The organism is Chryseobacterium cupriresistens, assembly GCF_046614675.1.
In the GTDB taxonomy this organism is placed as follows: Bacteria; Bacteroidota; Bacteroidia; order Flavobacteriales; family Weeksellaceae; genus Chryseobacterium; species Chryseobacterium cupriresistens.
This window is the reverse complement of the sequence record NZ_JBKKJT010000001.1, coordinates 634,388-749,730: the sequence shown is the minus strand read 5'-3', so window position 1 is coordinate 749,730 and position 115,343 is coordinate 634,388. Positions and strand designations below refer to the sequence as shown.

Here is a 115,343-nt window from a genome sequence, read left to right as displayed (position 1 = left end):
CAGAAACAGATGGAGGTTGGAGAAATAGATTATCTGGACTGGGTCATACTGGTGAATCAGGCCGTAAAAACCAAAGCAGATTATATTGATCAGCTTGAAAAACTGAATCAGATCGGAGCTGAACTTCAATTCTTAATTTCAAAATAATATCAACATGCATTTCAAGAATATATCCCTATACAGCGTGGCTTTCATCCTTACTTTATCTTCATGTTCCGGTAAAAAAGAAGAAGAAAAAACGGTTTACGAAAACACCAAATTTTCCAGGAATGACAAAAATTCTGTTCACCTTACAGAAAAACAGATTCAGTCTGTAGGGTTAACAACAACCAGTATTCAGAACAGGAATATGGAAAAACTGGTGAAATTAAATGGAAAGGCAGAAATTGCACCATCTCACATCAGTTTGGTTTCCAGTATTATGGGTGGACATATCAAGTCTATCAATGTGATCAATGGAAGTCATTTCAGCAAAGGACAAGTGCTTGCAGTAGTAGAAGACCCTCAGTTTATACAATTACAGCAGGATTATCTGGTGACCAAAGCCCAGCTCGAAGCGGCAAGACTGAATTATAACCGTCAGAAAGATCTGAATACAAGCAAAGCCAGCAGTGACAAGACCCTACAGACTGCTCAGGCAGAGTATTCTACTTTGAACGCCACTTTAAAAGGGCTGGAAGAAAAACTGAGAATCATCGGAATCAATGCCAAAGGCCTGAGTACCGGAAATATCAGAAGTAAAATCAATATCTATGCTCCTTTTACAGGTTTTGTAAGCAAAATTCTGGTGAATAACGGACAATATATCAACCCGGCAGATACTTTATTTGAGCTGATCAATCCGGCAGGATTACTTTTAGAGTTGAAGGTTTTTGAAAATGATGTGAATGATGTAAAAGCAGGACAGGAAATTTTGGTGTACAACAATCAGAATCCGGATGTGAAATCCGATGCTAAAATTGTCAGTGTAGTTCCCAGTATCGAAAACGGCGGTTCTGCAACCGCAATCGCCAGATTATCTTCTGTGAACAGGGAATTTGTAAAAGGAATGTATGTGAATGCCGAAGTCAATATCAGCGGCCGTTACACTCAGGGACTTCCCAACGAAGCGATCGTTTCTTTTGAAAACAAAAATTATGTTTTTGAAGACCTTGGAAAATCCAATTACAAAATGATTCCAGTGGTCACCGGAATTGCTGACGATCAGTTTACGGAGATTGTAAAAGCAGATGCTTTAAAGGATAAGAAAATTGTACAGAAAGGGGCTTACAGTCTTCTGATGATGCTTAAAAACAAAGCAGAATAATTAATGTGAAACCACAAAAGACACAAAAGCTTTTATTTTGAAACACTTTAGCCACTTAACTAAGCTGAAAATAATGATGTAGAAAAATTTCACATAAGCGAAAATCAAAGATTTTCAAAAACTTAGGTGTACTTATTATGTTTAAGCAAGGTTCTTATGAAAAGAAGTGTCAAAAACTTTTGTGACTTTTGTGGTTAGAATAAAACAGACAAGAAGAAAAGATCAGTTATTCAGCTGATCTTTTTTATTTCAAACAATTAAAAAAATGACATTTGACATGTTTTCAATAATTAAAATACTATTTGACGCATAATTCATTTTAAAATAATATTTTTAAGAAGTGAATAGTTGTAAAGATTTTTAGATGAACAATAAAAAACTTTTATCAAAACTTTATGACACAAAAACCTTTGCACAATTTCCATATTCCGGTAATGGGACTGGCTTATACCATAGACAGCCCGATTCGTGTTGCCCAGTATGGAATTTCTTCCGTCATCTCTATTATTGATGATGAAATCCTGGAAAAAATGAAGAACTTTTACAACAAAAAGTTCAATCTTGACTATTTCGGAATCTCAACAAAAACAGAAGATTACAGAGCAAAAAGAGTTACCGCTTATCTGGATATGGTAGATGATATCGTGAATGAAAAATTTGAATCTTTCAAACAGGAAATCAGCAAAAACAAGGAAGCTTTGAAGGAATTCATGGCTATGCTTCCGAATACATCAGACCTCAAAAACAGCCTTCAAAATCTTATCAATCAAAAAGATAACTGGAGTTCCAATATTAAAAACTTCATTGAATCGAATTTAAAACCGGGAAGTATTGATGTCAATATCATGACGAAAGTAGATAAAGACAACTATCAGAATAATGAACAGCTTCCTGTGATGTATAATGATGCCCATGCCTCACTGCGCGGATTTGCCAAAAGCAAATTATCATCATCAATGGTTCTTTCTGCAGGGATGAATCCCCGTTTGTACAGCTATATGGAGGAGTTTGAAGATTTTTTCCCGGACGAAAACGGAAACATCAAAAAGAAAATTATCCTTAAAGTAAGCGATTTCCGTTCTGCAATGATTCAGGGGAACTTTCTGGCCAAAAAAGGATTATGGGTTTCTGAATACAGAATAGAATCCGGATTGAATTGCGGAGGTCACGCTTTTGCCACTGAAGGAATGCTTCTCGGGCCTATCATGGAAGAATTCAAGCAGAAAAAAAACGATCTGATACAATCAGCCCATTCCTTAATGACAGCTGCTTTGGAACAAAAAGGAAAGCATGTAGTTTCCGAACCTTTAGAAATGAAAATTACCGTTCAGGGTGGAGTAGGAACTGCTGAAGAACACGGGTTTTTACTGGCAAATTATAATGTAGACAGCGTAGGATGGGGTTCTCCGTTTTTGTTGGTACCCGAAGCAACATCGGTAGATGCAGAAACCAGAAATTTACTTTTACGATCAAAAGAACAGGATTTCTATCTGAGTAATATTTCGCCTTTAGGAGTGCCTTTCAATACAGTAAAAGGAACATCCAATGAACGGTTAAAGTTTGAAAAAGAAGCAAAAGGTAAATATGGAAGCTCGTGTCCCAAAAAACTTCTGGCATTAAGCAAAGAATTTTCTCCGGAAGGAACCTGTACCGCTTCCAGAAAATACCAGGATATCAAACTCAAAGAACTGTACGACAATAAGGAAACCCTTACAGAAAAGGAATTTAATAAAAGAAAATCCGACATTACGAATAAAGCGTGTCTGTGTGTAGGACTTGTGAATGCTGCATACATGGAGCAGAATCTGGAAATCAAAGGGGAAAAGCAAGGCGTTGTCATATGTCCGGGACCGAATATTGCCTTTTTTGATAAGGAAGTTTCTCTTTCGGAAATGGTAAAACATATCTACGGAAACTCCAATATTCTTTCAGACAACCAACGTCCGAATATGTTTATTAATGAATTAAAAATGTATGTGGATTATCTGAGAAAGGAAATCACCGAATACACTGCACAAATTACCCATTCGCAGACAAAAAAATGGAATGCTTTCAGGAAAAATGTTCTTGAGGGTATCGAATATTATCATGAGCTTTTTAAAGCATCATCATTCTTCAGCAACGGTTTGTCAACCATTCATCATCAGTTACAGGAATATAAACTTCAGCTTATCGCTATTGACATTCCTCAGGTTGAAAAATAACCGTATTTTTAATTGATAGATAGATAATAAAAACAGCTTTTACATGGCTGTTTTTATTTTTTTGAGCTGTTTTTATTGGAAAAGCGCACAGGCGCAAGAACATTTCGAATTTGCTCAATGAAAGATTTTCAGAAAATGATATGTTAAGAGATTCTACAGATTTTTTGCAAAAAACATAAAAATAAGCAGTATTCAATTTTATCGAAGATAAAATTTTTGCGTCTTAAAGCAGTTAGCTTTTAAATTATTTGCGCCTTTGCGCTTTTCCAACACATTCAATTAATCAAAAAAACTGAGGAAACATCAGCATTCCCATTTATAATAACTATGGCCGGAATGGTCATTTTGAATATTTTCCAGGCTTAATATTCCCTACCTTAGAGATCACTTAGTAAAATTATTTTTATGGAAAAAAGAAAGATCAAAAACACCGATTTAACGATTGCACCCATCAACTTCGGAGGAAACGTTTTTGGATGGACGCTGGATGAGAAACAGTCTTTTGATATACTGGACCGCTTTGCTGAAGCAGGATTCAATTTTATTGATACTGCAGATACCTATTCATGGTGGGTGAACGGGAAAGGCGGACAATCTGAAGAGATCATCGGAAAGTGGATGAAAAGCAGAGCTAACCGTAATGACATTGTTTTGGCAACCAAAGTAGGTTCAGAAACAAAAGAACACGGTTATGACATCAGCAAAAAACACATTCTTAAATCTGTAGATGAGTCGCTGCAAAGACTTCAGACCGATCATATCGATCTTTATTATACCCACTTTGACGATAACATTACTCCTGTAGAAGAAACTCTTTCTGCTTATGATGAGATTATCAGGGCAGGGAAAGTACGTTATATCGCGGCTTCCAACTTATCACCGGAACGTTTGAAGGCATCATTTGAAGCAGCAGAAAAGAATAATCTGCCCAAATATGTTGCGTTACAACCTCATTACAACCTAATGGAAAGAGATGGATTTGAGCAAAATTATGCCCCTCTGGCGGAGCAGTTTGACTTAAGTGTATTTCCTTATTGGTCTTTGGCAGCAGGTTTCTTAACCGGTAAATATCGTGATGAAGCAGATCTGGCAAAAAGTGCAAGAGGTGAGGGCGTAAGAAAATATTTAAATCCTAAAGGACTGGAAGTATTAAAAGCGCTGGATCAGGTAAGTGCAAAACATCATACAACACAGGGGACAGTTTCTCTGGCATGGCTGTTAACCAATCCTCTGATTACAGCACCCATTGTAAGTGCTACCAGTGCTTCCCAACTTGAAACAGTCATCAATGCACCAAAACTTGTTCTGGATCAGGAAGATATTGAGCTTCTTAATAGAGCAAGCAACTAATTTTCTCAACTTTATTATAGATTAAAATTAAATCCGTTCATTGCTGAACGGATTTTTTTGTTATTTGGCAACGCTCACCACCCCGTCAAAAATTCTTTGAATTTTCGCCACCCCTCCGGAGGAGGGGAATTGAGGTTTCCGATTGTTATATTCTGTTATTACTATTAATCGGAATATTCTTTCAGAAGCTGTCTGTAGCTCATTAATATGGAAGATTTTGAGATAAAACCGATGAAATCATTATTCTCACTTACTACAGGTAAATTCCATACTCCCGTATCATCAAAGGTCTGGAGAATATCCAGGGGTTTATTTTCACGATGAAGAACGGCAGGTGGCGCTTTCATGATCTGGGTAACCGTCTGGGACGTTTCAATTTCTTTATTAAAAAGATAAGGCCTTATATCATCCAACGTCAGAACTCCTTTCAATTTTCTGTTTTCATCCACAACGGCGAAAATATTTTTATTACCATTCTTTACCATTTCAAACAATTCTGTAACAGAAGCATTTTCATTAATGGTCTGGGAATATTTGTCAATAAAATCTTCAGTTCTTAAGGCAAAGAGAAGGTTTTTATCATGCTTATTTGTGAAAATTTTTCCTTCATCAGCCAAGGATTTTAATTCCGGAGAAATCGGGGAGAACCATTTGGCAATGAGATAGGATATGATGGAAACAATCATGAGAGGAATAAATAAATCATATCCAAAACTTGATTCAGCTATCAGGAAAATTGCAGTAAGAGGAGCATACAAAACACCGCTCATTGCTCCTGCCATTCCTACCAAAACGAGATTGGTCACCGGAACATCTGTAAACCCTAAATGCTGGCATACCAACGCAAACAGATAGCCCAGAGTTCCGCCTGCAAAAAGAGACGGAGCAAAGTTACCGCCATTTCCACCGCTAAAAATCGTAAATGAAGTAGCAAATGCCTTTAAAAGCAATACCAGAATAAGAAATATGATAATGGTCCAGTCTCCGATCTCAAAATACCTGAAAAAACTGTTTTCAATAATGGAGTAGGTGTTTCCATTCGTAAAAGCTTTTACCGTTTCATAACCTTCCCCAAACAACGGTGGAAAAAGAACGCATAACAGGGAAAGTACGGCGCCTCCAAACATGGCTTTACGCATTCTCGAAAGCTGCAGTCCTTTTATAAAATGTTCTACTTTTTGAGAAATAATCACAAAATAACGGGCATATAATCCCGTAACAATCCCCAAAATAAGATAGTACGGAACATTTTTATAGTTGAACGGATCCCTGGTATAAAACCTGAAAAGAACATCTTCCTGAAGTAAAATTCTTGATAAAAGACTTCCGCAAACCGCAGCTACAACCAACGGAATGAAATCGGTGAAAACTACTCCGGTTAAAAGAATTTCAAAGGCAAACATAATCCCCGCAATAGGAGCATTAAATGCTGAAGCGATCCCGGCAGTTGCCCCGGCAGCCAGTAACAACGTACGTTCTTTATAACTTAACCTGTAGGTTTGTGCATAGTTGGAACCGATAGCAGCTCCGGTAACGGCAATAGGGCTTTCCAATCCTGCAGAACCTCCCAATCCTACGGTAACAGCACTTTGTATCACCTGAGAATACATTTTAACGGAGGCCACAATACTGGAATTCTGTGCAATTTCGTATAAAATAGCCCCGATTCCTTTACGATCCTGACCTTTAAACAAGGTAAGAACAATCATCGTTGTCAGAACGATTCCTAAAAAAGGAAAAACAATATAGAATAAAATCTGATATTCAAAATGAACTTTATTGGTAATAAAATAATGAATATTGTGCACCAGTGTTTTCAGGATAACTCCCGCAAGACCAGCCGTGCAGCCTACCAGAATTCCGGAAAGAACAAGAAACTGATTTCTGCTCAGCCTGTTGTTCAGCCAATGCAGGATAAGCTCATAACTTCGTGCTTTTTCCAGTCCGTATTTCTGGAAATCTCTTTTAAATTTAAGGAAACTGAGGTACTTTTTTTTGTTGTGAATTTTCACCGTCGAAATATTTTACACTATCATCAGATTGATACAGTTCTGTAAATTTATGAAATATATCACAAAAAATATAGTAATGAGCCTTTTTCAAACTATAGCGATGACTGTTTATTTCTATTAATCTTCCCTTATTTCTTTCGTTTTTCCTGAAAAAATAAGCCCAACAGCCAATGCTCCAATGATTCCTGCACCTGCCAAGATCAAAGGTTTTTTAGAAACAGATAATAGTGTTTTCCCATCAATTCCCATATTTCCTGAGGAAGATTGGCGGACATTTCCACCTGTATTTTTTGTCTTATTGGCTTTCTTCATTATCATTCTCATTCCTGCAGAAGATACATAACGGATGATTCCCGGAAACATTTCATATAAATTTTTAAAAACAACAGCTGACCAGTCCGGATAAGAGGCTTCAGTTGGATTTTTAGCTGTTTTCACAATAGCAGCAGCCAGCTCACGGGGATCAAACGATGGAGGAGGTGTGCTGAGCTTTATTCCTGAATAATTGGCAGCATGTTCTATTCCTGATGATTTCTGAAAACCGGGATAAAGCGCACAAATATGGATATCAGGAAAGTCTGAAACTTCACCCTGCAGGGTTTCTACCATTCCGCGAACGCCAAATTTCGAGGCCGTATAGGCTGTTCCATAAGGTGCCGGCATCCATCCGCCAATAGAAATATTATTCAGTAAGACTCCTTTTTTCTGCTTTTTAAAAACAGGAAGCACTGCATGTGCCGAATGCATATACCCCAAAAGGTTGGTTTTCACAATCTGATCGCTGATATCTACCGGAATTTCTTCAAATTTTCCAAATGCAAGCACTCCTGCATTATTGACCCAATAATCAATTTTCCCGCTGAATTCCAAAGCTTCTCTGACAAGGTTCTGAACATCTTCTGCAACGGAAGTATCGGTAGGAACAGCAATCACTGTAGCTCCCAGTTTTCTGCATAATTCTGCAGTTTCTGCCAGTGCTTCTTCTCCTCTTGCTGCCAATACCAGATCAGCTCCCTGTTCGGCAAAAGCTTCTGCCGTAGCCTTACCAACTCCGCTTGAAGCACCGGTGATGACGACTGTTTCTCCAAAAAACGGAGGTCTTCTTTGATTTTTCATAATATGATAGATTTAAGTGTTTTGTTTTTTATCATGATCCGTTTCCTGTATTTCTTTTCGGAAAGAGAATAAGCCGGATGGATGGATTATTGGTGATGAATAGCCGGAACCAGTCCATGGCCAGTTGAAGTTTATTTTTAAACCCTACCAGCGGAATGATGTGGATGAAAAGCCAGGTAAGCCAGGCTATAAAACCGTTAAAGGAATTTTTCGGAAGATCTACTACCGCGTTGTATTTTGATATGATGGCCATACTTCCTTTATCATTGTACCGGAATTGTTCCAGGATTTTTCCGTCTTCTATCCGTTTAAAATTGGAAGCGAGATTTTTAGCCTGCTGAATGACAACCTGAGCCAGCTGAGGATGTCCTTTTGGATATTTTTCTTCTGTCAGCATCAGACATATGTCTCCCAACGCATAAATATTGGTAGTTCCGGTTACTTTATTATAGTCATCCACCAATATTCGTCTGCCTTTCCCGATAGTTTCTTCCGGCAGACCGGGGATTTCTTTTCCAATGACACCGGAAGTCCAGATCAGGGTTTCTGTTTCAATAGAATTTCCATCGCTCAGAATGACTTTACAGTCTTTATAATCTTTTACAGATACATTCAAAAGGATTTTCACTCCTAATTCTTTCAGCTTCTCATAGGCCGTTTTCTGGGCCAGCTGGCTCATAGGCGAAAGTAAAGTAGGTAAAGCATCAATAAGATAAAGATTGGAAAGTCCCAGTTTGATTTCCGGATATTCTTTCTGGGCTATATATTTTCCCATTTCCGCAAGCATTCCTGCCAGTTCTACTCCTGTAGGTCCACCTCCGGCAATCACGATATTTTGAAGTTTTTCGGCTTCTTTAATGTCTTTATTTCTAGCGGCTTCTTCCAGAGTCAGCAGAATATGATTCCTCAGATAGAGTGCTTCTTCTATATTTTTCATCGGAAGCGAACATCTCTTTACATTTTCCATTCCAAAAAAATTAGTCTCTGTCCCTAATGCCAGTACCAGATAATCATAACTGAGAATCCCCGTATCAGTTTCTATGGTCTTATTTTCAGGATTTACCCTGAGAAGGCTGCCCATGTGAAATTTCACATTTTTATTGTTTGAAAACAGTTTTCTGAAAGGATAACTGATATTGGAAGCTTCTATAAACGAAGTAGCTACCTGATAGATAAGTGGCGGGAAAAAATGATAATTGTTTTTATCAACCAGAGTTATTCTGAACCTTTTATCATTTCTGAGAGATTTGATAAGGTTGATGCCCGCAAATCCTCCTCCTACGATTAGAATATGCTTTTTCATAGTATGTGATTATTTCAAATGGTGTACTGAATTTCATTCAATAACAAGACCAAAAGAACGACAAAACAAATATTTAACATAATCTATAAATTGCCAAAACAGCCTTAATATTAGCTCTCATTAAGAATTTCAGGTTTCAACAGGTATTTTCTTTTTAACGTTTCATTCAGTGCCAGCACGATGTTTGTACTTTACTGATCATCCAACACTTTAAATATTTCATATATGAAATCACACATTTTAACCGAAAAGCACCAACTGGGGATAGGGGGTGTAGCAATAGGAACAGCTTTTGAAAATATTACAGATGAACAGGCTCATGAAATACTGCAGGCAGCCTGGGATATCGGAATCCGGTATTATGATACTTCTCCATGGTACGGATTGACCAAAAGTGAACGGAGATTTGGAAATTTCCTTAAAGATAAAGACAGGGATGACTTTATTTTCTCAACCAAAGTAGGAAGGCTTTTTCATCAGGTTCCTGAATCTGATGTTCCTCCAACCATGTGGAAAAAACCTCTTGATTACGACTTCCTGCATGATTATACAGCCGACGCCGTACAGAAATCTATTGAAGACAGCCTTCAAAGAACCGGATTGAGTCATATTGATATTGTTTATGTCCATGACCTTTCTGAAGATCAGGTAGGAGATCGTTATCCTTATTTTCTGAAGCAGGCGAGAAACGGTGCTTTTAAGATACTTTCTGAGCTTCGTGATCAAGGAGTAATAAAAGCCTGGGGAATGGGTGTTAATAAGATAGAACCTATTTTAGACTGTATTGAATCTGCTGATCCGGATATCTGTCTTTCGGCCACACAATATTCTATTCTTGAACACGAAGATGCTGTGGACCGCCTTCTTCCGACTGTTAAAAATGCTGGGGTAAAACTGGTTTCGGGAGCAGGGTATAATTCAGGATATATAGCAGGAAGAGAACGTTATAATTATAAAGATGTAATTCCAAAAGGAATGTATGAAAAGCGGAAAAAAATGAGTTCTCTTGCTGAAAAATACAATATAAGCCTTATTGATGCCGCACTGCATTTTGTACTGGCCGCTGATGAATTCGCTTCCATTATTCCCGGTGCCAGCCAGCCTGAGCAGGTGAAAGATAATATGAATGCCTTGCAAACCAATATTCCTGCCGAATTCTGGAAAGAATTAAAAAATGAGGGACTGATTTATGAAAAGGCGCAGGTTCCTGAGTAAATGAAGGTAACCATTATCGTTAACTAACTCAAAAGCCCGATTCTTTCCTGAATCGGGCTTTTCTTTATACTACCTTTGCTTTACGGATTATTTTTGCCAATAGGCCTGGAAAAAATCGTTTCAGGTAAACAGCCATCACTTCTTTACCACCTATCGCTTTCTGTCTTTTCTGTTTCTCTATGGCATAAAGCATTTTTTTGGCGAAGATATCTACAGGCATGCCATTCTTCGTAGCATCATCCATCGTGCCCTGTAATGAACCATCTCCGGTGACTGCATTAATAGAAATATCGGTCTGTATAAAACCCGGGCAGATCATCGTAATCTTAATATTCTGGTTGAATAATTCTGCCCGAAATGCATCAAAAAAACCGTGTAAAGCATGTTTTGCGCCTGCATATCCGCTTCTCATAGGAGCTCCAAAAATTCCCATAAGACTGGATACAACAACAATCTGTCCTCCTTTATTTTCAATCATATAAGGTACAACTGCTTTAGTAAGTGCCACTGTTCCGATATAGTCAGTATCGATAAGCTGTTTATCTACTTCAATATCTGTTTCCATGGCTAACGACCGTTGTGACAATCCGGCATTATTAATAAGAATATCAATCTTTCCAAACTTCTCAGCTGCCTTCGCTGCAATGGCTGGCATTTCCTTATAATTTTTAAGATCTAAAGGAATGACCGCATACCGATCTGTACTCAGGCCGGCATTTTCAGCTACAGAATGAAGCTGTTCTTCTTTTCTGGAAGAAAGAATAATTTTTGCATTGCTGTTCCTGGAAAGCTCTTTCACTAAAGCTTCTCCAATGCCTGACGATGCACCGGTGATCCAAATGACTTTATGATCAAAATAACTGCTCATGTTCAATACTATTATTTAGTTTTTTAAAGTCCGCCAATATATTTTCCCGCTTTCATTCCAGAGAAGATGCAGCCTCCTAAAAATGTTCCTTCCAGAGCTCTGTAGCCATGCATTCCGCCGCCGCCAAAGCCAGCTGCTTCTCCGGCAGCATATAATCCTTCAATGACGCTGTCATCCTCCCTCAATACCTGGCCATTCAAATTAGTTTTTATTCCGCCCAAAGTTTTACGGGTTAAAATAGTAAGACGTACAGCAATCAAAGGTCCGTTTTCAGGATCTAAAATTTTGTGGGGAGCCGCTACACGCCCGAGTTTATCTCCTAAATAATTCCGGGTGTTCCGGATATAATTTATCTGGGTGTCTTTTGAAAATTTATTGTTGAGTTCGCGGTCTCTGGCTTCAATCTGTGATTTTATCTTTTCATATTTCAGGAGATTATTTCCAGCCAGTTCATTCATTCTTTTAACCAGATCTTCCAGGTTATCTGATACAATAAAGTCTTTTCCGTGCTCTTTAAAAGCCTCTACCGGTCCGGGTGCTTTTTTACCAAAAATCCTTTTCAGAAAAAGAGCATAATCTTTATTGGTGATATCCGGATTCTGTTCCGAACCTGAAAGAGCAAATTCTTTTTTAATAATTTTCTGGGTAAGAATAAACCAGGAATAAGAAAATCCGGTTTCCTGGATATATTGTAAAGTCCCCAGCGTATCAAATCCCGGAAGAAAAGGAGCGGGGAGACGTTTTCCTTTTGCATCAAACCATAATGATGAAGGCCCGGGCAATATGCGGATTCCGTGATTGGGCCAGATAGGATTCCAGTTTTGTATCCCTTCCGTATAGTGCCACATCCTGTCTGGATTAATGATGTGAGCACCGGCATGCTCTGCAATGCCTATCATTTTTCCATCCACATAAGCAGGAACACCACAGACCATATTTTCAGGTGCTTTTCCCAATCTTTCCGGCCAGTTTTTTCTTACCAGCTCATGATTGGCACCAATTCCTCCTGAAGCAATGATAATATTAGGCGCTGTATACTCAAATGCAGAGATGACATTCCTGTTCGTTGCAGCACCTCTTTCCTGGTTATCATTTTCCAGAATATCTCCTTTAAGGCCTTTCATTTTGCCGTTTTCCTCTATCAATTCAGTTACCCGATGTCTGAATTTCATCTGAAGCAGTCCTTTTTCCTGAGCTTTGTAAGCTTTTTCTACAAAGGGTTTTACCACGCCTGTGCCTGTTCCCCAACTCACATGAAAACGGGGTACGGAATTTCCATGACCCGTTGCCGAACCATCACCACGCTCTGCCCAGCCCACCATAAACATCAGCCTGATTCCCAGTTTGGAAATATAATCGTACTTTTCACCGGCAGCAAATTTCAGATAAGCTTCAGCCCACTGGCGGGGCCAGTAATCTTCCGGACGATCAAAACCAGCGGTACCTTTCCAGTCCTGCAGTGCCAGCTCATAAGAATCTTTAATTCCCATTCTTCTTTGCTGGGGGGAATTAATCAGAAATAATCCTCCAAATGACCAGAATGCCTGTCCGCCGATATTCTGCTCTGTTTCCTGATCCAGAAGCAATACTTTTTTTCCGGCATTGGTAATTTCCATCGCCGCGGTAAGCCCTGCCAGTCCGGTTCCGATAATAATTGTATCAGGCTGGAATTTTTCTTTCATTGTTAAGCGTGTTTTGATTCAACAATACGTTAGATAAATGTATAAAATTATTCGGAATCGGGTTTAAAATTAAAAATTTAAATAAGCCTGCTTTGAGTAATCAGCCCTGAACTCTGAACTTTTCAACTTATCTTTGTGAAAAATAGAAGAATGAAGTATTTGTTTATCATTGCCTGCCTGGTTTGTTCCATATTCAGTCAGGCACAGCAAAAACAGGATCCATGGAAAGACAGCCAGCTGATGGATCCGGCATTACTGGCTTCCAGAATTGAAAATCAAAAAACAAACGATCTGGTCATCATTTCAGTAGGACCTGAAGCTATTGTGAAGGGTTCTGTAGACATCGGACCGACTCATGAACCTGAAAACCTGGAAAAACTGAGAAATTATCTTAAAGATATTCCTAAGAACAGAGAAATTGTGATCTATTGTGGCTGCTGTCCTTTTGTAAAATGTCCTAATATTCGTCCTGCATTTGCATTGTTAATGGAATTGGGCTTCAAAAATGCAAAGCTTTTAAACCTTCCGAAAAACATCAAAACAGATTGGCTGGATAAAAATTATCCTACAAATGATTAATATGAAAAACTCTTTAACAATATTATTTTTCATACTGTTTTCAGGATATATTTCTGCCCAGAACACCATAGAAGTAGGGAAGAAAGCTCCTGAAATAACAATGACAAAGGCAGATGGAACTTCATTTTCTCTTTCAGCATTAAAAGGGAAACTGGTTCTGATCGACTTCTGGGCAACCTGGTGCGCACCCTGCGTAGAAGAACAACCTCAACTGAAAACAATGTATGACACTTATTCCGGGCAGGTTAAAAAAAATCAGTTTGAAATAGTGGGCGTTTCTTTAGACAAGAATAAGGAAAGCTGGCAGAAAGCAATCGACAGGTTTCAGATCAACTGGATACAGATCAGCGATTTAAAATTCTGGAAAAGCCCTGTAGCAAAACTGTATGAAGTAGATGAGCTTCCCTTTAATGTTATTATTGACGGACAGGGAACGATTATAGCTAAAAACCTTCATGGCCAGGAACTGGAAGATTTTATTAAGAAAAATTTGACACAGAATTAAAACAAGTTATTTTTCCGGTTATAATATAAAAGAGTGGTAAGTTATTTACCACTCTTTTTAGTTGAAAAAGATAGAAGCATTTGTGTCTTAGAATCGTTTTATAACCATGTAAAATATCTTATGAAGACCGATTACTGATTATGGGGAAATTCATTATTATGTCTTATCTGAATGTAAATATACTAAATTGTATTTATTAAATCACTTTATATTGAAATATTAAAAAGATTTAATATTGCATACAATAGATCTCAATAATAAAAATTGCAATTTATGCTGAAACTAAAACTTTTATACCTTTTTCAAAGTTGTTGATATACAAAATGATAAGTGTATGTTTTCACATATTAATTTTGTTTCTATGAAAAAGAGTTTTTACCTTCGTTTGGCACTTTCAGTGATATTACTGATGCATAGTGTGATTTCTATTTTCAGTGGGGATGTGAATGATTTCGGACATGCTTATCTGGACAGATTGGGTTTCAGCCCTGCAGGAATTTATATAGCCTGGGCCATAAAACTGACTCATCTTTTATCAGTGCCTTTACTCTGGATTGACCAATGTATCAAGCCTGTAGCGGTCTGTAATATTCTCATTTTTATTTCCGGGATTTATTATGTTCACTGGCAAAATGGTTGGTTTGTAGTAGGAGGCGGAACCAATGGGATCGAATTCAATGTCCTGCTGATCTTCTGCTTTTTCAATCTCATGTATCCTGAAGTCTCTTTATATTTTATGAATAAAAATAAGAGTTAACCTATTCCAGAATCTTTGCCACGTAAAATGATTCAGAAGAAACAGTTTGTAGATTTTTGGCTTCATTTGATAGACTTATATGTTTATATTTGGGTTAATAAATGGTACTTTGTACTTTTAAATCATCATAAGCTTGAAATCAGACAGTCAATCTAAATGGCGGATTCATTTGCTTTTTTGGATCTTGTATTATACGCTGGAAGTTTACCTCGACTTTTACTGGTCCAGGTATCAGTTTCCTGATTTCAAATGGCAGATAAGGCTTCAGAATGCCCTTATGCTGGAACTCTGTTATTTTTTGGTTAAAATTCCGTTAGCCTATGTGTTGCTGTATGTATATGAAAAGGTTAATCTTAAATTTGTTTTTAAATATATTCTCTATATTTTCATTGTAACAGCAGCTGTCTTTGGCCATCGTTTTGTAACACATTTTATCATATATCCTGATATCTATGGTGTTATTGAAACATTGGACGGCAAGCAGGTCTCCGGATTTATCAATGGTTATGTGGCTTTCAATTCTTTCATGGATCTTATTTTTATGACAGGTCTTATTTTCGGGGTTGAAATTACCCGGCAGAAAAATATACTCAAAGAACAGATCTCTCAGTTAAAGTCAGAAAAACTGGATCAGGAACTTACTATGCTGAAAGCACAGATCAATCCCCATTTTCTTTTCAATACCCTCAATAATATCTACGGAATGGCTCTTAAAAAAGCAGACGAAACACCCGATGTTATTCTGCAGCTTTCCAAAGTAATGCGGTATAATATTTATGAAGCTGCAGAAAAAAACATTTCTATAGCCAAGGATATTGAAAATATTAAAGATTTTATACAGATTCAGAAGATCCGGTACCATCAGCTGACTGTGAATTTTTCTGAAGATATTGATAATCCTTCACAGGAAATTTCACCCCTGATATTGATACAGTTTGTAGAAAATGCCTTTAAACATGGCGTTTCTGAAAGTCTGGGAGAAGCATTTATTACCGTTGATATTCATTTAAAGAACGGAAATCTTACTTACCTTGTAGAAAATTCCAGACAGGAAAAATCTCATGAAAATTCCACCAAAATAGGACTGAAAAATATCCGGAGACAGCTTGAACTTCTTTATCCAAAACATACGCTTTCCGTGGAAGATGAGAGCAACCGCTATACTGTAACTTTAACCATTGATTTTCATGACACCATCAGCCTCTAAAAAATACAATTGCATTATCGTAGAAGACGAACCTATTGCAGCAGAAATTCTTGAAAATTTTATATTACGGGATCAGGAACTGAATCTGGTAGGAAAATGTGCAGATGCAGTATATGCCAGCAGTCTTTTAAGTATTCATGATGTAGATTTAATGTTTCTTGATCTTCATCTTCCGGTTCTAAAAGGTTTTGATTTTCTAAGGAAAGTAAAAAATCCTCCTTTTGTAATTGTTACAACAGCGTATCATCAATATGCAGTAGAAGGCTATGAGCTTGATATCACGGATTATCTGATGAAACCCATTCCATATGACCGCTTTCTGACTGCTATTGATAAATTCAAGCATTTAATGGAAGCAGAAGATGCATTACTCGAAGTTTCTGAACGCGATTTTATATTCCTGAACAGTGGTAAAAAGAAGGTTAAAATTGTTCTTCAGGATATTTTTTACATCGAAAGTTTAAGAGAATACATTAATATTCATACAAAAACGGAAACTCTCACTTTTAAAATGCCCATCAGTAAAATAGAAGAAGCGTTGAATCCCAAAATGTTTGTCCGTATCCACAAATCCTATATTATTTCCCGGCCAAAAATAGAAGTAAAATCTGCCAATATTATTCAGGTGAATGGAAAAAAGCTGCCTGTGGGGAGAACTTATAAACCATTGATTGAACTTTAAAACCAACATCAAAGCTCTTGAATTTCATCCCGATTCTCTAAAGAAGATTATTAGAAAACTTCAAAATTTTTCAGATACTGGTCCGTTGTAGATAGTTAATCCTTTATTACTTAGAATTTTAGTAGATCTTAGCCTGCCGTTGATATATTCCTTTCACTGTATTCTTCACCAATTGTTGAATTTTGATTAACAATACGTTAAAAAAATTAATAATTATGAAATACAAGTTAAAGCTTTTAAGTGTGGGAGTCGCTTTTTTCATAGGAAGCGAAACCTATTTCAGCCAGGGAAAGCAGGACACACTTACCACTAAAAATATAGAAGGTATCGTGGTAACTGCTTTAGGCATAAAAAGAGAAAAAAGATCGCTGGGATATTCTACACAGGAAGTAAAAGGAGAGGACCTCACCAGAAATCCCACAACCAATTTTATGAACAATTTATCTGGAAAAGTGGCCGGGCTTGAGATCAGACAATCAACTAATTTTGGTGGCTCCGTGGATGCAGTGTCCCGGGGATACAAATCTATCCTGGGGGACAATCAGGCACTTTTTGTAGTAGATGGTGTTCCGATCATCAACAGAAATATTAATTCTCTTGCTCAACAAAATGGATTCAACGGGTATGATTATGGCAGCCCTGTTTCAGATATCAACCCCAATGATATTGAGACAGTGAATGTACTCAAGGGTGCCGCTGCCGCTGCTTTATATGGTTCAAGAGCTCAAAACGGCGCCATTATCATCACTACCAAAAAAGGTAAAAAGAACAAACAGGGGATTGGCCTCGAGTATAGTGGGAGCTTGTCTGTTTCTTCCATTGATAAATCCACATTTCCTGAATACCAGACCCAGTATGGACAGGGATACCTGGGAAATACTTTAATCCCTTATCAAAACGGCTCACTGGTTTATTTCTGGAATGATGCTTCTTACGGAGTTCCTTATGACCCTAATCTTTCAGTATGGCAATATGATGCGTTTATTCCTGACTCTCATAATTTTGGAAGACAGACTCCATGGGTAATGGCTAAAAACGGTCCTATTACCTTTTTTGATAAAGCTACTAACCGAACCAATAATATCGCATTCAGCGGGGCTAATGACCGGGCTTCCTTCAGACTAAGCTATACCAACACCAGTGCAACGGATATTATGCCGAATTCTTATCTGGTCAAAAATAATTTGGGGGGAAATGCTTCTTATAAAATTACAGATAATCTTACAGCTAGCATTTTTGCCAATTATATTGTACAAAGTACCAAAGGAAGAAATTCCACAGGGTATGGTGACAATATTATAGGAAATTTCCGACAATGGTGGGCAACAAATGTAGATATTCAATATCAGAAATATCTCTTTGATACTTTTAATAAGAATTATACCTGGAATATGAAAAATCCTGTGAACCTGTCACCCGCTTATTGGGATAATCCTTATTTTACGAGATATAAGAATTACCAGAATGATAAGAGAGAACGCTTTGCAGGAAATTTCAGTATGAGCTATGATCTTTCCAAAGAGGTGAATATACTGGCTAGAGTAGGTACGGACGGATACAATATGATTACTGAAGAAAGAAGAGCTGCCGGTTCTATTCCTGCTTTTTTCAGTTTCAATCCAATAGAACAGCCTTCCGGATATGCAGTGACCAATCTGCGCTTTACAGAAACCAATTATGATCTCATAGCTACGTATAAAAAGAACATTGTCGAAAACCTCAATCTTCAGGTTCTTTTGGGTGGAAATATTAATGTACAAACCAGCTATTCCAATGCACAGACAACATCCGGCGGACTTTATATTCCAGGACTTTATACCATTTCCAATTCCGCGGCAACCCCGGCAAAGCCTTTGATTACAGATACTTCAAAATATATTTACGGAGCTTTTATTCAGGCTTCTGTAGGATATAAAAATACCTATTATCTGGAAGGAACTTTCAGAAGAGACCAATCTACAGCGTTGCCCAAAGGGAAAGAAGCATATTATTATCCTTCCGTTTCAGCAAGTATGGTATTTTCCAGTTTGCTAAAAAAAGAATGGCTAAGTTTCGGAAAGTTTAGGGCTGCCTATGCGGAAGTTGGCTCGGACACTGGCGCAGATCAATTAATAAACCGGTTTATTCCACAGGCTTCTTTTGCTAACAACCCGGTTTACTCTTATAATACAACTTTAAGAAATGCCGACCTTATGCCTCAAAAACTGAAGAATTTTGAAATAGGAACCAATATGCAGTTTTTCAAAAACAGATTAGGATTTGATCTTTCCTGGTTCAGGAATATTGCATTTAACCAGATTCTTCCGCTTCCTGTATCTTTAGCAACGGGTTCAGCAGCAAAAATTCAAAATACGGGAGAGTTAACCACAAAAGGAATTGAATTGTCTTTAAATATCACACCGCTAAAATTCAATAATTTCAACTGGGATGTAATGCTCAACTGGTCCAATCCTAAAACCAAAGTAACTGCACTCCGGGAAGGTATTGAAAATATAACCATCGGTACATTACAGGGAGGTATCAGTATCAATGCACCTCTCAATAAAGAATATGGAAGCATCTGGGGTGCAGATTTTGTCTATGATCCGAATGGGAATAAAATTGTAGGGAAAAACGGAGCCTATCTTCATACTGATGATTCTGATCACAATCTTGGAAGTTTTCAACCTGATTTTATCGCTGGACTAACCAATTCTTTTACCTATAAAAATTTTAATCTAAGTTTTCAGATTGACTGGCGAAAAGGAGGAAAAATATTCTCATTAGACCAGTATTATGGATATGGAACCGGACTTTATCCTGATTCCGTCGGACTAAATGACCTTGGAAACCCTATCAGAAATACACTGGATAACGGAGGTGGTGTTATTTTACCCGGAGTGATGCAGGATCCAAATAATCCGGGAATTTATATTCCAAATACGGTCAGACTTGACAAGTCTATGTCCAGCCAGACATTGGGAACTGATCCTCCTGTTGCTGCTTTTGTGTATGATGCAAGCTTTATAAAACTCCGTCAATTATCTGTTTCTTATACTTTTAATACCAATTTTCTAAGAAACACCGGCATTCAGAATCTTACTGTGGGATTTACAGGAAGTAACCTTTGGATCATTCATAAAAACCTTCCTTATTCAGATCCTGAAGCAGGGATTTCATCGGGAAGTATCCAGGGATACCAGTCCGGAGTTATGCCTGCTACCAGAAATTTTGCCTTCAATGTGAAAGTTAATTTTTAAAAACAATAACAATGAAAAATACAATTATATTAAGTTCATTTCTGGCTTTATTCCTGGCAGGATGTACTTCCGAAGATGTCAATCTTGATCCTCATGTAGCTTATAACATGTCCCCGGAACCTCTTCTTACCTATGCAGAAAAGGAATTGAGCGATTATATGACGACTCCAAGTGTTAATGAAAATAATTTCCGTCTTATCATGCAGTACTGGCAGGAGACCACATATGTGAACGAAAGTAACTATAACTTTACGGCAAGAAATGTTTCCAACAATATATGGGGAGATAATTATGTGAATGTCCTCAACAATCTGAACAAAGCAAAAGAACTTGTGGAACAATACCAACCTGGACCATCAGAGCTGAATACATGGCCCGCAAAGAAGAAAAACCAGCTGGCTGTTATAGATATTCTATCGGTATATACATTTCAGACATTAGCAGATACTTTTGGGGATATTCCGTACAGTCAGGCACTCAATCATCATCAATTTCCTCTTCCGGCTTATGACGATGACAGACAGATTTATGAAAGTTTGATCAGCAGACTGAAAACAGATCTTAATAATTTGGAGGAAGGAGCTGGAACCTTCGGATCGGGTGATATTCTTTACAACGGTGATATTGGAAAATGGAAAAAGTTTGGAAATTCACTGCTTTTAAAACTGGGAATTGCGCTTTCAGATATCAATCCAACGTTGGCACAGTCTACAGTAAATACAGCAATTACAGGAGGTATTATTACAGATGAATCTCAAAATGGTCTTTTCCGGTATCTGGCGGAGACTCCCAATTTCAGTCCATTGTATGAAAACCTTGTGAACAGCGGAAGGGATGACTTTTTTGGAGGAAAACCCTTTATTGATTTTATGAATATGACCTCAGATCCAAGGATAACAAAATATTTTCAGGATGTAGACGGAGAATATATAGGACAGGTCATAGGTTTGGCGGGGGAGTTTTCTGCATTTTCAGCACCAGGAATTTTTGCTTATACTCCTATAACTCCAGGAAATCTGATGACGCATACGGAAGTGGCTTTTTATCTTGCTGAAGCAGCAGCCAGGTTTGGAATAGGAGGCAGTCCGGAAACTTTATATAAAAATGCAGTTAGGGTTTCGTTCCGTGAATGGGGTTTTTCTGATCAGGATGCTCAAACATATCTAACAAACAATCCTTATAACGCTTCCAACTGGAAGAAATCTATCGGAGAACAGGCCTGGGTAGCCATGTACAATCATCCGGTGGTTTCCTGGAACTTTTACCGTCGTTTGGATTATCCAGCGCTACAGGCACCACCTACAGCTATTACCAATGCAGAAGGGAAAGTTCCGGTAAGGCTGCAGTATCCCACCTTAGAAGCAACGACTAATGGATCCAATTATGCCAAAGCTGCCACGGCAATTGGAGGAGATAGGCTTACCACCAAAGTATTTTGGGATAGCCATTAAATGAACAAAATCCTTAATATCTTCCTTTTTCATATCGATTATTTTGTATCCTTAAGCCTGTATAATGCAGGCTTTTTATATTATTTCAAAAAACAGTTGGTAGATAAAAATTGCCCATTTATAGCTATTTTTTTCCGGTTCATATTCATTTGTACATCTTTGAAACTGTAAATAATAAATATTTGAATTATGAAAGTAATCGGAATTTCGAAACTAATGAGCAGATTCTTTTTAATGTTGGCTTTAGGAAGTATTTTCTTCAGTTGTAAAAACAGTGATGATGATGATCCGGCTCCCGGTTCACATGGCATTGAAGTAGCAACAGGAGTATTCAAAGGAACTATGAAAATTCAGGGGCAAGATTATTACAATGCAATAGTTAATGTTTCAAAGACAGATGATGCCCATGTTAAAGTGCAGCCTAAATCAGGTGAAGCTTATTCAACAGCAACCTCTAAAACCATCAATGTTACCAATTCTGCTGGAGTAAGTGTTTCGGGCAATGACAGCCAGGGTAGTTTTAACTACATGATTTCATCAAAATCACTTCAGATCAGCACTCAGAAAGCATCCGAAAATGAGGTAGCTTTTTATTTTGAAGGCGAAAAGCAATAATACAATAAAATGTGGTTGGTTTATTATTCGAATGTTGAATAATGTTTTGGCTTATGACTCATGTCTTAAGCCAATTTTTTTTTGATTAAAGTTTAGCCCTACAACACTTACTTCAATGAGTAATGCAATAATCAATCTCATAAATTATGTAACCCTGCAAAAAAAAGAAGTCTGAATTATTGTATAAAAATAATTTCTCTTTCACTATGCTTTATTAGGTTTACTCACATATTTATTTCCTTTCACAAAAAAGCGCCAGGGTAAAAGCGCATCCTCCTGCGCATAGGCAACACCTATCCGGGGACCTGCAATAATGTCATGCGGAGGATAAGAAATACCGTGATCTTCAATCCAGATTTCATGACCGGTGAGCTCTTTTTTGTTAAAGGACCGGTCAATACCTAACGCTTTGGCAGCTGATCCGGGACCTGCAGAAATAGCAGGTTTAGAGGCAGGCATATTTCTTCTATGCTCCATAATTTCTTTTCCTACCAGAGGTTCAACAGCTCTGATGAGTACTGCATGAGGCTCATCTTCCACGGATGTTACTACATTAAAAAGATGGTGAATTCCATAGCATAAATAAACATAAGAAACTCCGCCATGGCTATAGAGCGTTTCAGTACGGTTTGTCCGTCTGCCGCCATAGGCATGCGAAGCTTTATCTTTCACGCCAAAATAAGCTTCTGTTTCTACAATGATTCCTGCTGTTTTTTCACCATTGAACTCTGTAAAAAGTACTTTTCCCAAAAGATCCCGGGCCAGAAAAAGAACATCCTGATTGGAATAGTAGGAGAGTGGTAGTTTCATGAATGATGTTGGAAATTATTCATTCAAATGTAATGATAATCCTGTAAAAACAGAAGAATACGAAGCTGAAATTAAAAAGGTACCACAAAAAGTCAGATTTCATAAAACAGTGACTAATTTGGCACATCCATTGTTATTTTTCAGGTACATCATTTCACACCACTATAAAAAATTATAGGTTTTGACACTTATTTTCCCTGGAGTAATCCGGGGAATTTTTATTGGCATCAAATGTATTGAAAATAAAAAAGTCCCACATCCATGTGAGACTTTCATTATTTTATCTTGCTCCCGGAGGGCAGTGTTCTTTCAGGTATTTTGTAAACATGGTAGCAAGATGCAGTGATGTTCCTTCTCCTTCATCAATAGAATGGGTACGGTTAGGATAAGACATCAGCTGAAACTGTTTGTTATATTTTACCAGTTCATTAATATATACTTCCGTATTCTGGTAGTGTACATTATCATCTCCCGTTCCGTGAACCAGCAGAAGATTTCCTTTTAAGTTTTTAGCATAGGCCAACGGAGAACCGTTGACAAAATCTTCTCTGTTTTCCTGTGGGAGACCCATATAGCGTTCCTGGTAGATATTATCATAGAATAATTGATTGGCAACGGGTGCAATTGCAATTCCTGTCTGGTAAATATCAGGATATTGTCCTAAAAGGTTCAGGGTAGAAGAACCTCCGCCGCTCCAGCCCCATACGGCAACTCTTGAAGTATCGATATAAGGCCATTTTGCGAATAAAGCTTTAGCTCCCATTGCCTGATCACGGATATTGAGCTGTCCTATTTTCCGGTAAATAGATTTTCTCCATTCCCGTCCTTTTGGAGAAGGAGTTCCACGGTTTTCAAGGGACACGTATAAATAGCCGTCTTCTGCCATATCACCTGTATATAAATAATTCCAGCCTGTGTAGAAGTTATCGGTAACGGTTTGTGATCCCGGTTCTCCATACACTGTAAAAACAACAGGATACTTTTTATTGGGATCAAAATTTTTAGGTTTTACTACCCAGCCGTCCATTGTAACACCATCCTGTGTTGTAATCTGGAAGAATTCTGCTTTAGATCTTGCCGGGTCGGCTTTTGCAGATCTTTTGGCAGCAACCAGTTCTTTATGATCGGGAAGCGATATCACAGATCCAATGGAAATGGCATTCACACTGTTATTGGTAAACATAGCGATTTTTCCATTGGGTGAAATCGTATATTGGTTAGAACCTTTAAAAGCTTCAGGCGTTACTTTTTGAGCTTTTCCACCTTTCATACTTACTTTATACAGATATTTCTGAGTAGCGTTATCTGGAGAAGCCAAAAAGTAGATCAGTTTATTGGGAACATCAAAAAATTCAGGTTTGATAACATCGAAAGCATCTTTTGTGATCAATGTTTCTTTACCGCTCATATCTATTTTATAAATATGTCTCCATCCGTCTTTTTCAGACAGCCATAAAAATTCTTTCCCATTTTCAATCCAGTCCCAGCCGCTTGGATCATTATCATTCCATCGGGATTTTATATCAATCCATGCTGTTTCTGTTTCTGTATGAATGGTTTTGCTGCTTCCGGAATCCGCATCTGCAACAATAATTTTACTTTGATTCTGTTTTCTGTTCAGCTGCTGAAGAATGACCGATCTGGAATCCAGCACCCATTCCATTCTAGGAATATAATTTTGTACTTCATCACCTGCTATATCAGCTTTCTTTGTTGATTGGGAAGCCAGATCATAAAACCAGATGCTGCATCCTGAAGGATTTTCTCCAACTTTCGGATATTCTACAGGAACGGTAAACGAATACAGGCTATCCGTATTATTGATCATCAGGAAATTCCTGGTACTTCGGGCATCCATTTTCCAGTAGGCAATTTTCCTGCCGTCCGGAGACCATCTGAAACCATCCTGCGTTCCGAATTCTTCTTCATACGCCCAGTCAAAAGTACCATTGATCATTCTGTCGGTACCATCATTCGTAATTTTACTGATCTGATTATTTGAAAGATCCTCAATATAGATATTATGCTTAGAAACATATGCTACCTTTTTTCCGTCAGGTGAATATTTTGCAAACATTAACGATGAAGCCGGCAAACCTTTTCCAAGCTGGATCAGTTTTTTTGTGTTTTTATTGAAAATCCAGTAATCTCCACGGGTATTATCCCTCCATACTTTTTTGGTATCGGCAAATAGCAACAGGCTTTTTCCATCAGGAGACACCTGAAAACTCTGTACCTGCAGAGCATTGGAACTTCCGGCAGGAATCAGTTCACTACTGTTTAAAAGCGTCTGATCTTTTCCGGGATGCAATAGATCAACAATTTCAACCCCTTTTTTAGTAAATGAATAATAAGCATTGCCATCGGGAGTCCATTGTGTCTTCTGTGCCGCCAATGGTGACAAACACAGGAAATACAATGCAATAGCTGTTAGTTTTTTTATGTTCTTCATAAATATAATTTGAATTAAGCCAGATGTTCAGCTCTGTAATTTTCAATGTCTTCAACGGATTTGATCAATCCGTTCCCCAGAAGTCTGTAACTGTCATCCGTAATCAGGAAATCATCTTCTACACGGATTCCACCGAAATTACGGTATTCATTTACTTTATCATAATTAATAAAGTCTGCGTTTTTATTTTCAGCCTGCCACATGTCAATCAGCTCCGGAATCATATAAATACCCGGCTCAACTGTCACTACAAAACCGGATTCCAAAGCTTTTCCTAGACGTAAAGATTTCAATCCGAATGTTTTGGTATCTTTTGGTTCTTCTTCAGTATAGCCAATATATTGTTCCCCGAGGTCTTCCATATCATGTACGTCAAGTCCCATCATGTGTCCCAATCCGCACTGAAAAAACAGGGTATGAGCGTGTTTTTTTACAGCATCTTCGGGATTTCCCTTCATCAGTCCAAGATCGACAAGTCCTTCTACCAGATGTTGTGCTGCTTTCAGGTGGATATCTTTAAACCTTACTCCCGGTTTCAAAAGCTTCTGGGCTTGATTAAAAGCATTCAGAACCACTTCGTACATTTCCTTCTGCTTTGTTGTAAACGTTTTGCCTACAGGAAAGGTTCTGGTAAGATCACCTGCATATCCCATTGAAGTTTCTGCTCCGGAATCGTTCAGGAAAAGATCGCCTTCTTTCATTGTATTGAGACGATAATGATTATGCAGAATACCTCCGTTGATCGTTACAATGGGAGGATAAGACATCTGGCATTCTTTGTTGGCGGCAAGATATTGGATAGCATTGGCAATTTCATATTCTTTCATTCCCGGTTTCGCAAGACGCATGGCCAGCAAATGCATTTCATTGGATACATTTACAGCCTGTTCTATCTGTACAATTTCCTGAGCTTCTTTAATAGAACGCTGTTTCACAATAGCTTTGATCATTTCGACAGAAGGCTGCAATTCCTTAATTTTAATTCCAAGAAGATCTCCCAGCAAAATTTTATTGGAAGACTGATAAGGAGGAAGGTAATGCACTTTTCTACCAGAAGCCTGTGCTTTTACAATATATTGGGCAAGTTCTGCGTAAGGTAACGTTTCCTGAACACCGGATTTCAGACTTTTTTCCTTAAGGGTTTCCTGCCTTCCCATCCATACAATTTCATCTATACTTAGCTCATCGCCGAAAATGATAGTTTTATTTTCATCAATATCGGTAATAGCTGCAATGCGGGGTTCCTGAATCCCGAAGTAATATAAATAAGTACTGTCCTGACGGAAATAATAAGGGTTATGCTCAAAGTTCACAGGATTCTCTATATTTCCCAGAAATAATAAGATTCCATTGGATACATTTTTCTGTAATATTGCTCTTCTTTTTTGATAAGTTTGTGCTGAAAACATATTATGAATAGTTTTTATTTTAAAACTTTAAAGTTACGATTTTGTAGTATTATAGTACTTTATTCATTAAAAATAAGAATATGTAAAATTTGGACTTTAATACGATATTTAATGTTCATATTTTGCTTATCTTCAGCAATATTTTAACCTTGCTAATCTAATAACCGGTAAATCATTCATATTATGATGAAGAGTTTGCAATTTTCTGTTCCTGCCGATACCAACAAAAGTATACGTATTCAGGAAGATATAATGCCTAATTTCTATCCTTATTTCCACCGCCACACCGAAACCCAGATCATGTGGATCCTTAAAGGACATGGAACACTGGCCATAGAACAGAATCTCTTTAATTTTGAGGCGGGCGATATTTTCTATCTCGGAGCCAATCAATCCCATGTTTTCAGAGGTAATTTTGAAAAAAATGAAAAACAGAAGGTTCATTCCATCTCTATTTTTTTTGATCCTCATAAAAAGATCGCTGCATTTTTCGACTTACCGGAATTTGAAGAACTTAAAAACTTTATCAGTCATTCAGAGGTAGGATTCCAGGTGGCTTCCAGGCTTACAAAAAGTATCGGAGAAAATATTGCGGCTTTACAAAAAACAAAAGGTGTAGATCAGATCATAGATTTTATAAGAATTTTAAACCATCTTATGCAAAACCGACATCTGCATATTCCCTTATCTCCGGAAAAGAAACTGCCTGATCATATTTCCGATACAGACAAAAGAATTATTGATGCCCAGACTTTTATCAAGAAAAATTTCACCCAACATAAGCTTACCCTTGATCTGATTGCCAAAGAAGCCTGTATGACTCCTCAGGCTTTTTGCCGTTCTTTTAAAAAACGTACCCGCATTACTTATATTGAATATCTCAATGAGCTTCGTGTACAGCGGGCCTGCAGACTTTTAACAGCCAGCAGCATGTACAGTATTTCTTCTGTGGCTTTCAATAGTGGGTTCAATAGTCTTACCAATTTTAACAGGGTTTTCAAATCCATTATGAAATATTCCCCTAAAGAATATCTGAAACACTACAAAGAGGCTACCATACAGCAATAAAAAACAACATGTTAAAATACGGTTAGAATACATTAAAATATTAACATTTTCCGTTTTAAAATTCACCTAGTTTTGAATAAATATTATTTAATATGAGTACAAAACTAAACTGGGAAGGTATTTATCCAGCTGTATTAACGCCTTTTACAAAAGAGGGTGAGATAGACTTTGAAATGTTTGCTGTCAATACAGAAGCCCAGATTAAAGCAGGAGTTCACGGAATTATCCTTGCAGGAACATTAGGGGAAGCCAGTGCGTTGGAAACGGAAGAAAAATTTGAACTGCTGAAATACGCAAGAAAAATAACGCAGGGTAGAATTCCTGTCATTCTTAATCTTTCTGAAAATACTACCAAAAATGCGGTTCATTTTGCCCAAAAAGCAAAAGAATTGGGAGCTGATGGATTAATGTTACTTCCTCCAATGCGTTATAAAGCCGACAGCCGCGAGGTGGTAGAATATTTCAAAGCAGTGGCCACGGCTACAGATCTTCCGATCCTTATCTATAATAATCCTGTAGATTACGGAATTTATGTCACCCTTGACATGTTTGAGGAGCTTATTGAATATCCCACTATTCAGGCTGTCAAAGAATCAACAAGAGATCTTGCGAATGTAACCAGAATGATCAACCGTTTTGGGAAAAGAATCAAAATTCTTGGAGGCGTAGATACAATTTGTCTGGAAACGCTGATGCTTGGAGCAGATGGCCTTGTGGCAGGTCTTGTAGATGCCTTTCCTAATGAAACCATGGCTATGTACAACTATGTTAAAACAGGCGAATACGACAAAGCTGTTGCCATCTACAGATGGTTTATGCCATTGCTTGAGCTTGACATTCATCCTAAACTAATCCAGTATATCAAGCTTGCTGCAACAGCGGAAGGGATAAGCAATCCTTATGTGAGAGCTCCACGTCTTGAACTTCAAGGAGAAGAAGCTGAAAGAATTCAAAAAATTATTGAAGAAGGCAGAGTGAATCGTCCGGTATTATTAATTCCAGAAATACAGCTATGATGGAAGAAACATCAACACAAAATATAGACAAAAGAATTCAGATGGCGGTTGAAGCCTTCCGGTTTCTGAAAAACACCACCATCAATGAACGGGCTGAATTTATGAATGCTGTAGCGGATCAGATTGAAGCTTTGGGAGAAGAACTTTTAACAGTTACTCATGCTGAAACTTCATTGCCATTAGCCAGACTTACCGGAGAAAAGGCAAGAACAGCAGGACAATGGAGAAGCTATGCAAAAGCTGTTGCTGCCGGGATCTATACGGAGGCCAGAATTGATCTTGCCCAGCCTGAAAAACAAAAAGGAGATCTCCGGAAATACAACGTAGGCATAGGCCCTGTAGTTGTTTTCGGAGCCAGTAATTTTCCTTTTGCATTTTCTACTGCAGGAGGCGATACTGCCAGTGCTATCGGTGCAGGCTGTCCTGTCATTATAAAAGCACATCCGGCACACCCACAGACTTCACAGATAATGGCGGATGCGATAAGCGCTGTTGTTAAAGCTTTCGGATGGCCTGAAGGAATTTTCAGCCATATTACCGGAACATCTTATGAGATCGGAGCTTATCTGACCCAGCATCCGGATATCCGGGCTATTGCGTTCACAGGTTCATTTAATGGCGGAAAAGCATTGTTTGATATTGCCAGCCGCCGTGAAAATCCTATTCCGGTATTTGCAGAAATGGGAAGTATCAATCCGGTATTTGCCTTTCAAAACCTGCTTGAAACCAAAGCTGAAGCATTGGCAAAGGAATATATCACTTCTTTAACGCTGGGTGTAGGACAATTTTGTACCAATCCGGGAGTATTTATTGCATTGAAAGGAGAATCGTTTAACCGTTTCATCAATACATTAAAAGAAGAAATTCAAAAAGTGGCTCCCGTTAAAATGCTTCATAAAGGAATATTCGACAATTTCGAAAAAAATAAAAGCATTGCATTAGAACAGCCTGATGTTGAAATCATTGTATCAGCAGAAACAGAAAGTTCTTCGGGCAACGCAACCGTGATAAAAACCAGTGCCGGAAATTTCTTGAATAATCCGGTATTAAGTGAAGAAGTCTTTGGTCCATTTGGTATTGTCGTAGCATGTGAAACAGATGAAGATCTCATGCAAATTGCCCGCCAGCTAAAAGGACAGTTAACCATTACCATCGCAGCTACCCATGAAGATGTTCGTGATAACAGTACATTGATTACTATTTTGAAAGATAAATGCGGAAGATTATTATTCAATGGAATGCCTACAGGAGTAGAAGTGGTGTACAGCATGCAGCATGGAGGCCCGTTTCCTTCTACTACCGATTCCCGTTTTACCTCCGTAGGACCGGATGCCGTGAAACGATTTGTCCGTCCGGTTTGCTTTCAGAACTGGCCGGATGAATTCTTACCGGATGAGTTGAAGAATGAAAATCCATTACAGATTAGCAGAATGGTGGATGGAACAGTGAATTCAGGATCATTAAAATTACAGACCACATGAACAGAACATTTTTTTGTATAGATTCACACACCTGTGGATGTCCTGTACGTCTTGTTGCAGGAGGTGCCCCAATTTTAAAAGGAAATTCCATGATGGAACGCCGGCTGCACTTTATGGAAGAATACGACTGGATCAGAAAGGGATTGATGTTTGAACCCCGTGGTCATGATATGATGAGCGGAAGTATTCTGTATCCTCCTGTAGATGAAAATAACGATATCGGAGTTTTATATATTGAAACCAGCGGATGTCTTCCCATGTGCGGGCACGGAACCATCGGAACGGTTACCATAGCTATTGAAGAAGGACTTGTTGTTCCCAAAATCCCGGGAAAATTACGTCTTGAAACACCTGCAGGACTTATCCTCATCGATTATGTACAGGAAGGAAAAAAAGTAAAATCTGTAAAACTGACGAATGTAAAGTCTTTCCTGTATGCTGAAAACCTGGAAGTTGAATGTCCGGATCTGGGATTAATAAGAGCCGATGTTGCTTATGGTGGAAATTTTTATGCGATTATAGATCCTCAGGAAAATTTCAGAGATATTTCTGATTTTACGGCCAGCCAGCTCATTCATTATGGAAAACTTATCAGAAAATTGCTCAATGAAAAGTATCAGTTCATCCATCCTGAAATTGAACACATTAAAGGATTAAGCCACATTCAGTGGACGGGTAAACCCACAGATCCTGAAGCCAGCGGAAGAAATGCAGTATTGGTGGGTGAAAATGCTTTAGACCGTTCGCCATGTGGTACGGGAACTTCGGCAAGAATGGCGCAATGGTATGCTAAAGGAAAACTGAAGGAAGGTGAAGAATTCATTCATGAAAGCTATATCGGTTCCCGATTTATCGGGAGAATTGAAGAGACTACTACTTTAGATGGGAGACCAGCCATTATTCCGTCAGTAGAAGGCTGGGCAAGAATTACCGGATACAATCATATAATTATTGATGATGAAGATCCTTACTGGCAGGGTTTTCAGGTAATGTAACAGGCATATGGCACAGAATAAAGGAAAAGCACTGATCATCGGTGCAGGAATAGCAGGATTAAGCTCAGCGTATTATCTTTTGCAGAAAGGATGGCAAGTGGAGATTCTAGAGCAGAATGATCTTAGCAACAATTGTTCTTATGGCAATGCAGGCATGATTGTACCCAGTCATTTTACCCCATTGGCAGCTCCGGGAGTTGTAGCACAGGGAATACGCTGGATGTTCGACAGTAAAAGTCCGTTTTATGTAAAACCTTCACTCAATTCGAGACTTATATCCTGGGGATTGAAATTTTTAAAACATTCCAACCAGAAACATGTTGACTATTCTGCAGCAGCCATCAGGGATCTTAACCTGGCAAGCAGCAAACTTTATAATGAGATCGCGCAAAATGATGAATTTGATTTTGAGCTTAGTCAGAATGGCATTTTAATGCTCTATAAAACCGAGAAAGTTGCAGAAGAAGAAACAGAGCTTGCCCACAAGGCAATCAGTATGGGTTTACCCGTTGATATTCTGGGTAAAAAAGAAATTCAGGAACTTGAACCCAATGTTCAACTGGACGTTATCGGAGGAGTCAATTATAAATGCGACGGCCATATGAATCCCATGAAACTGATGAAACAAATGATCTCTTATCTTAAAAATAATGATGTCGTTTTTCATACCCATCATCAGGTAACTGGCTTTGAAACTTCCGGCAGCAATATTAAAAAGGTCATAGCGAATGGTAAAGAATTTACTGCAGACCAATTTATCATGACGGGAGGTTCATTTCTCCCTGAACTGGCTCAGAAGGCAGGAATCAAAATTCAGTTGATGCCCGGAAAAGGATATTCATTCATGCACAAACCGGAAAATCCTCTTAATACTTTACAGCATGCTGCCTTATTAATTGAGGCCAGAGTTGCAGTAACTCCTATGAACGGACACATCCGTTTTGGCGGAACGATGGAACTGGCTTCCCACAATGATACAATTAATATGAAAAGGGTAGAAGGAATCACCAGGTCTATTCCCAACTATTTACCTGACTTTCAGATTGAGAAACCCAAAGAATCTGAAATCTGGTTCGGCTACAGGCCCTGCGCTCCGGATGGGCTGCCTTATCTGGGACAGTCTTCCAAACTCAAAAACCTGATTATCGCAGGTGGCGGCGGAATGATGGGACTAAGCTTAGGACCCATTTTTGGAAAAACAGTTTCAGAACTTGCCCATGACCAAAAGCCAACGGTTGAGATAAAAATATTCAACCCTGAAAGATTTAGTTAAAAAACACCACATAACACACACAAATCAAGCCAAAAACAATTTGATTATTTAAATAATTTATTAACCACCAAATCCAAAAAATTATGAAAAAATTTAAATTACTATTACTTGTTTCCCTATTTCCAGCAATAGGTTTTGCTCAGGAAAACAGACCTCGTGAGTGTAAAGCAGATGAAATGATGAAAAAACATTTTGAGCTGCATCCCGAATCTAAGGCAGAATATGAAAACTTTGAGAAATATACCAAAGATTTCGTAAAAAAAATGGGATCAAACAAAAACTCATTGAATAATAGTAGGATGAGCAATCCAACTTACATCATCCCTGTGGTTTTTCATGTGTATGGAGAATCTCAAAGCAATGTAAAAGTAAATTACCAAAAAGTAGTTGACTTACTGCAACAAATCAACTTAAATTTCAATGGAATCAACACGGATTCAAATACTGTAGATCCTTATTTCCAATCTATCAGAGGAGCATTAAGCATTGAATTCCGGTTAGCTAAAATTGATCCAACCGGAAAAGCTACAAGCGGAGTGGTATTTCACCCTTTCAAAGGTGGATATGGCAACGGAGGTGGATATGATGCACAAATTGGCACAGATGCATGGGATAATACAAAGTATATGAATGTGTATATCCAAAATGATCTGTATGCTAATAAAGATTTATATCAATCAGGAGTTGCATGGTATCCGGATTCATACATGAGTTCAGTAAATACAGCCAGAGTGGTGTATAATGGACGTTATATATTTAATGCTGCAGGAACAGTGGCTTCAAACGAGTTTTCTGATACATTTACTCACGAATTCGGGCATTGGTTAAATCTTCAACACACGTTCAATGTTCTGTGTTCAACTTCGAACCCTGGTAATGATGGTGACGGAGTTGCTGACACCCCTGTAGAAAATGCTTCTTCCGGATTGGGATGTAACTCTGGAAACAATTGTCTTGGACAAAAAGTAAACGTTGAAAACTATATGGGATACAATGGTTCTTCCGGCTGTTATAAAATGTTTACCAATGGACAGGTGAACAGAATGCTGGCAGCATTAAACCATCCTTCGCGAATAAATTTATGGCAGCCTGCCAACTTAGCCGCAACCGGAGTTGCCAATACTCCACCAAGATTAGCCCTTAGCAACAGTACATTTACAGAGAACTTAAACAATAATGGAGTCGTGTCATTAGACGGAACAGTAGCATCTGCCCCTATATCAACGATTACGCTGAACGGAGCAACATTTGCCGTACCCAATGGAACAACTCTTACTGCAGGAACCCATTTCACGTCTTCATTACCAGCAGGATTAACTGCAAGTATAGTAGTTACAAGCCCTACGACTGCTACACTTACTATAAATGGTGCAGCAACCAGTCATTCTAAAAGTCAGGTCTTAAATTCATCAATTACGTTCCTGAATCCGGCTATAACAGGAGGCGTAACTTCACTAGGATCAACGACAGCTTTGGCCTTAACTTTTTCTTATAAAGATCCTTATAAAATAGTTACCGGAACTCCTCTGGAAAGTTATGCCAACCCAACACCAACAACAGTAACCACCAACTCAGGGGCAACCTGGAAATATTTTATCATTAATCCGGAGCTTAGTGATGATGCAGGGTATGGCGCCTGGTACTATGGAGCCAATCAATTAAAATTGGAAACTTATTGGAAAGGATTAGTGTGCCAAACAGGAACAAGAAATATTAGTTTAATTCCAGCCTGTACCACCATAACGAATGCAAATAATATAGGGTATCCAACTTGGACTCCCGGACAACTGGATGTGTATACTCCTACCTATACTACCTGGTCTGGTAAAACCGCTTATGTTGGTTTTAGAAACCAATTCGAAGGTTACGATATTAACGGCTATTTCAAAGTGAGCGTTGGGGCCAATGGTTCAAATTATTCTGTCACTGAGTTTGCATATAATACACAACCAAATGGCAGTATTACAACACCTTGTGCATTATCATTCTCCACTGCAGACGTTGATACAACCAACTCAGAAACTTCCATCTATCCAAATCCGGTTTCTGATGTATTGAATATTAAAACAAAAGGGGAAATTAAATCAATTTCTGTTTATGATATGTTTGGAAGAAAAATGAATGCAAAAGTTATTGGTGATAAGGTTGAGGTTAAACACTTCCTGAGCGGAACTTACTTAATTGATATTGAAACTTCTTTAGGGAAATCTTCCCAAAAATTCATTAAAAAATAGTTTAGTATCCATATGCAGTTGATTGGGCTTCATTGTAAGCCCAATTTTTTTATCCTGTTTATGAGCAGTTCTTCATTTATTTATGTAATTTTATTCTTTGATAACAATATTCCATGCATTATAAAAACGACAGGATCATTATCCGTGAATTTACCCCTGAAGAATTTTCATTATTTTCCACTCTTTTTGAAAATGAAAATGTAACCCGATATCTGCCTTACAAAACCCCGGAAGAATATAAAGAAATGTTTGACAAAGCATTGGCAGATTATGAAGAGGGACCATTCAGCAGATGGGGAATTTTCCATCCCCAGAACAGTGATTTTGTAGGAATGTGTCTGGCCAGAATCTTTCTCGACAATCCAGATCAGCTGGAAATAGGCTATACTTTAGGAGAAAATTATTGGGGAAAAGGCCTCGGAACGGAAGTTTGTAAAGCGCTTGTTGACCACTGTTTATCAATAAATCATCAGAAAGATATCGTAGCAGTAACGGATCTTGATAATATCGGGTCCCAAAAAGTACTTTTGAAAAGCGGCTTTAAAAGAGTTGAAAATCTTGCACGAGAAGATAGGGAACTGGCGTATTTTGTTTTACAGAAAGAGTAAACTTGTGGCTCATATTACAGACGGAGGGCTTAGAATTCCACTCTTGTGGAGAGGTGGTGAAAATTCAAAGAATTTTTGACGGGGTGGTTAGCTTTTCCCACAGATTTCACGGATTTACACAGATGTTTGTGTATTTTAAAAATCTTCGATTTTTAAACTTAAGTGAACTTCTCAGCAGTTTATCTGTACTTAAAATCAACTTAAGTGTTTTTATCTTTTGTGGTTAAAATACAAAGTTTTCAGCTATAAAAACATTTCATTTATCAGATAATTTATCATAACTTGCAGGAATTATGATGTCGAAACGTTGCAAATATGCGCTTAAAGCAATGGTCAGATTAGCAAGGAATTATAACCAGGGCTTTCTGCCAACTTCCGTTATTGCACAGGACGAAAACATTCCCAAGAAATTTCTGGAACAGATTCTTCTCGAACTAAAAAGAGCCAAACTCGTTAACAGCAAGCAAGGCAAAGTAGGCGGGTATTATCTTTTAAAATCACCCGATGAAGTTTCATTAGCAGATATTTACCGTATTTTCGATGGCCCTATTGCTCTTACCCCTTGTGTTTCTTTAAACTTTTACGAAGCATGTGATGATTGTGTAGACGAAGCAGTATGCTATCTGAGGAAAGAACTTATGATCGTTCGTGAAAAGACCAGAAAAAGCATGATGGAAGCTACCTTAACCAAGTTCATCAATAAAGAATAAAATTTTTTTTATTTAAATTCTACTATTTTGATAGGAGTTATAGAATTTTATATATATTTGCAAGACTTAAATCTCAATTCAAAATGGAAAACAGTCTGAAAAATGAATTCGAAAATCTTGTAAAAGAGGCTGATGAAGCTTCTTTTCAAACTAATGCACTGCAAATACTGACTGAAAGATTCCCGGGTAAAGTGATCTTTTCAACCAGTTTCAGTTACGAGGATCAGGTCATCACTCATCTGATTAAAGATTTAAATATTGAAATATTCACCCTGGATACGGGAAGACTTTTTGAACAGACTTATGAAACCTGGACTTCCACCAGGGCTTTCTTTAAAAAGAACATCAAAGCTTATTATCCGGATACGGAAGAGCTTAGGGAATTTGTAACAGAAAACGGCCCTGATTCATTCTATCAATCTGTAGAAAAAAGGAAAGCATGCTGTACAATCCGAAAGGTTCATCCTTTAAGAAAAGCGTTGGAAGGCTATGAAGTATGGATTACAGGTCTGAGATCCGAACATTCTCCCAACAGACAGAATATGCCTCAGCTGGAGTGGGATCCTGATAATAAAATTATCAAATTTCATCCCATCCTTCACTGGACCACAGAACAGGTAACAACGTATGTAAAAGATCATCATTTACCTTACAATCACCTTCATAAAAAAGGATTTGTGAGCATAGGATGTGAGCCCTGTACCAGAGCGATCAAGGAAGGAGAAGATTTCAGAGCAGGCCGTTGGTGGTGGGAAGATGCCAATAAAAAAGAATGCGGTCTGCATATTCATCAATAAAAAAGAAAAACATGTCAATACATCATTTAAATTATTTAGATCAGTTAGAAGCCGAATCTATTTATATATTAAGAGAAGTCGCAGGCCAGTTTGAACGTCCGGCGTTGTTATTCAGTGGAGGAAAAGACAGTATCGTACTGGCGCATCTGGCAAGAAAGGCCTTCTTCCACGGAAAAATTCCGTTTACATTTGTTCATGTAGATACGGGACACAACTTTCAGGAGGTTTTGGATTTCCGTGATCAGCTGGTGGAACAGCTAGATGTGAATCTGGTCGTTAGGAAAGTGGAAGACACGATAAAAAGTAAAAAACTGACTGAGGCTAAAGGTAAATTCCCGAGCAGAAACTGGCTGCAAACCTACACTCTTCTTGATACTATTGAAGAATTTGAATTCGATGCCTGCATAGGAGGAGCCAGAAGAGATGAGGAAAAAGCCCGGGCCAAAGAAAGGATCTTCTCCGTTCGTGATGAATTTGGGCAGTGGGATCCTAAACTTCAGCGTCCTGAACTTTGGAATATCTTTAACGGAAAGATTCACAAAGGAGAAAATGTAAGGGTTTTCCCTATCAGCAACTGGACAGAGCTTGACATCTGGAATTATATCCGAAGAGAAAAAATTGCACTTCCTTCCATCTATTTTTCGCATGAAAGAGAAGTAATCGATTTCAACGGACAGTGGCTGGCCAATTCTTCCCATGTGGTTTTAGAACCGGAAGACGTCATTACTACTAAGAAAATCCGTTACCGCACCGTAGGAGATATGACCTGTACTGCAGCTGTGGAATCTAATGCTGTTACGATAGATGCCGTTATCGAAGAAATCGTAGCTACAAGAATCTCAGAGCGTGGCGAAACCAGAATTGATGACAGGGTAACAGAAGCCGCTATGGAGGACAGAAAAAAAGGAGGCTATTTTTAGTCAATGATAAAAGATAATTGATTAATGATTACACAAAGTATTTTCATCAATTATCATTCATAATTTATCACTTATCATTTATAATTACAATCGGATGGATATATTAAGATTTATAACAGCAGGAAGCGTGGATGACGGTAAAAGTACCCTTATCGGCAGACTGCTTTACGATAGCAAAAGTATTTTGCAGGACCAGTTGGAAGTCCTTGAAAAACATTCTAAAAACAAAAATGAAGACGGAGTAGACCTTGCTCTTTTAACAGATGGTCTGCGTGCAGAAAGAGAACAGGGAATCACCATTGATGTTGCCTACCGCTATTTTTCAACGGCAAAAAGAAAATTTATCATCGCCGATGCTCCCGGTCATGTACAATATACCCGGAATATGATCACCGGAGCATCCAACTCAGATCTGATGGTTATTCTGATTGATGCACGAAAAGGCGTGATTGAACAAACCAGAAGGCATTCCATCATCGCCTCTTTATTACAATTAAAGAAAGTAGCTGTAGCCATCAATAAAATGGATATGGTGGATTATTCTGAAGAAGTCTTTGAAAACATAAAATCAGAATATGCAAAAATTGCTGAAAATCTTGGACTGAATGACGTAAGTTATTTCCCGATCTCCGCATTAAAAGGAGATAATATTGTTTCAAAATCTTCCAGAACAGAATGGTATGAAGGAACTTCCCTTCTGGAATATCTTGAAGAAGTAACTTTACATGAAGAAAAAAATAACGGAAGCCGTTTTCAGGTTCAGTACGTGATTCGTCCTCAAACTGAAGAACTGCATGATTACAGAGGATATGCCGGACAAATATTAAGCGGAAAGTTCACCAAAGGAGATAAAATTCACATTCTTCCGGCGGACCTGACCACTGAAATCACCAAAATTGAGATCAATGGCATTGAAAAAGAAGAAGCCTTTGAAGGCCAGCCAGCCGTTATTCATCTTGCTCATGATGTTGATATCAGCCGTGGAGATATTTTTGCCACGGAAGAACATGTTCCCACCGTTGAAAAAGATCTTGAAATCCTTTTATGCTGGCTGGATCAGAAACCGTTGCAGCCAGGAAACAAATACCTTTTGCAGCAAAACAGCAGACTGATAAAAGCAGTAGTAAAAGAGGTTGATTACAAGATCAATGTGAATACTCTTATAAGGGAACAGGCCGATGGAGAGATCAAACTGAATGAAATTGTAAAAGTTACCCTGCGAACGGCACAGCCTTTGGTCTATGACAGCTTTACCAATAATAAAACAACGGGCTCTGCCATTCTGGTGGATGAAACGTCCAATTCAACGGTAGCAGCCTGCATAATTCAATAGAAAAAAATGGCAATTTCCGATCAACTCATAGAAAGAATTCACCAGACCAAACACAATAGTATTCATGGATTCTTTGATAAAATAAAGACAAAAAAATGGGTCAAGGATTTGTATGAAACACTCTTCCTTCCTCAGGATGACAATACTGAAGATCAGCTGAAAAGAAATTTTGAAGCGCTCCAGAAAACACTTTCAGACCTTATCAATACGGTAACAGGAGATAAAATTATTACCGAAAAACAGGTTAATCGTTTTTTTGAAGCTTTACCACAACTCTATGATCAGCTGGTACTGGATGCAAAATCCATTCTGGAATTTGATCCTGCCGCTGACTCACTGGAAGAAGTATACCTGGCATATCCCGGCTTTTTTGCCACGTATGTCTATCGTATCTCGCATCAGCTCTGGAGTCAGGAAGTGAAAATTTTACCAAGGGTCATCTCAGAATATGCCCACAGTAAAACGGGAATTGATATTCATCCGGGAGCCACCATCGGAAAGTCTTTTTTCATTGATCACGGAACAGGAATTGTGATCGGAGAAACAACGATTATCGGAAATAATGTCAAAATCTATCAGGGAGTAACCCTCGGAGCTTTGAATGTTTCCAAAGAAAAAGCCCATCAGAAAAGACACCCCAATATTGAAGATGATGTGATTATCTATTCGGGAGCTACTATTCTGGGAGGCGAAACTACCATAGGCAGGGAAAGTATTATCGGAGGAAATGTCTGGGTTACACAGAATGTTCCTGCCAACTCTCTGGTTTACCACAAAAGTGAAATAAAAATAAAGGATAATTCTTCATTACCGGAATCATTAACCTTTGTGATCTAAAAAAACAAAAATAAAAAGTACATTGATATGAAATTTCAGAATGCATTAGAAACGATTGGGAATACACCCGTCGTGAAAATCAACAAACTCTTCGGTTCAGATCATGAAATCTGGATCAAACTTGAAAAAAACAATCCCGGCGGAAGCATTAAAGACAGAATCGGACTGGCGATGATTGAAGATGCAGAAGCCAAAGGATTATTACATAAAGACAGCGTTATCATAGAGCCTACCAGCGGAAATACAGGGATAGGACTCGCTTTGGCTGCTGCCGTAAAAGGGTATAAGCTAATCCTTGTTATGCCTGAAAGCATGAGTATAGAACGTCGGAAAATCATGGAAGCGTACGGAGCAGAATTTGTGCTTACCCCAAGAGAAAAAGGAATGAAAGGGGCTATTGAAAAAGCCAATGAGCTTGCTGAAGAAACACCCAACTCATGGATTCCCAGACAGTTTGACAATCCTGCTAATGTAAAAGTACATGTAGAAACCACCGCTCAGGAAATTTTAAAAGACTTTCCGGACGGCCTTGATTATATCATTACCGGAGTAGGAACCGGAGGACATATCACCGGAATAGCAAAAGTGGTTAAAGATAAATTTCCTAACGTAAAAGTAATTGCTGTAGAACCGGAATTATCTCCTGTATTAAGTGGAGGAAACCCGGCACCACACCCGTTACAGGGATTAGGAGCAGGCTTTGTACCTTCCATTCTGGATATTACTCTTTTAGACGGAGTGATTACAGTAGGCAAAGAAGAAGCTTATGAATATGCCCTTAACGCAGCTAAAAAAGAAGGTCTTTTTGTCGGAGTTTCCACAGGAGCCGCTTTAGCAGCCATCGCCAAACATTTACCGGAAATACCACCTAACGCTAAAATCCTGACAATTAATTACGATACCGGAGAGAGATATCTGTCGGTAGAAGGACTTTTCTAATTCCTTAATTAACAACTACTTCAATGAAAACAAATATAAAATCACCAAAGGTCTTCCTTATCGGTGCAGGGCCCGGCAACCCTGAACTGATCACTGTAAAAGCTGTAAAAGCAATCGCAGAAGCAGACGTTGTCTTATGCGACCGTCTTGTAAGTCCTGAGATTCTGGAAACCTACGTCAATAAAGACACAGAAATTATTTATGTAGGCAAAGAATGCAGCAAAAATGCTTCCACCCCTCAGTCTCATATCAATACTTTAATGGTGGAATATGCTCGTCAGAATAAAACGATTGTAAGACTCAAAGGAGGGGATGTTTCCATATTCTCGAATATTCTTGATGAGTTACAGGCTTTAAAAGAAAATCATATTCCTTACGAAGTCATTCCGGGAATTACAGCCGCTTTAGGTGCGGCAGCATTTGCAGGGATGCCTTTAACGGCCAGAGGATATTCCACATCCGTTCGTTTTCTGACGTACTATAAATCAGAGATTGTAACTGAAGAGTATTGGAAAGAACTTGCTCTCACCAATGATACCCTTGTTTTCTATATGTCTAAAGGAAACCTTACTCCTCTTGTGGAAAAGCTGAAAGCACTTCAGATTTCAGGTGATAAAAAAATTGCAGTCATTGAACAGGCTACGACTCCTTTCCAGAAGGTGTATACGTCATCATTTGATGATTTTAACGAAAAATTCGGAGACAAAAACTTTGCTTCCCCTTCATTGGTGGTAGTGGGCAAAATTGTAAACCTCCATGAAGAATTTTCATGGCTTGAAAATGCCGAGCAGGAAGGTCTTTATTTCAAATCAGTGGAAAACGGAACTCTAATCCCTACAACTCAAAATTTCTTTGAATATGCTGTCTGAATCTAAATTAAATGTATTAAAACAAATCTCCGGAGACCTCTCCAGAGACGAAGCCATCTGGGCAAGCGGATATCTTGCGGGTATTGCCGGAGGGTCCTCAATTACAGCCGTTCTGCCACCACTGGAAACGAATACCACTACACAGAATGCTGTAAAGAAAATAACGCTGGCTTACGGTACAGAAACCGGAAACAGTAAGAAACTGGCTACTGCACTGGCCGGTATCGTGAAGAAAAAAGGGCTTCAGGTAAAGCTGGCTGACCTTTCCCAATATAAGCCTAAAGATCTTGCAAAAGAGGAGTTCTTTTTTGTCGTCATCAGTACTCAGGGAGAAGGTGAACCGCCTGCTCTTGCTAAAAAATTCTACGATTATATTCATGAAAATGAAATTGATCTCAGCGGACTTAAATACGGAATTCTGGCATTGGGAGACAGTAGCTACCCTCTGTTCTGCCAGACTGGAGAAGATGTGGATTCACGCTTTGAAATATTAGGTGCCCAGCGTATTATTCCATTGAAAAAGTGTGACATTGATTACGAACAGGAAGCTTCCCATTGGATAGAGCATGTATTTGAAACAGTCAATAAAAATGCGGTGCAGAGTACAAAAAATGCTTTAGCTCCAAAGGTTTCTACCGGAAGAAAGAAATTTCAGGGAAAAGTTTCAGCCATCATCAACCTTAACGATATTACCTCAGAAAAAGAAACCTATCATATTGAAATTGAAACAGAAGAAGCGCTTAGTTATCAACCAGGTGCAGCTTTGGGAGTGATCCCTTTCAATTCAAAAGAGGTTGTAGATGAGATTATTACACTCACAGGAATTAATTCTAAAAAACAGGTTGAAACAGCAAAAGTTACAGACACTGTGGAAGAACTTCTACTCAAGCATCTTAACATCAGCTATTTACTTAAATCTGTAGTGGCTCAATATGCAAAAATAACAGGGCATTCCATTCCGGAAGTCAGATTAAGTCTTCTTGATCTTCTTAGAATTTATCCCGTAAAAAATGCAGACGAATTTGAAGAAATCTTACAGATATTAACCGCTCAGGCACCGCGTCTGTATTCCATTTCTTCTTCCCTGGAAGCTCATGGTGATACGGAAATTCATATTACGGTTGCTAAATCAGAATTTTTTATTGACCATCAGAAACATAATGGGTTATGCAGTGGCTTTCTGAGTGAATTTAAAGAAGGAGGGGAAATAGAGTTTTATATTCAGGAAGCAGGACATTTCAAATTGCCGGAAGCGGATAAAGATATCATCATGATTGGTCCGGGAACAGGGATTGCGCCCTTCAGGTCATTCCTTTGGGAGCGTGATGCCACAGGTGCAGAAGGAAGAAACTGGCTGTTTTTCGGGGACAGGAATTTTGTTTCAGATTTTCTTTACCAGGCAGAGCTGCAGGATTTTCTCAAAACAGGCAGTCTGACTCATTTAGACCTCGCTTTTTCAAGAGATACAGCTGAAAAAGTATATGTTCAGCACAGGTTGGAACAAAAAGCCCAGGAAGTATTTTACTGGCTTGAAGGCGGAGCATCGGTGTATGTATGCGGTGCTAAAGAACCAATGGCCCGTGATGTAGAACAAACGCTTCTCACCATTATCCAGACTGAAGGAAAACGCAGCAAAGAAGATGCTGTAACCTACCTGGAAGAAATGGAATTAAGCGGCAGATATGCTAAAGATGTGTATTAAAAAAAAGTACCCGTAAAAATTAAAGGAAACAATTATGAACAACAATAAAGAGAACCTTTCACCGGTAGAAAAAATTAAAACCGGCAGTAACGGACTCAGAGGAACTTTAAAGGAAAGTCTTGCAGATAACTTCACCGGAGCCATCAGAGAAGATGACCAGACTGTGATCAAATTTCACGGAATGTACCAGCAGGACGACAGAGACAGAAGGGAAGAGCGTGTCGCCAAAAAACTGGAATGGTTGTATTCTTACATGATCCGTCTAAGGCTTCCCGGTGGTTTTTTAACTCCGGAACAATGGATAGGATTGAATGAAACAGCTGAAGATCATTCTACAGGAACCATTAAAGTAACCACAAGACAAACGATTCAGCTTCATGGGATTTTGAAATCTCATTTAAGACCCACCATTCAGAGCTTCAATCTTCAGCATCTGGATTCTATTGCCGCTTGCGGAGATGTCAACAGAAACGTAACCTGTACAGCCAATCCTTCGGAATCCCCTTTACAACAGGAAGCTTATGAACTGGCAGGTAAAATCAGTGAAATGTGTCTTCCGAAAACCAAAGCTTATTATGATATCTGGATCGATGACGAACTTCTGGTAGACCGTAAAGCAGAGGAAGATCCTTTGTATCAGGACAGATATCTTCCGAGAAAACTGAAAATAGGAATAGCCGTTCCACCCAATAACGATGTGGATGTATTCATCAATGATATTGCTTTAATCGCGATTATCGAAAATGATAAAATCGTAGGTTACAATATTGCTGCCGGAGGGGGATTAGGGGCCACTCACGGAAATGAAGCCACGTATGCCCGTCTTGCTTCCATCCTTGGATTTGTGGATACCGAGGAAAAAGTATTGAAAGCCGTGTACGAAATTATAACGGTACAAAGAGACTTCGGAAACAGAAGCGACCGAAAATTATCAAGATTAAAATATACGATTGATAAATTGGGTATCGGAGAGTACAGAGCTGAAGTGGAAAAGAGAACAGGATTCAGCTTTGAACCGGCCCGTGAATTTAAGTTTACACAAAGAAAAGACCGCTACGGCTGGATACAGAATCATGAAGGAAAATGGTTCTATACCGTATTTGTAGAGCACGGAAGAATCCTTAATACAGCAGAATATCCTTTAAAATCAGGGTTGCTAAAAATTGCGCAGACAGGAAAAGCCAATTTCCGTTTTACTTGCAACCAGAACCTTATTCTTGCTGATATTGACGAAAAGGATAAAGCTGAAATCGAAGCTATTTTAAAAGAGCACAGAATCTCAGAAAATACTGACGGAGCAAGTGCTTTACGTAAAAACTCTGTTGCGTGTGTCGCTTTAAATACCTGTTCACTGGCACTGGCGGAAGCCCAGCGTTATCTGCCTTCTCTGGTCACAAAAATAGAGCCTATCCTTGAAAAATATGGTTTGCTGGAAGAAGATATCACGATCCGTATGACCGGCTGTCCTAACGGCTGCGGAAGATCTCCCAATGCTGAAATAGGATTTGTAGGTACAGCCTATGGGAAATACAATCTTCACATTGGTGGAGACCGTTTAGGAATGCGACTGAATACAAAATTTAAAGAAAATATTGGTGAAGAAGAAATTCTGACCACTCTGGATGAGCTTTTCGGGATTTATGTACAGAAAAGACTGGCAGAGGAAACATTTGGTGATTTTTCATACCGTTACTTACTTAACCTAAATTAATTATATGGCTGATTTTCATTATGATCTGAAAAAAAACAAAAAAACTCAACCTCTTCATTTAAGCGGACGAATGTGTATGTGTTGTTGATTCTCAAATAACGATACATATAAAGCTGTTTGAAGTTTTTCGATTCAAAACCGCAAAAGTCACAAAAGTTTTAAACACTTAAGCTTTTTAAGAGCCAAACTTTTTGAATAATAAGTACACCTAAGTTTTGTAAAAATCTTTGATTTTCATCTAATGTGAACTTTTCTACAGTGTCATTTTAAACTTATATAATTGAACTAAAGTGTTTTAAAATGAAAGCTTTTGTGCCTTTTGTGGTAAAAATAATCAATGTAAAAATTCAGGCAGCTTCATTCTCAACCTAAAAAATGAAGAAAAAATGAAAAACAAAAAGCAGGGAAATTTTCTGCCAAAAGCAGGTATTATTGCATTTACATTTCTATTTTTTAACCTGGCAGAAGCACAGCAGCAACTCATAGAGCTCAGCGGAAGCATCAAAAATACAGGTACACACAAAGGTCTTGATTCTGTAAAAGTACAGATCGAAAACACACAGGATACTGCATTAACTGATCAGGCAGGTAATTTTAAAATCAGAACAAGGGTTACAATTCCGTTCCGGGTGGTTATTCAGAAAGATGGTTTTACCAGCCAGACGGTTGAAATACTTTCACCTTCCAACAAAATAACGGTAGGCCTTAATCCTCAGAATACCATCATTGATGATGTGGTGATCTCCGCCTCCAGAGTTCCGGAAAAGATATTAAGATCACCGATAGCTATTGAGAAAATAGATATTAAAACCATCAGGGAAAGTCCGGCAGCTTCGTTTTATGAAACCCTGGAAAATGTAAAAGGATTACAGCTGTTAACTTCCAGTCTTACTTTAAAAATTCCAAATTCAAGAGGTTTCAATTCGCCGAACAACTTCCGCTTTATGCAGTTGGTTGATGGTGTTGATGTACAATCAGCAACCTTGGGCGTACCGCTGGGAAATGCAATAGGACCTACAGAACTGGATATTCAGTCGATGGAAGTTACTCCGGGTGCTGCTTCTGCTTTGTATGGGATGAATGCCATCAACGGACTGGCAAGTTTACAGACCAAAGATCCGTTTACCTCTGAAGGGATAAGCTTTTATTTCCGGGGCGGAGTGAATCATGTAGATAATGTCAATCATAAAGTAAGTTCTCTGGGAGAAAGTGCCATCCGGTTTGCAAAAGTATTCAATAAAAACTTTGCCGTAAAGGTAAATGCTTCCTATTTCAGTGGAACCGACTGGATTTCCAATAATCTGACAGATCAGAATCCAGGTTCATTGGTAACAGCCAATCCTAACTTTGCTTTGGCCAACAATCCGGCTGAAGATCTTTGGAATAAATACGGTGACGAAAGAAACAACCGTGTAGCTGTAAAAGTAGATTACAACGGAAAACCAACCACATTCAACGTTTCGAGAACCGGATATCTGGAAAAAGATCTGGTAAGCCCTGACGTGAAAAATATCAAGTTCGATGCAGGTTTATATTATCGTTTCGGAGATCAGTGGAGAACATCTTATGTGTATCGCTACGGCTTGCTGGACGGAACTTTCCAGAGAGGAAATAAAATCCGTCTGCAGAATGCTACGGTTCAGAATCATAAAGTAGAACTCACAGGAAGAGAATTAACCTTCAGAGCTTATGTATCGATAGAAAATACAGGAGATTCCTATAATCTCAAACCTTTGGCAGATAATCTTGATCTGACGAATCTTTCCAATACCAACTGGAAAAATATATTCCAGACCGCGCTTCAGAACAGCCTGAATGCCGGAATCAATCTTAACGAAGCATTTATTCTCGCCCGTCAGGAAGCTGATAAAAACAGGGCTGTACCGGGAACTGCAGCCTTTGAACAGTTAAAAAATACCATTATTGGAATTAATAACTGGGATTCGGCCAATGCAGGAGTAGCAGGAGCTCCGGCAACAGGAGGAGCCAAGCTTGAACAGAAATCCCGCTTTTATCAGGGGGAACTGACCTATGATTTCAGCAGGTTTGTGAAGATATTCAACCTTCTTGCAGGAGTAGATTACCGTTTGTACAGCATTACTCCGGATGGAAATAACTTTGTTGATTTCAACCGTCCGGTCAATGAAAGAAACATTCCTTTAGCCAATGGTACTTTCGGGAAAGAGGTTATCTATCAGAAATATGGGGCTTTTGCACAGATTACCAAGCTTTTCTTCGATGATAAAGTAAAAATTAATGCCGCTTTACGGATCGACAGAAACCCGGAATTTGAAGCCAAACTAAATCCAAGAATAAGTGTAGTGTATTCCCCTGTAAAACAGCATAATTTCAGGGCATCTTTTCAAAACGGCTATCGTTTTCCATCTTTATTTGAAGCCCTTTCATTCGTGAATAACGGAAATGTAAGAAGAGTAGGCGGACTTTCAAAAGTGAATGATGGATTAGGCTATCTGGAAAACTCTTATACGCTGGCATCCATCGATAAATTTACCTCAGCAGTAAACGCTGATGTTGACGCAGGAAAAACCCAGGCTCAGGCAGCTCAGGATAACAAACAGCTTTTAACGGTAGCGAATCTTCAGAAATTACAGCCGGAGAAAATCAATTCGTTTGAAGTAGGGTATAAGTCTACTTTTTTCAATAATAAACTGGTGCTGGACTGGGATTTTTATTACAATATCTACGAAGGATTCCTTGGTCAGGTAGAAGTGGCTGTTCCCAAAAACAGTCAGGTAGGAAGCAGTGCAGCCGTACTTGCGATGCTCGATAGAAGTAAACAGGACCGATACAGGGTTTATACGAACAGCAACAGTACCTACAAAAGCTACGGAACATCTTTAGGAATCCGATATAATATCACAGGAAATTACAATATCAACACCAATGTTTCCTATAATGATCTGGCTTCCAATAATAACTCAGACCTGTTTATTACAGCTTTCAACACTCCGAAATGGATGGTAAATGTAAGCTTAGGAAACAGAGAGATTGTTAAAAATATAGGATTCACTCTTGTAGCCAGATGGCAGAGCGGTTTTATGTGGGAAAGTCCTTTAGCATCCGGAGAAATTCCCGATTATTACACCATTGATGCACAGGCAACATGGAAGCTTCCTGAAATCCGTGCAAATATTAAAATAGGTGCTACCAATCTGCTGAACCGCCGTTACTTCCAGTATGCAGCAGGTCCTGAAATCGGAGGACTGTATTATCTCGCTTTTACTTATGACTTAAAACTGTAATCAGGATGAGCAATTCTTTATATCCCATCTTTTTAAAACTTGAAAACCTGTCGCTTCTGATCATTGGCGGCGGCAAGGTTGCCCTTGAAAAGCTGGAATCTGTTCTGGGCAATTCACCGGAAACATCCATCAAACTGGTAGCCAAAGAAATCATTCCGGAGGTCAGAACTTTACAAAATCAGTTTTCCAATATAACACTTCATGAAAGAGCATATGACGATCATGATTTTAACGATACTGATCTGGCCATTATTGCGGTAAATGATATTGAACTGGCCGGGGAAATCAGAGAAAAAGCCCAGCAAAAAAGTGTACTGGTCAATATTGCGGATAAACCTGATCTTTGTGATTTTTATTTAGGATCCATTGTTAAAAAGGGAAGTCTTAAAATAGCTATTTCCACCAATGGAAAATCTCCAACCATCGCTAAAAGATTAAGAGAAACCTTTACCGAAGTGATTCCTGACGAAATGGATCATGTATTGGACAATATGCAGCATATCCGTAATCAACTGACAGGCGATTTTAATTATAAAGTAAAAGAACTTAATAAGATTACAACAGAATATCTGTCCGAAGGAAAAGCTGCTGCAAAACCGGATATAGAAATTCAAAAGCTGATCAGTATCACCAAAACAGCCCAGAGAAAAGCCAATATTTATCTGGCCATCATTGGTGTTTTACTTCTTTTCGGATTATTTGGCCTTGTCGTGTATCAGTTTAATTTATCTGATGATATTCAGCATTTTCTGAATAAAGATGGCCATATTTTTTACTGGATGCTGTTTGCGGGCTTTATGGCAGAAATTGTCGCCGGATCTATGGGAATGGGCTATGGAGTGATATGTACTACGATTCTTTTATTACTAAATGTTCCGCCGCCGGTTGTAAGTGCCAGCATCCACTCTGCGGAATCGTTTACCACGGCGGCCGGGAGTTTCAGTCATTATAAATTGGGAAACGTGAATAAAAAAATGGTCTGGGTGCTGTTTCCATTGGCTATTGTGGGTTCTGTTATCGGTGCTTTAACACTGTCTCATTATGGTGAACATTATGCTCACATCGTAAAACCAATTATTGCCTGCTACACGCTCTATCTTGGAATTAATATCTTAAACAATGCATTTAAAGATAAAAAAACCGGACAAGCGAAAGCCAAACGCAGAACCAATCTCAGAATATTAGGATTGGCAGGCGGCTTCATAGATTCTTTTGCCGGCGGCGGCTGGGGACCTTTGGTAACCGGAACGCTGATCAAAGAGGGAAGGATTCCCCGATATGTAGTGGGAAGTTCCACTGTTGCAAAGTTTTTACTAACCATTACCAGTGCCATTACCTTTATTTTTACGATAGGTATCCACCATTGGAATATTGTTCTGGGACTTTTATTGGGTGGTGTTTTTACCGCTCCGTTTTCTGCGATGCTTACATCAAAGCTTCCGACAAAGAAAATGTTCGTGGTAGTGGGAATAGTAGTAATTATAATGAGTCTGGTGACAATAACAAAATCATTTTTATCATAAGAACAAATATAAAAACAGAAAAAAAGTATTAAACGCAGAGATTTTAATGTTTACTTTATTTTGAGGCATCAGGGGGGAAATTAATGATGCAGTGTATTGACACTATCATTACTCATTTTTAGTAAGAATCTGAAACCATTAAAACTTTGCGTTTTTTTATTTTTTTTTAAACTACATATAAAATGTTTTTGGAAAACGCAAAGACGCAACATGATTAATAAAAAACTGCTGTAAGGCGCAAGAATTTTATCTCCGATAAAATTAAATACAGGATACCTTAGTCTCTCATCAATTATTTAGATTTCGCAATTGATTCTTTTTGAGCGCATGTATAGCCAAACCTTCATCAGCGACATAGTCGCAACCATTTGCTCACTTTATTAAAAAGCTTACTTTTTTAAGCTTTGCGTTTTACTTTTCGCTTTATCTTACAACATATATTGTACTGTCAATCCCCGCTCTTTATTTTTCAAGCTCACGAATTACTACTTTAGCCATTTCTTTAGAACTGAAAGGATTTTGCCCTGTAATCAAATGTCCATCAACAATAACGTTAGAAGTCATTGGAATAAATGCTTTTTTGTAATGTACGTCCCGTTCTTTAAGAGCGGCTTCCAGGTTAAAAGGTACTTCATTTTTTCTTCTGGCCAGGGTTTCTTCAAACCAGTCAAATCCAGTAATCGATTTACCTTTAATCATATATGCTCCTCCTGAAAGCTCTACATTCAACAATCCTCCAACTCCATGGCAGATTGCAGCAACCATTTTATTATTTTCATACTGATCTCTGAGTATAGTCTGTAAAGTAGTATTATCAGGGAAATCATACATCGTTCCATGTCCGCCGGCCAGATAAATGCAGTCGAAAGATTCATTCTTTACCTCATTGAGACTTTTTGTATGGGCCAGTTCATTCATGAATTCAGGATCTTCATAATATTTTTTTGAAATTCCATCAAGGACCAGAGGTTTCAGGCTTTCGGGGTCAACAGGAGTATTTCCTCCTTTTGGAGAAGCTATGGTGATCTGCCATCCTTTTTCCTTTGCCGCATGATATATATGGCTAAGCTCGCTCAGCCATAAACCTGTTTTAAACTTACCACTGGCATACTGATCTATATTCGTTACGATTAGCAATATTTTTTTCATCATGATACGATTAATTAAAAGATTTTCTGAATTCTAAAGGTGAAACAGTAGTTTGGTTTTTAAACAAACGGTGAAATGACTGCGGATGTTCAAATCCTAAATGATAAGCAATTTCAGAAACAGATAAAGTAGTAGTGGAAAGCAGTTCTTTGGCCTTTTCAATCACTCTGTTCTGAATATGCTGTTGTGTGGTCTGTCCTGTATGAACTCTTAACATATCACTCAGATAATTGGGGCTGATATTCATCTGAGCTGCCACAAATTGTACAGTAGGAATCCCGTCAATCAGCAGTTTTTCATTTTTAAAATAATCATCCAGTAAAGTTTCAAGCTGTGTCAAAAGATCATGATTCACCTTTTTCCGTGTTAAAAACTGGCGGTTGTAAAATCTGTCGCAGTATTTTAACAGTAAATCAATGTTGGAAACCAGCAAATCCTGGCTGAAACTATCCATGTTGGCTTCTATCTCCCTGCTGATATTATCCATGATATCCGTTACGGATTTTTCTTCCTTTTCGGAGAGATACAAAGCTTCATTAGCAGAATACGAAAAATAACCATAATTCTTTATGATAGCGGCCAATGGATAACCTTGTAAAAAATCAGGATGAATAACCAGTACACTTCCTCTTACTTCGGAAAGCAGAATATCTTCAAACTGTAATACCTGATGGGGAGCAATAAAATACATGATTCCATCCTCAAAATCATAATAATGCTGTCCGTATTTACATCTCCCTGCACAATCTTTTTTAAGGGAAACCACATAAAAATCTGTGGTCACAGCACTCAGAACAGTCTTCGGATCTATAGTTACTTCATTAAAACCAAACACACTGATCAAAGGATTAGACGGCCTTTTCAGATTCAGATACCTGTGTAATGCTGTGATGGAGGTTACTTTTTCTGGAGCTTTCATTTTATTCTTTTTTACCACCCCGTCAAAAATTCTTTGAATTTTCGCCACCCCTCCGAAGGAGGGGAATATTTTGTCCTTCGGTTGTGGTGATGGTGTCTCTAAGTTACTTATTTTGAAAGGATTATTTTGCGGATTACTGTTCTTTTTTAATTTGTTCAATTCCCTGCTTGTAAGAAGTTACATTAAATCCCGGGAATCTCTTTCTGAATTTTGAATCATCAAACAGGTTATCATATTGATATCTGGGAAGCAGTTCCAACAGCTCTTTTGCATTTTTATTGAATAAGGATCCGATTGAAAAGGCGAGCTTTGGAATAACCGAATATTTCAGTTCTTTTCCATAAACCTCAGAAGCCAGCGCAATGAATTCTTTATAATTCAGCTTATGATCATCTACAGGTAAATGCCATGTCTGTCCATAAGCATCCGGTGTATTTCCGATCAAAGCAGTGGCACGGCTCGCATCGGGAGTCCAGATCAGACTTCGTAATTTATCATCTCTTAAAGGGACTTTCAGCTTTTTGTCTTCTTTAATGGCATTAAAAACAAGACTGTTGGTAATACTCTGCGTTTTTCCGGGGCCATAAAACTCAGGGGCTCTGCAAATAACGGCTTCTATGGTTCCGGCTTTCATTTCTTTTAAAAGCATTTCGGCCATCTGTTGTCTTACCCTTCCTTTTCTTCCCACAGGAGCGAATCCGGTTTGTTCCGTTAAAACTTCATTATTTTGAGGATACATATAGGTATTATCAAAAAACACCAGCTTTGTTCCGTTGATTTTACAGGCTTCAATAACATTTTTCATGATGGTCAAAAACTGCCTCTCCCATAAATCCGTATCCATGGGAAGTCCAAGAGTAAAATAAGCGATTTCACTTCCTTTCACAGCTTCAACTGCCTTCTCCCTGTCTGATAAATCTGCGGAAAAAACAGTATCTGTATCATTTATTTTTTTTGCCTTTCTGCTGACGATACGGAGATCTGAAGTATAATTCCTTTTCAGTTCTCTTGCCAGCTCTTCACCAATCTGGCCGTTGGCTCCTAATATAGTTTGCATCATTTTAAAATTTTGAGGGTTACCTATTTCACTGAAAATAAACCCAATACTTTCAGTTTCTTTTATTTCTGATACAAAATTCGGGCATAACTATAAAAACAGAGTAACTGAATCTAAGGAAGTTGTAACATAATCTCTGAACAATGTAAAAAAGCAGGAAAATAATTAGGCTGAGAAAATAAAAATACAGCATTGAATCATTTTTAACCACAAAAGGCACAAAAGTTTTAAATACTTCAATTTTTTCAGAGCCAAACATTGTACGTAATAAGTACACCAAAGTTTTGTGAAAATCAAAGATTTTCATCTTATGTGAACTTTCCTGCGATATCATTTTACCTAAATAAACTTAAGTGTATTAAAATGAAACCTTTTGTGACTTTTGTGGTTGGATAAAGAGTCAAAAAATTTATACTAATCAGGTAATTCTTTACTTTTTTCAGCCTTACTGTTTTTATTTTCGATCCAAGGCCAGGTAATTATCCTCAATTCTGCTGATCAGAATATAGAACAGGCCTGCATAGATCATCTGAATACCCATTGCTTCCCAGTTTTCAACAGTACTGCTTCCAAAAAGGAGCAGGATAATCAGAGAAGCTCCGGCCATCGCCGCAATACGGGTTTTAAAACCAATGATCAGCAGAAGGCCGATTGTAAATTCGAGAAAGGGGAGAGTGACACTAAAAAGATGGACCAATGGCTGCGGAAGCCAGCTTGTTTCAAAACCCTTCATCATTCCTGATGCAAAGTCCTGCAATTTCATGAGACGAACCAATCCGTGTCCCAAAAGGTTAATTCCCATCGATACACGAAGGAAAAAATAGGCTGTTTTTGTGTTATTCATAAAGGTATTTTTTTTAGGATGGAAGCGGGAAGCCGGATGCTGGAAGATATAAATCTGCTGTGATTCACTTTTACTGTGTTTTTCAATCATTCTCTAATTTGTTTTTACAGACTTCGATAACTTCATTCTTCCAGCTTCCTTACTTATATTTTTTGGATGGAAGCGGGAAGCTGGATGCTGGAAGGCATAGATCTGCTATGATTCACTTCTACTGTGTTTATCATTATTTCAATTATCTATAATTCGTTCAGACTTCGATAACTTCCTTCCTCCAGCTTCCAGCTTCCTTACTTATTAAACTTTTCTTCGCTGTTGTCAACCGGAGTATCAGGATCGTTCATTACCATTTTCGCAATATCATCTTTTCTCATAAAGACTACGCCATGCTTTTCTTTGGCATATTTTATAAATTCTTCCATAGCATGCACCATTGCAGGAGTTCCACCGATTCTGTCATGAAAACTGATACTCATCATTCTCCTTTTGGAAGCTCCTTCTTCATACAAGCGGTCAAATTCAAATTTCAGCTGGGCCAAAAACTGCTCCGGGCTCCAGTGTTTCCCTTCAATATTGACAATATCATTGTTACGAAGCGTATAAGGAACGACTACAAAGTTTTTTCCTTTTACTTTAGTTATAAAAGGTTCATCATGGCTTAGATCATCAATATGATACAGAAAACCCAGTTCCTGTAATACTTTAAGTGTATTCGGGCTTCTTCTCAGCCAGTTGGCATTATACCCAACAGCTTTCTGTCCTGTAATTTTTTCTACAACATCCACACCTTTCTTTACGAAATTCAGTTCGTCAGCATAATTTTTATTCCACTGATTATCCCAGGTAAAACCATGAGCGGCAATTTCATGACCTCCGTTTGCAATAGCTTTAGCGACTTCAGGATACTTTTCAGCAGCACTTCCTACGACATGAGAGGTAACTTTAATATCATATTTTTTCCATAAATCCAGCATACGGTAAATTCCTTCATTTCCTCCGTAGCGGTACCAGCTTTCTGCGGGAAGATCCGGTTGTCCCTTGGGAAGAGGAGTTCCAGTGAAAGGACTTTCAGCGCCTTCCGGTTGTCCACCCGTTTCAAACTGCATGGAAACGGAAATAACTAATTGAGCACCATTGGGCCAGTATTTTTTTGCCGGAGCCTGTTTTTCATGCTGTTGCTTTTTTTCTTTTGTATCCCTGTCATGATGATCAGAAAAAGACATCAGAACAATTGCTGAGGCAAGCAGCAATACTGATTGTTTTATATATTTCATTTTGAATGTATTGATAAGGCAAAATTCATCAATAATCCATTGGCATATATTGTAAAAATTAATGGTAATTTTGTAAAAATTCATTCTGCTATGAAACGAATCGTTAATTTCAACTCTTTTAATGTTTTCAGCATTGAAAAGGAAAACTGGGATGTTGAATATCACAATCATAATTTTTATGAACTGATCATCATAGAAAGCGGAAAAGGATTTCATCACCTCAACAACATTACTTTCCCTTATAAAAAGGGTGATGTTTTTCTCCTGAGACCCAGTGACGGACATGAATTTTCAATTAAAAACAAAACAAAATTCATTTATATAAAATTTACAGAACAGTATATCTGGGAAAATCTTCTGCTAAATAAAAAAAATGAACTTAAAAAGATTGTACAGCTCCTGATGGAAGATCATTCCTTCGTGTACGAATCGGCGATTAAGAGTAAAACAGACAGGGAGCATCTTTTACAGCTTGCCCGGATTCTTCTGTATGAATTCAGCCATAAAAATACCTATAACAAAGAGATAACTACTGATCTGTTTTCAAGCATTATGATTATTTTGATCCGGAATACAATGCAAAATGCCACTGCAAAAAACTGGCTCACCCAAAACCTTAACAAAATTGAAAAGATCATGTACTATATCAATGTCAATGCTCTCGATGCTGATAAAATGAAAATTGAGAACCTGGCTGAAGAATTTATGCTTTCTCCCAATTATATCAGCATTTATATCAAAAAACAGACAGGCTTCTCCATACAACAGCATATTATACAATATAAAATAAAAACGGCTGAAAAGCTTTTACTTCAGAGTCATTATAATATCAGTGAAATTGCTGACAAGCTGGGTTTCAATGATGCCAGCCACTTTAATAAAATATTCAAAACGTACAAACAAATGTCACCCTCTCAGTTTAAAAAGAAAGGCTGATCTTATTGATCATCTGATTATATTTTTTTATATCTTTAATAATCAAATATTTAAACCCATGAAAACAAGTTCCGGGATTCTGCTCTTTAAAAAAGAAAAAGACAGTCTGTATTACTTTCTGGTTCATCCCGGCAGCCCTTTCTGGAGAAATAAAGATTCTAGCGCATGGTCTATCCCCAAAGGAGAAATTCTTCCTGATGAAGATCCATTAGTGAGGGCATTAACGGAATTTAAAGAAGAAACAGGTAAAGCAGCAGAAGGCCAATTCATAGAATTATCACCCATCAGACAAAAAGGAGGAAAAATAGTTTATGCATGGGCCCTGGAAGGAGATATTGATACATCAGATCTTTACAGCAATAGCTTTCCATTAGAATGGCCGCCCAAATCCGGCAAAATAATTGAAATTCCCGAAGTGGACCAATGGGAGTGGTTTGCTTCAGAGGAAGCACAAAAACGGATCAATCCGGCACAGAAAGATTTCATTACAGAACTTGAAAGTATATTAAAAAATCACTAACACCTAACAACAAAAGCCATGAAAAAATTAAACAGAAAAACATTAAAAAACATGATCGGAGCCATTGGAATAGAACTGAATCTTCCTCTTCCTGTAGGCGTTTGCCTTGGCAATCTGCTTTCCCTTTGTCCTCCTCATTCTCATTGCCGTGCAGATGAAAGATGCTATCCTGATGCTGCCGGTCCCTGCATCAACGGGCTTTGTCCATCAGGCTACCACTGCCATTCGGGGGAATGTGTCAGATAGAACAAGAAAACAAAAAACCTTTATCAGTACTGATAAAGGTTTTTTATATAGTACAACTATAATTTATCGTTTTATTCCAATCGCTTTTAATGCACTGGATGTTAAAAAGATATCATCAAACACCGTCAGTGATTCTACATCATTGAAGCCTGTAGGGATCAGATCATTTTTATTAAAAGACAATTCGATAGAAGGGTCGTATGAAGCAATGATTCTCACTTTTGAATATCCATTATAATCTACCTTAAAACCTTCAAACATACAGTTCTGCTCAGCCTTCTGGTACTCTGCATATTCTTCAAAACCTACAATATCCGTTCTTCTTCCATCGTTATGGTCAAGAGATTTCCATGCGGTATAATTTTTCGGTTCTTTCAGAATATTTCCTTTACGGTCTACAGGAACAAACATTCCAAGAGTTAAACGCTTCTTTAAGAAATTGGCATAATTATTCATCAGATTCAAAATCTGAAGATCGGCATATCCTTCGTGTGAATAATATTCCAGCACGAAAGTTGTCATCGGAATCAGCTTAAGAGAAGCATCAGTGGGCATAATGAGTTTTTACTTTTTTGGCCGATAAAAATAGTATTTTTATTTACTTTACCCAATGGGAACAGATGAATAGGATGGAATTTATACCCATTCTGAATAACAATAACTTTGGCATAAACCCTGATTTTTCATTATTTTTGAAGGAATAACCACAGAAACCATTATGAACCATCTGCAAAAAACAGGATCGTTTTTGTGGATATGCATTACAATATGTTGAATAAGATACTATTGGCAGCCGGCATTTTTCAGTGCTGCTTTTATAATACCATGGCACAAAGCCCTGGCCAACGCCCTGTTTATACGTCAGAATGGGGATATCTCTTTCGTGAAAGTGGAAAAAATAAAGATCTTTTAGGAATATTTTCTACCGAAGCTCCTGTTTATGTTCTGGATTCAACCCAAACGCAATACAAAGTACAGGTAAGCAACGGTGATATTGGATTTATAGACCGTCAGCCGTTACAAAAAAGCATGCGTGGGAAAAAGTCTGCCGGCGAACCCGCTCAGTATTTTTATAGAGGAACAGAAGGACATCAATGTCCACATTTTTATGTGCAGGTATCTGAGCTGCGTGTACGAAAAGCTCCTACCACAGAAAGTACAGCCATACGCAGGGCTGCTTTAAACGAACTTGTCTGTATAGATTATGTTCCTTTATATGAGGACGGCTGGATTTATATCGGGGATCATTTTCATGAGAATCCGGAATATATCCAGATGAAATACTTGGGAACCGGACTTACTTACGACAGAATTCTTAAAGATTATCTCGCAGTTAAAGGTAAAAACAAGGAAAAAGAACTGGCTCAGGTGGGAAGATTACGTGAAATTGCATGGCAGGAAGATAAAAACCTTAAACAAGCATTACAGTACTGGAAAGAATCCAATACCAGTGTAGAAAATCCAAAAGTAGATATTGATTTTGAACTTCTTCTGGCAGATCAACTGGCAAAAAAACCTGGAACTGAAGCTTATGAAAAAAAGCTGAAAGCCTTAAATATGCATTTTGTATGGAAAGAAACCAAGCTTTTTGACGGAAAAATCACTGATGCACAGATGAAACAGCTGGAGATGCAGAAGGTAAAAGACATTCCCAATACCCCTGAATGCGGCTGGGATCCTCAATATTTTTACAGAACCTCTGATATGATGGTTGCTTTTGAAGAATATAAAGGAAAAGTTTCCGGAAGCATTTACAAAATGTCCTTCAACAATGGCGAAGCTGTGATTCTGGGAAATGAACGTATGGATTCTAATTATAACGAAAAGGATTTTGTCAACCATTTTGGCGAATTGCTTTCAACACGCTGGATTTCTTCTCCACACGAATATCACATTCAGAATGGAGATGCCGGGCTCTTTATTTTTACTTTTAAAGAGGGGAAACTTTTCAGCTATGAATGCATGTATTATTGTTAAATGAATTGTTAATTATATTGATCAATAGAGGCGGGTTTTAACCCGCACATTTTATTATTTATTTTTCAAAGGTTTCAGCCTGAACTTAGCCAATATTAAGTTTTGGCTGAAGCCGACATATCTGTATTTAATTGTTAAAACGGGCTAAAGCCCGTTCCTATTGAATATTTACATTTGTCTCTGCTATAATACCTAATTTATATATCAATAGAAGCGGGCTTTAGCCCGCCTATTTTATAAAGTATTCTTCCATTGGCTTTAGCCGAAACTTAAAATATTTTCTAACATAAGTGATTAAATTTTAAAGCCGTATCTTTACGTCACCAAACAAAATATTACAATATGTCATTTATAACACCAGAAGGAGCCAGGAAGGCTCAGCTATCCCTATCTGAAAGAGCACCCGTTGCTCATTCCATTCTCTCTGGGGAAGAGAATATTTCGAAATACAACAGTGGAGTATGTCATGATGTGGTTGCCTATGCATTGTATATGCGTGGTGCCAGGATAAGTCCTACTCAGCTTGCCGAATCTGCAGGACAAAAATGGTTAACCTTATTCAATTATCCGGCGGGAGAAAAGTGGGATGGATATACCCCTATTCCGGCAGGAAAAGCCATTGGTTTTTACAGGCTTATCGACAAAACATTCTTTCATTCGGCTATTACTACGGGAAATGGTAATGAAATCCGTTCTGTTAACGGTTTTTCATTAGGATCAGCATGGAATGTACCTGTAGACATGAAATGGGTATTGGGTAAAAAGAATTCTGACGGAACCTTCAATTATGACGGTACCAAGATAGAAGTCTATATTTCTTCTTTATAACAGAATTTATATTTCACTACAATAAAAGGGCAGATCAGCATATTCGCTTTTCTGCCTTTTTCTTTTTCAGGCATCAGCACATTTCGGGCATATACCGCTGATAATAAAATTATATTCCTGTGCAATAAAATGCTCCGGCAGACTGATTTCCGGAATAGCGTTTTCAATACACGTAACGGAATGACATTCCTTACAGTTGAAATGAACATGATTATGAAAATGCTGTTCATGGGTACATTTTCCACTGCACTTTGCAAAATTCACTACACCATCAATATTGACGATCTTGTGTATCGCACCTTCGTTTTCAAGCCTTTCCAGAACCCTGTAGATGGTTACTCTGTTGCACAGATCTCCAAGTTTCTTCTGAATATCAGAATGGGTAAGGGCAACATCCGAACTATTAATAAGGTTTAAAATTTCAGTTTTGGCGTGAGTATTTCTGACCTGTTTCATATTTTAATGCAACAAAGTTGCGTTATTTAAATTTTTATCTCTACTTTTGCAACAAAGTTACGATAAGAAAATTAATCCATACTATTATGAAATCAAAAATTCTTGATGCTGTAGGAATCTCCGCTGCTGTTTTATGCCTGATTCATTGTATTGTCTTTCCACTGCTATTAATTGTTCCATTGGGAATCTCCCATAATCCTTATATTGACCTTGCTTTCCTTTTTATTGGAGCCGTTGTGGTATTGAGAATAACAAAGAAAATGGAAAACCGGTGGCTGAAGTTTCTGTTCTGGATATCATTAAGCCTTATTTTCATGTCTATATTGACAGATTTTCTGTTTGAAGTTCATCTTCCTCTGATCTATATCGGAGCTGTCGGTTTGATTACAGGCCATATCATCAATTTTAAAAATCATAAACATTAAAACATGACTAAGAAACTTCCTGTAACGGTACTCAGCGGATTTCTGGGAGCGGGTAAAACGACATTATTGAATCATATTCTGCATAACAAACAAGGTTTAAAAGTAGCCGTGATAGTGAACGATATGAGTGAAATTAATATTGACGCACGCCTGGTTGAAAATCAAAACACGCTTTCAAGAACAGAAGAAAAGCTTGTTGAAATGAGTAACGGATGCATCTGCTGTACACTTCGTGAAGATCTTATGGTAGAAGTAGAACGTCTTGCCAGTGAAAACCGTTTTGATTACCTCCTTATTGAAAGTACGGGAATCAGTGAACCGATTCCTGTAGCTCAAACCTTTACCTATGTTGATGAAGAGAGCGGAATAGATCTTTCCCGTTTCAGTTATGTTGATACAATGGTAACGGTGGTCGATTGTTTCAATTTCATGAAAGATTTTGGATCTAATGAACTACTGATGGACCGCGATCTTACTGATATGGGAGGCGACTACAGAACGATTGTTAATCTTCTGACTGATCAGATTGAATTTGCCAACGTGATTATTTTAAACAAAACAGATCTTATCGATACTGAGACACTTGGCTTTTTAAAAGCAGCAATCAGGAAGTTAAATCCGGAGGCGACCCTTTTACAATCGGAGTTTGGAAAAATTGATCCTCAAAAGATTTTGAATACACAGCTTTTTGATTTCGATAAAGCACAGTCATCCGCTGGCTGGCAAAAAGAGTTACAGGCTGATCATCACACCCCGGAAACTGAAGAATATGGAATAAGTTCACTGGTTTTCAGAGATAAAAAGCCCTTCCATCCCATAAGACTCTGGGAATATCTGAATCATCATTATCCGGAAGGAACCATCAGAGCAAAAGGTCTGTTCTGGCTGGCTTCAAGACCTGATGATGCATTGAATTTCTCTCAGGCAGGAGGTTCATTCAGACTCGAAAAAGCAGGAGTCTGGTGGTGCAGCATGCCGATGAGTCACAGGGTTCAGTATTCTTCATTTTCAGATAATCAGAAGTTTATAGAAAGCAGATGGGATAAAAACTGGGGAGACAGGATCAATGAACTGGTATTTATCGGGCAGAATCTGGACAAAGATCAGATGCTGGCAGATCTTCAGCAATGTCTTATTAATGAAAAAGAAAAGGAACAATTCGATAAGAAACGAAGTTTCGAGGATCCGTTCCCAAAGAATATTTAAAATTAACTTTTATTTAATGCAACAAAGTTACGATAAAGAATTAAATATAATAACTTTCGGCATTATTTCAAAAACAATATGGACAGAAGAAAATTTCTAAAAGGATCTGCAATACTTTCAGGATTATTAACCTTATCGCCATCTGATCTCTGGAGCTTCGGGAAGAATACCGAACTGCACCGGAAAGGAAAAGCTAAGAATATTATTTTTATGATCAGTGACGGGATGAGCCTTGGAACGCTTTCGATGGCAGATCTGTATTCACGGAATATTTTAGGAAAAGGAAGTAACTGGCTTAATCTGTATCATGATAAAAAGGTAACCCGTGCTTTGATGGACACCGCTTCAGCAAGTTCTGTTGTGACAGATTCTGCTGCCGCAAGTTCGGCCTTTGGAGGAGGAATCAGAGTGAAAAACGGAGTTTTAAACATCGGAGCTAATGGAGAGAAACATCTTCCGATATGGCAGCAATATAAAAAAGCAGGAAAAAAAGCAGGCTGCGTGACTACTGTAACCATTACTCATGCTACTCCTGCCGGATTCTGTGTAAATTCTTCGAAAAGAAATGCTGAACCTCAAATTGCTGAAATGTACGCCGAGCTTGAACTCGATGTGCTGCTAGGTGGTGGAGACGAATTTTTTAATCCCTCCAAAAGAGAAGACAAAAAAGACCTCTATTCTGTTTACAGCAAAAAAGGATACAGAATTCTGAAAACACAAAATGATTTGAAAGAAATCAAAGAAGGGGAGAAACTGCTAGGCATTTTCAATACAGGAGCATTGCCTTACAGCATCGACAGAGCTCATCTTCCGGAATATAAAAATACACCCACTCTTGCTGAAATGGCCAATACTGCTATCCGTCAGATGAAAGATCATCCCGAAGGTTTTGTCCTTCAGATCGAGGCCGGAAAAGTAGACTGGTCTGCCCATGCCAATGATGTAGCGGCACTCATCCATGATCAGCTCGCATTTGATGAAGCGGTAAAAACAGTCATGGATTTTGCCGAAAAAGACGGAAATACTTTAGTCATCATCACTACAGACCATGGAAATGCTAATCCGGGAACTATTTATGGAGCAGAGGCTACTACACATTTTAACAGCATTTCAGAATACAAATACACCAATGAATACATTCTGAATAAGATTAACAAGGATGATTCGGTAAAAGACATTAAAGACTGGATTTATGAAGGCAACAAGATTACTCTGAATGACGATGAAGCCAGACATATGCTAAGTTTCTACAATGGTCTTGAAAAAGAGGAAGCGGGACTTTATAATTACAAGAAACTGCCTTTTAAACTGTATTCAGAAATTCAGAAAAGCAGGAATTCCGTAGGATGGATCAGTATGGATCATTCCGGAGATTACGTGGAAGTCGTTGCTTACGGCCCCGGAAATGAACTTTTACAGCCGTTTATTAAAAATACAGACCTTCACGATCTGATGCTGAAGGCCTGTCTGGTTTAGACATTCATATTTTTTCATATTTAATTATTTGGGAGATACGAGGCGGATTGATTGTGTCCGCCTTGTTTTGTATCAACAGGGGGTTAGATTTCCCCCATTACAAACATATTTTCCATGGTAGGAACATTACTTCCACCTGCTTTTTCAAGTGTAATGGCAAAAGCCTGCGCTTTGGGAATATTGGCCAAAGCAATTCTGCTGTCTTTATCTTCAGTGTACATTCCTGCATTTACCGGTTTTCCATCTTCTATAGCCCAGAGCTGATACTGCATTCCTTCGGGAGCTTTAGGAAGTTTTTCCGCATTCAGATAGACTTCTTTTGTTTTTTTATCCCAGAAAACCATTGCTTTGGCGTCTGTGTGTTTCTCTACGCCCTTCAGCATCACCATCTGCATATCGGGATTGGAAATCATATCCATCTTCCGGTTCATTTTTTCCATAGCCTGATCCATCTGCTTTTTATCAGCTATCATTAAAGCCATTTCTTTTTGACTGGCAGACTGGCTGTTCATCCAGAATACATTTCCGGCAACACTTACGAGGAACAATACAGAAGCTGCTATGGCATATGTTTTCCAGGGTGTATTTTTCCTGAAATCATTTCTTTCTGTAGTATTTTCTGTTTCTCTTTTTACTTCAGGAAGAACTGCCGGAAGAACAGGAGTTATTTCTTCAACAACCTGTTCCTGCTGAATTTTGTTCCAGATCTCCGATTTCAATTCACTTGGCGGTGTTACAGCCTGAGCTGTAGCAAGATGTTCCAAAGTCTTCTGTGCTTCTTCAAAAGCTTCTTTTACTTCAGCATTATTCTTCATCACACACTCCAAAATCCCTGCTTCCTCGGGAGAAGCATGGCCAAGAATATAAGATTCTATAATTCCGGATGATATGTATTCTTTAGTGTTCAATTTATTGATAATCTTTTAGCAAATCCTTTAATTTCATCAGCGCATTCCGCATTTTCGTTTTTACCGTTCCCAGCGGTATCTTCAGTTTTTCTGATATTTCATGTTGGGTATATCCCTGGTAATAAGCAAGATCGATGAGCTCCTGTTTGTCTGTTTCCAGACCTTCCAGCACGTTATTAAATCCGATATAATCGGAAGAATGGTTAGTCGTTGAAAGCTCTGCAGTATTATATACGAAATCCGGAAGTGGTTGGTTTTTAAGCTCATTCTGGAAAGCTTTTGATTTTAAATAATCAATGGCTGTATTCCTAGCAATATTGATGATCCAGGTATAAAACCTCCCTTTGGAAGCATCATACTGATGGATAGAATTCCATATTTTAACAAAAACATCCTGAATAACTTCTTCGGTATATTCCTTAGACTGAACGATCCGAAGAATAATCCCGTACAACGCACCGGAATAGTGGTCATACAGATAATGAAAACCAGTTTCGTTTTTCTCTTTCAATAAAACGATAAGCTCCTCTTCAGAATAGGTTGTTTTAATAGCTTTTATTTTTTCTTTCCAAATGTAATAAAATAAAATACATAGACAATAAAATCTAACACATCTTTTATTTCGTAAACAATTTTATATAAATCATTGAAAAATATTCAATATCAGAAATTCTACCTGTAAAGCTATAGAATAATCCTATTGAGAATATCATTATTGTACCTCAGAATTTGTTTAAAAAACGGTTTTTAAAATTCGAAAGTATTATAAAATCACTACGGATATAAAATTAACAAACTGAAAATCAAAACATTAAAATAAATTTACTTTTTTTTCAATCTAAAATAAAACCAACCTCGTAAATGACATTAAAAGCACGAATTAAATATAATTAACAAAAAAATAACTACAATGAACACACAATCAAAAATCACAGTTCTAGCAATGGTAGCTCTATCATTTGCATTCAGTGGGAAGGTAACTGCACAAACGATGAAAGAAAAAACAGTAATGGTAGGGGGAGCTCCTATGTATCCTTCTAAGAACATTATTGAAAATGCAGTCAACTCAAAGGATCACAAAACCCTTGTCGCTGCGGTAAAAGCTGCCGGCCTGGTAGAAACATTACAGGGTGCGGGACCTTTTACAGTATTGGCACCTACAGATGCAGCCTTTGCCAAACTTCCGAAAGGTACCGTAGAAAACCTTGTAAAACCTGAAAATAAAGCGATGCTTACTTCTATTTTAACCTATCATGTTCTTCCGGGAAGATATAGCGCTAAAGAAATATGGGCCGCTGTAAAAGCAGGAAACGGAAAAAGCATGATGAAAACTGTACAGGGTGAAGATCTTACATTCTGGACAAAAGGTAAAAATCTTTACATAAAAGACGCAAAAGGAAACAGCGCCAAAGTAACGATTGCTGATGTGAACCAGTCTAATGGAGTGATTCATGTAATCGATACAGTATTGATGCCATAACAAATTCTAAGATTTCAGACAGCATATTCCAATGTGCTGTTTTTATCTCTTATTTATCCAACACTAAAAATAAATACTATGAAAAAAACAATTCAGGTTTCTAATCAGGGTGCAACCCTTGATACCAGCAGAAGAAGCTTTTTAAAACTAAGTGGAGTAGGATTGGCTATTGCATGCCTTACCATCATCGGATGTAATGATGATGATGACTTCCAGATTATAGAAGAATCAAAGTACGATCTTGGAACCGGAGATGTAGGGGTATTAAATTATGCCTATGCTTTGGAACAGCTTGAAGCAGATTTTTATACAAAAGTGGTCAACAATTTTTATACAGGAATTTCCAGTATTGAAAAAGAGATTTTTACAGACCTCTATCATCATGAGGTGATTCACAGGGATTTTTTCAAAGTTGCCATTAGTGGTGCTACAGATCATGTGCTTCCCAAGCTTGAATTCCAGTATCCGAATGTGAATTTTAATGATAGAAATTCAGTACTGGCTACAGCAAAGGCACTGGAAGATACCGGTGTTGCAGCTTACAATGGAGCAGGAAAATACATTTCCAATCCGGCTTATCTCGTTATTGCCGGTAAAATAGTTTCTGTGGAAGCCAGACATGCTTCTGCCATCAGAAATTTAATCAATCCCGGATCTGCAGATTTTTCAGGAGATGATGTGATCGACGCCAACGGACTTGATCTTGCCAAAGAGCCGAAAGATATCGTAATGGCTGCCGGAGCATTTATCAAAACACCATTTACCTGGAAAGAAAGAGGAATCAACTAAACATCACCCTAAAAACTCACATTATGAATATTCTTAGATTACTGGATAAACTTTCTGATGATAAATTTTTCACCAAGGAAGCATCAAGATTAGAAACGATTACTGATATTTCATTATTCGGGAAAAAAGCAGCTACAGCAGCTGTACCCCTTGGTTTGGGTGCTATGATGGCCACTCCTGCCAAAGCAGAAACTACCAAAACAGCATTAACAGGTACTGCTTTAAAAAGTACACTTACAGATGCTTTACAACTAGCGCTGGTACTGGAATATCTTGAAAATGAATATTACAGCATAGGTTTGTCAACCCCGGGACTGATTCCCAATGGAGACCGGACTGTTTTTATGCAGATTTCGAAGCATGAATCGGCTCATGTAAGTTTTTTGAAAAGTACACTGACTTCTTTAGGAACAACTCCCGGAAATAAACCTATTTTTGACTTTACAGCCGGCGGAAACTTTATGCCTTTTACAGATTATAACCAGTTTCTTATCCTTGCGCAGGCTTTTGAAGATACCGGAGTGAGAGCTTACAAAGGGCAGGCAGGAAATGTGATGTCCAACAAAGTGGTTCTGCAGGCAGCGTTACAGATTCACTCCGTTGAAGCCAGACATGCCTCACAGGTAAGAAGAATGCGAGCGAATAAAGGATGGATTGAGCTTGCCAACGGAGGAAGTATGCCCTCCGCCACCAATCCGGTTTATGCAGGAGAAGAAAATACCAACCAGGCAGGTTATAATACCGGAACTTTATTTGGTGCCGCAGCAGGTTCTGCAGCCTACGACGAAATTTTAAGCGGTAGCGATGCACAAGCCATTGCTTCCCTGTTCATAGTATAGTTGTGATTTGGATGATGATAAGTGGTGAGTCCATTTCCGTATTTTCAGGGAATGGACTTTTTTCTAAATCAATCCTCAGGCCTTAAGAAAACACACAATCAATATCTTATATTCATCCCGATTCATCTTTTAAGTACCATATTCACTTATGGTGCTTTTATTTTCATAATGCTCGTTATTTCAATATAAATACAGAATTCACGTAAGCTAATTTAAAATAAATACACATATAGCTTTATTAACAAATTTACTGCAATACAATACAAAATTATTTTGTAATTTGGTTTACTTATTAAAATAATAATTTAAAGCGCTTAAAAACATTTAAAATATAAACTTTAAGGCCTTGATTATCATTTTTTAATAATCAAAAAAGAAAAGTCTCTAATTGTTGATATAATATATGAAGAAGTATCCAATTCCTGCGAATGAAGAAAGCCGAATGAAGAAACTGGAGTATTTTGGTCTTTTAAACCTTGAAAAAGACCCCCAGTTAGATATTTTCGCAGAAACAGCGTGTCTGGTGACAGACTGCCCGGCAGGGCTTATTGCCATGATGGAAAGCGAAACCCAGACTATCCAAAGCTGTGTGGGGCTTGCTCTTGATTTTGTAGACAGGAAGAATACTGTATGTCAATACTCTATCGCCAGTGGTGATATTGTTATTATCAACGATACTTTATTAGACGAAAGATCTTCTGATAACGCAATTATTCTGGCAGGTGGAATCCGGTTTTATGCGGGAGTTCCCCTGATTGATGATGAGGGATTTGTATTAGGAACACTCTGTGTTATCGACTACAAACCTAAAACAATTACAGATGATCAGATTTCAACCCTGAAAAAAATAGGAGAGGCAGTCACAAAAGTTCTCATGGGAAAAAGGAAAAATCTCCAGGCTGAGTATTTTCAGCAGACTTTTACCATTTCCAATAATCTGATCTGTGTTCTGGATAAGGATTTTGTGCTGAAGGATGTGAATCCGACTTTTGAGAGAGTGTTTCAATTAGATAAAGCAGAGGTTCTTAATCAGAATTTCATGGATCTGATAGGGAATCACAATTCTCAGCTGCAAATGCTTTCCAAAAATCTTCCCGATACCAATGAAGAAGTTACATTTACGACTTCAACAAAGATAGATGATACGCAAACCATCATCATTGAATGGTATTTAAAGCTCAATCAAAATCGCTCGGAGATTTTTTGTTTCGGAATCAATATCACTCAGCGTATCGAAGAAAAGAATAAACTGGAAAGCTCTGAACGCCGCTTCAGAAGCTTCTTCGAAAACGCCATAGGATTGATGAGTATGCATGATATGGAAGGTAATATCATTGCTGTCAATGAAAAAGGAAGAGAAACCCTGCAATATTCTTCTGAAGAAGTAGAAAGATTGAATTTAAGAGACCTTGTTCCCCAAAAAAACTGGCATCTTCTTGAGCAATACCTCGAAAGAATCAATAAAAACGAGGAAGATTTCGGAACCATGATCCTGAAAACAAAAGGAGGTGAAGAAATGATCTGGATGTATCACAATCTTGTGGAAATCAACAAAGAAGGAAATCCTTATGTAGTAAGTACTGCCCTGAATGTTACTGAAAGAGTAAGTTTGGAAAAAGACCTTGTTCAAACCAAAAAGATGCTGGAACAGACAAGTGCTGTGGCGCAGGTGGGCGGATGGGAAGTCAACCTGAAAAACAATACCGTTTTTTGGTCTCAGTCTACCAGAGAAATCCATAAAATCGATAGAGATTTCCAGCCCGATTTTGAAAATGCACTGGGCTTTTACAGTGAAAAAAGCAGGGAAAAGCTGGAATTTTTATTCGAAAAGGCTGTAAAAGAAGGCGTTCCTTACGATGAAGAATTACAGCTTATACAGAATGACGGCGTGATGATCTGGGTAAGGGTAAAAGGGATCCCGGAATTTGAGGATGGAGTATGCACCAGAGTCTATGGAATCATTCAGAATATTGATACCTTCAAAAATATCTACCTTGAGCTGGCCAGGAAAGAGGCTATGCTACAATCTTTTGTAAAATACGTACCTGCTACAGTAGCCATGTTTGACAAAGATCTCAATTATGTTTCTGTAAGCAGAAGCTGGAAAGATGAGTTTCAGATGAATGACATCAGGCTTATTGGTGAAAATATGTTTAAGATATCGCCCAATGTACCGGATGAAAGAATAAAAATATATCAGGATGCACTGGCCGGAAAGGCCTATAAGAATGAAGACATGGCCATAGAAATTCCTGGTAAAGAAATCATTCAGCATTACAGCGTAGAGGTGACACCATGGTATCTTTCCAATCATGTTATAGGAGGAATTATTGTTTCTGCCCAGAATATTACAGCCTCAGTAAGAATCAACAGAGAACTGAAAAATGCCAAGAAAATGGCAGATATTGCCAGTAAAGCAAAAACTGAATTCCTGGCCAACATGAGCCATGAAATCCGGACTCCGCTGAACGGGGTAATCGGTTTTTCCGACCTTCTTTTAAAAACTCCATTGAACGAGATACAGACTCAATATCTCCACTATATTAATGAATCAGGAGAAAATCTGTTGAATATCATCAATGACATCCTTGATTTTTCTAAGGTAGAATCCGGAAAAATGGATCTTATTGTGGAAAAAGCCAATATTTACGACATGGTAAGTCAGGTAATCAATGTTATCCTTTACCAGTCGCAGAAAAAAAATATAGAATTGCTGCTGAATATAGAACCGGGACTTCCTGAAACAATCTGGCTGGATGAATCAAGGCTGAAACAGATTTTGATCAATCTTCTTGGAAATGCCGTAAAATTTACAGAACAGGGAGAAATAGAACTTAAAGTAGAAAAACTGAATCTGGACAGCAAAAATATCACCCTGAGATTTTCCGTAAGAGACACCGGAATTGGTATTCCTAAGGAAAAACAGCAGCATATTTTCGATGCCTTTACCCAGGAAAACAGCTCGATCAGCAAACGCTATGGAGGAACAGGTCTCGGATTGACCATCTCCAATAATATTCTGAAATATATGGGAAGCAGCTTGTCATTGGTAAGCGAACTTCATAAAGGTTCTGTCTTCTATTTTGATATAGAGGTTCCTTATGAAATGTCCGACCGTCATGAAGATGAAGAGCTGCCAATCAATAAGGTTCTTATCGTAGATGACAATGAAGCCAACAGGATTATTATTCAGCACATGCTGGCTTATAAAAATATAGATTCAAAGCTGGCTGCCAATGGAATGGAGGCACTTCAGATCTTACTTGCGGGAGAACGCTTTGATGTTATCCTGATGGATTACCATATGCCAATTATTTCCGGGCTGGAAACCATAGAAAAAATCAAAGACCTGTTTAATCAGCAGAATGAATCCTCACCTTTGATTATCCTTCATACCTCATCTGAAGAACATGATGTGATTAATTATTTCCGTCAGGAAAGCGATTCATACTTCCTGTTAAAACCTATTAAATCAGAAGAACTCTATAAAACATTAAGCCGGGCTGTGAAAAATACGGAAAAAGACGTAACCAGCATTTCACAGCAGGAAACCGAATCTTGCTTTTTGATGCAGTCACCACAGGTTTTACTCGTGGACGATAATCCGGTTAACATGGTTCTCAACCATAAAATGATAGGTTCATTGATTCCTGATGCGGAGCTTACAGAAGCTACGGATGGGCTCCAGGCATGGCAGCTTTGTCAGGGAAAAAAATTCAATATCATTTTAATGGATGTCCAGATGCCGGTAATGGATGGTATTGAAGCTACAAAACAAATCCGTTTGCTTCCGGAATATTCTGATATCCCGATTATTGGCGTCACTGCCGGTAATGTACTTGGAGAGAAGGAAAAGTGTCTGGATTCCGGGATGAATGACTTCCTTCCTAAACCTTTAAGACAAAATGATCTGCTGGAAATACTGAAAAAATACATTCCTGGTGAAAATAATGTTCCAGAGGAGAATAATGTTCCGGACGAGAATACCACAGATACAGAAAATGATCTCGATATAAATCTTCTGAACGAACAGATAGGTGATGATGATGAAGATTTTAGAAAAATATTCCTGGATCTTGTCATGCAACAGCTTACTCAGGCTGAAGAAGATATTAAAAAAAGCGCAGCTGAAAAAGACAGTACCAATCTGAAACTGATCCTTCATAAGCTCAAAGGAACAGCAGGAACAGCGGGATTGGTAACGCTTACAAAAAATGCGGCCAGCTGGGAGAGTAAAGCGGAACCCGACATGGATTTTATCTCCATGGAAAAAGAAATGATCCGGGAAATAACAAAAGGATTACAATTAATTAAAAATTTAATACAATAAAAAACCAAAATTATGCTGATTCTAATCGCCGAAGACGACGAACTGATTCTAAAAACGATTGAACACAAATTATTAAAAGAAGGGCACGAAGTGATCCTGACCCGAAACGGGAAAGACGCTATTGAAACCCTTAAAACCAGAGAGGTAGATCTCGCCATCACTGATATTATGATGCCTTTTGCCTCCGGAATTGAAATACTTTCTGCCATTAAAACCATGGGCAAGCAGATACCGGTAATCATGCTTTCCAGTATGGGGCAGGAGGAAGTAGTATTGAATGCATTCGATTTGGGCGCAGCCGATTTTATTGTAAAGCCATTCAGTCCCAATGAATTGATATTAAGAATAAAAAGATTTTCTTCAAAATAAACTACAGCCATGTTTCTCACCACTTCTGTGCATTTTCTTTTTCTTGTTTTCCTGGGAATGCTATCTTTAGTACTTTTATTGATCATCGTTGTACTGATATACAGCTTTTATCAGTACAGAGAATCTATCCGGACTTTCAGATGGTCTGAAGTGATCAATAAAAAGATCTCAGAAGTGATTGTATATGGTGAAGAAGAATTGGCTGCAGACACTAATTTTTTAACAGCATCTGGTACTCCTTCATTCAGAAATCTGTTTCTTCAGAAACTGGCAGAATCCGAGAAAAAATTTTCCGGAGCAGCACAGAATAAACTTAAAGATTTATTTCATGAATATGGCCTTCAGGAAGAAGCATTGAAAAAACTCAATCAAAAGAAGGAACATATTATTGCAGGAGGAATACAGGAACTTACCGCCATGCACGTACAGGAAGCGTTGCCAAAAATTTCTACATTTTTAACCCATCCTTCAGCTCAGGTGTATCAGGAGGCGCAATATGCAATGGTTAACTTTAAAGGATTCGAAGGTCTTCATTTCCTGAACAGCATTTCCTCCAAAATATCAGAATGGCAGCAGCTTCGTCTGCTTATTTCCGTAACACATATTCCGGAGAATTCCCGAGACAGCATTAAAAGCTGGATGGAAAACTCTAATGAATCCGTAGTTATTTTTACCCTTAAACTCTTAAGAAAATTTCAGATATTATCACTTTATCCAACAGTGACTGATTTGTTGAATCATCCATCTGCTGATGTACGGATTCAGGCGGTGCAAACTTTATTATCGCTGGAAAATTCTTCAACAATCGCTGATCTTATGGAAATCTATCCCCATCAGCCAGCTGAAGTACAGAAAGAGATTCTCAAAGTCATGAAAAAGTCAAAAGACCAATACAGTACGGATTTTCTGAAAGATCAGTTATTGGAAAATCCGGATTCAGGGATAAAAGTATATGCAGCAGAAGCTTTATGTGCATTGGAGAAACAGGAATTACTGAAAGAGATATCCCAAAAGGAAACCTCTCCTGAAGAATTAATTCAAATTATTAAATACGCATTACAGGAAAAAGCATGTTAGAATTCTCACACATCATCTATGAAGTTGTTATCTGGCTGTTTCTGATTTACGGAACAGCAGTAGCCCTTATCTATGGCTGGATAGGAATTTATGCGCTTGGCGCTGTATTACGTTATAAAAAAGAAAATACATTTACAGACTACAGCATTATTGCGGCCAATCCCAATGCTCCGGTATTCAGCGTTATAGCTCCGGCATATAATGAAGGAATGACCATTGTAGAAAATGTACGTTCACTGTTATCTCTTTACTATCATAATCTGGAAATTATCATTGTAAATGACGGAAGTAAAGATGATTCCATGCAAAAGCTGATTGAGGCTTACGAACTTGAGTCTGTAGCTTATTTTATTCAGGGAAAAATTGAAACCAATGCGGTAAGAGGAGTTTATAAAAGTAAAAATCCGGCCTTCAAAAAACTGATTGTTGTTGATAAAGAAAACGGAGGAAAAGCCGATGCCTTAAATGTTGGAGTCAATATTTCTTCCGGAGACTATCTGGTCTGTATTGATGTTGACTGTATTCTCGAGCAGGATTCGATTTTAAAACTCGCAAAACCAATGCTGGAGCAGACTGATAAAAAGTTTATTGCCTGCGGTGGAGTGATTCGTCTGGCCAACAACTGTGTCATTGAAAACGGAAAAGTAGTAAGTGTCAATATGCCCAAATCTCTTTTGGGAAGAACACAGGCATTGGAATATATCCGGGCTTTTGTACTGGGACGTATGGCATGGTCCAGAGCATCAGGACTGATCCTGATCTCCGGGGCTTTTGGAGTCTTTGACCGGAAAATTGTACTGGCCTGCGGTGGCTATGATAAAAACACAGTGGGAGAGGACATGGAGCTGGTGGTAAGAATGAGAAAGTATATGGAGGAAAAGAATGAGCCTTACGAAGTACTTACCATTCCGGATCCTTTATGCTGGACAGAAGTTCCGGAATCCAAAGATATTCTCAGAAAACAACGAAACCGATGGATGCGCGGAACCATGGAAACTCTGTGGAAACACAGAAAACTCATGTTCAATCCGAAATATAAAAAATTAGGAATGATCAGTCTTCCTTACTGGTTCTTCTTTGAATTTCTGGGGCCGCTCATCGAATTTTCAGGGTATATTATCTTTATCATCTTTTTATTGCTTGGGATTATCAACTGGCCCTTCTTTCTGATCTTGTTTGCCCTCGTCATCTCAATGGGATTCCTCTATTCCATCTATGCGATATTGGTGGATCTTGTCAGCCATCAGGTTTATACCAAAAGGAAAGACTTCCTTAGACTAATTTTTACCGCTTTTTCCGAACCTTTTTATTTTCATCCTATTGTCGTAAAAGCAGGCGTTAACGGATTTATAGATTATTTCAAAAAATCCCATGGCTGGGGCGAAATGACAAGACAGGGCTTCAACCAAAGCACACAGCATTTACCGCTGAAAGAAAGGATATATGCCATTCTTCAGGCAGGACTTAAAAAATGGGGAATGCTGGCATTGGCTTTCTTTGCCTTATTTTTATTAGGAATAACCGCAGAATCACTGTGGTACAAATATACTTTTCCAAAATTTGAAACATCAGCCATTATTGGTCATCTTTTCTTAGAAAACATTTTATTTGCGCTTCAACTGACATTCTGTGTCGGAATTATATATCTGATTATTAATTTTGTTAAAGAAGGATGGGCAAAAATTCTGGGAATAATCACCCTGGTTATTGTAGCAGTTACTCAATATATTTTGTTCCTGTATTTTTCTGAAACCCGAAATGTTTTGGGTGCCGACCTTTTATACTACAGCAAAGAAGAGATGAAGCAGATTTTGCAGGCAAGCGGAATGCTGAACTTCAAAAACTTTGCATTGCTGGGAATTTTAATCGTGGGATCCTTGATTCCTTTGTGGATTGCAGGAAAAGGAGCTTTAAAATCAATCTATCCGGGAATAATACTATTGATTTTCGGGTTAACAGCATTTTTTATTCCTTCCAATGTAGTGGGAGCAAAGATTTTGAGTTCCGAAAGTGAGTTTAATCAAAATGCAGCAAAAAGTAAATGGGCTTATTTTTTTAAATCCAATAAAGACAATTTTATCAGCGACCATCCGGAACTCACTGAATTGCTGAGTGATAATGAAGATTTTACTGCCAATGCAGAAATGATTGATAAAAACTATCCGTTCTGGAGAAAAGAAAACACACCGGATTTTTTAGGTTCTTACTTTAATCGATCTGAGAAAGTTCCCAATCTTGTTTTTCTTGTGATGGAAGGTTTCGGACATGCGTATACTTCCCCAAAAGGATATATCGGAAACTTCACTCCTTATCTTGATTCACTGTCCCATAAAGGATTGTATTGGGAAAACAGTTTAAGCTCAGCAGGAAGAACATTCGGAGCATTACCGTCATTAACAGGATCTCTTCCTTTCGGAAAGAACGGCTTTCTTGAAATAGAAAAAACACCGGAGAATTTCAATCTTTATAATATCCTTAAAGCAAACGGTTTTGAAACAGGATTTTATTACGGAGGTCATGCATCATTTGACCGCTACCGTGAGTTTCTGGAATACAGCGGAGTAGATCATATTATTGACCAGGCTTCCTTCAGCAGTCCTTACAGTAAACTTCCTGCCAACAACGGGGAGAGCTGGGGATATGAAGATCAGGCTGTTTTAAGTAAAATGCAACAGCAGCAGAAACCACAGAATCAACCGTATTTCAATATGATACTTACGCTTTCAACCCATAATCCTTTTTTAATCAACAATAAGGATTATTATGAAAAGCTGTACAATCAAAGGCTTAATTCAGGAATTTTAACTCCTGAACAGAAAAAATGGGCATCTGCTCACAAAAATCAGCTCATTTCGGTATTGAATGCAGATGATGCAATGAAAGATTTCTTTGAAAATTACAGCAAACGACCGGACTTCAAAAACACCATTTTCATCATTACAGGAGATCACAGTATGCCTGAAATTACATTACAGTCTAAAATTGACAGATTCCATGTGCCATTATTAATCTATTCTCCGTTATTAAAAGAATCAAAGCGATTCTATAAAACGGTAAGTCATTTTGATATTGCGCCTTCGATTCTGGCGTACTACAGAAATAATTATCAAATCAAAACACCTTCTACCGTTACATGGGTAGGACGTGGCTTTTCAGCAGATTCTGAAATCAGCAAGGCCGGAATCCCTATGATGCAAAGTAAAAACCAGCTTATCGATTTTGTTTCTGAGAAATATTATATCCATGACGGGCAGCTTTTCACCCTTAAGAACATGGAGGAAGATAATTCCAATGATGCAGCATCCCTGAACAAGATCAATACCCGGTTCAATCAGTATAAAAGCATGAATGCCCGGTTTTATTCCACAAAGAAACTGATGCCGGATTCGGTAATGGTTAATTTTAAGAAAAAAACAAGGTCAAAGTTTTAAAACTTCCGGGTGTAACCTAAAGTAATGTCAAACTGATTTCCTCTCTCACCAGGACGGAATTCTTGGTTATAATACATGGTTCCTAAAGAAAAAAGATTGACAGAACGGTAAGAGAAATTATACTCAGCACCTATTTTAAAGGTTTTAAGCTTAAAGGTTTCATTTTCCAGAAGGTTATTTCGGTATTCTTCCGGGCTTATCCCGGTTCCGATCTGAAAGGCAACATAATCCTGAGCGCCTTTTGTGTAATATCTCACCGTTCCGGTATAAGAATGTGAAATATTTTTATTGTCAGGTGTAATATAAGTACGAAGGTTGAACCAGAAATTTTTATAATATTTTCCTACAGCCGCAGTATACATCCAGATATTGTTGCTGAAATGAAGCTGACGGTAACCCAGCTCTGCCTCAAAACTATGAGGAAGATTGGCATTCAGGGAAACTCCGGTACGGTATTTCGGAAACAGACCTACATCATCAGAATATCCTCCGCCAACATATAAATAGAACATTTTGGAAAGTCTTGGATACGCTTCCAGCTCAATCTGTGTTCCGCCTTGTGCAAACTTATTGGCATAATTGCCACGAAGGATTACAGAACCAATAGATGTAATTCTTTTGTAACTTACTCCCACAATATGCCAGTCATCATCAAACTGCTTGTCAAAATGGGAATAGTTGTAAATAATTCCAATAGCATTTTTAGAAGACAGATCCTTGATTCTTACTGCAAGAGCCCTCGCTTCTGTATTTTTGGGATTAATAGATAATAGAGTGGTTACCGCTTTGTCAGCTTCTTCATAATTATCCATTCCAAAATATACTTTTGCCTTTAGCAGCAGTAATGCCTCAGATTTTGAATGATAAGAAAGTCCTTTATCTATAATTTCAATTGCCTTTGTATTCTGATCATTCCAGTATTCCAATGAAGCATACGCCAGAAAATAATCTTCATCCTGAACCTCTCTTTTTCCGAGATCTTCAAACACAGCTCTTGCCGCTTCAATATCTTTATTCCAGGTATATAACCTTCCCAAAAAAACAGAAATATCGGTATAATTGGGAGCTTTTGCCAACGCCTCTTTTGCCAGGGCAATAGATGTAGTATAATCTTTCTGTTCAAAAGCGGTGGTGCGGGCTTTAACAAACAGTTCATCAGCAGTAAGATTCTGCTGGCTATACATGGTAATGGGAAAAAGTAATGCTAATAAAAAGGTCGGATATCTTTTCATCGAAGTTTATTATTAATGAGCTACATCTTTAACACAAATATATTGAACTTTTATCTCTCTACCCAGAGATTATTCACCAAAACTTATCTTTTTAAGATTATTCTTCCACAAAATATCAAATAACAGATATTTATGATGGAATAATTATTGTCGTAATTGAAAATAATTGATTTTCTAAAAACCTTCCTCATGAAAATAGCAACCTATAATGTTAACGGAATCAATGGCCGGCTTCCTGTTTTACTGAAGTGGCTGAAGGAAGCTTCACCAGACATCGTCTGCCTTCAGGAGCTAAAGACCCCACAGGAACGTTTCCCTATACAGGAAATCAATAAAGCAGGATATAAGGCGATATGGAAAGGGCAGAAAAGCTGGAACGGAGTAGCCATATTGGCCAAAAATAAAGAAATAACTGAAGTACAAAGATCTTTGCCAGGTAACGCAGAAGATGTTCAAAGCCGATATATAGAAGCGATTATAGATCAAATGGTCATCTGCTGCCTGTATCTTCCCAATGGAAATCCTTATCCGGGACCTAAATTTGATTATAAATTGTCTTGGCTGAAACGTTTTAAGAGACGAACCAACCAGCTTATCAAAATGGAACTTCCCGCCATCCTTATCGGCGATTTCAATATTATTCCGGAACCTGTTGATGTTTATAAACCTGAGCGCTGGGAAAATGATGCCTTATACAGAACAGAAGTAAGAAAAGCATTTAAAGAACTCCAGAAAAAAGGCTGGCTGGATTCTCTGCGAAGTCTTTATCCTGATGAGAAAATCTATACATTCTGGGATTATTTATACAAAGCCTACGACCGCAATGCAGGAATGAGGCTTGATCATATTTTATTAAGTCCTTATCTACAGCCCAGACTGGCTTCCGGTGGAGTAGACACACATGTACGGGGTTGGGAAAAAAGCAGCGATCACGCTCCGGTGTGGATTGAACTTTCGGATCATCCTTGATAACTGAAGTCCATATATAAAAACTCCCGGTATAAAACCAGGAGTCTTTATATGATATCTATTTTAACTATTAAGATTGCTTGCGGCGGCGGCCTGAAACCTTTTTGTCAAGATCCCTGATATCCTGTCTCAATTCACGGAACATCTCTTTAAAGTTGTAGCTCTCATAATCACCCGGCTCGAAATCTTCCGGGAAAATTCCTGAAGCATATTGCCAGATTTCCACTACTTCTTCAAAAGGGATATCATAAGGCTCATAAAATGAATTATCAGCACTTACACAAATTGCATTTTCCTTTCTTTCTTTAAAACGTTTGTAGGTAATTCCGTCATTTAAAGTAACAAAAACATAGGTTTTACCCTGTTTCAGTTCATTGATTCCTTCTACATATTTTCCTACAATATAAGATCCGCTTCTGAAAGGAGGCATAGAATCACCATCCGCAGGAAAAGCCCTGTATTTACCATTGGTAAGAAAAGGAAGAGCAATACGCTGAAGACTTTCGATGTATTCTATATCGCTATAACCTTCCAGATATCCCATTGATGCCTTCTGAGGAATAATTTCTATGGTATCATTTCCATGAGTATCCACTGCAACCGGAAGAACGATTCTGTTATCCGGAAGCTTTAACATTTCATCTATCGGATGCTTCTCAATATCTACTGAAAGCATAAGGTCAATACTCACATGGAAATATTTTGAAATTTTTACAAGCAGTTCGATAGGAGGCTCCGAAATTCCGTTTTCATATTTTGAATACCGGACTCTTGAAATCATGAGTTCATCGGCTACATTTTGCTGGGAGAGCTTTCTCCTGGCTCTTAAAAAGCGTATATTATTTGAAAAAACTGACATTGATATAAGTATGTCAGCAAAAATACAAAATTTGATTCCTTTATCAATCAACCCAAGTGGGTTTTACCCGATAAGAATACAAATTTCATTGATGTTTTTTTATTTTTTATCTAAAACTAGGAAATCCAGGTATTTCAGGTCATCCATTTTACCTGCTACAGCACCATTGGAAACTGTTTTAGTCACATTGAAAAATAAATATCAATAATTAACATTTAATGCAAAAATAATAACTCTAAATTCCACAAATTGAGTTATGCTTTTTAACTTTTAGAAAATCAATCACATATAAGTGAAAATAATATTATCAATTATTTGTATTTATATTAATGAAATATTAAATAATATAAACTTATAATTAATTTATTTAAAATAATTTGCAATTTTATTATTATTATTCATATATTCGTGATGTAATAATCATATAAAATTATAGTTATGAAAAACTTAAAAAAATTGGACAGAAACGAATTAAAAGCTATTTCAGGTAACGGATTACTAGATCCAATCGGCGGACTTCTAGGTGGACTAGGAGGAGTAGTTGGTGGAGTAGTAGGCGGTGTAGGTACTATCGTTGGTGGCGTAGTTACAGGCGTAGGATCTACAGTAGGTGGAGTAGTTGGCGGTGTAAGCACTGTTGTAACTAACGCTTTATGCCAGACACAATGTGTTGTTAATGGTGTAATCCACATCAAATTACTTGAGTGCGGATCAACTTGCTAGTCAGAAAGCATTACATGTAAAAAACAGACCGCCCTTTTCAGGGCGGTTTTTTTCTTATCCATATCATTCCTTTTCAGTGACTTAGATTTATTAAATGGCTTTTGATAAACTGCAATAAAGCAACAATGTTGCATTAATAAATTTAATTTTCTAGCTTTGCCGAATCATTAAAGTATATGCATATGAAAAGGACCTTTTATTTTTTGGCAGGCAGCTCACTTATTTGTTCGTCATCACTTCTGAAAGCGCAGAAAATTATCCCCGAAAAAAGAACGGTAAAAGACATAGAGTCCATTCAGGTACAGGGAAAAACAAATTATAACGCTGCCAATATTTCAAGAAAAAAACTGGATTTCATTCAATCCAATACACTGGGAGAAACATTGAGTAAAATTCCCGGAATTCAAAATTCGGGATATGGACCAAATTCCGGAGCTCCCGTTATCAGAAGCTTAAGCGGAAACCGGGTAAAAATACTGGAAAACGGAATGGCAGTGAATGACCTTTCGGGATTAAGCCCGGATTTTAATACGGATATCGAAATGAACAGTGTTCAGAATATCACTGTTTACAAAAATTCTGCATCGGTTTTGTATGGTGGAAAAGCTATTGGAGGAGCTGTAGATATTGAAACAGATTATATTGCCAGACAGCTTCCGGAAAAAAAGATAAATTTCAAAGGCCTCCTTGAAGGAGGCAGTAATAGAGGTCAGAAACAGGCTTTTTCAGCCAGAGGAATTATTGCTAAAAACTGGGTCTGGACGGTTGGAGCATCCAATCAGAAGCAGGAAATAGTCAGAATTCCGGGAAAATCAAAAGACGACAGATGTTATGATCCCGAGCTTGTAGGTTTCAACAGTATTTTACAGTCACTTTGCCAGATCAATGTAGATTCCAGACGTGTCCTGAACAAGAGCCTTTTTCCTTATATCAGCCAGTTTGCCAAAGATCATATGATAGAGTATGAGCTTTCGGAAGATGATCTGTATACATTCAGTTCCACGTATTACAATCCTGCTGACGGTAAATATTATCCCAACCCGAAAAACGATTTGTATGTTCCTGGTCAGGATGCCGTGAAAGACCGATATAAAAGTGAAGTAAACGGAATCAAAGATTATGTGGAAACAAAAGATGGTGAGATCCCCAACAGTCATTCGGAAAGCAATTCATTTTATGTAGGCACCAGTTATAATGGAAAATCATTGTATGCAGGAGGCGCGTATCAGAATTCTTACTCCTATTTTGGGGTTCCGGGATATGCAATCCCTAAAATCCCCAAACATAGCCATGGAAAACCACAACCCAAAATAGAATATAGTCCCATCAACATCAGAAGCCTATCTCATAAAGCCATATTTGAATCCGGTTACAAGTTTACCCATTCTCCGATTTCAAGCATCAAACTGAATTATATGGGGGTATTTTCAAAAAATGCTGAACTTCTGGATCGGTACCGTGCCAACCAGTTTACTGTGAATCAACACAATGGACGCCTGGAAATCAACCAGCAGAAATTACAATTTCTTACCGGAACTACGGGGCTTGAAATACAATACAGAGATATGGAAGGCACCGGAGGCCAGAGATACTTACCCAATAATATAAGCCGTGAAATTGGAATCTTTACCATGCAGCACCTTGATTTTAATTTTCTTCAACTGGATCTTGGGTACAGAAACGATTATGTACAACGCAGGGCAGAAGCAGATAACAAGTATGTCAGAAGCCGCGGACTTTCCGGAGGAAAACTCAGTGACAGAGATTTCACTCTTCATCAGTTCCATAGTTCCGCTCAATGGACTCTCTTTAAAAAAGGGTATCTGAAAGTACAATACAATCACTCGGAAAGGGCACCGGAGGTGAATGAGCTTTATTCAGGAAACAATCATTTTGCGATCCTGACAGAAGAAAATGGTGATGATACACTGGATAAGGAAACAGCCAATACCGTTGAAATCGGGACCGGATTGAATCTGAAGAACCTGCGGGTATCTGCCAGCTGGTATCATACTTCTTATAAAAACTATATTTATCTTGCCCACACCGGAATTTCCAGAGAAGTTTTTCTGGTAAAAGAATGGCGCTCCGATGATACGGAAATCAATGGAATTGAAGCGGAAGCTGCTTATAAAGCAGATCTCGGAAAAGCAGGAAAGTGGGAGATAGGCGGATATTATGATCTGGTACGAAATATAAGCGTTGCCGACAGCTCCATAAGAAAATGGAGTGATGGCGATTATATGCCCAATATGCCTACCAGCCGTTTCGGATTCAATCTGGAAGGAACACTGCAGAACTTCAGCGTGAATCTCAGCTTAGACCATTACTTACAGCAAAAATATTTAGGTAAAAATATTAATCCTGAACTTCCGATGCCTGCATTTTCACTGCTGAATGCCCGTTTTTCTTATAAGGACAGCAGTCTGGGTTTAGGTGATCTCGAATATTATATCATAGGAAACAATCTGCTGAATGCTGAGGCCCGACTTCAGAACTCTCAGTTAAAATTCCTCAGTCCGCTTCCCGGAATTAATATTTCCGTCGGTGTGAAAATCACCATATAAATCAATCTGTTCTGCAGTTATTATTACTTAATAGCTGCAGATTTTTTTAGGTTATCCATGTAAAACCACCTTTTAGGATGCAGACTATTTCTGGTAGTTTTTACCCTGTTTTTTTATACAAAAAAATAATCAAAAAAAAAGAAAAAAAAGAAGGAAAAAAATTTAATACGACGAGTTTTGTCGCTGTGCGCCAGTACCTTTGTATCAGAGATAAGATAAAGAATCCCGGGAAATTAATTGTCTTACCCAAACCAATTTTAACCTTAAAACAACTTTTTTAAATTATGTGTAAAAAACAACTAATAATCATTTTTCTCCTTTTATTTTGCATTTCCTATGCGCAGAATGAATTTACTACCATCTGGAAACCCAATGCAAACGGCGTCATTGATCATTCAATAAGATTCGGCGGCACAGGAACCGATTACACCATTTACTGGCACGAAGTAGGATATCCTGAGCATAACGGGATGTTTGATTATGTAAACTCCAGCAGCAATGAGCCTTTACTCATATATTTTGGGCCATCATTCCATCCAGATCCTCTGCAGGCCACTTACGAATTAAAAGTATCCAGCGGTAACGGATCATTTTACGGGTTCAGGGCCAATACCGAAATCATACCTCCGGGTGGAAATCAGGAACTTATAGAACTTAGCCAGTGGGGAAATACGACATGGCTTCAGCAATTCGACAGAGCATTCGCCAACTGTCCCAATCTTAACGTAACGGCTGCAGATACTCCTGATTTGACACAGATAACCAGTTTATCACAAATGTTCCTTAACTGTTCATCTTTGACAGGCCATACTTCATTTTCTTACTGGAATCCATTCCGTATTACGGACATGAGCGGTATGTTCAGCGGAGCGACGCTGTTTAATCAGAATATCGGAAACTGGGATACGGCAAAAGTAACCAATTTCAGCAGCATGTTTTCTTCTGCATCTTCTTTCAATCAGGATATTTCTGCCTGGAATACGATATCCGGAACTGATTTTTCCTCCATGTTTGCAGATGCCACCGCTTTCAACCAGCCATTAAATTCATGGAATACAGAAAATGCGACTAACTTCCGCTATACATTCTATAATGCGGAAGCATTTAATCAGCCCCTTGATAACTGGAATACAGGTAAAGTGACAGATTTTGAGCATATGTTTGAAAATGCAGTATCGTTCAATCAGCCCATCGGAAACTGGGATGTAAGTAAGGCTGATTATTTCGCCGGATTTAATATGTTTGCTGGTGCTTCACATTTTGACCAGGATATTTCTTCGTGGAATATCAAGCTTCAAAACTTCAGCTGGAATACAATCTATTTCGGATTTAAAAATGCAGGCTTATCATGTACGAATTACAGCAATTTTCTCATCGCTCTGAATAATAATCCTACCTGGGCGAGCTCAACAATAACGTCCGGAACTATAGATGCAACAGGATTGGTTTATTCTACACCGCAAGCGATGCTGGCCAGAGCCCAGCTGATCAGCAAAGGGTTTAATATTATAGGAGATTCCTATATTTCAGGTTGTTTTCTGTCAACAAGAGAAGCTTCTCCAAAAACAAAAACTTCCGCTTATCCTAATCCAACGACAGGAGTGATCAACGTGGAATCCTCAGTAGATGAAAATGTTTATTTATATGATAATAACGGTAACCTCATTAAAAATATATTGTTCAGAAAAGGGAAAAACACCGTCGATCTGACTGAATATCCTTCAGGAGACTATATCTTTAAAGGTGATACTTTTTTCCATAAAATCACCAAGCAATAGTAGAACAGCCGAAAGGTTAGCTATTTAAACCCTGCTCCAAAATCTGCGGATTTTGGAGCTTTATGGTTTTCCTCATTTTATATATAAATAACTGTGTTATATTTGTGTACACTGGAATAATCAACTGCAAACTAAGAATTGAATTTCCAATATACAAAATAACAATTATGAAAAAAACAATTACTTTTTTTACTATTCTCTTATCGATAGTAAATATTCAAGCTCAGGAAAATATTGATTTATTGACCTACGAAAACACACAGGATATTAATTTCTTCAACACTATTAAAAACGGTGCTCAGGTTAAGGAATATATAACAACGAGTAAAAATAGTGTGAAGGTAGGTGATACTTTAATATTAGGATCTCCAACCTCTGAAGAGCTGAATACAAGGACTTATTCAGGAAGTTATGGAAATAAAGCAAGAGGAGGGATTTCACAATCAAGAAGTACTTCCAAAAAGACTTATGACTTTGTACAAATGGGAAGACCGGCTGGATTTGGAAGTATTATGTCTGCTATGGGTGGTGAAGCACAAAATATGGCAGATATCAGCTTAAAAAATACTAAAGTGATTGTCAGAGAAATAAAAACTTATCATAGAGGCAGCAAAAATAAGCCTTTGTACGTAGTTATGGTTTTGGGAGAAATAAATGACAGAGCTTTTGGAATCAATAAATATTTAAGCGTGATGGATACGGAGCTAGGGATTGAATCTGGTGAAATTCTTTTAAAAAATAGAAAAATGACCAGAGAAGAAGCGATTGCAAAATTAAAAGAAGCAAAAGAACTCGTGGAAATTGATATGATGAGCAAGGAGAAGTTTGAAGAATTGAAAAAAGAACTTGCTCCGATTATTAACAATAATAACTAAGAATTACACTTGTATTGATAGTATGGTCAGCAACTTCCCGGATATTTTAACGAACAAAAAGGATAATGAAAAAAAGCCAGAATTTCGAAATGCACTGTTTAATTTAGACAAAAGCATTATCAACAATGACAATGTAGAACATCTGATTACTATTTACAACTCAGCAAAACAATTAGATATTCGAAATAAAATATTGAAATTGCTATATGATTTTAATTATCCATTATTGAGGGATTTTTTCCTGAATGCCTATAAGAAAGAGCGTTACCTGGATATGAAAATATATGCGTTACGCGGGCTTTCTCATTGTATTGAGGAGAAGGAAATTGCTCAGCTTTTAAAAAAATTTAACCTATCACTGGCTAAAAGACAGCAAACGACACCTTATAACTTTCAGGAGTACGAACTTTTAAAAGGAGGAAATGCTTTGCCGTATTTAGTTGAAAAATATGGTTATCCTTGTTTTACAGAAACATTAGAACAAGTAAACAGACAATACGATGCAATGCCTGATGCTTTTAAAGGGCATTATAGAATTGATGACAATGGAGATATCAAAATGCTGAAAAGCCCGGGAGAATCTAAGGCAATTATGGACAGATTCTGGGAAGAGGAGAGAAGCAAGCTAAAATAACTCATTTAAATTTTAAAAAAAGATTTATCAAATCATCCAAAACTTAGGATGATTTTTTTTTTGTGATTTATTAACAATCCCATCATCAAAATAAACTTTATATTCGTAGCATAAATGGCTTTGTAAAATTATATCAATTAAACTGAGCCTGAAAACAAAACGTAACCATCTAAAATCTAAGAATTAAATACAGAAAAAATGAGAAACACTATTTATGCTTTGTTATTATTATTTTTATTCACAGGCGCTAATGCTCAGGAATACTCAAAATTAATAATTGAAGCTGATCAATTATACAGGGCAAAAGATTATAAAATGTCTACTGATGTATATGGTAAAGCTTTTAAAATCGAAAGCGAAAATCCAAGTCACTTATATAATGGCGCATGCTCATCTTCCTTGGCAGGAAATACAAAACAAGCATTCAAATGGCTGAACCTATCCATAGATAAAGGCTGGACCAATCTCAAGCACTTAAAATCTGATTCTGATTTGGATAATCTACATTCAAAAAAAGAATGGGGGAAAACAATTGAAAAGCTAGAAAAGAATATAGCGGTCATAGAAGCCAATTATGACAAACCATTACAGGCTGAATTACTGGCAATTCTTGAGGAAGACCAAAAATATAGAATGCAAATGGATGAAACGCAAAAAAAATTCGGTCCGCAATCTAAGGAAATGAATGATCTTTGGAAAAAAACAATGCAGAAAGACTCGCTTAACCTGTTAAAAGTAAAAAAAATATTAGATGAAAAAGGCTGGGTGGGTAAAGACAAAGTAGGCGCACAGGCCAATAGTGCCTTATTTCTTGTGATTCAGCATTCAGATCTGGAAACGCAGAAAAAATATCTACCGATGATGAAAGAAGCTGTCACAAAAGGAAATGCCAGCGCAGGTTCTTTAGCGTTGTTAATTGACAGAATAGAAATCCGGGAAGGCAGAAAACAAATATACGGAAGCCAGATAGGAATCAATCAAAGTAATAATACTTACTATGTTTTACCTTTACTAGATCCGGAAAATGTAGATAAAAGAAGAACAGAAGTTGGCCTGGGTCCAATCTCTGACTACGTTAAAAACTGGAATTTAGCTTGGGATGTTGAAAAGTACAAAAAAGATTTACCTGAATTAGAAAAATTAAATAAAAAGAATTAAATCAATAGAAAAAACTTCTGATAACAGCAGTTTACAAAATGGCGGATTAAGGGTGTTAAAATTCTTTAATCCGCCATTTCTAATTATTACAACCTTGAATAGAGTTGAGTATTACTTGAAAAACCCGATACAATAACCAAGAGAGCAAAGTAATGAAACCTAAGATGTTCTGTGAATCTTTGAAACCAGAATAATATACAATTTAACATAATATAAATTATAGGATTTTTATTATAAAAAAGAAATAGAGCACTACTGTCTGAGAATCCGGTATTCTTAAACTTTTTCTACCCAATAGCTTTTAACGAATTCTCGGAACTCTTCTCTGTCGTAAACCTATCCGGAAAATCTCCGGCTTATCATCATCCAATTCTCTGAAATTTTGGTAAGCATAAAACAAAACGAAAAATTTTATTTCAGAGCTTTTTACAACTCCTCGTAAATATTTTTTCTCTATAAGCCGTACAGCTCTTCATAATATTCTGAATTTTCTCTAAGCGATGTAAAACTCAATTATATAGTTTTTAAAATTCAAATAATTTCGCTTGCCATTGACGACGTAGAAATCTTTAATTTCTGACAAGGGAAAATTTTCCTGGCTCAATTGTTTGAAAAAATTAGTTGTAGAGAGCACAACCCTTGTCAAGGTTTTGAACCTTGACAAGGGTCTTTAAGGGTGTCTTCGATCATTAATTATAACTTAACTCTTTATATTATGTTAAATTACCCAACAGGAAATTTAGAAGGAAACCCATCATAAAAGTCAGCCCTTACGCTCTTAATATTTGAATCTAATTCCTGAAGTATAGTTTCCATAATGTTCATTTACCCCTTAAAAATACGAAATCTTGTCCCATGACAGTTTTTATTCTGTAAAAACAAAATACCTTTATCCTAACCAAAATAGTACTGATATGAAACCTAAAATGATCTGGGCCAATCTGGCCGTAGCCGACCTTGAACGCACACAGAAATTCTATACTGAACTGGGTTTCAGGCCCAATAATCCACATACATCCAATGAACTGGTAAGTTTTTTTATGGCTGGAAATGAATTTATTATTCACTTTTTCTTACAAACTGTTATTGAAAACAACCTGAAAAGTATGAAGTTTGGAGATCCCCACCACTCCAACGAAATCATATTTACCCTTTCTGCAGAAAATAAAACTCAGGTAGACAATTGGGCTGAAGAAGTTAAAAAAGCTGGCGGAACCATTGTGTCAGAGCCTGAGACTTTTGGAGACAATTACTATGGTTTTGTATTTGCAGATCCGGATGGACATAAGTTTAATGTATTTTTTATGTAACCCTTTACAAAAACCAAATAATCAGGCTGAAATACAATTTGCCCGTATATCTCCTCTGTTTTCAGTCAGATAGCATAGTTACTGACTTGATAAATACGGCTTTTTTGGGAGGTTTTATTGCTTTTTTTATAATTGACTAATATTTAACACTTTGTATGATTTAAAGGTTTAAGTTTTATTTTAAACTTCTGAATTCAAGTGTTTAAAAATGATAGGTTTTATGACTTTATGGTTTTTGTACAGCTTACATACGTTTACTATAAAAACAAAACCGGACACTCAAGTAATTTTAAGTGTCCGGTTTATATCATAAGTTTATGTATTACCCGTTCAATCCCAAACTGTTATACAGCTGCACCTGCCATATTCCCAGTACTTCTTTAAGCATCACAAAAGTAAATGCTGCGTTATAGCTGTTAGGAAACCAGGTAATTTCCGTATCTATAAAATCTGAAGCTTGCGGAACAGGTTTTACTCCAAATGTCTGAAACAAAGCCACAGACCTTTTCATATGAAAACCGGAAGTCACCAGGTAGACATCAGAAGGAGCCATCTGTTTAAGGATCTTGCTGGAATATTTTGCATTTTCATAGGTATTCATACTTTTGTCTTCTTTGATGATATCAGCATCCGGAACCCCCATGTTTTTAAAATTTTCGCTGAAGAGTTCTGCTTCACTTGTATGTCCTCTCCCCTTTCCTGAAATGACTATTTTACAAGGCAGATTATTTTTCCTGTATTCATGATACAGCTGATAAGCCGTTACCAGTCTGGAATAAGACAAAGTATGCAGCTTTTCTGTATGGTTAAAATCTACAACGCCGCCACCCAATACAACGATAACAGGATTCTGAGAAGCCCCGTTTTTATTCGCAATAGTATTCACATAACTTTTCTGCAGATATTCTGCGGTGAACTTTCCGAGAAAACCGTTCCCTATAAAAATGATCATTAAAACGGCAACAATGCCAATTCCTATCCGTAGGTTTTTACGTTTGTTTTTTCTTCTTAAAAGTGCAATGATAACCACTGCGAGAAATACTAAGAAATAAGGCTCTGTAAAAAGCTGGATTGTACGAAACAAAAGGTCTAATAAAAACTTCATCTTCAAATAATATTATTTAATACCTGCAAACATTAAAAGCCCAAAGATAAAGCAATTTTCTGAGTATAACTTTTTACAGCAGCAAACCATTCTATATAATCAGGATGATTTCGTCTTATTTTTCTTTTGATTTTTTCCATTTATTTTATACATTTGCATACAACACACTTTTTAGTGTGTTAAATAAAATACCTACCCCAGTGAAAAAGCAGAAAAGTATCACCGTTTTGATGACCGTACTCCATATATTTTTGGAAAGGCATTTTTGTAAAGGAAAAAACAAAAATTCTTCCTCACGTATAAAAAAACGATTTCTACTTTAATAAACTGAAAGCCAAACTGATCTATTCAATTAAAAACAAGAAGAGATCTCACCGATAATTTCCGGACTGTATTTATTACAAAACCTTAACAGATTTAATGTTAAAATTAATGTTGTCTCAATGCAATATGGCCTTTAAAAAAAGTACATTTGCTGAAAACTATAATACAACATCTGTGAAATGTCAACAGTCCTCAAAACATTTGTAGCTTATCTTAAAAGGCCCCCTCTTTATCCTGAACTGGGCAGGAAAATTATCAAAAACACATTCAACAGAAGAAGTCCATCCAAAGGAAAAGCCAGAGCAAATTTCTGGGCTGCATCCATAGCCGTTTCTCAGGAAGAGGTGATCTCCAGACTTTTCTCCAGCAATGCTGATCATTTCAGATCTGCTTATGCTGATATCCTGCAAAAAGCCGGTGTAAAAGAAAAAGAATGCCCTGTCAAAATGGGTGAACATGGTGCATTGGAGCTTATTTATTATGCATGTGAATTCACCAAAGCACAAAACGTTCTTGAAACCGGAGTAGCTTATGGATGGTCTTCACTGGCGATATTGCTTTCGCTTCAAAAAAGAAACGGCACACTTTATAGTTCAGATATGCCTTTTCTTGCCCAGAATGGAGATCAGTATGCAGGATGTGTTGTTCCTGATCATCTTAAAAAATACTGGAAGTTATTCCGTTTTGCCGATAGAGAATCTCTGCCTAAAATTTTCAAACAGGCTTCCTCTTTTGATGTTTTCCACTATGATTCCGATAAAAGTTACCACGGAAGAATGTGGGCGTATCATCAGATCTATAAAAAACTGAGACCTGGCGGAGTGTTTATCAGTGATGATATCGGAGACAATTCCGCGTATCAGGATTTTTGCAACCGAATGAATATCAGCACTTGTGTTGTAGAATATAATGGAAAATATATCGGCATTTTTGTAAAAGAATATATTCCGCTCATCAGAGCTAAATAACGCGATTGATGAGATAAAACTATACTTAATTTAAAAACCATTAAGAAAGCGGTAAGCTGTTAAGAATATGAAGAGAACACAAGACATTCATGAAGCCTTACCACTACATTCAAAAGCACTCTCATTAGAGGCCGAACCGAATCTTAATCCTCTTAACCTCTTCCTACAATCTTAATGGTTCAAAATAAAAAAACTTTAATTTTAAAAATTTAAGCCTCCTGATGGTTTAAAACCAATACTTTCACTCATAGCTCACTTCCCTTTCCAAAATAATCTGGTTCCTGCTTACGGTTACCAATATCTTATCTCCTGCCTGAAAGCCACATTGCTGTACCCACTTTCCTGTAATTCTTATTTCGGGAAAGTACACGATTCTGCCATACGCTCTTGAAAACGATTTGAGGAAAACCGTAAGGTTACGATTATGCAGTTCATTATATTTGCTGCTGTTCATTCTTCTTTTTCTTTTCATCTTTGTTATTTTTCAACAAATGAAAGGATAATAAGAAGGATAAACCATCCGGATAAAGGATATTTTATTCTTAAAGACGGATATTTTAGAATAGTATTTATTTTAAAACAGAGCATTATTTTTTGTTCTAAAGCTTTATATTTGTTATTATGAGTTACACAGATATGCAAAATAAAAAAATACATCAGGGTAGAAATATAAAGCGTTTCCGCGAAATGCTGGGCATCAAACAGGAAGCTCTGGCTTTTGAGCTGGGCGACGACTGGAACCAAAAGAAAATTTCCCTTCTGGAACAAAAAGAAACCGTAGAATCTGATATTCTGGCACAGGTAGCCCGGATTTTGAAAGTTCCCGCGGAAGCGATTGAGAATTTTGATGAAGAACAGGCGGTGAATATTATTTCTAATACTGTCAATAACAATGATAATGCTACCGGTAATTCCTTATACAGTTATCAACCTACCTTTAATCCTATTGATAAAATGGTGGAGCTTTATGAGCGTATGCTGGAGCAGCAGAGGGAAATGATTGAGAAATTGGAGAGGTTGATTGAGAAAAAAAATAACTAAACATACTTTATAAAAATAAATAATGATTAATTTATAATCTCTATATAGACTTAAACCAAATATTAAATGGCTACCAGAAAAAAAACGACACAACCAGAAAAAATATCTACACAACTAATTGTTGGTAAAGATTATTTTAAAGAAAAGATAAATGAGCGTATACAAGCTGGAACTGAAATTTATAATAGACAGATCCAGACTCAGCAACAATTAGAGGAAGCCAAAAATGATTATTACAATTGGAATGATTATAACTCAGAGCTTTTAAAGCAGTCATTTAATAATGAACTTAATGAATATAAAAAAAGATATGATGATGTAAATAATTTCTTCGGAATTTTGATGGGTGGTAACGATCAAAGAAATGAGCTGAAAGAGTTTAGGGAAAAATTAAATAATAAACTTACAAATCTTAAACAAATTGTTGCTAAAATTGATTTAATGAAATCTGAAGTTCCTGACCAAATTACAACTGGTATTACAAAAACAGATAGCAAAGAAATAAATAATGATATATTTATTGTACATGGACATAATAATGAAGTAAAAATAAATGTTGCTAGAACATTAGAAAAACTGGGATTAAATCCGATTATTCTTCATGAACAACCAAATTCAGGTAAAACTATCATTGAAAAGTTTGAGGAACTATCAAATGTTGGTTTTGCAATTATCCTTTTGACAGATGATGACTTAGGAAAAGCAAAAAAAGATGAAAACTTAAACCTGAGAGCTAGACAAAATGTTATTTTAGAAATGGGATATTTTATCGGAAAATTAGGTAGGAACAGAGTATGTCCTCTCTATGCAAAAGGAGTAGAATTACCTAGCGATTTATACGGAATACTCTACACTGAGATTGATAATGTAGAAAATTGGAAAATACAAATTGCCAAGGAATTAAAGGCTGCAGGATACGAAATTGATGTTAATAAAATCATTTAATGCCAAGAAAAGACCAACTATTTATTAGCTGGTCTTTTTTAATAAGTCTTTTACATGACTATAATAATTCTTATGCAAAAATATTTCAAAAAAAACTTGCGTAGCTAAATAACTACACATATATTTGTAGTCAAATAACTACACAATGAATTTAAGAAGAGATGTATTTCAGGCAATAGCAGATCCTACGAGACGGTCTATATTGATGTTGGTGGCGGCACAGTCGATGACGGCGGGAGCTATCGCTTCCAATTTTGATACGGCAAGGCCTACCGTTTCAAAGCATCTCCAGATCCTTACAGAATGCGAACTGCTGAGATCTGAACAAAACGGCAGAGAAATTATCTATCACCTAAATCCCAATAAAATGAAAGAAATAGCCGATTTTATAGAACCTTTCCGCAAAATGTGGGATGAGAAGTTCAACAAGCTGGAAAGTGTGATGAAAGCGTATCAGAATGTGAATAATAAGACATAAAAGATGATAGACGGATAGATAATAGACAAGGGCATCAAAATTTAACTGGTGGATGTCAATAGTCAATTTTGCTTCGCAAGTGAATCGTCAATCACCAGTGAAAGAATGACAACCTTGAACTTTAAACAGCAAACCTTGAACTCTTTCCTCTAATACTCTCCCACTCTAACACTCCCAAACCCTCAAACTTAAACACCAAACTCAAAATATGGAACTTAAAACAAAAATCCACGCAGAAGACGGCAAACAGGAAATCTTCATCATCAGAGAATTTGACCTTCCTGTAGAACTGCTTTTCAAAGCGTATACAGAAGCTGAACTTTTCGAGCAATGGATGGGAACGAAAGTAACTAAATTCGAAAACAAACCGCACGGAAGTTATCGCTTCGAAACTTTAAATCCTCAGGGCGATGTGGTCTTCAGTGCCAACGGAACCATTCATGATATTGTTCAGAATGAGAAAATTATAAGAACTTTTCAGATGGAGAACACGCCTTTTCCGGTTCAGATCGAGTTTTTAACATTTGAAAAATTAACCGATACCACCAGCAAAATTACCATCCAAACCATTTATAAATCTGTAGACTTCAGAGACCAGCACCTGAAAATGCCATTTGCACAGGGCATTAATATGGCGCATAACCGTTTGCAGGAATTGTTTAGAGAGACTAAAAGATAATAGACGAAGAGATGATAGACAATGGGCAACAGGGCTCAAATTATGAACATCAATGTCAATAGTGAATTTTGCTTTGCAAGTGAATCGTCAATGATCAGTGAAGGATAACAACTTTAAACATTAAACCTTGAACCTTGAACCCTTATACTCTCCCACTCTCAAACCCTCTAACCCAAAAACCCAGAACTATGAATCCAAAAGTTAATTTTTTCTTCGAAAATGCCGGACAATGGCAGGAAGAATTTGAGAAATTAAGAACGATTGCTCTTAGTACAGAACTTACAGAAGATTTAAAATGGGGCTGTCCCTGTTATACTTATGAAGGGAAAAATATTTTCCTGATCCACGGTTTTAAGGAATATTGTGCGCTTCTCTTTTTTAAAGGAGCTTTAATGAAAGACCCGGACCATATCCTGATTCAGCAGTCTAAAAATGTACAGGCGGCCAGACAGATCCGCTTTACAGAAGTAGGGCAAATCAATGATCTGGAAGATGTTCTTCGTGCTTATATGTTTGAAGCCGTTGAAATTGAAGAATCGGGTGCTAAAGTGGAAATGAAGAAAACAAAAGAGTTTGAAATGGCTGAAGAGTTTCAGGAGAAACTGGATCAAAATCCTGCTTTACAGGAAGCTTTCAAAGCATTAACTCCGGGAAGACAAAGAGCTTACCTGCTCCACTTTTCTTCTGCCAAACAATCTAAAACCCGCGAAGCCCGCATTGAAAAATGCATTCCACAAATCATGGACGGAATAGGATTAAACGACTAATTATAAAAAAAACAATCATGAACACACCACAACCTTCACAAAAAAGAACAAAAATCATCTATTGGATATTTACCCTATGGATGGCTCTGGGCATGGTTTCAACAGCTATTGTCCAACTGATGAAAAACAAAGATGAACTGGCCAATTTTACCAATCTCGGCTATCCTTCTTATCTGATGACGATCATCGGAGTATGGAAAATTCTTGGCGTTATCGCTATTTTAATTCCTAAGCGTTTGCTTTTAAAAGAATGGGCTTACGCAGGATTTTTCTTTGTGATGTCAGGCGCTGTTATTTCCCACCTTATCGTTGGCGATACAGCCGGCAGAACTTTTCCGGCAGTATTACTATTGGTATTAGTACTTATTTCCTGGTATTTCAGACCTGCAGAAAGAAAAATTACTATCGTTGATTAATCATTATGATATTAAAATTGTTTAAACTTTTATTTTTGAAACATTAAGATTGTATTAAGCTATTTAGAATATTAAGATGAGCTTCGCTTTAAGCTTAAAGTCAGAATAATCCATCTTAATATTTATCAATTAAATCCTTCTTAATGGTTCAATATATACTGAACATTCTTTGATAGGTTTAAACAGTTTTTATTAAAATCATTTAAGATTAAAAAAGAAAGAAATTTTATCGAAGATAAAATCTTTGCGCCTTTAAACAAGCCATTATTAATAAAATTTGCGTCTTCGCGATTTCCAACAATACCAATCAGCATATCCACATAACAAAACAAAATTTGACATGAAAAAGAAACTAACCCCGGAACAAACCAACGAGCTTTTAAAAACACTAAAAACCCGTTTCGAAAAGAATATGAACCGTCATAAAGACCTGAAATGGGAAAAAATCCAGCAAAAACTGGAAGCCCATCCCGAAAAAATCCGGTCTTTATACGAAATGGAAACCACAGATGGCGAACCCGACGTGGTAGATTATAATAAAAAAACAGATGAATACTCTTTCGTTGACTGCTCTCCCGAAAGCCCCAAACGCCGAAGCTTATGTTATGATTATCAAGCCTGGGATGCCAGAAAAGCCAACAAACCGGAAAGTAACGTCATCGACACCGCTAAAGAAATGGGTATTGAACTTTTGACAGAAGAACAATACCGTCATCTTCAGGAATTGGGAAAATTTGACCAAAAGACTTCAAGCTGGATCAAAACACCACCGCAGATCCGTGAACTTGGAGGTGCTGTTTTCTGCGACAGACGATACAATACCGTATTTACGTATCACAATGGTGCAGATTCTTATTATGCCGCAAGAGGTTTCAGAGGAATATTAAAAGTATAAGGAGAATAATCAACTGGGATCTCTCAGCCAGGGAGATTCCACACTCCAGAATATAATTTTTACACCCAGATAGTTTTCAGCATATTCTGTAAATTCTTCTTTGGTGAAAGGCTTTTTAGTTTTCGGATTTATATACGTCAAAGTCGGCTCCTGAACAGCCATCGCTACCAGAGAAAGTTTTCCTTTGTACTGATTAAAAAAAGGATAAGAATTTTTCATTTGGGCTTTCTTATCCGGAACAATATCCGGTCCGCCCAGTCCTATATTATTTTGGTAAGCAAAATCGAAAAGTCTTGACATATACTGGTGATCATTTTCCCATTCGCACGGAAAGAAATTGACATATTGCAGAACGTAAGAATGGTGGAAAGCATTTCTTGCAAACTTTAGATTTTCCAATTCGGCCTGAAAATAACGGTCGCAGCTGAAACCTGTCTTATCTTTCTTCATATCAATATCGATCGATGTTTCCGGAAGATTAATCCCCTGAATCTTTCCGTCAAATTTCTTTGCGAGTTCTCCTATCAGCTTCTGAAATCTCATCCGGACAGCTGGATTCCATTGCTGGGCAACCCAGCCGTTTCCAACAGGTTTATTCTCTCCCGGATTATCATATTGAGGTACCAATCCCCCGTTATATTCTTTATCTTTCAATATATAATCAGGAACATATCGCGCCTGTGGCTCAAAAAATCTGTCCTGAAGCTGAATAAACAGTTTTTTGTTAAGGCTCGTCAGATAATTCAGATCTTTCTCAATAACCGAAAAATCATAGACATCTTTTGATTTTTCCAAAGCCTTCCAGTTGTAGACAATCTGTACACCGCCGATATCTTTACGGGTAATCAGTTTTTCAATTCCATGCAGATCTCCCGAGGAAGTGTAAATATAATTCTTAGGAGCCTGTCCCCCGACAAAACATATACCTAAAATAAATAATCCCAAGCTCAGCACTTTAGTAATCTTTTTCATTACAATCAATTTAAAAAAGTAAATCATTTTCCGTGCCTAAAAACAATTCATGCCATAAGTATTGGTAATTTCAATGTATATTTTAATTAATATTTTTCCTTAAAATCCATTTTATGAAATATTAATTTTAACCAAAAAACCATTATCTCTTCATATCCTATTTTTAATATACAAATACTATTATTATTTTAGCAGAATAGAAATTTGATTTTTAACAATGAAGGATATGAAAAAATTAATCTTATTGGGCGCTGTATCAGCTTTTTTAATCAACTGTAATAAGAAAACTGAAGCTCCGGCTCCCAAAGTGGAAGCAGATACCATTGCTGTGGAAGAACCGGTAATTGATACCCTTGGGCCAAAATCGTTCTGTTATATCGGGGTTACAGGAAAAGACAGTGTTTTTGCTTCTATTGATGACAATTTAGGAACAATCACCGGAAAATTATCCTATAAAAACAGTGAAAAAGACAGCTCAAAAGGGGATGTAACAGGTTTCAAATCGGGAGACACCCTGAAACTAATCTATGAATTCAGCTCTGAAGGGAAAAAGAGCAAAAGAGATATCTACTTCCTTCAAAAGGATAATGTTTTGACGGAAGGTATTGGTGATCATAAGGAAGAGGACGGACAAACCAAATATGCTGACGAGAAAAAAATCAGTTATAAAGACGGACAGAAGCTAACGCCTGCAGACTGTAAAGTAGTCAATGAAGCTTTGAAAAAATAATTCATTATAAAATAAAAAAAGGCTGTCTCAAAAGTGTCATTCTGAACACAGACTGAAAGTCTGCGAACGAAGTTCATAAATTAGTGAAGAATCTCATGGAGTTGTTGTCATAGAGATTCTTCCTTCGTCAGAATGACAAAAATCCACTAGTGGACTTTTGAGACAGCCTTTTCATTCTATCTTAACTCTGTTCAATCATTTCAATAAAACGGTTCACAGCTTCATCCCCTGTACTCCACGAAGTAATAAGACGAATGGCTGAAAAATTTTCATCTACTTTTTTCCAGACATAGAATTCAAATTTTTCAGATAATACCTCTATGAGCTGGTTACTGAGAATAGGAAAAATCTGGTTGGTATAAGTATCTGAAAGAAATGCAGTTCCTTTTTTTTGCAAAGCTTTCTTAATCTTCATGGCCTGCTGATTGGCATGTTGTGCCAGCTCAAAATACAGGTTATCTTTCATCAGCTCTGAAAACTGGATTCCCAACAATCTTCCTTTTGCCAGTAATGCTCCTTTCTGTTTGATATTAAAAGCAAAATCTTCCTGTAGCAAAGGATTATTGATTACAATTGCCTCACCTATTAATGCTCCGTTTTTCGTTCCTCCAAGATAAAAAACATCGGTAAGAGCGGCTACTTTCTCCAGGGTAAGATCACTGATTTCTGCAGTCAGTCCATGACCAAGCCTTGCCCCATCCATAAACAGGTATAATTTATTTTCCTTACAAAATGCAGAAAGTTCTTCCAGTTCTTTTGCCTGATAGATTGTTCCCAGCTCTGTAGAATTGGAAATATAAACCAGTTTAGGCATCACCTGATGCGGTACATTACTGTGTCCCTCTAAAATTGGAACAATATCTGATGGTTTTATTTTTCCGTCTGCCGTTTCGATGCTCAGTACTTTATGACCTGTAGCTTCAATGGCTCCCGTTTCATTATTCAGGATATGCCCGGGAGCAGCAGATATTACACACTGATAAGGTTTTAGAATTGCAGAAATAACAATTAAGTTAGCCTGTGTTCCTCCGGAAACAAAATAAATATCCGAATTCTGATTATTGATTTTCTCCTTAATCAAAGCTTTGGCCTTCAAGGAAAATTCATCTTCTCCATAGCCGGCCTGCTGAACAAGGTTATGCTGTAAAAGTGCCTGTAAGATATTAGGGTGACAACCCTCAGAATAGTCGTTTTTGAATGAAAATTTCATAGAGTAAAAGTAAAAAAAGTTAAAATAACAAGAGCGAACTTTTCATTTTATTTTGTTAGATTTGTAATGAAAATCATCTAACATTTTGAGAACAACCCTAACAGAAGAGAATTACCTGAAAGCTTTGTTTCATTTAGTTGACAATGAAGGAAAGGTTACGATTAATGAACTCAGCAAATTTTTGAATGTAAAAATGCCGAGTGTCAATAACATGATGAAGAAATTTGCCGAGAAAAAATGGGTGGTCTATGAGACCTATAAGCCTTTAATCGTTACCGAAAGCGGAAGACGTGAAGCTGCGCTGGTGGTTCGTAAACACAGGCTTACCGAAATGTTCCTGGTTAAGAAAATGAATTTCGGTTGGGAAAACGTTCATGAGATTGCAGAACAGCTTGAGCATGTACATTCTCAAATCTTTTTTGATAAAATGGATGAAATTCTGGATCATCCTAAATTCGATCCTCATGGAGAACCTATTCCTGATAAAGATGGGAATATCATTGCCCAGGATCTGCAAAAATTAAGTAGTTGTGAGCCGGGAGAAACTGTCACCTTTGCCTCTGTTACCCTTTCCGACGATGCTTTCCTTACGTATCTGAATGACAGGAAATTGCTGCTCAACACCAAGGTAAAAATTGTAAAAATAGAAAGTTTTGATAAATCAATGACGATAGAAATTGAGGGAAAAACAGAAATTTTAAGCAAAAAAGCCGCTGAGAAAATACTCGTAAAGAAATAAATCATTACAACTGAAAAAATAAACCTAACAGGTTTTCATTAAAAAATTCAGACTTTTCAAGAATTTCAACCATTAAGAAATTTAAGGCGAAAAGTATAGTTAAGATGAATCATTCTGATTTTCAGCTTACAGCGAAACTTTACTTATGCTAAACCTAACAGGTTTTAAAAACCTGTTAGGTTTGTCATTTTACCAAAAGCACTATAAAAACTCAACGCTAATATTTTTCAATTTAAAATAATTTAAATCAGTCTGCTCTTTCCTGTATTATTTTGACTTTCTTAGGTTTTATGCTCAACAGAAAAATAGTTGAAATAATAAATATACTTCCAATCCAATCGATTAAAGAGTAAGAAACATTAAGCCAAAGCACCGCTAAGATTGTGGCAGAAAGAGGTTCCATAGACGCAAGAAGACTTGTTTTCTGACCTCCAATGATCTGAACAGCCGACAGATAAAAATAAAAAGCGATCAATGTCCCGAATAGTACAATAAATGCCGTATACCCAAATGTCTGCATGTCCCATACTCCCTGAATATCCCATGGAGCTTTTACAAAACTGAATACGATGCCCGCACAAAACATTCCCCATCCAATGATGAGAGAAGATTTGTATTTTGATAAAAGTTTCACCGGCTGTAATGTATAAACAGCCAATGCAACAGCTGAAGCCAGACCAAAGAACAAAGCTATTCCCGAGACAGAAAGACTGGATGTATCTCCATGAGTTACCAGTAGAAAAGTTCCTAAAACCGCTAAAACAATCGCTGCTATTTCAACCAGAACAGGAACTCTTTTATTTTTAAAAGCAAGATATACAGCAATGATAACAGGTCCTGCATACTGCAGAACAGTTGCAGTAGCAGCATTAGAATATTTTATAGCTGCAAAGTAAGTATATTGAACTGCCAGCATTCCTGTAATGCTGAAAACAACAAGTTGTATAGCGTCTTTTTTATTTTTCCAGATCTCAAAAAGCTCTGTTTTATCTGCAAGTTTTGCATACAGCAAAAGGCATATCCCCGAAATGAGTAAACGTATGGTAATAAGCCATTCAATATTAATACCCCGCTGTTGAAAAAGAAATTGTGCAAATGTCCCGGAAACACCCCAAAATAAAGCAGCTAGTACTGCCAAACAAAAACCTTTTAGTACATTCATAATGATAAATTCTATTTGAAATGCAAAATTGCATCAAATATGACTTGATTTTTCACGAAATTTGAGTATAAATTTGCAATTTTGTTTCATAAAACTCTTTAATTTTGAAAAAATGAATGAACTTGATCAATTTGACCTGCAAATCCTTGAAATTCTGCAAAAGAATAATCTTACTCCACAAAGAGATATTGGAGAACATATAGGGCTATCTGCTGCTGCAGTACAGAGACGAATCAAAAGAATGCGGGAAACGGGAATCGTCAAAGCAGATGTTTCTGTGATTGATACGGAGAAAGTAAAACATTCTGTTACTCTTATTGTAGAAGTTTTTCTTGAAAGAGATAAAATTGACCTGATAGATCAAGCGCAAAGACTATTTACTTCTGCTCCGGAAGTTCAGCAATGTTACTACGTAACGGGAGAATCGGATTTTGTACTGATCATTGTTGTTTCTTCTATGAAAGATTATGAACAGCTTACCCGCAGAATATTTTATGGGAATGATAATATCAAACATTTCAGAACATTAGTCTCCATGAATACAGTAAAATCAGGACTTGAAATTCCAATTAATATGTTGCTATAACATTATAATATGCGGAAGTAATTTTACCTGAAATCGTTAAAAAACGGTTAAACTCTATTTTTAAAAGAGCCGAAAATTTATTTTTACCTAGGTTTGCAAAACTTTCTACAGGCTTTGTCTTTCCGGCAAATACCCAACCTTTAACTATTACTTAAAAAAATTATGAAAAAAAGCATTCCGTTTTTTATTATTTCGATGTTGCTAAGTCCATTGGCAACGGCTCAGACCACTCAGGTAAGAGATTTTGTCATTGAACCACAGATTCAGCCCAATTTTTATATTTATAAAACTTTCGGAGTATTCGGAGGGAAAGAATATTCTACCAATGCGGTTTATCTGGTGACCAAAAAAGGAGTTGTCTTATTCGATGTTCCGTGGCAGAAAACACAGTATCAAAGTCTTTTAGATACTATTCAGAAAAGACATAACCTTCCAGTTATTGCGGTATTTGCCACTCATTCGCATGAAGACAGAGCCGGAGATTTAAGCTTTTATAATAAGAAAGGGATCAAAACCTACGCTACAGCGAAAACCAATGAGCTTTTGAAGAAAGATGGAAAAGCAACCTCTACCGAACTTATCAAAACAGGAAAACCTTACCGCATTGGTGGTGAAGAATTTGTAGTAGATTTTCTTGGGGAAGGACATACTGCGGATAATGTAGTGGTATGGTTCCCGAAATATAAAATACTGGACGGAGGTTGTCTTGTAAAAAGTAAAGCAGCAGCTGATCTTGGGTACACGGGAGAAGCCAATGTTGCAGAATGGCCGAAAACCATGACAAAACTTAAAGACAAATATTCACAGGCAACTTTGATTATCCCCGGACACGATGAATGGAAAGGAGGCGAACACGTAGAACATACACTTGATCTTCTGAATAAAAAATAAATTAGAAGCGCCCTGGCGAATTGCCAGGGCGCTTCGATTTTTAAACCATCATATTAATAATTACTATTTTCTAAAAGTTGTGATACTTTTTCAATTTCTTCCATTGTATTGAAATAATGAGGGGATAAACGGATCGCATGATCTACATTTTTAGAGGTAAAATCTATTAATGCATCCTGTCTGCGGTTTTCCTTAAAAAACACGTTATGATCACTCAAAGCTTTATGAATTTTTTCAACCTTTCCATCTGCCTGGCAGAAAGTTACAATACTGCTTAATCTGTTTCCCTGATCCAACACTCTGAAACCGTAGTTCTGCAGATTGATTCTTAAAGTATCTGCCAACTTGCGGTTATAGCTTTCAATCTGATCCATTCCAATCGCATTGGCATAGCGTAAAGCCTCTGCAAATCCAGCCAAAGCAGCATAAGGTCTTTCAAAAAGTTCAAATCTTTTAGCAGTATCATTGAGCTGAAAATCATCAAATGATGTCCATTGAGCCCCAAAACTATCTAAAAACAGAGGATACATTTTCTGGTTTAATACTTTATCTGAAACATATAAAAATCCTGTCCCTCTAGGTCCTCGCATGAACTTTCTTCCGGTTGCCGTCAGAAAATCACAATGGATTTTTTCTACATCCACTACAATCTGGCCTACTGACTGACAGGCATCCACAAGATATAGAACATCATATTGTTTGCATAACTTCCCAACTCCTTCCACATTTTGAATTAAACCGGAATTGGTCGGAATATGAGTGACAGCAATTAATTTGGGGTTATGTTTTTTAATTAATCTTTCAAAGTCTTCCAGATCCAATTCATGGTCAGGAAGGTTGGCAACCCTTACAATTTCAATATGATATCTTTTCTGCAGAGAAATAAAAGCAATCTGATTGGAGATATAATCATCATTGGTGGTAATGATACAGTCACCTTCTTTAAAATCAATACTGGATAAAGCTTTTGCATAGCCATCTGTAGAACTGCTTACAAATGCTATATTGGAAGGTTTTGTATTAATCAGCTTTGCGGTTTCATCATAAAACCGGTTGATGAGACCTGTGTTTTTAGTTGCGGCTGTATAGCCTCCAAGCTGCTGCTCTTCATATAAAAACTTAATTGTTGCCTCTACAACGGTTTTTGGCATCAGTGATGCGCCTGCACTGTTTAAAAATATCTTATCCGAACATCCCGGAGTCTCCTGTCTTATAACCTCTAAATTCATTTTATCAATCCTTACAACAAATGTACTTTTAATTTTTCCTAAATACGACCATAAAAAATCCCGAATTTTCATCCGGGACTCTATTTTTAATTAATGATTTTAATCTAAAACACTCCAACCTCTTTTTGGATTCGTGTTCGTGGATACTTCCTGCTCATTAACGATAATATTTTCTTTTCTCTGACCGATATAATCAAGCTCGCTCAGTTTAGAGAAAATAATTTCAAGGCTTCTCAACATCTGTTGAATATAAAGCAATGGTTCACCACAATTATGGTGGTCATAATTCGTTTCTGCTACAATAGAAAGCTGATTTAATAAGGTATGAGGAGCAATTTCACTCCACTCTAAGCTGTAGTTCAGCATTTCCTCCAGTTCTGCCGGAACAAGAAGCTGGGTTGAATTGTATAAATGAAGCGCCAGTCTTGCAAAAGATTCAATTAAAAATACAGGTGGCTGCCATGGTGTTATATTTCTGAACTGGAAATACATATCACCAAAAGTATTGATCATGGTAGTACACAAAAACTTAACGTTTTGTGCTAAAGCTGTATTCTGATTCTTGTGAGAAGCTTTCTGGATAATTTTAAAAGCATACTGCTGAAGATTTCCGATAGATTTTGCATAGCTGCTGTAATAATCTACCAAAGCCGGATGACTCTGCACAGAAGTACAAGGCGGAATAAAGTTGGAATCCACCTGGGCAATATTTCCTTTTAAATCTACCTTACCGATAATAAGATAATTTCCTCCTGAATAGCTGCTGTTCAAGGATGTTACTGGAAGCAGTTCTATATGATGATTCGGCTGTGCACTTGGATGGCGTGGCGGAATTTCTTCAGGATCAATATCTCCAAAAGGTACTTTATCAAAAGGATTTACAGAGATCAGGATATAATATTCCCCGTCTGCCTGCTCTTCATTCATTGATTTCGCCAAAGACTTCACACTGATTCTTCTGTCCGTAAGTTCAATACGGTATCCAGCCATTGTAACGGCGCTGCAACGTTTAATTACAAGCTGTACATCATTGGTTGCCGTGTTGTGAACGTCAAAAATGGTACGGTCTGTAAATTCGTTCGAAATAGGTAAAAGCCCGTAGTTATATGTAGTAATTCCAAGGGAATTGGAATCTCTGATGGTATCGATTAAGAAATTATCCTGATCATTAAGGTGTCTCTGGGAAACTTTCATCCCATCCACCCAATTGATGGCAAAATGTTTAATAGGCTGTATCATGTTTAATACTTTTTAATTTTTTGTGTTATGATTTTCTTGTGACTCCCTCCTCTTCATGCTGAATAACTCTCTTACAAATCACCACTTCATTTTCAGAAATGTTGTTTGTCGTAATGTCGTGGTCGAAATCTATATATTTTCTAAAACTGAAAAACGATTTTTTGGTGTAGAAAATCCAGTAATAAGGCTCATTTCCCTCGTCTGAAAGATGAATAATGGAACCCGGATTTTTATGATTGTAATCATCTACTACCCTGTAGAACCAGTCTCCGAAAGTAACTCCGGTAGGAAGTGTTTTGGCTTTAATTCTGAAACGGTTGGTATCTTCTAATTTTTTGCTCAGTTCAACATTCAGGACCATTAATCTGTCAAAATCGGCACCTTCAAAATCAGGCAGTTTCTGCTCCGGAGAATATCTCCACGTTTTATAAATATCAAAAGGAATGCTGATAAACTGAATATAGCAGTAATAAAAAACCATCGGAACCACAAAGATCACCATACTTGTCGCTGCCATTACAGCATATCCTGTACCTTTACTCATCAGGTTGAAGAGCAGTGTAAAAAGATATCCGCCCAAAGCGATACACGTCAGAGAAAGGATAGATTCAAACAGAATGCTCATTGCCAGAGAATCGATGTGCTTTTTGAAATATTTATGCAGCAGATTCACATGAATAATCCCAAAAATAAGATAGATCACCTGTGCAATAAGATACCAGTACGGATTAAAAAGGTTTCCCGCAAACCCAAAAACACCCGGAATAGCCAGACATAAGCTGCAGAGCAGTACGTATATAATAATTACTTTAATTTTTATCGCAGGTTTATTTCTCCTGATTACACCCAGTATAACCATCATAATAATAGCGATTAAAGGCATTAAGATATACCTTAGAAAAATACCTTTTACTGAAGAAATTTCCATTTGTTTCTTTTCGAATTTATACTTTGTTGGTAGTTGTAAATATAATAAAATAATTTAGAGGAATGTAGAGTATCCAAGGCGGCTGGCATTTCTTTCATCGTCCTCAAGGCTGAATGAATATTCCTTCTTTTCGGTAACAAAATTCTCCTCTACGTCCACTGTTACAGGAAGAAAATAATCATACAGAGCCTGAAGCACATTTCTGAACGGACTTCCCGGAATATATTTCTTCATATCCCCGTAAGGAATAGGACCAATGTTTACCACCCAGTTTCGCTGCCCGTCCATATGAGGTCCGCTTGGAATATAGGTGACGCCCAATCTTGAATTTCCCAGTAACATGGAATTATCATTTTTCTCAATTCCGTCAATAATATTAGGTGAAAAACTTACTTTTACCGGTACCTGCAGAAAAGCAGTCATACATCTTTCAAACCATCTTTTGTCTCCTCTGATCTGATGGAAAAACGGTAAAATATGCATAAAAATATAAGCGTTCTGCTTGTCCAGCATTTTTATAAGAGGCCAAAGCTCACTCACTGTTTCCAGCAAAGAATCTGTATTGCTTGTAATATCAAATTCTGATTCTTTAAGCAAAGCACTTATTTCTGTAAAAAATACTTCCAGCTCAAAAGGCCGGAAAAACTTACGGGCATCATCTTCTACCCTTTTCTGCTTCCGGATTTCTCTTACTACAGTATCTACATTTTTTCTGGAAGCTCCGAGAGACGGCGGATGGAATAAACCTTCCGGAAGATAGTCATAAATGCCTTCCCTGTAAGTCTCTATAGTAAAAACTTCCTCATCAAATCCTAAATAACTGCTTGAAATACTTTTAATATCTTTCAGGTAAGCACGGTCGTTTACGCCCACACGCTCAATGAAGATATTGCTTACCGCACGATGGTATTTCAAGAGGTTTACAGCCACAGCTTCAGCCTTAAAGTCTGTCTGCAGCTTATTGTAATGCATATCTACAATATTATTCTCATACATAGTGTTTCCTCTGATTATGACTTGTAAAGATAATATATCTCATAAGTTTGAAAAAATATTTTTACAACAATTTTATCCTAAAAATAATAATTTATTGACATTAATAGGAATAATTTTCTACAAATTCCGTGAAAATACGGTAAACAGCCTATTTATTTGCTTTTTTAAATTTAAAATTAACTATTCAGAATCAATCGATTAAAGGGTTTTCATTTATCGTTTAAAGTTCAAGGTTTAAAATTTAAAGTGTAAGGTTGTGATTCAGATTTTAAATTGTAATCCGTATTGTTCTCTCCTGTTACCTTTATTACCGGAAAAATTCGAGCCGTCAAACCTACTGTAATTGCTTCTTTTATTTAAATTAAATTTTATTAACATCATCATATGGAATAAATTCAGGATAAAGCATGCTCATTCCGAAAGCGGGCCGTATCTTTGCAGACTGAAAATTGTTATTTAAAATGAAAAGTATTTATTCTAAAATTCTGATTTTAGCATTCATGGCCTCTTCACTTTATTCTTATGCGTGGGGATTAACGGGACACAGAGTGATTGCAGACATTGCACAAAACCACCTTTCCCGCAAAGCAAGAAGAGAGATTAAAAAGATCATGGGAAAAGAGCGTCTGGCTTACTGGGCAAACTGGCCGGATTTTATCAAATCTGATACAACAGGCGCATGGAAGCAGGCTTCATCATGGCATTATGTAAACATTGATCCGATGACTGATTTTAAAGCTTTCGAACAAAACTTAAAAGCACAGGCGGGACCAAGCCTTTATACTCAGGTAAATACCCTTTCCAGCCAGATCAAAGATAAAAACACTTCTGAAAAAGACAGAAAAATTGCTTTGATCTTCCTTATTCACATTATGGGAGATCTTGCTCAGCCTCTACACGTAGGAAGAGCTGAAGATTTAGGTGGAAACAAAATCAATGTTACCTATTTCGGGGAAAAAACAAATTTACACTCTGTTTGGGATGGAAAATTAGTAGATTCTCAAAAATACAGCTACACCGAATATTCTAAGCTTTTAGATATCAAATCTAAAGAAGAAGTAGCACAGATTCAGTCCGGAACACTGGAAGACTGGCTGTATGATTCTCACAAAATCGCCAATAAGATCTATGCACAGACTCCAAATGATTCTAAATTAGCTTACGATTACCAGTACAAGTTTAATGAAACGATGGAAAGACAGCTTCTATACGGAGGATTGAGACTGGCAAAAGTATTAAACGAGCTTTTCTAGTTACAAGTTACGGGTTGCAGGTTCATTAACCATAATAGCCTGCAATAGTAATCTTAGATATAAAGACGGGACTTCGGTTTCGTTTTTTTTTGTTTAAAGTTTAAGGTTTAGGATTTAGGATTTAGGATTTAGGATTTAGGATTTAGGATTTAGGGAAATTATAAAGTTTGTAAATGAATTTACCTCTTTTAGAATTTATATTTATTTTTTTTAATGATAAACCAAAACACAAAACAATTTAGTTATCAGTTATTTAATCTATTATTAAAAAATCATTAATACATTTTATAGTATACTTTGCACAAAAATATTAAATCCTGTGTAACCTTTTTACCTTTTCATACGTATATATTATAGTAACTCTTTTTTGAGGAAAAAATAAATGAGACAATTAAAAATCACTAAGCAGGTTACCAACAGGGAAACTGCTTCATTAGACAAGTATTTGCAGGAAATTGGTAAAGTGGAACTGATTACTGCGGACGAGGAAGTAGAATTGGCACAAAGAATACGTGCCGGCGACAGAGCCGCACTTGAGAAATTAATCAAAGCCAACCTTCGTTTCGTAGTATCTGTATCTAAGCAATACCAAAATCAGGGTCTTTCTTTACCCGATTTGATCAATGAAGGTAACTTAGGATTAATGAAAGCGGCAAAAAGGTACGATGAAACTAGAGGTTTCAAATTTATCTCTTATGCAGTATGGTGGATCCGTCAATCAATTTTACAGGCATTGGCTGAACAGTCAAGAATTGTAAGATTACCATTGAACAAGATTGGATCTATCAACAAAATCAATAAAGCATACGCTCACCTTGAACAGGAAAATGAAAGACCACCTTCTCCGGAAGAATTGGCTGAAGTTCTTGACATGAGCGAGGAAGATATCAAAGAATCTATGAAAAACTCCGGAAGACACCTGTCTATGGATGCACCTTTGGTAGAAGGTGAAGATTCTAATCTTTATGATGTATTACGTTCAGGAGAATCTCCAAGTCCTGATAAAGATCTGATGCTTGAATCTTTACAAATTGAGATTGAAAGAGCATTGAATACTTTGACGCCAAGAGAGGCTGATTTAGTAAGATTATACTTCGGACTGAACGGAAAACACCCAATGACTTTAGAGGAAATTGGTGAAACTTTCGATCTTACAAGAGAGAGAGTTCGTCAGATCAAAGAAAAAGCAATTAAGAGACTAAAACACAATACCAGAAGCAAGATCCTTAAATCTTACCTGGGTAAATAATTTTAGCGTAAAAATTTTATAGGCGGAGTCTGTTTTCAGGCTCCGTTTTTTTATGGATGTAACATTTTTCAAAGTTTATTCAACTAATTAAAATCATATCCTTTAATCCACTTGCGTTAGCATTGAAATGATTAACTTTAATAGCTTTGAATATGATGCTGATTTTCAACTAAAACAAAACATACTATGAAAAAAATACTTTTCGCTTCTATCCTTGCCTTGTCTCTATTTTCCTGCAGTGAAAACAAATCGCAGCACGCTCCTGTGGTAGAAAATGCAGTTGACAATGCTGAATCTTCAGTTTCCGGTGCTATTAAAAAAAATACCAGATACTCCTCACGTGAAGGAAATCTTGTTCAGGAAATCTATCTGGAGCTTATAAAAAATGATAAAACTTTACAGGATCTTGACTTAAGAATAGAAAATATTCAAAAGGAAACGGAAACCTCCATTTCGGAATATGATGATATTATCGGTAAATCGGAAACATACTATAATGATGCAACGGCACTATCAAATTCGGTAACCGATTCTATTACAAAGAAGCAAATTGAAAAAGAGATAAAAGCAAGCGCTGAAAAATATGATGTAAAAACACAGACGATCAGAGACCTCATCGCCAAAATAAAAGCAAACAGGACCACACTTCATGATCAATACCTTGTATTCAAAATCAGAAAAACACTTCCTGAAATTGAAAAATATCAAAAGGCCCATCCTCTGAAAACAGACAGTCTCAATCAATTTATCAATAAGCAGAATAAACTGCTGGAAGAGCTGAAAAATCTGAAATAAAATTATAACACCTTATGAAATATACGACCCAATGGCTTACCGATAAAAGCCGCGTAAAAGAACTTGTAGACTTTTTTATTACGCATAAAACAGATGCTTATATTTCTCATGGCGAAATGATGTCCGGCAGAGCCATAGACTCACACCACTGGAATCCTGATCTTGAACTGATCCTGACAGAACAGCTGATCACCGATTTTAATTCCGATGGCAGTTCCAAACTGAATATTCTGGTTGCAGAAAATGAAAATGGAGAAATAGTCGGCATGATGGTTTTCAACGTCATCAACAGTCCTTTTAAAAAGTATGCTATTCTGGAAGATATGCTTCTGGATCAGTCAGTGAGAGGCCAGTCTCTTGGAAGTAAACTGCTGGAGAAAGCTATTCATGAATCTAAAAGCTGGAACATCAGTTTTATCTTATTAGAAAGTGGAGTCAACAATCATGGCGCTCACAACTTTTTCAGTAAGTACGGTTTCAAAAAAGTGTCGGAGAGTTATATTTTAAGTTTATAAATTAAAATTCAGGTCCTAACTTATGAGCACCATTTCTATTATCGGAGCCGGAATCGGAGGACTTATCCTCGGAAATGTACTGAAACAGCATCAGTATGATTTCACGATCTATGAATCTGCGCCTGAAATAAAACCGGTAGGAGCAGGAATTATGATGGCCGTCAATGCAATGCAGATATTCGATAAATTAGGTTTAAAGGAAAAAATTAAAAAATCATCAACAATTTATTAATAACAACTAAAAATTAACAACATGAAAAAAATTTTTTATGTATTGCTCCTGCTCATAGGAGTTCATACGGCACAAGCTCAGGAAGTCCCGGTACTGGACAGAGCTTTATTCTTTGGTAACCCGGAAATTTCCGGAGGACAACTGAGTCCCGATGGGAAATGGATTTCCTTTACAAAAGAATATGAAGGGATTATGAATATCTGGGTAAAAAAAATTGATGAGCCTTTTGAAAAAGCACGTCCTTTAACAAACAGCAAACGCCCGTTGAATGGATATTTCTGGACAGAAGACGGAAAATATATTCTGTATGTAAAAGATAATAACGGGGATGAAAACATGAATATTTTTGCAGTAGATCCTATGGCAAAAGTAACAAAAGGAGTTCCGGAATCAAGAAATATTACACCGCTTAAAGACGTTACTGCAAGTATCTACATGGCAAGCAGAAAAGATCCCGATTTGCTGATGATTGGATTGAATAACCGCGATAAAGCATGGCATGATCTGTATTCGGTGAAAATTTCTACAGGAGAACTGAAAAAGATTTACGAAAATAGAGACCGTATCACCAGCTATGAATTTGACTGGGATGAAAAATTAAGGGTTCTTTCCAAAACGGATGATAAAGGAACGACACAGTTTTTTTATAAAGAAGGTGATAAACTGACTCCTATTTACGAAACACTGGTTACAGAAAGTGCTTATATCTCCAACTGGAACGAAGACAATTCTAAGTTTTATCTGGTAACCAATAAAGGAGATCTCGATAAATCTGCACTATTCCTGATGGATCCTAAAACAAAACAGATTACAAAAATAGAAAGTGATCCTAAAGATAAGGTGGACTTCGGAGGACTGTTTTTAGACAGAAATACAAGAAAAATGATCTACACTTCTTATACCGGAGATAAAACAGAATATTACTGGAAAGATAAAGCCTGGGAAGCTAACTACAAATTCCTGCAAAGTAAATTCCCTGGAAGAGAGGTTGGTTTTGCAAGTTCTACCAATGATTATTCTAAGTTCCTTGTTTCCGTAGGAGGAGATAAATATGCTTCAGAAGCCTATTTCTTCGATGCCAAGACAAAACAGCTGATATTCCAGTATACGCCAAGAACAGAACTGAAAAAAGTTGAAAAATACCTGGCTGCCATGACTCCTATCAGCTATAAAAGCAGTGACGGACTTGAAATTCCGGCTTACCTGACTTTACCTGTAGGTTCTTCTGGAAAGAATGTTCCTGTTGTGGTTTTAGTACACGGAGGCCCGAAAGGTCCAAGAGATTATTGGGGATATAACTCAACCGTACAGTTTTTAGCCAACAGAGGATATGCTGTGCTTCAGCCTAACTTCAGAGCAAGTGGCGGATATGGTAAAAAGTTCCAGAATGGCGGAGATCTTCAGTGGGGAAAGCTGATGCAGGATGACATTACCTGGGGCGTAAAATATCTGATCGATCAGGGAATTGCAGATAAAAACAAAGTGGTGATCATGGGAGGAAGCTACGGTGGCTATGCAACGCTGGCCGGGCTGGCTTTCACTCCGGATGTATATGCTGCGGGAGTAGATATCGTAGGACCAAGTAACTTATTTACATTACTGGATTCTGTTCCTGCTTATTGGGAATCTGCCCGTGCATTCCTTTATGGGATGGTAGGTGATCCAAAAACGGAGGAAGGTAAAAAACGTATGCATGATGCAAGCCCACTATTCAGTGTAGATAAAATCAATAAACCATTATTGATTGTTCAGGGAGCTAATGATCCAAGAGTAAAGCAGGCTGAAGCAGATCAGATTGTCATTGCTCTTCGTGATAAAGGTAAAAAGGTAAACTACATTCTTGCTGATGATGAAGGTCATGGATTCCGTAAACCTGTAAACAGCATGGCTATGTATGCTGAAACCGAAAAATTCCTTGCTGAAGTTATCGGAGGAAGATATCAGAAAGAAATGCCTGAAAATGTGGCAAAACGTCTGAAGGAAATGACGGTTGATATTTCAAAAGTTACTTATACACCAGCAAAGACTGAAAAAGCCGTGGGAGCTTCTAAATAAAAGCATCTTATATATTACATAAAGCCATCTCGTGAAAATGAGGTGGCTTTTGCTTTTAGCTAAATTATTAACATTTTTCTTATAAAATTTATACCCATCAATTCCATAAAACCAACACATTACATTTGAGTAATTAATAATAAAAAATACTATTATGAATGTAAAAGAAAAAGAAAAAATTGAAAAGCTAGTTAAAAACCAATTAGCTCAATTTATTACTCTTAAAAGACTTACTATTCTTAAAATTAAATCTTTCTGATTTATTACAAACTTACCACGCAAAGGCTTCACTTTTGAATAGTAAAATTTTAAGGGAGCAAAGCCGGAATCAATTTCATTGATTCTTTTTAAGCGAATGTATTATTTAAAGCTTCATCAACGACAAAGTCGCAACTCTTTGCCCTCTAAAATTAAGCATTGCAATTATCTATTCTGAATAAAGTTTTTGTATCCACAAACAAAGCCATTCGTTTCAGAATGGCTTTTATCTTTTTAATTCTTATTGGCTTTATTATTTTCAGTCTGCACCAACTCTATCCAGCGGACCATTTCTTTTACCTGACTTTCAGAAAGCACAGCTTTCGGATGTAGATAAGTATAAGACGTAAGCGGCATTTTTTTTCTGTTGGATCTGATTAGCAACAGATTCTAATTTATTGGCCTGCTTACGTTGACTGTAGCTACCCCATTCATTAAAATTCAATTCCTCTTTTCCTTTTTTAATATGCTTTTCAAGATAATAACTTAAAGGCTGTATATAGGAATAGAACGGATAATGCGTAGAATTGCTGTGACAGTCATAACAAGATTGCCTTAAAACAGATTGTACATTCTCGGGAACTTTATAAACCTTTGAAATATCTGTTGAAGGAACCTGCCCGTAATCAATATTACGGGCAGGCTGAATAATCTGAATAAGTAAAAAAATGAGAACAAACCCTAAAAATATGCTTTTAATGTGCCGGTTCATTTCTTTTTACATTTTAAAATACTTTTTTTACAGAGCCACAGTTAATCATTTTCTGTCCCTCATATGGATTGACAATCTCCTCCGACTCGCTGATCCAGGTTCCACCTTTTCCATTATTGTACATAGGACAGAAATCCTGGTATAATTTTAAACCGCCGGTTCCCTGTTCTTTTATTAAATCGGTGATATCATTACTCAGGGAAAACAGATGTTCTCTCTGATGAGCTATATCATCAGATTTTTTACCTATATGTTCTGCGTTCTCTGCTGCACTTTCTATAATATCACGCAACTCAGAATTGTTTTTTGCATCGGTTGTACTGATGTCTATTTTCTTTAAGATGGAAAACAGGTTTTTAGCCGCATCGGAAGCTTTTTTAGAATCATCCTGAGCCAGGGCATTTTTTAGAGGAAGGTAACCTTTGATAACTTGCTGAATCGGAAAAGGTGAAAGCTCCTCTGCTTCTTTTTTATTTTCCGGATTTTCTTTTAGCTCCTGACTTGAAGTTTCGCCAGCCTCAGTTGTTTCTATTGTTTTGATTTCCGGTTCTGCGGCCTTGTTTTCAGCTATTTTATGATCGGGTTTATTACAAGAATATAATGTAGCTCCTACAAACAATACGGTTATTATATTTTTCATTGTTTCTTAAATAATAGGGTTAAAAAATTAATATGTTAAAGTGACACCTGCGCCCCAGCCCAGTTCGTTATCATAATTTCCTGAAAGAGACAGCCATTTCTGAACGATATATCTCACTCCGGTTGAAAACTCACCGTCTGAATTGACAGAGAAATTTCCTCTCAGTCTTCTGGAAAGTGGTATATCTTCTCGGCTAAGTTCCAATAACACTTTTCCGTTTTGATCAACACTTGCGTCAGCAGTGATGAGCATTGGCAGCACATACTGCATACCCACCATGAATGTAAACTTATTCTTGGAGGCTTTCTGCTGCCCGAACCAGGTCTTTTTACCGTGAAAATCCGTTCCCATATCTTCTGCCATCTGTCTTTCCATGATCTCATGATTCTTTTGAACTCTGATTCCGGCATAAGGAAGCGCCCACTGGAATTTACCTAAAAAACGTCCCACTTTCGCACTTCCTTCGAAATGATCAAAGTTCCAGTTGGAATGAAACTCATTCAGGTTAGCCCATCTAGGCCCGAACATCGTCATCGTTTCTGCATGGATTCTATTGCTAGCTACATCCAGCATCGCCATAGAACTGGTCATTTTATTATCCTGTATGAAATTTTTCCAGGCTAATTTCCTGTTGGGAAGCTGCGGATTGGGCTTT

105 protein-coding genes (2 of these 105 running past the window's edge) are annotated in these 115,343 nt (G+C 37.4%); 73 read left to right on the top strand and 32 right to left on the bottom strand.

Annotated features, from left to right (window positions below):
• The 4 genes from ACLI50_RS03495 to ACLI50_RS03480 form a co-directional block, all read left to right on the top strand.
• A protein-coding gene (locus ACLI50_RS03495) for a CusA/CzcA family heavy metal efflux RND transporter (protein WP_411413172.1) crosses the window boundary here: on the top strand, positions 1-147 show its 3' end. It extends 4,191 nt beyond the left edge of the window; only the last 147 of its 4,338 coding nucleotides appear in the window; its start codon lies off the left edge, out of view; it ends in the stop codon at positions 145-147.
• 7 nt (positions 148-154) lie between these two features.
• Positions 155-1,306, top strand: coding sequence for an efflux RND transporter periplasmic adaptor subunit (locus tag ACLI50_RS03490; RefSeq protein WP_411413171.1), 1,152 nt, complete (start codon positions 155-157; stop codon positions 1,304-1,306).
• A gap of 395 nt (positions 1,307-1,701) precedes the next feature.
• A complete protein-coding gene (locus ACLI50_RS03485; protein WP_411413170.1) occupies positions 1,702-3,510 on the top strand; it encodes a hypothetical protein in 1,809 nt (602 codons plus the stop codon).
• Between the two features lie 405 nt (positions 3,511-3,915).
• Positions 3,916-4,860, top strand: coding sequence for an aldo/keto reductase (locus ACLI50_RS03480; RefSeq protein WP_411413169.1), 945 nt, complete (start codon positions 3,916-3,918; stop codon positions 4,858-4,860).
• A 164-nt stretch (positions 4,861-5,024) separates the two neighbouring features.
• Here the strand turns inward: ACLI50_RS03480 and ACLI50_RS03475 are convergent, their stop codons facing one another.
• The 3 genes from ACLI50_RS03475 to ACLI50_RS03465 form a co-directional block, all read right to left on the bottom strand.
• Positions 5,025-6,872, bottom strand: coding sequence for a chloride channel protein (locus tag ACLI50_RS03475; RefSeq protein WP_411413168.1), 1,848 nt, complete (start codon positions 6,870-6,872; stop codon positions 5,025-5,027).
• A 117-nt stretch (positions 6,873-6,989) separates the two neighbouring features.
• Entirely contained in the window at positions 6,990-7,988 is a 999-nt protein-coding gene (locus tag ACLI50_RS03470) for an SDR family oxidoreductase (RefSeq protein ID WP_411413167.1), read from the bottom strand.
• Between the two features lie 31 nt (positions 7,989-8,019).
• Positions 8,020-9,291, bottom strand: coding sequence for an NAD(P)/FAD-dependent oxidoreductase (locus tag ACLI50_RS03465; RefSeq protein WP_411413166.1), 1,272 nt, complete (start codon positions 9,289-9,291; stop codon positions 8,020-8,022).
• A gap of 225 nt (positions 9,292-9,516) precedes the next feature.
• Between ACLI50_RS03465 and ACLI50_RS03460 the strand changes: the two genes are divergently transcribed.
• Positions 9,517-10,506: an aldo/keto reductase gene (locus tag ACLI50_RS03460; protein WP_411413165.1), complete on the top strand. Its 990-nt coding sequence runs from the start codon at positions 9,517-9,519 to the stop codon at positions 10,504-10,506.
• Between the two features lie 64 nt (positions 10,507-10,570).
• Here the strand turns inward: ACLI50_RS03460 and ACLI50_RS03455 are convergent, their stop codons facing one another.
• Together ACLI50_RS03455 and ACLI50_RS03450 are read right to left on the bottom strand one after the other, a co-directional pair.
• Entirely contained in the window at positions 10,571-11,374 is an 804-nt protein-coding gene (locus tag ACLI50_RS03455; RefSeq protein ID WP_411413164.1) for an SDR family oxidoreductase, read from the bottom strand.
• A gap of 23 nt (positions 11,375-11,397) precedes the next feature.
• On the bottom strand, positions 11,398-13,056 hold the full coding sequence (locus tag ACLI50_RS03450; RefSeq protein WP_411413163.1) for an FAD-binding dehydrogenase: 1,659 nt from the start codon (positions 13,054-13,056) through the stop codon (positions 11,398-11,400).
• 150 nt (positions 13,057-13,206) lie between these two features.
• On the opposite strand from ACLI50_RS03450, the gene ACLI50_RS03445 reads away from it, so the two are divergent.
• From ACLI50_RS03445 to ACLI50_RS03410, 8 genes are all read left to right on the top strand, one after another.
• Positions 13,207-13,635 carry a rhodanese-like domain-containing protein gene (locus tag ACLI50_RS03445; RefSeq protein WP_202840347.1) on the top strand — a complete coding sequence of 143 codons (429 nt, stop codon included), beginning with the start codon at positions 13,207-13,209 and terminating at the stop codon, positions 13,633-13,635.
• 1 nt (position 13,636) lies between these two features.
• Complete coding sequence (locus ACLI50_RS03440) at positions 13,637-14,140, top strand: TlpA family protein disulfide reductase (protein WP_411413162.1); 504 nt, start codon at positions 13,637-13,639, stop codon at positions 14,138-14,140.
• Positions 14,141-14,501: 361 nt separating this feature from the next.
• Entirely contained in the window at positions 14,502-14,897 is a 396-nt protein-coding gene (locus ACLI50_RS03435) for a DoxX family protein (RefSeq protein ID WP_411413161.1), read from the top strand.
• 169 nt (positions 14,898-15,066) lie between these two features.
• Positions 15,067-16,104, top strand: coding sequence for a sensor histidine kinase (locus ACLI50_RS03430; protein ID WP_411413160.1), 1,038 nt, complete (start codon positions 15,067-15,069; stop codon positions 16,102-16,104).
• On the top strand, positions 16,085-16,786 hold the full coding sequence (locus tag ACLI50_RS03425) for a LytR/AlgR family response regulator transcription factor (RefSeq protein WP_343638361.1): 702 nt from the start codon (positions 16,085-16,087) through the stop codon (positions 16,784-16,786). The genes ACLI50_RS03430 and ACLI50_RS03425 overlap by 20 nt, the downstream gene beginning before the upstream one ends.
• A 215-nt stretch (positions 16,787-17,001) precedes the next feature.
• On the top strand, positions 17,002-20,025 hold the full coding sequence (locus tag ACLI50_RS03420) for a SusC/RagA family TonB-linked outer membrane protein (protein WP_411413159.1): 3,024 nt from the start codon (positions 17,002-17,004) through the stop codon (positions 20,023-20,025).
• Between the two features lie 11 nt (positions 20,026-20,036).
• Positions 20,037-21,476, top strand: a complete 1,440-nt coding sequence (locus ACLI50_RS03415) for a SusD/RagB family nutrient-binding outer membrane lipoprotein (protein ID WP_411413158.1) — start codon at positions 20,037-20,039, stop codon at positions 21,474-21,476.
• 189 nt (positions 21,477-21,665) lie between these two features.
• Complete coding sequence (locus ACLI50_RS03410) at positions 21,666-22,091, top strand: hypothetical protein (protein WP_110011252.1); 426 nt, start codon at positions 21,666-21,668, stop codon at positions 22,089-22,091.
• A gap of 204 nt (positions 22,092-22,295) precedes the next feature.
• On the opposite strand, the gene ACLI50_RS03405 is transcribed toward ACLI50_RS03410, so the two are convergent.
• From ACLI50_RS03405 to ACLI50_RS03395, 3 genes are all read right to left on the bottom strand, one after another.
• Positions 22,296-22,901 carry a DNA-3-methyladenine glycosylase gene (locus tag ACLI50_RS03405; RefSeq protein WP_411413157.1) on the bottom strand — a complete coding sequence of 202 codons (606 nt, stop codon included), beginning with the start codon at positions 22,899-22,901 and terminating at the stop codon, positions 22,296-22,298.
• Positions 22,902-23,181: 280 nt separating this feature from the next.
• Positions 23,182-25,353, bottom strand: coding sequence for a S9 family peptidase (locus ACLI50_RS03400; RefSeq protein WP_411413156.1), 2,172 nt, complete (start codon positions 25,351-25,353; stop codon positions 23,182-23,184).
• A gap of 14 nt (positions 25,354-25,367) precedes the next feature.
• Positions 25,368-26,762, bottom strand: coding sequence for an aminopeptidase P family protein (locus ACLI50_RS03395; RefSeq protein WP_411413155.1), 1,395 nt, complete (start codon positions 26,760-26,762; stop codon positions 25,368-25,370).
• 183 nt (positions 26,763-26,945) lie between these two features.
• Between ACLI50_RS03395 and ACLI50_RS03390 the strand changes: the two genes are divergently transcribed.
• The 18 genes from ACLI50_RS03390 to ACLI50_RS03305 all read left to right on the top strand — a co-directional run bounded on the left by ACLI50_RS03390 (position 26,946) and on the right by ACLI50_RS03305 (position 50,041).
• Positions 26,946-27,830, top strand: a complete 885-nt coding sequence (locus ACLI50_RS03390; RefSeq protein WP_228406565.1) for a helix-turn-helix domain-containing protein — start codon at positions 26,946-26,948, stop codon at positions 27,828-27,830.
• Positions 27,831-27,922: 92 nt separating this feature from the next.
• Positions 27,923-28,846: a dihydrodipicolinate synthase family protein gene (locus ACLI50_RS03385; protein ID WP_202840368.1), complete on the top strand. Its 924-nt coding sequence runs from the start codon at positions 27,923-27,925 to the stop codon at positions 28,844-28,846.
• The gene (locus ACLI50_RS03380) at positions 28,843-30,327 is read left to right on the top strand and encodes an aldehyde dehydrogenase (NADP(+)) (RefSeq protein ID WP_411413154.1); all 1,485 of its coding nucleotides are present in this window, start codon (positions 28,843-28,845) and stop codon (positions 30,325-30,327) included. The genes ACLI50_RS03385 and ACLI50_RS03380 overlap by 4 nt, the downstream gene beginning before the upstream one ends.
• The gene (locus ACLI50_RS03375; RefSeq protein WP_395973647.1) at positions 30,324-31,322 is read left to right on the top strand and encodes a 4-hydroxyproline epimerase; all 999 of its coding nucleotides are present in this window, start codon (positions 30,324-30,326) and stop codon (positions 31,320-31,322) included. Before ACLI50_RS03380 ends, ACLI50_RS03375 begins: the two co-directional genes overlap by 4 nt.
• A gap of 7 nt (positions 31,323-31,329) precedes the next feature.
• A complete protein-coding gene (locus ACLI50_RS03370) occupies positions 31,330-32,595 on the top strand; it encodes an NAD(P)/FAD-dependent oxidoreductase (RefSeq protein ID WP_395973649.1) in 1,266 nt (421 codons plus the stop codon).
• Positions 32,596-32,678: 83 nt separating this feature from the next.
• Positions 32,679-34,829 carry a M43 family zinc metalloprotease gene (locus ACLI50_RS03365; RefSeq protein WP_202840376.1) on the top strand — a complete coding sequence of 717 codons (2,151 nt, stop codon included), beginning with the start codon at positions 32,679-32,681 and terminating at the stop codon, positions 34,827-34,829.
• Positions 34,830-34,942: 113 nt separating this feature from the next.
• Positions 34,943-35,437, top strand: coding sequence for a GNAT family N-acetyltransferase (locus ACLI50_RS03360; RefSeq protein WP_411413153.1), 495 nt, complete (start codon positions 34,943-34,945; stop codon positions 35,435-35,437).
• 293 nt (positions 35,438-35,730) lie between these two features.
• On the top strand, positions 35,731-36,147 hold the full coding sequence (locus tag ACLI50_RS03355) for an RrF2 family transcriptional regulator (protein ID WP_062669451.1): 417 nt from the start codon (positions 35,731-35,733) through the stop codon (positions 36,145-36,147).
• Positions 36,148-36,230: 83 nt separating this feature from the next.
• Positions 36,231-36,944, top strand: coding sequence for a phosphoadenylyl-sulfate reductase (locus tag ACLI50_RS03350; RefSeq protein ID WP_343638333.1), 714 nt, complete (start codon positions 36,231-36,233; stop codon positions 36,942-36,944).
• A gap of 11 nt (positions 36,945-36,955) precedes the next feature.
• Entirely contained in the window at positions 36,956-37,864 is a 909-nt protein-coding gene (gene cysD / locus ACLI50_RS03345; RefSeq protein ID WP_062669446.1) for a sulfate adenylyltransferase subunit CysD, read from the top strand.
• A 94-nt stretch (positions 37,865-37,958) separates the two neighbouring features.
• The gene (locus ACLI50_RS03340) at positions 37,959-39,197 is read left to right on the top strand and encodes a sulfate adenylyltransferase subunit 1 (protein ID WP_343638330.1); all 1,239 of its coding nucleotides are present in this window, start codon (positions 37,959-37,961) and stop codon (positions 39,195-39,197) included.
• Between the two features lie 6 nt (positions 39,198-39,203).
• Positions 39,204-40,034: a serine O-acetyltransferase EpsC gene (gene epsC / locus ACLI50_RS03335; RefSeq protein ID WP_343638327.1), complete on the top strand. Its 831-nt coding sequence runs from the start codon at positions 39,204-39,206 to the stop codon at positions 40,032-40,034.
• A gap of 27 nt (positions 40,035-40,061) precedes the next feature.
• Complete coding sequence (gene cysK / locus ACLI50_RS03330; RefSeq protein ID WP_343638325.1) at positions 40,062-40,973, top strand: cysteine synthase A; 912 nt, start codon at positions 40,062-40,064, stop codon at positions 40,971-40,973.
• A 23-nt stretch (positions 40,974-40,996) separates the two neighbouring features.
• Positions 40,997-41,842 (top strand): uroporphyrinogen-III C-methyltransferase, encoded by an 846-nt coding sequence (gene cobA, locus ACLI50_RS03325; protein WP_343638323.1) that lies wholly within the window; start codon positions 40,997-40,999, stop codon positions 41,840-41,842.
• Positions 41,832-43,544 carry a diflavin oxidoreductase gene (locus tag ACLI50_RS03320; protein WP_343638321.1) on the top strand — a complete coding sequence of 571 codons (1,713 nt, stop codon included), beginning with the start codon at positions 41,832-41,834 and terminating at the stop codon, positions 43,542-43,544. The genes cobA and ACLI50_RS03320 overlap by 11 nt, the downstream gene beginning before the upstream one ends.
• 34 nt (positions 43,545-43,578) lie before the next feature.
• Positions 43,579-45,255 (top strand): NADPH-dependent assimilatory sulfite reductase hemoprotein subunit, encoded by a 1,677-nt coding sequence (locus ACLI50_RS03315; RefSeq protein WP_411413152.1) that lies wholly within the window; start codon positions 43,579-43,581, stop codon positions 45,253-45,255.
• A 386-nt stretch (positions 45,256-45,641) separates the two neighbouring features.
• Complete coding sequence (locus ACLI50_RS03310; protein WP_411413151.1) at positions 45,642-48,518, top strand: TonB-dependent receptor; 2,877 nt, start codon at positions 45,642-45,644, stop codon at positions 48,516-48,518.
• Between the two features lie 5 nt (positions 48,519-48,523).
• Positions 48,524-50,041, top strand: a complete 1,518-nt coding sequence (locus ACLI50_RS03305) for a TSUP family transporter (protein ID WP_411413150.1) — start codon at positions 48,524-48,526, stop codon at positions 50,039-50,041.
• Positions 50,042-50,503: 462 nt separating this feature from the next.
• Here the strand turns inward: ACLI50_RS03305 and ACLI50_RS03300 are convergent, their stop codons facing one another.
• The 5 genes from ACLI50_RS03300 to ACLI50_RS03280 form a co-directional block, all read right to left on the bottom strand.
• Positions 50,504-51,193: a type 1 glutamine amidotransferase domain-containing protein gene (locus ACLI50_RS03300; protein WP_343638313.1), complete on the bottom strand. Its 690-nt coding sequence runs from the start codon at positions 51,191-51,193 to the stop codon at positions 50,504-50,506.
• Between the two features lie 7 nt (positions 51,194-51,200).
• Positions 51,201-52,109, bottom strand: a complete 909-nt coding sequence (locus tag ACLI50_RS03295; protein WP_202840397.1) for a helix-turn-helix domain-containing protein — start codon at positions 52,107-52,109, stop codon at positions 51,201-51,203.
• A gap of 133 nt (positions 52,110-52,242) precedes the next feature.
• On the bottom strand, positions 52,243-53,166 hold the full coding sequence (locus ACLI50_RS03290; protein ID WP_411413316.1) for an NAD-dependent epimerase/dehydratase family protein: 924 nt from the start codon (positions 53,164-53,166) through the stop codon (positions 52,243-52,245).
• 454 nt (positions 53,167-53,620) lie between these two features.
• Positions 53,621-54,100, bottom strand: a complete 480-nt coding sequence (locus ACLI50_RS03285; RefSeq protein WP_202840399.1) for a DoxX family protein — start codon at positions 54,098-54,100, stop codon at positions 53,621-53,623.
• A gap of 197 nt (positions 54,101-54,297) precedes the next feature.
• On the bottom strand, positions 54,298-55,281 hold the full coding sequence (locus tag ACLI50_RS03280) for a polysaccharide deacetylase family protein (protein ID WP_411413149.1): 984 nt from the start codon (positions 55,279-55,281) through the stop codon (positions 54,298-54,300).
• A 90-nt stretch (positions 55,282-55,371) separates the two neighbouring features.
• Between ACLI50_RS03280 and ACLI50_RS03275 the strand changes: the two genes are divergently transcribed.
• The 3 genes from ACLI50_RS03275 to ACLI50_RS03265 are packed head-to-tail and all read left to right on the top strand — an operon-like array spanning position 55,372 to position 56,983.
• Positions 55,372-56,217: an AraC family transcriptional regulator gene (locus tag ACLI50_RS03275; protein WP_411413148.1), complete on the top strand. Its 846-nt coding sequence runs from the start codon at positions 55,372-55,374 to the stop codon at positions 56,215-56,217.
• 58 nt (positions 56,218-56,275) lie between these two features.
• Positions 56,276-56,737, top strand: coding sequence for an NUDIX hydrolase (locus ACLI50_RS03270; protein ID WP_411413147.1), 462 nt, complete (start codon positions 56,276-56,278; stop codon positions 56,735-56,737).
• An 18-nt stretch (positions 56,738-56,755) separates the two neighbouring features.
• The gene (locus ACLI50_RS03265; RefSeq protein ID WP_062669420.1) at positions 56,756-56,983 is read left to right on the top strand and encodes a hypothetical protein; all 228 of its coding nucleotides are present in this window, start codon (positions 56,756-56,758) and stop codon (positions 56,981-56,983) included.
• Positions 56,984-57,046: 63 nt separating this feature from the next.
• Here ACLI50_RS03265 and ACLI50_RS03260 read toward each other — a convergent pair whose 3' ends face one another.
• Positions 57,047-57,538 (bottom strand): hypothetical protein, encoded by a 492-nt coding sequence (locus ACLI50_RS03260; RefSeq protein ID WP_062669418.1) that lies wholly within the window; start codon positions 57,536-57,538, stop codon positions 57,047-57,049.
• 213 nt (positions 57,539-57,751) lie between these two features.
• Here ACLI50_RS03260 and ACLI50_RS03255 point away from each other — a divergent pair, with 213 nt between their 5' ends.
• Both ACLI50_RS03255 and ACLI50_RS03250 read left to right on the top strand, forming a co-directional pair.
• Positions 57,752-58,960: an SH3 domain-containing protein gene (locus ACLI50_RS03255; protein ID WP_411413146.1), complete on the top strand. Its 1,209-nt coding sequence runs from the start codon at positions 57,752-57,754 to the stop codon at positions 58,958-58,960.
• Positions 58,961-59,302: 342 nt separating this feature from the next.
• On the top strand, positions 59,303-59,788 hold the full coding sequence (locus ACLI50_RS03250; protein ID WP_343641637.1) for a hypothetical protein: 486 nt from the start codon (positions 59,303-59,305) through the stop codon (positions 59,786-59,788).
• A gap of 66 nt (positions 59,789-59,854) precedes the next feature.
• Here the strand turns inward: ACLI50_RS03250 and ACLI50_RS03245 are convergent, their stop codons facing one another.
• A complete protein-coding gene (locus ACLI50_RS03245) occupies positions 59,855-60,244 on the bottom strand; it encodes a Fur family transcriptional regulator (RefSeq protein ID WP_110011593.1) in 390 nt (129 codons plus the stop codon).
• A gap of 86 nt (positions 60,245-60,330) precedes the next feature.
• Between ACLI50_RS03245 and ACLI50_RS03240 the strand changes: the two genes are divergently transcribed.
• The 3 genes from ACLI50_RS03240 to ACLI50_RS03230 all read left to right on the top strand — a co-directional run bounded on the left by ACLI50_RS03240 (position 60,331) and on the right by ACLI50_RS03230 (position 63,351).
• Positions 60,331-60,669, top strand: a complete 339-nt coding sequence (locus tag ACLI50_RS03240) for a MerC domain-containing protein (RefSeq protein ID WP_343641639.1) — start codon at positions 60,331-60,333, stop codon at positions 60,667-60,669.
• Positions 60,670-60,672: 3 nt separating this feature from the next.
• A complete protein-coding gene (locus ACLI50_RS03235; RefSeq protein WP_411413145.1) occupies positions 60,673-61,875 on the top strand; it encodes a GTP-binding protein in 1,203 nt (400 codons plus the stop codon).
• 78 nt (positions 61,876-61,953) lie between these two features.
• Positions 61,954-63,351, top strand: a complete 1,398-nt coding sequence (locus ACLI50_RS03230) for an alkaline phosphatase (protein WP_411413144.1) — start codon at positions 61,954-61,956, stop codon at positions 63,349-63,351.
• 83 nt (positions 63,352-63,434) lie between these two features.
• Here ACLI50_RS03230 and ACLI50_RS03225 read toward each other — a convergent pair whose 3' ends face one another.
• Together ACLI50_RS03225 and ACLI50_RS03220 are read right to left on the bottom strand one after the other, a co-directional pair.
• Positions 63,435-64,259 (bottom strand): anti-sigma factor, encoded by an 825-nt coding sequence (locus ACLI50_RS03225; protein ID WP_411413143.1) that lies wholly within the window; start codon positions 64,257-64,259, stop codon positions 63,435-63,437.
• A 1-nt stretch (position 64,260) separates the two neighbouring features.
• Positions 64,261-64,770 carry an RNA polymerase sigma factor gene (locus tag ACLI50_RS03220; RefSeq protein ID WP_411413142.1) on the bottom strand — a complete coding sequence of 170 codons (510 nt, stop codon included), beginning with the start codon at positions 64,768-64,770 and terminating at the stop codon, positions 64,261-64,263.
• Between the two features lie 399 nt (positions 64,771-65,169).
• Here ACLI50_RS03220 and ACLI50_RS03215 point away from each other — a divergent pair, with 399 nt between their 5' ends.
• From ACLI50_RS03215 to ACLI50_RS03185, 7 genes are all read left to right on the top strand, one after another.
• Positions 65,170-65,739 carry a fasciclin domain-containing protein gene (locus ACLI50_RS03215; RefSeq protein WP_110011588.1) on the top strand — a complete coding sequence of 190 codons (570 nt, stop codon included), beginning with the start codon at positions 65,170-65,172 and terminating at the stop codon, positions 65,737-65,739.
• A gap of 78 nt (positions 65,740-65,817) precedes the next feature.
• Positions 65,818-66,528: a ferritin-like domain-containing protein gene (locus ACLI50_RS03210; RefSeq protein ID WP_411413141.1), complete on the top strand. Its 711-nt coding sequence runs from the start codon at positions 65,818-65,820 to the stop codon at positions 66,526-66,528.
• A 23-nt stretch (positions 66,529-66,551) separates the two neighbouring features.
• Positions 66,552-67,367 (top strand): ferritin-like domain-containing protein, encoded by an 816-nt coding sequence (locus ACLI50_RS03205; RefSeq protein ID WP_137904970.1) that lies wholly within the window; start codon positions 66,552-66,554, stop codon positions 67,365-67,367.
• 403 nt (positions 67,368-67,770) lie between these two features.
• Complete coding sequence (locus ACLI50_RS03200; RefSeq protein WP_411413140.1) at positions 67,771-71,697, top strand: response regulator; 3,927 nt, start codon at positions 67,771-67,773, stop codon at positions 71,695-71,697.
• Between the two features lie 12 nt (positions 71,698-71,709).
• Positions 71,710-72,066, top strand: a complete 357-nt coding sequence (locus tag ACLI50_RS03195) for a response regulator transcription factor (RefSeq protein WP_110011584.1) — start codon at positions 71,710-71,712, stop codon at positions 72,064-72,066.
• A 9-nt stretch (positions 72,067-72,075) separates the two neighbouring features.
• The gene (locus tag ACLI50_RS03190) at positions 72,076-73,143 is read left to right on the top strand and encodes a HEAT repeat domain-containing protein (RefSeq protein ID WP_411413139.1); all 1,068 of its coding nucleotides are present in this window, start codon (positions 72,076-72,078) and stop codon (positions 73,141-73,143) included.
• Positions 73,137-76,574: a sulfatase-like hydrolase/transferase gene (locus ACLI50_RS03185; RefSeq protein WP_411413138.1), complete on the top strand. Its 3,438-nt coding sequence runs from the start codon at positions 73,137-73,139 to the stop codon at positions 76,572-76,574. The genes ACLI50_RS03190 and ACLI50_RS03185 overlap by 7 nt, the downstream gene beginning before the upstream one ends.
• Here ACLI50_RS03185 and ACLI50_RS03180 read toward each other — a convergent pair.
• Complete coding sequence (locus ACLI50_RS03180; protein WP_411413137.1) at positions 76,571-77,806, bottom strand: YaiO family outer membrane beta-barrel protein; 1,236 nt, start codon at positions 77,804-77,806, stop codon at positions 76,571-76,573. The two genes, ACLI50_RS03185 and ACLI50_RS03180, sit on opposite strands and share 4 nt — an antisense overlap.
• 189 nt (positions 77,807-77,995) lie before the next feature.
• On the opposite strand from ACLI50_RS03180, the gene xth reads away from it, so the two are divergent.
• The gene (gene xth, locus ACLI50_RS03175; RefSeq protein WP_202840563.1) at positions 77,996-78,775 is read left to right on the top strand and encodes an exodeoxyribonuclease III; all 780 of its coding nucleotides are present in this window, start codon (positions 77,996-77,998) and stop codon (positions 78,773-78,775) included.
• A gap of 70 nt (positions 78,776-78,845) precedes the next feature.
• Here the strand turns inward: xth and ACLI50_RS03170 are convergent, their stop codons facing one another.
• Positions 78,846-79,634: an XRE family transcriptional regulator gene (locus ACLI50_RS03170; RefSeq protein WP_202840564.1), complete on the bottom strand. Its 789-nt coding sequence runs from the start codon at positions 79,632-79,634 to the stop codon at positions 78,846-78,848.
• 438 nt (positions 79,635-80,072) lie between these two features.
• On the opposite strand from ACLI50_RS03170, the gene ACLI50_RS03165 reads away from it, so the two are divergent.
• The 8 genes from ACLI50_RS03165 (at position 80,073) to ACLI50_RS03130 (ending at position 88,679) form a co-directional block, all read left to right on the top strand.
• The gene (locus ACLI50_RS03165) at positions 80,073-80,357 is read left to right on the top strand and encodes a bacteriocin-like protein (RefSeq protein ID WP_002979306.1); all 285 of its coding nucleotides are present in this window, start codon (positions 80,073-80,075) and stop codon (positions 80,355-80,357) included.
• Positions 80,358-80,539: 182 nt separating this feature from the next.
• Positions 80,540-82,924: a TonB-dependent receptor gene (locus ACLI50_RS03160; RefSeq protein ID WP_411413136.1), complete on the top strand. Its 2,385-nt coding sequence runs from the start codon at positions 80,540-80,542 to the stop codon at positions 82,922-82,924.
• A 77-nt stretch (positions 82,925-83,001) separates the two neighbouring features.
• Positions 83,002-83,205 carry a hypothetical protein gene (locus ACLI50_RS03155; RefSeq protein WP_411413135.1) on the top strand — a complete coding sequence of 68 codons (204 nt, stop codon included), beginning with the start codon at positions 83,002-83,004 and terminating at the stop codon, positions 83,203-83,205.
• A 3-nt stretch (positions 83,206-83,208) separates the two neighbouring features.
• Positions 83,209-84,702, top strand: a complete 1,494-nt coding sequence (locus ACLI50_RS03150) for a BspA family leucine-rich repeat surface protein (RefSeq protein WP_411413134.1) — start codon at positions 83,209-83,211, stop codon at positions 84,700-84,702.
• A gap of 167 nt (positions 84,703-84,869) precedes the next feature.
• A complete protein-coding gene (locus ACLI50_RS03145; RefSeq protein WP_202840567.1) occupies positions 84,870-85,577 on the top strand; it encodes a hypothetical protein in 708 nt (235 codons plus the stop codon).
• Positions 85,578-85,599: 22 nt separating this feature from the next.
• Positions 85,600-86,211: a hypothetical protein gene (locus ACLI50_RS03140; RefSeq protein ID WP_411413133.1), complete on the top strand. Its 612-nt coding sequence runs from the start codon at positions 85,600-85,602 to the stop codon at positions 86,209-86,211.
• Between the two features lie 198 nt (positions 86,212-86,409).
• A complete protein-coding gene (locus ACLI50_RS03135; RefSeq protein WP_411413132.1) occupies positions 86,410-87,369 on the top strand; it encodes a DUF6624 domain-containing protein in 960 nt (319 codons plus the stop codon).
• Positions 87,370-88,283: 914 nt separating this feature from the next.
• Positions 88,284-88,679: a VOC family protein gene (locus ACLI50_RS03130; protein ID WP_411413131.1), complete on the top strand. Its 396-nt coding sequence runs from the start codon at positions 88,284-88,286 to the stop codon at positions 88,677-88,679.
• 322 nt (positions 88,680-89,001) lie between these two features.
• Here ACLI50_RS03130 and ACLI50_RS03125 read toward each other — a convergent pair whose 3' ends face one another.
• Complete coding sequence (locus ACLI50_RS03125; RefSeq protein WP_411413130.1) at positions 89,002-89,784, bottom strand: YdcF family protein; 783 nt, start codon at positions 89,782-89,784, stop codon at positions 89,002-89,004.
• A gap of 503 nt (positions 89,785-90,287) precedes the next feature.
• On the opposite strand from ACLI50_RS03125, the gene ACLI50_RS03120 reads away from it, so the two are divergent.
• Entirely contained in the window at positions 90,288-91,076 is a 789-nt protein-coding gene (locus tag ACLI50_RS03120; protein ID WP_110011573.1) for an O-methyltransferase, read from the top strand.
• A gap of 241 nt (positions 91,077-91,317) precedes the next feature.
• Here ACLI50_RS03120 and ACLI50_RS03115 read toward each other — a convergent pair whose 3' ends face one another.
• Positions 91,318-91,548 (bottom strand): SymE family type I addiction module toxin, encoded by a 231-nt coding sequence (locus ACLI50_RS03115; RefSeq protein WP_228406585.1) that lies wholly within the window; start codon positions 91,546-91,548, stop codon positions 91,318-91,320.
• Between the two features lie 149 nt (positions 91,549-91,697).
• Between ACLI50_RS03115 and ACLI50_RS03110 the strand changes: the two genes are divergently transcribed.
• The 7 genes from ACLI50_RS03110 (at position 91,698) to ACLI50_RS03080 (ending at position 96,297) form a co-directional block, all read left to right on the top strand.
• Positions 91,698-92,117, top strand: coding sequence for a helix-turn-helix transcriptional regulator (locus ACLI50_RS03110; protein WP_202840574.1), 420 nt, complete (start codon positions 91,698-91,700; stop codon positions 92,115-92,117).
• A gap of 66 nt (positions 92,118-92,183) precedes the next feature.
• Complete coding sequence (locus tag ACLI50_RS03105; RefSeq protein ID WP_202840575.1) at positions 92,184-93,062, top strand: TIR domain-containing protein; 879 nt, start codon at positions 92,184-92,186, stop codon at positions 93,060-93,062.
• A gap of 145 nt (positions 93,063-93,207) precedes the next feature.
• The gene (locus ACLI50_RS03100) at positions 93,208-93,540 is read left to right on the top strand and encodes an ArsR/SmtB family transcription factor (RefSeq protein ID WP_002979291.1); all 333 of its coding nucleotides are present in this window, start codon (positions 93,208-93,210) and stop codon (positions 93,538-93,540) included.
• Positions 93,541-93,748: 208 nt separating this feature from the next.
• Positions 93,749-94,219, top strand: coding sequence for an SRPBCC domain-containing protein (locus ACLI50_RS03095; RefSeq protein WP_411413129.1), 471 nt, complete (start codon positions 93,749-93,751; stop codon positions 94,217-94,219).
• A gap of 188 nt (positions 94,220-94,407) precedes the next feature.
• Entirely contained in the window at positions 94,408-94,986 is a 579-nt protein-coding gene (locus ACLI50_RS03090; RefSeq protein WP_110011568.1) for a YdeI/OmpD-associated family protein, read from the top strand.
• Between the two features lie 17 nt (positions 94,987-95,003).
• Positions 95,004-95,402: a DoxX family protein gene (locus ACLI50_RS03085; RefSeq protein ID WP_411413128.1), complete on the top strand. Its 399-nt coding sequence runs from the start codon at positions 95,004-95,006 to the stop codon at positions 95,400-95,402.
• Positions 95,403-95,742: 340 nt separating this feature from the next.
• Positions 95,743-96,297: a DUF4256 domain-containing protein gene (locus tag ACLI50_RS03080; protein ID WP_411413127.1), complete on the top strand. Its 555-nt coding sequence runs from the start codon at positions 95,743-95,745 to the stop codon at positions 96,295-96,297.
• 9 nt (positions 96,298-96,306) lie between these two features.
• Here ACLI50_RS03080 and ACLI50_RS03075 read toward each other — a convergent pair whose 3' ends face one another.
• The gene (locus tag ACLI50_RS03075) at positions 96,307-97,269 is read right to left on the bottom strand and encodes a hypothetical protein (RefSeq protein WP_411413126.1); all 963 of its coding nucleotides are present in this window, start codon (positions 97,267-97,269) and stop codon (positions 96,307-96,309) included.
• A 226-nt stretch (positions 97,270-97,495) separates the two neighbouring features.
• On the opposite strand from ACLI50_RS03075, the gene ACLI50_RS03070 reads away from it, so the two are divergent.
• Entirely contained in the window at positions 97,496-97,999 is a 504-nt protein-coding gene (locus tag ACLI50_RS03070; protein ID WP_411413125.1) for a hypothetical protein, read from the top strand.
• A 181-nt stretch (positions 98,000-98,180) separates the two neighbouring features.
• Here ACLI50_RS03070 and ACLI50_RS03065 read toward each other — a convergent pair whose 3' ends face one another.
• Complete coding sequence (locus ACLI50_RS03065; protein ID WP_202840588.1) at positions 98,181-99,209, bottom strand: threonine aldolase family protein; 1,029 nt, start codon at positions 99,207-99,209, stop codon at positions 98,181-98,183.
• Positions 99,210-99,294: 85 nt separating this feature from the next.
• Between ACLI50_RS03065 and ACLI50_RS03060 the strand changes: the two genes are divergently transcribed.
• On the top strand, positions 99,295-99,948 hold the full coding sequence (locus ACLI50_RS03060; protein ID WP_202840590.1) for a metal-dependent transcriptional regulator: 654 nt from the start codon (positions 99,295-99,297) through the stop codon (positions 99,946-99,948).
• A 247-nt stretch (positions 99,949-100,195) separates the two neighbouring features.
• Here the strand turns inward: ACLI50_RS03060 and ACLI50_RS03055 are convergent, their stop codons facing one another.
• On the bottom strand, positions 100,196-101,086 hold the full coding sequence (locus tag ACLI50_RS03055; RefSeq protein WP_238349624.1) for a DMT family transporter: 891 nt from the start codon (positions 101,084-101,086) through the stop codon (positions 100,196-100,198).
• Positions 101,087-101,222: 136 nt separating this feature from the next.
• Here ACLI50_RS03055 and ACLI50_RS03050 point away from each other — a divergent pair, with 136 nt between their 5' ends.
• Both ACLI50_RS03050 and blaIND read left to right on the top strand, forming a co-directional pair.
• Positions 101,223-101,696: an Lrp/AsnC family transcriptional regulator gene (locus ACLI50_RS03050; protein ID WP_202840594.1), complete on the top strand. Its 474-nt coding sequence runs from the start codon at positions 101,223-101,225 to the stop codon at positions 101,694-101,696.
• 162 nt (positions 101,697-101,858) lie between these two features.
• Positions 101,859-102,587 carry an IND family subclass B1 metallo-beta-lactamase gene (blaIND, locus tag ACLI50_RS03045; protein WP_411413124.1) on the top strand — a complete coding sequence of 243 codons (729 nt, stop codon included), beginning with the start codon at positions 101,859-101,861 and terminating at the stop codon, positions 102,585-102,587.
• Positions 102,588-102,640: 53 nt separating this feature from the next.
• Here blaIND and ACLI50_RS03040 read toward each other — a convergent pair whose 3' ends face one another.
• Genes ACLI50_RS03040 through ACLI50_RS03025 form a run of 4 tightly spaced genes read right to left on the bottom strand, consistent with a single transcriptional unit; the run spans position 102,641 to position 106,955 of the window.
• Positions 102,641-103,888, bottom strand: coding sequence for an aminotransferase class V-fold PLP-dependent enzyme (locus ACLI50_RS03040; protein WP_411413123.1), 1,248 nt, complete (start codon positions 103,886-103,888; stop codon positions 102,641-102,643).
• 27 nt (positions 103,889-103,915) lie between these two features.
• Positions 103,916-105,055: a hypothetical protein gene (locus tag ACLI50_RS03035; protein WP_202840598.1), complete on the bottom strand. Its 1,140-nt coding sequence runs from the start codon at positions 105,053-105,055 to the stop codon at positions 103,916-103,918.
• A 25-nt stretch (positions 105,056-105,080) separates the two neighbouring features.
• Complete coding sequence (locus tag ACLI50_RS03030; protein WP_110011562.1) at positions 105,081-105,983, bottom strand: TssN family type VI secretion system protein; 903 nt, start codon at positions 105,981-105,983, stop codon at positions 105,081-105,083.
• 54 nt (positions 105,984-106,037) lie between these two features.
• The gene (locus ACLI50_RS03025) at positions 106,038-106,955 is read right to left on the bottom strand and encodes a type VI secretion system baseplate subunit TssG (RefSeq protein WP_238349626.1); all 918 of its coding nucleotides are present in this window, start codon (positions 106,953-106,955) and stop codon (positions 106,038-106,040) included.
• A gap of 485 nt (positions 106,956-107,440) precedes the next feature.
• Between ACLI50_RS03025 and ACLI50_RS03020 the strand changes: the two genes are divergently transcribed.
• The 6 genes from ACLI50_RS03020 (at position 107,441) to ACLI50_RS02995 (ending at position 113,078) form a co-directional block, all read left to right on the top strand.
• The gene (locus tag ACLI50_RS03020; protein ID WP_110011560.1) at positions 107,441-108,232 is read left to right on the top strand and encodes a S1/P1 nuclease; all 792 of its coding nucleotides are present in this window, start codon (positions 107,441-107,443) and stop codon (positions 108,230-108,232) included.
• 382 nt (positions 108,233-108,614) lie between these two features.
• A complete protein-coding gene (locus tag ACLI50_RS03015; protein ID WP_002979276.1) occupies positions 108,615-109,481 on the top strand; it encodes a sigma-70 family RNA polymerase sigma factor in 867 nt (288 codons plus the stop codon).
• Between the two features lie 186 nt (positions 109,482-109,667).
• Positions 109,668-110,276, top strand: a complete 609-nt coding sequence (locus ACLI50_RS03010; RefSeq protein ID WP_411413122.1) for a hypothetical protein — start codon at positions 109,668-109,670, stop codon at positions 110,274-110,276.
• Between the two features lie 14 nt (positions 110,277-110,290).
• The gene (locus ACLI50_RS03005) at positions 110,291-110,791 is read left to right on the top strand and encodes a GNAT family N-acetyltransferase (RefSeq protein ID WP_202840601.1); all 501 of its coding nucleotides are present in this window, start codon (positions 110,291-110,293) and stop codon (positions 110,789-110,791) included.
• A gap of 22 nt (positions 110,792-110,813) precedes the next feature.
• Complete coding sequence (locus tag ACLI50_RS03000) at positions 110,814-111,023, top strand: NAD(P)-binding protein (protein WP_228436669.1); 210 nt, start codon at positions 110,814-110,816, stop codon at positions 111,021-111,023.
• 21 nt (positions 111,024-111,044) lie between these two features.
• Entirely contained in the window at positions 111,045-113,078 is a 2,034-nt protein-coding gene (locus tag ACLI50_RS02995) for a S9 family peptidase (protein WP_411413121.1), read from the top strand.
• Between the two features lie 492 nt (positions 113,079-113,570).
• On the opposite strand, the gene ACLI50_RS02990 is transcribed toward ACLI50_RS02995, so the two are convergent.
• The 4 genes in view from ACLI50_RS02990 to ACLI50_RS02975 are tightly spaced (at most 27 nt apart) and all read right to left on the bottom strand, a layout consistent with a single transcriptional unit that may run on beyond the window.
• Entirely contained in the window at positions 113,571-113,693 is a 123-nt protein-coding gene (locus ACLI50_RS02990; protein WP_411413120.1) for a hypothetical protein, read from the bottom strand.
• Positions 113,644-114,048 (bottom strand): heme-binding domain-containing protein, encoded by a 405-nt coding sequence (locus ACLI50_RS02985; protein WP_411413119.1) that lies wholly within the window; start codon positions 114,046-114,048, stop codon positions 113,644-113,646. The genes ACLI50_RS02990 and ACLI50_RS02985 overlap by 50 nt, the downstream gene beginning before the upstream one ends.
• Before the next feature lie 13 nt (positions 114,049-114,061).
• On the bottom strand, positions 114,062-114,688 hold the full coding sequence (locus ACLI50_RS02980) for a DUF3347 domain-containing protein (RefSeq protein ID WP_411413118.1): 627 nt from the start codon (positions 114,686-114,688) through the stop codon (positions 114,062-114,064).
• A 27-nt stretch (positions 114,689-114,715) separates the two neighbouring features.
• Positions 114,716-115,343 carry the final stretch of a multicopper oxidase domain-containing protein gene (locus tag ACLI50_RS02975; RefSeq protein ID WP_411413117.1) on the bottom strand. Its footprint extends 2,156 nt past the window's final position, so the window shows 628 of its 2,784 coding nt (coding positions 2,157-2,784); its start codon lies beyond the right edge, outside the window — the gene reads right to left on this strand; the stop codon is at positions 114,716-114,718.

Excerpts from the sequence above, each read along its gene's own strand:
- ACLI50_RS03075 (WP_411413126.1), bottom strand. The coding sequence starts at position 97,269 with ATGAAAAAGATTACTAAAGTGCTGAGCTTGGGATTATTTATTTTAGGT.
- ACLI50_RS03105 (WP_202840575.1), top strand. The coding sequence starts at position 92,184 with ATGGCTACCAGAAAAAAAACGACACAACCAGAAAAAATATCTACACAA.
- ACLI50_RS03485 (WP_411413170.1), top strand. The coding sequence starts at position 1,702 with ATGACACAAAAACCTTTGCACAATTTCCATATTCCGGTAATGGGACTG.
- ACLI50_RS03265 (WP_062669420.1), top strand. The coding sequence starts at position 56,756 with ATGAAAAAATTAAACAGAAAAACATTAAAAAACATGATCGGAGCCATT.
- ACLI50_RS03365 (WP_202840376.1), top strand. The coding sequence starts at position 32,679 with ATGAAAAAATTTAAATTACTATTACTTGTTTCCCTATTTCCAGCAATA.
- ACLI50_RS03250 (WP_343641637.1), top strand. The coding sequence starts at position 59,303 with ATGTCATTTATAACACCAGAAGGAGCCAGGAAGGCTCAGCTATCCCTA.
- ACLI50_RS03180 (WP_411413137.1), bottom strand. The coding sequence starts at position 77,806 with ATGAAAAGATATCCGACCTTTTTATTAGCATTACTTTTTCCCATTACC.
- cysD (WP_062669446.1), top strand. The coding sequence starts at position 36,956 with ATGTCAATACATCATTTAAATTATTTAGATCAGTTAGAAGCCGAATCT.
- ACLI50_RS03125 (WP_411413130.1), bottom strand. The coding sequence starts at position 89,784 with ATGAAGTTTTTATTAGACCTTTTGTTTCGTACAATCCAGCTTTTTACA.
- blaIND (WP_411413124.1), top strand. The coding sequence starts at position 101,859 with ATGAAAAAAAGCATTCCGTTTTTTATTATTTCGATGTTGCTAAGTCCA.
- ACLI50_RS03340 (WP_343638330.1), top strand. The coding sequence starts at position 37,959 with ATGGATATATTAAGATTTATAACAGCAGGAAGCGTGGATGACGGTAAA.
- ACLI50_RS03310 (WP_411413151.1), top strand. The coding sequence starts at position 45,642 with ATGAAAAACAAAAAGCAGGGAAATTTTCTGCCAAAAGCAGGTATTATT.
- ACLI50_RS03460 (WP_411413165.1), top strand. The coding sequence starts at position 9,517 with ATGAAATCACACATTTTAACCGAAAAGCACCAACTGGGGATAGGGGGT.
- ACLI50_RS03400 (WP_411413156.1), bottom strand. The coding sequence starts at position 25,353 with ATGAAGAACATAAAAAAACTAACAGCTATTGCATTGTATTTCCTGTGT.
- cobA (WP_343638323.1), top strand. The coding sequence starts at position 40,997 with ATGAAAACAAATATAAAATCACCAAAGGTCTTCCTTATCGGTGCAGGG.
- ACLI50_RS02990 (WP_411413120.1), bottom strand. The coding sequence starts at position 113,693 with ATGCCGCTTACGTCTTATACTTATCTACATCCGAAAGCTGTGCTTTCT.
- ACLI50_RS03435 (WP_411413161.1), top strand. The coding sequence starts at position 14,502 with ATGAAAAAGAGTTTTTACCTTCGTTTGGCACTTTCAGTGATATTACTG.
- ACLI50_RS03420 (WP_411413159.1), top strand. The coding sequence starts at position 17,002 with ATGAAATACAAGTTAAAGCTTTTAAGTGTGGGAGTCGCTTTTTTCATA.
- ACLI50_RS03230 (WP_411413144.1), top strand. The coding sequence starts at position 61,954 with ATGGACAGAAGAAAATTTCTAAAAGGATCTGCAATACTTTCAGGATTA.
- ACLI50_RS03120 (WP_110011573.1), top strand. The coding sequence starts at position 90,288 with ATGTCAACAGTCCTCAAAACATTTGTAGCTTATCTTAAAAGGCCCCCT.
- ACLI50_RS03100 (WP_002979291.1), top strand. The coding sequence starts at position 93,208 with ATGAATTTAAGAAGAGATGTATTTCAGGCAATAGCAGATCCTACGAGA.
- ACLI50_RS03245 (WP_110011593.1), bottom strand. The coding sequence starts at position 60,244 with ATGAAACAGGTCAGAAATACTCACGCCAAAACTGAAATTTTAAACCTT.
- ACLI50_RS03150 (WP_411413134.1), top strand. The coding sequence starts at position 83,209 with ATGTGTAAAAAACAACTAATAATCATTTTTCTCCTTTTATTTTGCATT.
- ACLI50_RS03160 (WP_411413136.1), top strand. The coding sequence starts at position 80,540 with ATGAAAAGGACCTTTTATTTTTTGGCAGGCAGCTCACTTATTTGTTCG.
- ACLI50_RS03305 (WP_411413150.1), top strand. The coding sequence starts at position 48,524 with ATGAGCAATTCTTTATATCCCATCTTTTTAAAACTTGAAAACCTGTCG.
- ACLI50_RS03020 (WP_110011560.1), top strand. The coding sequence starts at position 107,441 with ATGAAAAGTATTTATTCTAAAATTCTGATTTTAGCATTCATGGCCTCT.
- ACLI50_RS03275 (WP_411413148.1), top strand. The coding sequence starts at position 55,372 with ATGAAACGAATCGTTAATTTCAACTCTTTTAATGTTTTCAGCATTGAA.
- ACLI50_RS03005 (WP_202840601.1), top strand. The coding sequence starts at position 110,291 with ATGAAATATACGACCCAATGGCTTACCGATAAAAGCCGCGTAAAAGAA.
- cysK (WP_343638325.1), top strand. The coding sequence starts at position 40,062 with ATGAAATTTCAGAATGCATTAGAAACGATTGGGAATACACCCGTCGTG.
- ACLI50_RS03040 (WP_411413123.1), bottom strand. The coding sequence starts at position 103,888 with ATGAAAATTCGGGATTTTTTATGGTCGTATTTAGGAAAAATTAAAAGT.
- ACLI50_RS03235 (WP_411413145.1), top strand. The coding sequence starts at position 60,673 with ATGACTAAGAAACTTCCTGTAACGGTACTCAGCGGATTTCTGGGAGCG.
- ACLI50_RS02980 (WP_411413118.1), bottom strand. The coding sequence starts at position 114,688 with ATGAAAAATATAATAACCGTATTGTTTGTAGGAGCTACATTATATTCT.
- ACLI50_RS03035 (WP_202840598.1), bottom strand. The coding sequence starts at position 105,055 with ATGATACAGCCTATTAAACATTTTGCCATCAATTGGGTGGATGGGATG.
- ACLI50_RS03090 (WP_110011568.1), top strand. The coding sequence starts at position 94,408 with ATGAATCCAAAAGTTAATTTTTTCTTCGAAAATGCCGGACAATGGCAG.
- ACLI50_RS03490 (WP_411413171.1), top strand. The coding sequence starts at position 155 with ATGCATTTCAAGAATATATCCCTATACAGCGTGGCTTTCATCCTTACT.
- ACLI50_RS03285 (WP_202840399.1), bottom strand. The coding sequence starts at position 54,100 with ATGATTGAAAAACACAGTAAAAGTGAATCACAGCAGATTTATATCTTC.
- ACLI50_RS03155 (WP_411413135.1), top strand. The coding sequence starts at position 83,002 with ATGCAGACTATTTCTGGTAGTTTTTACCCTGTTTTTTTATACAAAAAA.
- ACLI50_RS03205 (WP_137904970.1), top strand. The coding sequence starts at position 66,552 with ATGAATATTCTTAGATTACTGGATAAACTTTCTGATGATAAATTTTTC.
- ACLI50_RS03050 (WP_202840594.1), top strand. The coding sequence starts at position 101,223 with ATGAATGAACTTGATCAATTTGACCTGCAAATCCTTGAAATTCTGCAA.
- ACLI50_RS03085 (WP_411413128.1), top strand. The coding sequence starts at position 95,004 with ATGAACACACCACAACCTTCACAAAAAAGAACAAAAATCATCTATTGG.
- ACLI50_RS03110 (WP_202840574.1), top strand. The coding sequence starts at position 91,698 with ATGAGTTACACAGATATGCAAAATAAAAAAATACATCAGGGTAGAAAT.
- ACLI50_RS03415 (WP_411413158.1), top strand. The coding sequence starts at position 20,037 with ATGAAAAATACAATTATATTAAGTTCATTTCTGGCTTTATTCCTGGCA.
- ACLI50_RS03010 (WP_411413122.1), top strand. The coding sequence starts at position 109,668 with ATGAAAAAAATACTTTTCGCTTCTATCCTTGCCTTGTCTCTATTTTCC.
- xth (WP_202840563.1), top strand. The coding sequence starts at position 77,996 with ATGAAAATAGCAACCTATAATGTTAACGGAATCAATGGCCGGCTTCCT.
- ACLI50_RS03470 (WP_411413167.1), bottom strand. The coding sequence starts at position 7,988 with ATGAAAAATCAAAGAAGACCTCCGTTTTTTGGAGAAACAGTCGTCATC.
- ACLI50_RS03200 (WP_411413140.1), top strand. The coding sequence starts at position 67,771 with ATGAAGAAGTATCCAATTCCTGCGAATGAAGAAAGCCGAATGAAGAAA.
- ACLI50_RS03315 (WP_411413152.1), top strand. The coding sequence starts at position 43,579 with ATGAACAACAATAAAGAGAACCTTTCACCGGTAGAAAAAATTAAAACC.
- ACLI50_RS03145 (WP_202840567.1), top strand. The coding sequence starts at position 84,870 with ATGAAAAAAACAATTACTTTTTTTACTATTCTCTTATCGATAGTAAAT.
- ACLI50_RS03360 (WP_411413153.1), top strand. The coding sequence starts at position 34,943 with ATGCATTATAAAAACGACAGGATCATTATCCGTGAATTTACCCCTGAA.
- ACLI50_RS03255 (WP_411413146.1), top strand. The coding sequence starts at position 57,752 with ATGTTGAATAAGATACTATTGGCAGCCGGCATTTTTCAGTGCTGCTTT.
- ACLI50_RS03390 (WP_228406565.1), top strand. The coding sequence starts at position 26,946 with ATGATGAAGAGTTTGCAATTTTCTGTTCCTGCCGATACCAACAAAAGT.
- ACLI50_RS03455 (WP_411413164.1), bottom strand. The coding sequence starts at position 11,374 with ATGAGCAGTTATTTTGATCATAAAGTCATTTGGATCACCGGTGCATCG.
- ACLI50_RS03440 (WP_411413162.1), top strand. The coding sequence starts at position 13,637 with ATGAAAAACTCTTTAACAATATTATTTTTCATACTGTTTTCAGGATAT.
- ACLI50_RS02985 (WP_411413119.1), bottom strand. The coding sequence starts at position 114,048 with ATGAACCGGCACATTAAAAGCATATTTTTAGGGTTTGTTCTCATTTTT.
- ACLI50_RS03260 (WP_062669418.1), bottom strand. The coding sequence starts at position 57,538 with ATGCCCACTGATGCTTCTCTTAAGCTGATTCCGATGACAACTTTCGTG.
- ACLI50_RS03480 (WP_411413169.1), top strand. The coding sequence starts at position 3,916 with ATGGAAAAAAGAAAGATCAAAAACACCGATTTAACGATTGCACCCATC.
- ACLI50_RS03320 (WP_343638321.1), top strand. The coding sequence starts at position 41,832 with ATGCTGTCTGAATCTAAATTAAATGTATTAAAACAAATCTCCGGAGAC.
- ACLI50_RS03380 (WP_411413154.1), top strand. The coding sequence starts at position 28,843 with ATGATGGAAGAAACATCAACACAAAATATAGACAAAAGAATTCAGATG.
- ACLI50_RS03130 (WP_411413131.1), top strand. The coding sequence starts at position 88,284 with ATGAAACCTAAAATGATCTGGGCCAATCTGGCCGTAGCCGACCTTGAA.
- ACLI50_RS03410 (WP_110011252.1), top strand. The coding sequence starts at position 21,666 with ATGAAAGTAATCGGAATTTCGAAACTAATGAGCAGATTCTTTTTAATG.
- ACLI50_RS03355 (WP_062669451.1), top strand. The coding sequence starts at position 35,731 with ATGATGTCGAAACGTTGCAAATATGCGCTTAAAGCAATGGTCAGATTA.
- ACLI50_RS03190 (WP_411413139.1), top strand. The coding sequence starts at position 72,076 with ATGTTTCTCACCACTTCTGTGCATTTTCTTTTTCTTGTTTTCCTGGGA.
- ACLI50_RS03095 (WP_411413129.1), top strand. The coding sequence starts at position 93,749 with ATGGAACTTAAAACAAAAATCCACGCAGAAGACGGCAAACAGGAAATC.
- ACLI50_RS02995 (WP_411413121.1), top strand. The coding sequence starts at position 111,045 with ATGAAAAAAATTTTTTATGTATTGCTCCTGCTCATAGGAGTTCATACG.
- ACLI50_RS03370 (WP_395973649.1), top strand. The coding sequence starts at position 31,330 with ATGGCACAGAATAAAGGAAAAGCACTGATCATCGGTGCAGGAATAGCA.
- ACLI50_RS03165 (WP_002979306.1), top strand. The coding sequence starts at position 80,073 with ATGAAAAACTTAAAAAAATTGGACAGAAACGAATTAAAAGCTATTTCA.
- ACLI50_RS03030 (WP_110011562.1), bottom strand. The coding sequence starts at position 105,983 with ATGGAAATTTCTTCAGTAAAAGGTATTTTTCTAAGGTATATCTTAATG.
- ACLI50_RS03280 (WP_411413149.1), bottom strand. The coding sequence starts at position 55,281 with ATGAAATATATAAAACAATCAGTATTGCTGCTTGCCTCAGCAATTGTT.
- ACLI50_RS03170 (WP_202840564.1), bottom strand. The coding sequence starts at position 79,634 with ATGTCAGTTTTTTCAAATAATATACGCTTTTTAAGAGCCAGGAGAAAG.
- ACLI50_RS03395 (WP_411413155.1), bottom strand. The coding sequence starts at position 26,762 with ATGTTTTCAGCACAAACTTATCAAAAAAGAAGAGCAATATTACAGAAA.
- ACLI50_RS03350 (WP_343638333.1), top strand. The coding sequence starts at position 36,231 with ATGGAAAACAGTCTGAAAAATGAATTCGAAAATCTTGTAAAAGAGGCT.
- ACLI50_RS03115 (WP_228406585.1), bottom strand. The coding sequence starts at position 91,548 with ATGAAAAGAAAAAGAAGAATGAACAGCAGCAAATATAATGAACTGCAT.
- ACLI50_RS03000 (WP_228436669.1), top strand. The coding sequence starts at position 110,814 with ATGAGCACCATTTCTATTATCGGAGCCGGAATCGGAGGACTTATCCTC.
- ACLI50_RS03215 (WP_110011588.1), top strand. The coding sequence starts at position 65,170 with ATGAACACACAATCAAAAATCACAGTTCTAGCAATGGTAGCTCTATCA.
- epsC (WP_343638327.1), top strand. The coding sequence starts at position 39,204 with ATGGCAATTTCCGATCAACTCATAGAAAGAATTCACCAGACCAAACAC.
- ACLI50_RS03140 (WP_411413133.1), top strand. The coding sequence starts at position 85,600 with ATGGTCAGCAACTTCCCGGATATTTTAACGAACAAAAAGGATAATGAA.
- ACLI50_RS03070 (WP_411413125.1), top strand. The coding sequence starts at position 97,496 with ATGAAAAAATTAATCTTATTGGGCGCTGTATCAGCTTTTTTAATCAAC.
- ACLI50_RS03185 (WP_411413138.1), top strand. The coding sequence starts at position 73,137 with ATGTTAGAATTCTCACACATCATCTATGAAGTTGTTATCTGGCTGTTT.
- ACLI50_RS03080 (WP_411413127.1), top strand. The coding sequence starts at position 95,743 with ATGAAAAAGAAACTAACCCCGGAACAAACCAACGAGCTTTTAAAAACA.
- ACLI50_RS03015 (WP_002979276.1), top strand. The coding sequence starts at position 108,615 with ATGAGACAATTAAAAATCACTAAGCAGGTTACCAACAGGGAAACTGCT.
- ACLI50_RS03295 (WP_202840397.1), bottom strand. The coding sequence starts at position 52,109 with ATGAAAGCTCCAGAAAAAGTAACCTCCATCACAGCATTACACAGGTAT.
- ACLI50_RS03450 (WP_411413163.1), bottom strand. The coding sequence starts at position 13,056 with ATGAAAGAAAAATTCCAGCCTGATACAATTATTATCGGAACCGGACTG.
- ACLI50_RS03240 (WP_343641639.1), top strand. The coding sequence starts at position 60,331 with ATGAAATCAAAAATTCTTGATGCTGTAGGAATCTCCGCTGCTGTTTTA.
- ACLI50_RS03065 (WP_202840588.1), bottom strand. The coding sequence starts at position 99,209 with ATGAAATTTTCATTCAAAAACGACTATTCTGAGGGTTGTCACCCTAAT.
- ACLI50_RS03135 (WP_411413132.1), top strand. The coding sequence starts at position 86,410 with ATGAGAAACACTATTTATGCTTTGTTATTATTATTTTTATTCACAGGC.
- ACLI50_RS03270 (WP_411413147.1), top strand. The coding sequence starts at position 56,276 with ATGAAAACAAGTTCCGGGATTCTGCTCTTTAAAAAAGAAAAAGACAGT.
- ACLI50_RS03375 (WP_395973647.1), top strand. The coding sequence starts at position 30,324 with ATGAACAGAACATTTTTTTGTATAGATTCACACACCTGTGGATGTCCT.
- ACLI50_RS03445 (WP_202840347.1), top strand. The coding sequence starts at position 13,207 with ATGAAGTATTTGTTTATCATTGCCTGCCTGGTTTGTTCCATATTCAGT.
- ACLI50_RS03025 (WP_238349626.1), bottom strand. The coding sequence starts at position 106,955 with ATGCATTACAATAAGCTGCAGACAGACTTTAAGGCTGAAGCTGTGGCT.
- ACLI50_RS03300 (WP_343638313.1), bottom strand. The coding sequence starts at position 51,193 with ATGATGAAAAAAATATTGCTAATCGTAACGAATATAGATCAGTATGCC.
- ACLI50_RS03210 (WP_411413141.1), top strand. The coding sequence starts at position 65,818 with ATGAAAAAAACAATTCAGGTTTCTAATCAGGGTGCAACCCTTGATACC.
- ACLI50_RS03290 (WP_411413316.1), bottom strand. The coding sequence starts at position 53,166 with ATGCAAACTATATTAGGAGCCAACGGCCAGATTGGTGAAGAGCTGGCA.
- ACLI50_RS03405 (WP_411413157.1), bottom strand. The coding sequence starts at position 22,901 with ATGAAACTACCACTCTCCTACTATTCCAATCAGGATGTTCTTTTTCTG.
- ACLI50_RS03385 (WP_202840368.1), top strand. The coding sequence starts at position 27,923 with ATGAGTACAAAACTAAACTGGGAAGGTATTTATCCAGCTGTATTAACG.
- ACLI50_RS03195 (WP_110011584.1), top strand. The coding sequence starts at position 71,710 with ATGCTGATTCTAATCGCCGAAGACGACGAACTGATTCTAAAAACGATT.
- ACLI50_RS03465 (WP_411413166.1), bottom strand. The coding sequence starts at position 9,291 with ATGAAAAAGCATATTCTAATCGTAGGAGGAGGATTTGCGGGCATCAAC.
- ACLI50_RS03425 (WP_343638361.1), top strand. The coding sequence starts at position 16,085 with ATGACACCATCAGCCTCTAAAAAATACAATTGCATTATCGTAGAAGAC.